Annotated in this window: 109 protein-coding genes, 6 tRNA genes, 1 other RNA gene and 1 pseudogene (2 of these 117 only partly in view); 57 read left to right on the plus strand and 60 right to left on the minus strand. The window is 65.4% G+C overall.

Features of this window, described 5'->3' with window-relative positions:
• On the plus strand, window positions 1–945 hold the 3' portion of the coding sequence (locus tag H9656_RS01305) for a PQQ-dependent sugar dehydrogenase (RefSeq protein WP_191742493.1). It extends 375 nt beyond the left edge of the window; only the last 945 of its 1,320 coding nucleotides appear in the window; its start codon lies beyond the left edge, outside the window; the stop codon is at window positions 943–945.
• A 77-nt stretch (window positions 946–1,022) separates the two neighbouring features.
• Here H9656_RS01305 and H9656_RS01310 read toward each other — a convergent pair whose 3' ends face one another.
• Window positions 1,023–3,077, minus strand: a complete 2,055-nt coding sequence (locus tag H9656_RS01310; protein WP_318240584.1) for an AsmA family protein — start codon at window positions 3,075–3,077, stop codon at window positions 1,023–1,025.
• Window positions 3,078–3,183: 106 nt separating this feature from the next.
• Entirely contained in the window at window positions 3,184–3,456 is a 273-nt protein-coding gene (locus H9656_RS01315) for a hypothetical protein (protein ID WP_191742494.1), read from the minus strand.
• 150 nt (window positions 3,457–3,606) lie between these two features.
• On the opposite strand from H9656_RS01315, the gene H9656_RS01320 reads away from it, so the two are divergent.
• Window positions 3,607–4,341, plus strand: coding sequence for a cytochrome c oxidase assembly protein (locus H9656_RS01320; RefSeq protein WP_191742495.1), 735 nt, complete (start codon window positions 3,607–3,609; stop codon window positions 4,339–4,341).
• Window positions 4,338–5,072 carry a cytochrome b gene (locus H9656_RS14025; protein WP_225212181.1) on the plus strand — a complete coding sequence of 245 codons (735 nt, stop codon included), beginning with the start codon at window positions 4,338–4,340 and terminating at the stop codon, window positions 5,070–5,072. The genes H9656_RS01320 and H9656_RS14025 overlap by 4 nt, the downstream gene beginning before the upstream one ends.
• Here H9656_RS14025 and H9656_RS14300 read toward each other — a convergent pair.
• Window positions 5,065–5,520: pseudogene (locus H9656_RS14300) on the minus strand (c-type cytochrome); the annotation flags it as partial. The gene H9656_RS14025 and the pseudogene H9656_RS14300 sit on opposite strands and share 8 nt — an antisense overlap.
• Window positions 5,521–5,734: 214 nt before the next feature.
• On the opposite strand from H9656_RS14300, the gene H9656_RS01330 reads away from it, so the two are divergent.
• The 5 genes from H9656_RS01330 to H9656_RS01350 are packed head-to-tail and all read left to right on the plus strand — an operon-like array spanning window position 5,735 to window position 10,705.
• A complete protein-coding gene (locus H9656_RS01330; RefSeq protein WP_191742497.1) occupies window positions 5,735–6,112 on the plus strand; it encodes a c-type cytochrome in 378 nt (125 codons plus the stop codon).
• Complete coding sequence (gene coxB, locus H9656_RS01335) at window positions 6,102–7,052, plus strand: cytochrome c oxidase subunit II (protein WP_191742498.1); 951 nt, start codon at window positions 6,102–6,104, stop codon at window positions 7,050–7,052. Before H9656_RS01330 ends, coxB begins: the two co-directional genes overlap by 11 nt.
• On the plus strand, window positions 7,049–9,595 hold the full coding sequence (locus H9656_RS01340) for a cbb3-type cytochrome c oxidase subunit I (protein ID WP_191742499.1): 2,547 nt from the start codon (window positions 7,049–7,051) through the stop codon (window positions 9,593–9,595). The genes coxB and H9656_RS01340 overlap by 4 nt, the downstream gene beginning before the upstream one ends.
• On the plus strand, window positions 9,592–9,888 hold the full coding sequence (locus H9656_RS01345; RefSeq protein WP_191742500.1) for a hypothetical protein: 297 nt from the start codon (window positions 9,592–9,594) through the stop codon (window positions 9,886–9,888). The genes H9656_RS01340 and H9656_RS01345 overlap by 4 nt, the downstream gene beginning before the upstream one ends.
• A 55-nt stretch (window positions 9,889–9,943) precedes the next feature.
• Window positions 9,944–10,705: an IclR family transcriptional regulator gene (locus H9656_RS01350; protein WP_191742501.1), complete on the plus strand. Its 762-nt coding sequence runs from the start codon at window positions 9,944–9,946 to the stop codon at window positions 10,703–10,705.
• Window positions 10,706–10,709: 4 nt separating this feature from the next.
• On the opposite strand, the gene H9656_RS01355 is transcribed toward H9656_RS01350, so the two are convergent.
• The gene (locus H9656_RS01355) at window positions 10,710–11,897 is read right to left on the minus strand and encodes an NAD(P)/FAD-dependent oxidoreductase (protein ID WP_191742502.1); all 1,188 of its coding nucleotides are present in this window, start codon (window positions 11,895–11,897) and stop codon (window positions 10,710–10,712) included.
• Window positions 11,898–12,020: 123 nt separating this feature from the next.
• Between H9656_RS01355 and H9656_RS01360 the strand changes: the two genes are divergently transcribed.
• The 8 genes from H9656_RS01360 to H9656_RS01395 all read left to right on the plus strand — a co-directional run bounded on the left by H9656_RS01360 (window position 12,021) and on the right by H9656_RS01395 (window position 19,371).
• Window positions 12,021–13,271, plus strand: coding sequence for an aromatic ring-hydroxylating dioxygenase subunit alpha (locus H9656_RS01360; protein ID WP_318240585.1), 1,251 nt, complete (start codon window positions 12,021–12,023; stop codon window positions 13,269–13,271).
• A 2-nt stretch (window positions 13,272–13,273) separates the two neighbouring features.
• Window positions 13,274–13,747 (plus strand): aromatic-ring-hydroxylating dioxygenase subunit beta, encoded by a 474-nt coding sequence (locus H9656_RS01365; protein ID WP_191742504.1) that lies wholly within the window; start codon window positions 13,274–13,276, stop codon window positions 13,745–13,747.
• Window positions 13,744–14,073, plus strand: a complete 330-nt coding sequence (locus H9656_RS01370) for a non-heme iron oxygenase ferredoxin subunit (RefSeq protein WP_191742505.1) — start codon at window positions 13,744–13,746, stop codon at window positions 14,071–14,073. Before H9656_RS01365 ends, H9656_RS01370 begins: the two co-directional genes overlap by 4 nt.
• Window positions 14,074–14,077: 4 nt before the next feature.
• A complete protein-coding gene (gene gtdA / locus H9656_RS01375) occupies window positions 14,078–15,130 on the plus strand; it encodes a gentisate 1,2-dioxygenase (protein ID WP_191742506.1) in 1,053 nt (350 codons plus the stop codon).
• On the plus strand, window positions 15,127–15,825 hold the full coding sequence (locus H9656_RS01380) for a fumarylacetoacetate hydrolase family protein (protein WP_191742507.1): 699 nt from the start codon (window positions 15,127–15,129) through the stop codon (window positions 15,823–15,825). The genes gtdA and H9656_RS01380 overlap by 4 nt, the downstream gene beginning before the upstream one ends.
• A gap of 70 nt (window positions 15,826–15,895) precedes the next feature.
• On the plus strand, window positions 15,896–17,230 hold the full coding sequence (locus H9656_RS01385) for an MFS transporter (RefSeq protein ID WP_191742508.1): 1,335 nt from the start codon (window positions 15,896–15,898) through the stop codon (window positions 17,228–17,230).
• 4 nt (window positions 17,231–17,234) lie between these two features.
• Window positions 17,235–17,864 carry a maleylacetoacetate isomerase gene (gene maiA / locus H9656_RS01390; RefSeq protein ID WP_191742509.1) on the plus strand — a complete coding sequence of 210 codons (630 nt, stop codon included), beginning with the start codon at window positions 17,235–17,237 and terminating at the stop codon, window positions 17,862–17,864.
• Between the two features lie 58 nt (window positions 17,865–17,922).
• Window positions 17,923–19,371: an alginate export family protein gene (locus H9656_RS01395; protein ID WP_191742510.1), complete on the plus strand. Its 1,449-nt coding sequence runs from the start codon at window positions 17,923–17,925 to the stop codon at window positions 19,369–19,371.
• Between the two features lie 127 nt (window positions 19,372–19,498).
• Here H9656_RS01395 and H9656_RS01400 read toward each other — a convergent pair whose 3' ends face one another.
• Window positions 19,499–20,122 (minus strand): TetR/AcrR family transcriptional regulator, encoded by a 624-nt coding sequence (locus H9656_RS01400; protein WP_191742511.1) that lies wholly within the window; start codon window positions 20,120–20,122, stop codon window positions 19,499–19,501.
• 484 nt (window positions 20,123–20,606) lie between these two features.
• Here H9656_RS01400 and H9656_RS01405 point away from each other — a divergent pair, with 484 nt between their 5' ends.
• Window positions 20,607–23,573 (plus strand): TonB-dependent receptor, encoded by a 2,967-nt coding sequence (locus tag H9656_RS01405; RefSeq protein ID WP_191742512.1) that lies wholly within the window; start codon window positions 20,607–20,609, stop codon window positions 23,571–23,573.
• Between the two features lie 47 nt (window positions 23,574–23,620).
• The gene (locus tag H9656_RS01410) at window positions 23,621–24,202 is read left to right on the plus strand and encodes a TolC family protein (protein ID WP_191742513.1); all 582 of its coding nucleotides are present in this window, start codon (window positions 23,621–23,623) and stop codon (window positions 24,200–24,202) included.
• 7 nt (window positions 24,203–24,209) lie between these two features.
• On the opposite strand, the gene H9656_RS14180 is transcribed toward H9656_RS01410, so the two are convergent.
• Window positions 24,210–24,344: a hypothetical protein gene (locus H9656_RS14180; RefSeq protein WP_263598605.1), complete on the minus strand. Its 135-nt coding sequence runs from the start codon at window positions 24,342–24,344 to the stop codon at window positions 24,210–24,212.
• Between H9656_RS14180 and H9656_RS14305 the strand changes: the two genes are divergently transcribed.
• From H9656_RS14305 to H9656_RS01445, 7 genes are all read left to right on the plus strand, one after another.
• Entirely contained in the window at window positions 24,322–25,551 is a 1,230-nt protein-coding gene (locus H9656_RS14305; RefSeq protein WP_225212304.1) for an HlyD family secretion protein, read from the plus strand. The two genes, H9656_RS14180 and H9656_RS14305, sit on opposite strands and share 23 nt — an antisense overlap.
• Window positions 25,552–25,677: 126 nt before the next feature.
• The gene (locus H9656_RS01420; protein WP_191742515.1) at window positions 25,678–26,379 is read left to right on the plus strand and encodes a Coq4 family protein; all 702 of its coding nucleotides are present in this window, start codon (window positions 25,678–25,680) and stop codon (window positions 26,377–26,379) included.
• A 139-nt stretch (window positions 26,380–26,518) separates the two neighbouring features.
• Complete coding sequence (locus H9656_RS01425; protein WP_191742516.1) at window positions 26,519–29,011, plus strand: acyl-CoA dehydrogenase; 2,493 nt, start codon at window positions 26,519–26,521, stop codon at window positions 29,009–29,011.
• Complete coding sequence (locus tag H9656_RS01430) at window positions 29,011–30,339, plus strand: 3-oxoacyl-ACP reductase (RefSeq protein ID WP_191742517.1); 1,329 nt, start codon at window positions 29,011–29,013, stop codon at window positions 30,337–30,339. Before H9656_RS01425 ends, H9656_RS01430 begins: the two co-directional genes overlap by 1 nt.
• Complete coding sequence (locus tag H9656_RS01435) at window positions 30,336–31,223, plus strand: MaoC family dehydratase (RefSeq protein ID WP_191742518.1); 888 nt, start codon at window positions 30,336–30,338, stop codon at window positions 31,221–31,223. The genes H9656_RS01430 and H9656_RS01435 overlap by 4 nt, the downstream gene beginning before the upstream one ends.
• Window positions 31,217–32,503, plus strand: a complete 1,287-nt coding sequence (locus H9656_RS01440) for an acetyl-CoA C-acetyltransferase (RefSeq protein WP_191742519.1) — start codon at window positions 31,217–31,219, stop codon at window positions 32,501–32,503. Before H9656_RS01435 ends, H9656_RS01440 begins: the two co-directional genes overlap by 7 nt.
• Window positions 32,500–34,227: an AMP-binding protein gene (locus H9656_RS01445; protein WP_191742520.1), complete on the plus strand. Its 1,728-nt coding sequence runs from the start codon at window positions 32,500–32,502 to the stop codon at window positions 34,225–34,227. Before H9656_RS01440 ends, H9656_RS01445 begins: the two co-directional genes overlap by 4 nt.
• Before the next feature lie 6 nt (window positions 34,228–34,233).
• Here H9656_RS01445 and H9656_RS01450 read toward each other — a convergent pair whose 3' ends face one another.
• Window positions 34,234–35,103, minus strand: a complete 870-nt coding sequence (locus H9656_RS01450; protein WP_191742521.1) for a bile acid:sodium symporter family protein — start codon at window positions 35,101–35,103, stop codon at window positions 34,234–34,236.
• Between the two features lie 21 nt (window positions 35,104–35,124).
• Window positions 35,125–36,801 (minus strand): FAD-binding dehydrogenase, encoded by a 1,677-nt coding sequence (locus tag H9656_RS01455; RefSeq protein ID WP_191742522.1) that lies wholly within the window; start codon window positions 36,799–36,801, stop codon window positions 35,125–35,127.
• Window positions 36,802–37,126: 325 nt separating this feature from the next.
• On the opposite strand from H9656_RS01455, the gene H9656_RS01460 reads away from it, so the two are divergent.
• The 5 genes from H9656_RS01460 (at window position 37,127) to H9656_RS01480 (ending at window position 43,011) form a co-directional block, all read left to right on the plus strand.
• Window positions 37,127–37,720, plus strand: coding sequence for a hypothetical protein (locus tag H9656_RS01460; RefSeq protein ID WP_191742523.1), 594 nt, complete (start codon window positions 37,127–37,129; stop codon window positions 37,718–37,720).
• Between the two features lie 69 nt (window positions 37,721–37,789).
• Window positions 37,790–38,527: a fimbrial biogenesis chaperone gene (locus H9656_RS01465; RefSeq protein ID WP_191742524.1), complete on the plus strand. Its 738-nt coding sequence runs from the start codon at window positions 37,790–37,792 to the stop codon at window positions 38,525–38,527.
• Window position 38,528: 1 nt separating this feature from the next.
• Window positions 38,529–41,141 (plus strand): fimbria/pilus outer membrane usher protein, encoded by a 2,613-nt coding sequence (locus H9656_RS01470; RefSeq protein ID WP_191742525.1) that lies wholly within the window; start codon window positions 38,529–38,531, stop codon window positions 41,139–41,141.
• 13 nt (window positions 41,142–41,154) lie between these two features.
• Complete coding sequence (locus tag H9656_RS01475) at window positions 41,155–42,039, plus strand: hypothetical protein (protein WP_191742526.1); 885 nt, start codon at window positions 41,155–41,157, stop codon at window positions 42,037–42,039.
• Window positions 42,040–42,582: 543 nt separating this feature from the next.
• Complete coding sequence (locus H9656_RS01480; protein WP_191742527.1) at window positions 42,583–43,011, plus strand: helix-turn-helix transcriptional regulator; 429 nt, start codon at window positions 42,583–42,585, stop codon at window positions 43,009–43,011.
• 6 nt (window positions 43,012–43,017) lie between these two features.
• On the opposite strand, the gene parE is transcribed toward H9656_RS01480, so the two are convergent.
• Together parE and H9656_RS01490 are read right to left on the minus strand one after the other, a co-directional pair.
• On the minus strand, window positions 43,018–45,120 hold the full coding sequence (parE, locus tag H9656_RS01485) for a DNA topoisomerase IV subunit B (RefSeq protein WP_225212182.1): 2,103 nt from the start codon (window positions 45,118–45,120) through the stop codon (window positions 43,018–43,020).
• A 73-nt stretch (window positions 45,121–45,193) separates the two neighbouring features.
• Window positions 45,194–47,530 carry an ATP-dependent helicase gene (locus H9656_RS01490; RefSeq protein ID WP_191742528.1) on the minus strand — a complete coding sequence of 779 codons (2,337 nt, stop codon included), beginning with the start codon at window positions 47,528–47,530 and terminating at the stop codon, window positions 45,194–45,196.
• Between the two features lie 173 nt (window positions 47,531–47,703).
• On the opposite strand from H9656_RS01490, the gene H9656_RS01495 reads away from it, so the two are divergent.
• Genes H9656_RS01495 through H9656_RS01505 form a run of 3 tightly spaced genes read left to right on the plus strand, consistent with a single transcriptional unit; the run spans window position 47,704 to window position 48,559 of the window.
• The gene (locus H9656_RS01495; RefSeq protein ID WP_191742529.1) at window positions 47,704–47,889 is read left to right on the plus strand and encodes a hypothetical protein; all 186 of its coding nucleotides are present in this window, start codon (window positions 47,704–47,706) and stop codon (window positions 47,887–47,889) included.
• A 9-nt stretch (window positions 47,890–47,898) separates the two neighbouring features.
• Window positions 47,899–48,207, plus strand: coding sequence for a hypothetical protein (locus H9656_RS01500; RefSeq protein WP_191743805.1), 309 nt, complete (start codon window positions 47,899–47,901; stop codon window positions 48,205–48,207).
• A gap of 4 nt (window positions 48,208–48,211) precedes the next feature.
• Window positions 48,212–48,559 carry a DUF488 domain-containing protein gene (locus tag H9656_RS01505; RefSeq protein WP_191742530.1) on the plus strand — a complete coding sequence of 116 codons (348 nt, stop codon included), beginning with the start codon at window positions 48,212–48,214 and terminating at the stop codon, window positions 48,557–48,559.
• 36 nt (window positions 48,560–48,595) lie between these two features.
• Here the strand turns inward: H9656_RS01505 and H9656_RS01510 are convergent, their stop codons facing one another.
• Genes H9656_RS01510 through H9656_RS01520 form a run of 3 tightly spaced genes read right to left on the minus strand, consistent with a single transcriptional unit; the run spans window position 48,596 to window position 49,995 of the window.
• The gene (locus H9656_RS01510; protein WP_191742531.1) at window positions 48,596–49,327 is read right to left on the minus strand and encodes an SIMPL domain-containing protein; all 732 of its coding nucleotides are present in this window, start codon (window positions 49,325–49,327) and stop codon (window positions 48,596–48,598) included.
• Window positions 49,324–49,563, minus strand: coding sequence for a ribbon-helix-helix domain-containing protein (locus H9656_RS01515; protein WP_191742532.1), 240 nt, complete (start codon window positions 49,561–49,563; stop codon window positions 49,324–49,326). Before H9656_RS01515 ends, H9656_RS01510 begins: the two co-directional genes overlap by 4 nt.
• A gap of 3 nt (window positions 49,564–49,566) precedes the next feature.
• A complete protein-coding gene (locus H9656_RS01520; RefSeq protein ID WP_225212183.1) occupies window positions 49,567–49,995 on the minus strand; it encodes a YbaY family lipoprotein in 429 nt (142 codons plus the stop codon).
• Window positions 49,996–50,113: 118 nt separating this feature from the next.
• Here H9656_RS01520 and H9656_RS14190 point away from each other — a divergent pair, with 118 nt between their 5' ends.
• Entirely contained in the window at window positions 50,114–51,058 is a 945-nt protein-coding gene (locus tag H9656_RS14190) for a DMT family transporter (RefSeq protein WP_318240586.1), read from the plus strand.
• Here H9656_RS14190 and H9656_RS01530 read toward each other — a convergent pair.
• Entirely contained in the window at window positions 51,055–51,294 is a 240-nt protein-coding gene (locus tag H9656_RS01530; RefSeq protein ID WP_404821529.1) for a DUF4169 family protein, read from the minus strand. The genes H9656_RS14190 and H9656_RS01530 overlap by 4 nt on opposite strands.
• 73 nt (window positions 51,295–51,367) lie before the next feature.
• Here H9656_RS01530 and H9656_RS01535 point away from each other — a divergent pair, with 73 nt between their 5' ends.
• Both H9656_RS01535 and H9656_RS01540 read left to right on the plus strand, forming a co-directional pair.
• Window positions 51,368–51,601 (plus strand): DUF2171 domain-containing protein, encoded by a 234-nt coding sequence (locus H9656_RS01535; protein WP_191742533.1) that lies wholly within the window; start codon window positions 51,368–51,370, stop codon window positions 51,599–51,601.
• A gap of 95 nt (window positions 51,602–51,696) precedes the next feature.
• Window positions 51,697–52,092 (plus strand): YccF domain-containing protein, encoded by a 396-nt coding sequence (locus H9656_RS01540; protein ID WP_191742534.1) that lies wholly within the window; start codon window positions 51,697–51,699, stop codon window positions 52,090–52,092.
• 63 nt (window positions 52,093–52,155) lie between these two features.
• Here the strand turns inward: H9656_RS01540 and fumC are convergent, their stop codons facing one another.
• Entirely contained in the window at window positions 52,156–53,547 is a 1,392-nt protein-coding gene (gene fumC, locus H9656_RS01545) for a class II fumarate hydratase (RefSeq protein WP_191742535.1), read from the minus strand.
• 105 nt (window positions 53,548–53,652) lie between these two features.
• Here fumC and H9656_RS01550 point away from each other — a divergent pair, with 105 nt between their 5' ends.
• A complete protein-coding gene (locus H9656_RS01550) occupies window positions 53,653–54,003 on the plus strand; it encodes a RusA family crossover junction endodeoxyribonuclease (RefSeq protein ID WP_119412261.1) in 351 nt (116 codons plus the stop codon).
• A gap of 120 nt (window positions 54,004–54,123) precedes the next feature.
• Here H9656_RS01550 and H9656_RS01555 read toward each other — a convergent pair whose 3' ends face one another.
• The 4 genes from H9656_RS01555 to miaA all read right to left on the minus strand — a co-directional run bounded on the left by H9656_RS01555 (window position 54,124) and on the right by miaA (window position 57,159).
• The gene (locus H9656_RS01555; protein WP_191742536.1) at window positions 54,124–54,753 is read right to left on the minus strand and encodes a hypothetical protein; all 630 of its coding nucleotides are present in this window, start codon (window positions 54,751–54,753) and stop codon (window positions 54,124–54,126) included.
• Window positions 54,754–54,975: 222 nt separating this feature from the next.
• Window positions 54,976–55,473, minus strand: coding sequence for an SspB family protein (locus H9656_RS01560; RefSeq protein ID WP_191742537.1), 498 nt, complete (start codon window positions 55,471–55,473; stop codon window positions 54,976–54,978).
• A gap of 102 nt (window positions 55,474–55,575) precedes the next feature.
• Window positions 55,576–55,944, minus strand: a transfer-messenger RNA (tmRNA) gene (gene ssrA / locus H9656_RS01565).
• 336 nt (window positions 55,945–56,280) lie between these two features.
• Entirely contained in the window at window positions 56,281–57,159 is an 879-nt protein-coding gene (gene miaA / locus H9656_RS01570; protein ID WP_191742538.1) for a tRNA (adenosine(37)-N6)-dimethylallyltransferase MiaA, read from the minus strand.
• An 87-nt stretch (window positions 57,160–57,246) separates the two neighbouring features.
• On the opposite strand from miaA, the gene H9656_RS01575 reads away from it, so the two are divergent.
• A complete protein-coding gene (locus H9656_RS01575) occupies window positions 57,247–58,314 on the plus strand; it encodes an Mrp/NBP35 family ATP-binding protein (protein WP_191742539.1) in 1,068 nt (355 codons plus the stop codon).
• Here the strand turns inward: H9656_RS01575 and H9656_RS01580 are convergent.
• The 10 genes from H9656_RS01580 to H9656_RS01620 form a co-directional block, all read right to left on the minus strand.
• Entirely contained in the window at window positions 58,311–58,631 is a 321-nt protein-coding gene (locus tag H9656_RS01580; protein WP_191742540.1) for a YbjQ family protein, read from the minus strand. The two genes, H9656_RS01575 and H9656_RS01580, sit on opposite strands and share 4 nt — an antisense overlap.
• A gap of 17 nt (window positions 58,632–58,648) precedes the next feature.
• Window positions 58,649–59,176 (minus strand): dihydrofolate reductase, encoded by a 528-nt coding sequence (locus tag H9656_RS01585; RefSeq protein WP_191742541.1) that lies wholly within the window; start codon window positions 59,174–59,176, stop codon window positions 58,649–58,651.
• Window positions 59,177–59,231: 55 nt separating this feature from the next.
• Window positions 59,232–59,903, minus strand: a complete 672-nt coding sequence (locus tag H9656_RS01590) for an aquaporin (protein ID WP_191742542.1) — start codon at window positions 59,901–59,903, stop codon at window positions 59,232–59,234.
• Between the two features lie 90 nt (window positions 59,904–59,993).
• A complete protein-coding gene (locus tag H9656_RS01595) occupies window positions 59,994–60,293 on the minus strand; it encodes a nucleoside triphosphate pyrophosphohydrolase family protein (RefSeq protein WP_191742543.1) in 300 nt (99 codons plus the stop codon).
• Window positions 60,294–60,300: 7 nt separating this feature from the next.
• Window positions 60,301–61,158, minus strand: a complete 858-nt coding sequence (locus tag H9656_RS01600) for a thymidylate synthase (RefSeq protein WP_191742544.1) — start codon at window positions 61,156–61,158, stop codon at window positions 60,301–60,303.
• A gap of 119 nt (window positions 61,159–61,277) precedes the next feature.
• Window positions 61,278–62,225, minus strand: a complete 948-nt coding sequence (locus H9656_RS01605) for an SH3 domain-containing protein (RefSeq protein ID WP_191742545.1) — start codon at window positions 62,223–62,225, stop codon at window positions 61,278–61,280.
• Window positions 62,226–62,322: 97 nt separating this feature from the next.
• Complete coding sequence (locus H9656_RS14050) at window positions 62,323–62,781, minus strand: hypothetical protein (RefSeq protein WP_225212184.1); 459 nt, start codon at window positions 62,779–62,781, stop codon at window positions 62,323–62,325.
• 21 nt (window positions 62,782–62,802) lie between these two features.
• The gene (locus H9656_RS14055; protein WP_225212185.1) at window positions 62,803–63,588 is read right to left on the minus strand and encodes a hypothetical protein; all 786 of its coding nucleotides are present in this window, start codon (window positions 63,586–63,588) and stop codon (window positions 62,803–62,805) included.
• 90 nt (window positions 63,589–63,678) lie between these two features.
• Entirely contained in the window at window positions 63,679–64,227 is a 549-nt protein-coding gene (locus H9656_RS01615) for a DUF924 family protein (protein WP_191742546.1), read from the minus strand.
• A 74-nt stretch (window positions 64,228–64,301) separates the two neighbouring features.
• Window positions 64,302–64,378: transfer RNA gene (locus H9656_RS01620), tRNA-Pro, on the minus strand.
• Between the two features lie 217 nt (window positions 64,379–64,595).
• Here H9656_RS01620 and H9656_RS01625 point away from each other — a divergent pair.
• Window positions 64,596–64,669, plus strand: a tRNA-Gln gene (locus H9656_RS01625).
• A gap of 169 nt (window positions 64,670–64,838) precedes the next feature.
• Here H9656_RS01625 and H9656_RS01630 read toward each other — a convergent pair.
• The 9 genes from H9656_RS01630 to H9656_RS01670 all read right to left on the minus strand — a co-directional run bounded on the left by H9656_RS01630 (window position 64,839) and on the right by H9656_RS01670 (window position 75,929).
• On the minus strand, window positions 64,839–65,252 hold the full coding sequence (locus tag H9656_RS01630; RefSeq protein ID WP_191742547.1) for a TIGR01244 family sulfur transferase: 414 nt from the start codon (window positions 65,250–65,252) through the stop codon (window positions 64,839–64,841).
• Window positions 65,253–65,284: 32 nt separating this feature from the next.
• A complete protein-coding gene (locus H9656_RS01635; protein WP_191742548.1) occupies window positions 65,285–66,436 on the minus strand; it encodes an amidohydrolase in 1,152 nt (383 codons plus the stop codon).
• Window positions 66,437–66,520: 84 nt separating this feature from the next.
• Window positions 66,521–69,187 (minus strand): methionine synthase, encoded by a 2,667-nt coding sequence (metH, locus tag H9656_RS01640; RefSeq protein ID WP_191743714.1) that lies wholly within the window; start codon window positions 69,185–69,187, stop codon window positions 66,521–66,523.
• A 184-nt stretch (window positions 69,188–69,371) separates the two neighbouring features.
• A complete protein-coding gene (locus H9656_RS01645) occupies window positions 69,372–70,448 on the minus strand; it encodes a homocysteine S-methyltransferase family protein (RefSeq protein ID WP_191742549.1) in 1,077 nt (358 codons plus the stop codon).
• A gap of 1 nt (window position 70,449) precedes the next feature.
• Window positions 70,450–71,403: a methylenetetrahydrofolate reductase [NAD(P)H] gene (gene metF, locus H9656_RS01650; RefSeq protein ID WP_191742550.1), complete on the minus strand. Its 954-nt coding sequence runs from the start codon at window positions 71,401–71,403 to the stop codon at window positions 70,450–70,452.
• Window positions 71,403–72,365 carry an ArsR/SmtB family transcription factor gene (locus H9656_RS01655; protein WP_191742551.1) on the minus strand — a complete coding sequence of 321 codons (963 nt, stop codon included), beginning with the start codon at window positions 72,363–72,365 and terminating at the stop codon, window positions 71,403–71,405. The genes metF and H9656_RS01655 overlap by 1 nt, the downstream gene beginning before the upstream one ends.
• A gap of 135 nt (window positions 72,366–72,500) precedes the next feature.
• Window positions 72,501–73,430, minus strand: a complete 930-nt coding sequence (locus H9656_RS01660) for a 2-hydroxyacid dehydrogenase (RefSeq protein WP_191742552.1) — start codon at window positions 73,428–73,430, stop codon at window positions 72,501–72,503.
• 94 nt (window positions 73,431–73,524) lie between these two features.
• Window positions 73,525–75,192, minus strand: coding sequence for an energy-dependent translational throttle protein EttA (gene ettA, locus H9656_RS01665; protein WP_191742553.1), 1,668 nt, complete (start codon window positions 75,190–75,192; stop codon window positions 73,525–73,527).
• A gap of 125 nt (window positions 75,193–75,317) precedes the next feature.
• The gene (locus H9656_RS01670) at window positions 75,318–75,929 is read right to left on the minus strand and encodes a TIGR02466 family protein (protein WP_191742554.1); all 612 of its coding nucleotides are present in this window, start codon (window positions 75,927–75,929) and stop codon (window positions 75,318–75,320) included.
• Window positions 75,930–76,204: 275 nt separating this feature from the next.
• Here H9656_RS01670 and rplM point away from each other — a divergent pair, with 275 nt between their 5' ends.
• From rplM to argC, 3 genes are all read left to right on the plus strand, one after another.
• On the plus strand, window positions 76,205–76,681 hold the full coding sequence (rplM, locus tag H9656_RS01675) for a 50S ribosomal protein L13 (protein WP_191742555.1): 477 nt from the start codon (window positions 76,205–76,207) through the stop codon (window positions 76,679–76,681).
• 2 nt (window positions 76,682–76,683) lie between these two features.
• Window positions 76,684–77,172 carry a 30S ribosomal protein S9 gene (gene rpsI, locus H9656_RS01680; protein WP_024354145.1) on the plus strand — a complete coding sequence of 163 codons (489 nt, stop codon included), beginning with the start codon at window positions 76,684–76,686 and terminating at the stop codon, window positions 77,170–77,172.
• A gap of 99 nt (window positions 77,173–77,271) precedes the next feature.
• A complete protein-coding gene (argC, locus tag H9656_RS01685) occupies window positions 77,272–78,207 on the plus strand; it encodes an N-acetyl-gamma-glutamyl-phosphate reductase (protein WP_191742556.1) in 936 nt (311 codons plus the stop codon).
• Between the two features lie 19 nt (window positions 78,208–78,226).
• Here the strand turns inward: argC and H9656_RS01690 are convergent, their stop codons facing one another.
• Window positions 78,227–78,604: a hypothetical protein gene (locus H9656_RS01690; RefSeq protein WP_191742557.1), complete on the minus strand. Its 378-nt coding sequence runs from the start codon at window positions 78,602–78,604 to the stop codon at window positions 78,227–78,229.
• Window positions 78,601–80,571 (minus strand): class I poly(R)-hydroxyalkanoic acid synthase, encoded by a 1,971-nt coding sequence (phaC, locus tag H9656_RS01695; protein ID WP_191742558.1) that lies wholly within the window; start codon window positions 80,569–80,571, stop codon window positions 78,601–78,603. Before phaC ends, H9656_RS01690 begins: the two co-directional genes overlap by 4 nt.
• An 86-nt stretch (window positions 80,572–80,657) precedes the next feature.
• Between phaC and H9656_RS01700 the strand changes: the two genes are divergently transcribed.
• From H9656_RS01700 to H9656_RS01730, 7 genes are all read left to right on the plus strand, one after another.
• The gene (locus H9656_RS01700; protein WP_225212186.1) at window positions 80,658–81,107 is read left to right on the plus strand and encodes a hypothetical protein; all 450 of its coding nucleotides are present in this window, start codon (window positions 80,658–80,660) and stop codon (window positions 81,105–81,107) included.
• Between the two features lie 182 nt (window positions 81,108–81,289).
• Window positions 81,290–83,092 (plus strand): single-stranded-DNA-specific exonuclease RecJ, encoded by a 1,803-nt coding sequence (gene recJ / locus H9656_RS01705; RefSeq protein WP_191742560.1) that lies wholly within the window; start codon window positions 81,290–81,292, stop codon window positions 83,090–83,092.
• Between the two features lie 115 nt (window positions 83,093–83,207).
• Window positions 83,208–83,282: transfer RNA gene (locus H9656_RS01710), tRNA-Glu, on the plus strand.
• 184 nt (window positions 83,283–83,466) lie between these two features.
• Window positions 83,467–83,541: transfer RNA gene (locus tag H9656_RS01715), tRNA-Glu, on the plus strand.
• A gap of 181 nt (window positions 83,542–83,722) precedes the next feature.
• A complete protein-coding gene (locus tag H9656_RS01720; RefSeq protein WP_191742561.1) occupies window positions 83,723–84,262 on the plus strand; it encodes a cold-shock protein in 540 nt (179 codons plus the stop codon).
• A 24-nt stretch (window positions 84,263–84,286) separates the two neighbouring features.
• Entirely contained in the window at window positions 84,287–84,763 is a 477-nt protein-coding gene (locus H9656_RS01725; RefSeq protein ID WP_318240587.1) for a DUF192 domain-containing protein, read from the plus strand.
• Window positions 84,764–84,831: 68 nt separating this feature from the next.
• Window positions 84,832–84,908, plus strand: a tRNA-Pro gene (locus H9656_RS01730).
• An 866-nt stretch (window positions 84,909–85,774) separates the two neighbouring features.
• Here the strand turns inward: H9656_RS01730 and H9656_RS01735 are convergent.
• Window positions 85,775–86,500 carry a polysaccharide biosynthesis/export family protein gene (locus tag H9656_RS01735; protein ID WP_191742563.1) on the minus strand — a complete coding sequence of 242 codons (726 nt, stop codon included), beginning with the start codon at window positions 86,498–86,500 and terminating at the stop codon, window positions 85,775–85,777.
• A 127-nt stretch (window positions 86,501–86,627) separates the two neighbouring features.
• Here H9656_RS01735 and H9656_RS01740 point away from each other — a divergent pair, with 127 nt between their 5' ends.
• Together H9656_RS01740 and H9656_RS01745 are read left to right on the plus strand one after the other, a co-directional pair.
• Window positions 86,628–88,073 carry a GumC family protein gene (locus tag H9656_RS01740; protein WP_191742564.1) on the plus strand — a complete coding sequence of 482 codons (1,446 nt, stop codon included), beginning with the start codon at window positions 86,628–86,630 and terminating at the stop codon, window positions 88,071–88,073.
• A gap of 85 nt (window positions 88,074–88,158) precedes the next feature.
• Entirely contained in the window at window positions 88,159–88,860 is a 702-nt protein-coding gene (locus tag H9656_RS01745) for a P-loop NTPase family protein (RefSeq protein WP_191742565.1), read from the plus strand.
• Here the strand turns inward: H9656_RS01745 and H9656_RS01750 are convergent.
• Genes H9656_RS01750 through H9656_RS01765 form a run of 4 tightly spaced genes read right to left on the minus strand, consistent with a single transcriptional unit; the run spans window position 88,853 to window position 93,736 of the window.
• Window positions 88,853–89,806, minus strand: a complete 954-nt coding sequence (locus H9656_RS01750) for a glycosyltransferase (RefSeq protein ID WP_191742566.1) — start codon at window positions 89,804–89,806, stop codon at window positions 88,853–88,855. The genes H9656_RS01745 and H9656_RS01750 overlap by 8 nt on opposite strands.
• The gene (locus tag H9656_RS01755; protein ID WP_191742567.1) at window positions 89,803–90,735 is read right to left on the minus strand and encodes a glycosyltransferase family 2 protein; all 933 of its coding nucleotides are present in this window, start codon (window positions 90,733–90,735) and stop codon (window positions 89,803–89,805) included. Before H9656_RS01755 ends, H9656_RS01750 begins: the two co-directional genes overlap by 4 nt.
• Complete coding sequence (locus tag H9656_RS01760) at window positions 90,732–92,183, minus strand: lipopolysaccharide biosynthesis protein (protein ID WP_191742568.1); 1,452 nt, start codon at window positions 92,181–92,183, stop codon at window positions 90,732–90,734. Before H9656_RS01760 ends, H9656_RS01755 begins: the two co-directional genes overlap by 4 nt.
• Entirely contained in the window at window positions 92,183–93,736 is a 1,554-nt protein-coding gene (locus H9656_RS01765) for an exopolysaccharide biosynthesis polyprenyl glycosylphosphotransferase (protein ID WP_225212187.1), read from the minus strand. The genes H9656_RS01760 and H9656_RS01765 overlap by 1 nt, the downstream gene beginning before the upstream one ends.
• A gap of 132 nt (window positions 93,737–93,868) precedes the next feature.
• On the opposite strand from H9656_RS01765, the gene H9656_RS01770 reads away from it, so the two are divergent.
• Both H9656_RS01770 and H9656_RS01775 read left to right on the plus strand, forming a co-directional pair.
• Window positions 93,869–93,960 (plus strand) — tRNA-Ser (locus tag H9656_RS01770).
• A gap of 479 nt (window positions 93,961–94,439) precedes the next feature.
• Window positions 94,440–95,015 carry an AbiV family abortive infection protein gene (locus tag H9656_RS01775; RefSeq protein WP_191742570.1) on the plus strand — a complete coding sequence of 192 codons (576 nt, stop codon included), beginning with the start codon at window positions 94,440–94,442 and terminating at the stop codon, window positions 95,013–95,015.
• A gap of 50 nt (window positions 95,016–95,065) precedes the next feature.
• Here H9656_RS01775 and H9656_RS01780 read toward each other — a convergent pair whose 3' ends face one another.
• From H9656_RS01780 to H9656_RS01790, 3 genes are all read right to left on the minus strand, one after another.
• Window positions 95,066–95,311, minus strand: a complete 246-nt coding sequence (locus H9656_RS01780) for a hypothetical protein (protein ID WP_191742571.1) — start codon at window positions 95,309–95,311, stop codon at window positions 95,066–95,068.
• Window positions 95,312–95,611: 300 nt separating this feature from the next.
• On the minus strand, window positions 95,612–96,172 hold the full coding sequence (locus H9656_RS01785) for a hypothetical protein (protein WP_191742572.1): 561 nt from the start codon (window positions 96,170–96,172) through the stop codon (window positions 95,612–95,614).
• 5 nt (window positions 96,173–96,177) lie between these two features.
• Entirely contained in the window at window positions 96,178–96,588 is a 411-nt protein-coding gene (locus tag H9656_RS01790) for a hypothetical protein (RefSeq protein ID WP_119412212.1), read from the minus strand.
• 701 nt (window positions 96,589–97,289) lie between these two features.
• On the opposite strand from H9656_RS01790, the gene H9656_RS01795 reads away from it, so the two are divergent.
• Together H9656_RS01795 and H9656_RS01800 are read left to right on the plus strand one after the other, a co-directional pair.
• Window positions 97,290–97,595 carry a hypothetical protein gene (locus H9656_RS01795; RefSeq protein WP_191742573.1) on the plus strand — a complete coding sequence of 102 codons (306 nt, stop codon included), beginning with the start codon at window positions 97,290–97,292 and terminating at the stop codon, window positions 97,593–97,595.
• 292 nt (window positions 97,596–97,887) lie between these two features.
• Window positions 97,888–98,454 (plus strand): recombinase family protein, encoded by a 567-nt coding sequence (locus tag H9656_RS01800; protein ID WP_191742574.1) that lies wholly within the window; start codon window positions 97,888–97,890, stop codon window positions 98,452–98,454.
• A 347-nt stretch (window positions 98,455–98,801) separates the two neighbouring features.
• On the opposite strand, the gene H9656_RS01805 is transcribed toward H9656_RS01800, so the two are convergent.
• From H9656_RS01805 to H9656_RS01850, 10 genes are all read right to left on the minus strand, one after another.
• Window positions 98,802–99,200 (minus strand): hypothetical protein, encoded by a 399-nt coding sequence (locus tag H9656_RS01805; protein ID WP_191742575.1) that lies wholly within the window; start codon window positions 99,198–99,200, stop codon window positions 98,802–98,804.
• A gap of 98 nt (window positions 99,201–99,298) precedes the next feature.
• Window positions 99,299–100,279, minus strand: a complete 981-nt coding sequence (locus H9656_RS01810; protein WP_191742576.1) for a hypothetical protein — start codon at window positions 100,277–100,279, stop codon at window positions 99,299–99,301.
• Window positions 100,279–100,857 carry a hypothetical protein gene (locus H9656_RS01815; RefSeq protein ID WP_191742577.1) on the minus strand — a complete coding sequence of 193 codons (579 nt, stop codon included), beginning with the start codon at window positions 100,855–100,857 and terminating at the stop codon, window positions 100,279–100,281. Before H9656_RS01815 ends, H9656_RS01810 begins: the two co-directional genes overlap by 1 nt.
• A gap of 8 nt (window positions 100,858–100,865) precedes the next feature.
• On the minus strand, window positions 100,866–101,387 hold the full coding sequence (locus H9656_RS01820) for a DnaT-like ssDNA-binding protein (protein WP_191742578.1): 522 nt from the start codon (window positions 101,385–101,387) through the stop codon (window positions 100,866–100,868).
• 165 nt (window positions 101,388–101,552) lie between these two features.
• Window positions 101,553–102,461: a major capsid protein gene (locus H9656_RS01825; RefSeq protein WP_119412205.1), complete on the minus strand. Its 909-nt coding sequence runs from the start codon at window positions 102,459–102,461 to the stop codon at window positions 101,553–101,555.
• Window positions 102,462–102,524: 63 nt separating this feature from the next.
• On the minus strand, window positions 102,525–102,887 hold the full coding sequence (locus tag H9656_RS01830; protein ID WP_191742579.1) for a hypothetical protein: 363 nt from the start codon (window positions 102,885–102,887) through the stop codon (window positions 102,525–102,527).
• Between the two features lie 9 nt (window positions 102,888–102,896).
• Window positions 102,897–104,195 carry a hypothetical protein gene (locus tag H9656_RS01835; protein ID WP_225212188.1) on the minus strand — a complete coding sequence of 433 codons (1,299 nt, stop codon included), beginning with the start codon at window positions 104,193–104,195 and terminating at the stop codon, window positions 102,897–102,899.
• A gap of 42 nt (window positions 104,196–104,237) precedes the next feature.
• Complete coding sequence (locus H9656_RS01840) at window positions 104,238–105,887, minus strand: terminase large subunit domain-containing protein (RefSeq protein WP_191742580.1); 1,650 nt, start codon at window positions 105,885–105,887, stop codon at window positions 104,238–104,240.
• A gap of 31 nt (window positions 105,888–105,918) precedes the next feature.
• The gene (locus H9656_RS01845; RefSeq protein ID WP_191742581.1) at window positions 105,919–107,673 is read right to left on the minus strand and encodes a site-specific integrase; all 1,755 of its coding nucleotides are present in this window, start codon (window positions 107,671–107,673) and stop codon (window positions 105,919–105,921) included.
• An 89-nt stretch (window positions 107,674–107,762) separates the two neighbouring features.
• Window positions 107,763–108,002 carry a hypothetical protein gene (locus tag H9656_RS01850; RefSeq protein WP_191743806.1) on the minus strand — a complete coding sequence of 80 codons (240 nt, stop codon included), beginning with the start codon at window positions 108,000–108,002 and terminating at the stop codon, window positions 107,763–107,765.
• Between the two features lie 198 nt (window positions 108,003–108,200).
• Here H9656_RS01850 and H9656_RS01855 point away from each other — a divergent pair, with 198 nt between their 5' ends.
• Window positions 108,201–108,506: an SCP2 sterol-binding domain-containing protein gene (locus tag H9656_RS01855; RefSeq protein WP_024354161.1), complete on the plus strand. Its 306-nt coding sequence runs from the start codon at window positions 108,201–108,203 to the stop codon at window positions 108,504–108,506.
• Between the two features lie 71 nt (window positions 108,507–108,577).
• Here H9656_RS01855 and H9656_RS01860 read toward each other — a convergent pair whose 3' ends face one another.
• Window positions 108,578–108,778, minus strand: a complete 201-nt coding sequence (locus tag H9656_RS01860) for a hypothetical protein (RefSeq protein WP_191742582.1) — start codon at window positions 108,776–108,778, stop codon at window positions 108,578–108,580.
• 240 nt (window positions 108,779–109,018) lie between these two features.
• On the opposite strand from H9656_RS01860, the gene egtB reads away from it, so the two are divergent.
• On the plus strand, window positions 109,019–111,184 hold the full coding sequence (gene egtB / locus H9656_RS01865) for an ergothioneine biosynthesis protein EgtB (protein WP_191742583.1): 2,166 nt from the start codon (window positions 109,019–109,021) through the stop codon (window positions 111,182–111,184).
• A gap of 79 nt (window positions 111,185–111,263) precedes the next feature.
• Here the strand turns inward: egtB and H9656_RS01870 are convergent, their stop codons facing one another.
• Window positions 111,264–111,490: the 3' portion of a con-10 family general stress protein gene (locus H9656_RS01870; protein WP_029673451.1), read on the minus strand. Its footprint extends 7 nt past the window's final position; the window shows 227 of its 234 coding nt (coding positions 8–234); its start codon lies off the right edge, out of view — the gene reads right to left on this strand; its stop codon occupies window positions 111,264–111,266.

Below are 111,490 nucleotides of genomic sequence, written 5' to 3' on the forward strand. Positions count from 1 at the left end.
CGCATCACCCTGCTGCGCGATGCGGATGGCGATGGCCGGGCCGAGGTTCGCACGATTTTCATCGACGGACTGAACGCGCCCTACGGCCTGGCCTATGTCGACGGCCGCATCTATGTGGCCGAGCAGGACGCCCTGGTCAGCTTCCCTTACGTCGAAGGGCAGACCCGGATCACGGCTACGCCGGAAGAGCTGACGCGCCTGCCGTCGGCGCTCAATCACCACTGGACCAAGGCCCTGGCGGCCAGCGCGGACGGGACGACCCTTTATGTGGGGATCGGCTCCAACAGCAACGCCGGCGAACGCGGCATGGCGGTGGAAGAAGAGCGGGCCGTCGTCTGGGCTATCGACCGCGTCACGGGCGCGCGCCGCACTATCGCCCGCGGCATTCGCAATCCCACGGCGTTGGCGATCGAACCGTCGAGCAATGCGCTGTGGGCGGTCGTGAACGAGAGGGATGAGATCGGGCCGCAGCTTGTTCCCGACTACCTCACCTCAGTGCGCGACGGCGCCTTCTATGGGTGGCCGTACAGCTATTGGGGCCAGAACCTGGACCCGCGCGTGCGGCCTCAGAAGCCTGAACTTGTGGCGACGGCGGTGAAGCCGGATTACGCCCTCGGGGCGCACGTCGCGGCCCTGGGGCTTTCGTTCGCCCGAGAAGGGGGCTTTGGCGGAGCATTCGTCGAAGGCGCCTTCATCGGCGAGCATGGCAGTTGGAACCGCCAGGATCTGTCGGGATACAAGGTCGCTTGGGTGCCCTTCTCGGGGGGACGCCCCGCTGGCGAGCCGGTCGACTTCCTGACCGGGTTTCTGACCGACAAGGGCGAAGCGCGCGGCCGCCCCGTGGGCGTCTGGTTCGATCCGCAGCGCCGGATCCTGCTGGTGGCCGACGATCTGTCCAATACGGTCTGGCGGGTCGCTCCTAGCGGGACAGCGCCAGCGCAATAACTCAGTATCGCTCCTGACGCGGGCGATGGGCCCGCTTGCCCGTCGGTCGCGTCAGTCGGCGGCCAGGTGGGCAGAGGTCAGCGCGCGTTCGCGATCAGGTTGCCGCAGTCGGCGTCGTCCGCCAGGCCAGGGTCGACGAACCCAAGCAGCGCCGCGATGGGGCTGACCAAGGCGGTGAGGGCGCCGACAACCCCGCCTTGGGTTGCGACGGCCGCGGCGTCAACGCCGAGGGCGGGCGAGGCGAGGGGGCCGGTGATCGTGATAGGGGCCCACACGCGCAGAAGACGCGGCTTCTTGGTTTCACCGTCGAGCTTCAGATTCAGGGTCTCAGCGCCCAGGTCGATCGTTCCCGAGCCCTGGGCCAGGACGACGTCGGTGTCGATCACCAGGGTGCGGGCGGTGGCGACCCCGTCGGCGACCTTGAAATCGGCGACAGCGCAGCGGATCGGCGACTCAGATTGATCGCCTGACAGCAGCTTGCGCAGGCCCGCGCCGACGTTGATCCCCAGCAGTTCGGCGAAGGCCGACCGCATACGACCCTGCGGAACGACCAGACTGATGCTGCCCTTGGAGCGAGCCGCCAGATCATGGATCGATGCGCCGGGCCCTTCGAGCTTTGCTCGGCCCAGGGCGCGGCCCGTCACCGTGGGCGCGCCGTTCCGGGCGGGGATGATAGATTCGAGCGGATAGCCGCTGAGGCGAAAATCGATCGCGCTGTAAGGCATGTCCTTGGTGGCGTCGATCCTCGCCGTCCCGTGCAGCTCGCCTCGGTTGAAAGCGAACGAGACGGGATCGAGCTTCAGAATGCCTTCCTTCAGGTCGGCGCCGAGACGGACCTGCCGAACGTCGAAGGCGTTGGCTTTCACCGAAGCGGCGCGATAGCTCACCGACCCGTCCATCGTGCGCAGACGCTCGGTCCTCAACGGGGCGTCGGGCAGCAGTTTGCCGGGGGCGCCGGAAGTCGCCACCGTACCTCCCGCCGTGACACGCGGACGCGCGCCCAGCACGGCCGCCAGGTCGTCGATATCCAGGGTGCGAGAGGCGAGCTCCGCATCGACCCGACGGCGTCCGCCGACCTTGTTAACCTCCACGGTCCCCGACAGGTCGGATGATCCGACCCGCCCGCTGAAGTCCGCAAATCTGAACCGCGCCCCATCACGCGTCAGGCCGCCGCTCAGTCGGTAGGGCGGGGTGTTGGGCGTCGTGATGCCGGTCAGAAGATAAAGGTCGGCGAGGTCGCGCCCCTGGAGGTCCAGCCTGGCGTTGAACCGTCCCAGGTCGAAGGGCCGGGTGATCGCTCCGGCCGCCCTCAGCCGGGACCCCGCGCCCGCTAGGTCGGCCGTGAAGGCATAGGGACGGTCACGGCGGATGTTGATGAAAGGACCGCCTGTGACGCGAAGGGTCAGGGGCTCGCCATTCATGGTTCCCTTGCCGTCAAGCACGAAACCGCTTTCGTCATCGTCCGGCGAGCGGGCTTCGCGGGCAGAGACGACCGCGTCGAGGGTCATGCCGCGTCGTTGCTCGTCCAGCGTCAATCGGCCCTCATGGATGACCAGGCGCTGGATGACCGGCAACCGGGCGCCCCGGCCGTCATCGGGACGGTTCGGCTTCAGATCCCAACTCCGACGCCCCTGTTCATCCACGATCAGATGCGCCTGAGGACGTGTCATGGTGAGGGACGAAACCTCGACCTGGCCAAGAAACAGGCGCCGTAACCGCACGGCTACGTCCAGCCGTTCGATGTCGGCGGTGTTGCGCTGGGACGCCCAGTCGGGGCCGCTGATGCTAAGGTTCCTGACCGTGGCCGAGGGCGTCCAACTAAACAGCCTGACATCCAGGTCTCCCTTCAACGCAACCTCGCGCCCGGTTGAGGCGGAGGCGGCGCGGCCGATGGGACCCCGCACCCAGTTCCAGTCGAACAGAGCAAGGAACAGAAGAAAGCCGCCGACGAGGACGACGGTGATCGCCGCCGCGATGATCTCTGGCCTGCCGGGGCGTCGGACGGCGAGCCATACGGGATCGCGAGCTGCGACGTAGGACCTGAAGGCCTCGATCCTGTCGCGTAGGCGTCGCAGAGCCGCCCCCGCTTGTCGGCGCCACCTAGCTGATTTCGCTTCAGGCTTGTCGATCACGCTTCCCTCCGGTGCAGGTTACTAACGCCGCAAAAGGGAAAGGGTCGCCAAGCCCGGCGTTTAAGTCGGATGTGCGCATGGAGTGGGTTCCGGCGAGCGTCGCGGATTAGTCCTCAGGGTACCGCCGCGGTTCGCCGCCGGTCTCGATGAATTCGCGGATGAGGTCTCGGGCCGCCGCCTCCACGCGACCAGGGTGGTAGTCGTTCCCCGTGATGTCATGAACCTCATCAAGGTCAACGAAAGCTTCGAACCCGGTGACGACGGCGCTGCTGTCGTCGAAAATTCTGATGACCCATCGCGTCGTGCTGGCGTCGTATTCAGTACGCGCCCAGTAGCGGTCCGCACCGCAAGAAAACTCTATATCCTTCATTTCTGCCATGCCTTCTCCTTTTGCTGCCAGCGTGGGTCGCGCCAGCTTCTAGATGTTCATCCCATGGAGCGTGGTGCAATAGTTGATTGGCGCAGAGGCATTCTCTGATCTGCGCGGCCCAGCCGATGAACTGTCTGCAAGCGGAGGCGTTGGCGTAGGATGGTCGACACCGTTTGGACGCCGTATTGCGGGCCCGCGCCCGCGCCCGCCGAGGCGCTTGGGCGCTGGAACGGGGACCCTGCTCTGTGGACTGTCCTGGCGGCGGCGGCCCTCGCAGGGCTGGTGCTGCTGCGCGGCCCGGCGAGGGGGCGGTATGCCGCGGCGATGGCGGTGCTGGCGGTGGGGTTCGTCTCGCCGCTGTGCGCGCTCAGTTCAGCCCTGTTCGCCGCCCGGACGCTGCATCACCTGCTGCTGGTGCTGGCGGCGGCGCCGCTGCTGGCGCTGTGCGTTGCGCGACTGCGGCGGCCGCGTCTCGCGGCGGCGACGGCGATGCAGGCGGTCGTATTCTGGGCCTGGCACGCGCCCGACCTCTACGCTCAGGCCCTGTCGCATGACGCCGTCTATTGGTTGATGCAGGTCAGTATCCTGGGCAGCGCGGTGTGGTTCTGGGCGGCGGTGCGCAGCGCGCGCGGCCACGCAGCCGTCGCGGCCCTCCTGGCCGCCATGCTGTTGATGGGCCTGCTGGGCGCGCTGATCGTCTTCGCGGGCCAGCCGCTTTACGCCCCGCATTTCGCCAGCACCATGGCCTGGGGCGTGACGCCGATGGACGACCAGCAGGCGGCGGGCTTGATCATGTGGGCGCCGGCGGCGGCGGCCTATCTGCTCGTCGCCTTGTGGCGTCTCAACGGGCTGCTGAAGCCGACGGACAGGCCGGCGGGCGGGGCCGCCGCATGATCGATCGGCTGATCGCTCAGGCGCTGGAATGGGCGGCCGGTCACCACGACGAAGGACGCTATTCGCCCGTCGCTATCTGGTTTCATTGGATCATGGCGGTTCTGGTCTTCTTTCAGCTCGGTTGGGGCTGGTGGATGGGGCGGCTGCCCGTCGGGGGCGAGAAGGTGGCGGCCTATGAGGTCCACTTCGCCATGGGGATGCTGATGCTTCTGCTGGTGATTGGCCGCCTGACATGGCGGCTGGTCGCGCCGGATCTCATCAACGACGCCGACAAGCCGGGCTGGGAGAGCGCGGCGGCTCGGGTCACCCATTTTGTCTTCTACATCTGCCTGTTCGGCCTGCCGCTGTCGGGCTGGGCGATGATCTCGGCGACGGCGAGGGACACCAAGCTGGCGGCGGCAGGCTTCATTCCCTGGCCGCTGCTGCCGATGCAGGATCTGTCCAACCGCCAGCTCTGGGCGGTGGAGGCGGCTGCGGAGTGGATGCACTGGGGTCTGGTGATGACCCTGTTGCTGATGATCCCTATCCACGCCGGGGCGGCGCTCAAGCACCATCTGATCGATCGGGACGACGTGTTTCACGCGATGCTGCCGGTCGCGCCGCAGCTGCAGCCGAAACGGTCGCGCTGGCAGAGGCGCTGGCGCGCACTCGAGAAGCGGGTCGCGTCGACAGCCAGGCGGCTATGGAGCGGGCTTCCTCTTTCGTCAGCCGCTGGACGGCGGCGGCCATGACCCCGCGCGGGTCGTTGCGGCGTTGGCCGGACTGCCAGCGGTCGAGCTGCTCCAGGGTGTAGGCGGTCGGCTGGCCGCTGACAGAGGGCTGTCCTTCGCCCGCGCCCTGTCCCTCGACGCCGTGACAGCTGGCGCAGGCGACGATGCCCCTTGCCGCGTCCCCTGTTAGCCAAAGCGGAGGTGGAGCGGACCTGGAGGCAGGGAGCGCCGGCGGCGGAAGGCCGGCGTACCATGCCGACACCTCCCGGCGGGCGTCCTGATCCAAAACCCTGGCCACGCGGGTCATCACGTCGTCGGGGCGGAGGCCGCTGGCGTAGTCCTCCAGCTGCTTTTGCAGATAGCCCTGATCCAGGCCGGCCAAGCGCGGCGACGAGACGCCGTCGCCTTCGCCGTTCAGCCCGTGACAGGTGAAGCAGGCGTTGCCCGCGCCGCCCGCGCCGCCGCCCATGGCGATGACCTGGCCGGAAGACTGGAACGCGCGGTCGGTCGCGCCCGGCGTGGTGTCGCAGGCGGCGAGGGCTAATCCGACAAGGGCGAAGGGCAGGGCGCGCACTCTGACCCAACACCGGCTTAACGGCGACGGTTCCGCGGAACTCCTGGCGATGCGGCGGATTGGTTCTGGCGAAGCTGGGAAAGGGGCCCGATGCGATCATGTCCGGACCATGCGTTTCATAGGGGCCGCCTTCACGGCCTTGGGCCTGCTGGGGCTGGGCGCCTGTGCGGACAAGGCCGACGCCCCGCGCGCCCTGGCGGGGACCGACCCGGCCGAGGGCTTGCGCCTGATCCAAAGCCGCGGCTGCGCCGCCTGCCACAAGATTCCGGGCGTCGCCTGGCCCGAGGGGCGGACAGGCGGCTCGCTGGCGGGTGTGGGGGCGCGGCCTATGATCGCCGGACGCCTGCCCAACCAGCCCGAGGTGATGGCGGCCTTTGTGCGCGACGCGCCTTCGCTGCTGGCCGACACGGGCATGCCGCTCATGCCGCTGACCGAAGCCGAAGCCCGCGACGTGGCGGCCTACCTCTATACGCTCGATGACGATTGAGACGCCCGACATGCTGAGCGGCTGGCCGCCGCCGGTGCTGGACCCGGCCGGGCCGTTCGCAGGGCCGGTGACGGTCGTCGCCTGGGTGCTGTTCGTCATGGGGGCGGTGGTGCTGGCCGTCGTCCTGGTCGCGCTGGGCGTGGCCCTGTTCGGGCCGCGGAAGTGGAAACGCCGCGTGGGCGGCGAGCGGCTGGTCTGGATGGGCGGCCTGGCCTTCCCAGTGGTCGTGCTGACCGCCCTGTTGATCTACGGCCTCAGCGTCACCGCGCGCGTGTCCGACGCGCCCCGCGACGGCGAGATGCGCGTGCGCGTGACGGGGGAGATGTGGTGGTGGCGTGTGGCTTATCTCGACGATCAAGGGCGCGAAACGGTGCAGGACGCCAATGAGGTGCATATCCCCGTCGGGCGCCCGGTGGTGATCGAACTGGAAAGCGCCGACGTCATCCATAGTCTGTGGGTGCCGCGCCTGGGCGGGAAGACGGACATGATCCCCGGGCGTCGCAACTTCATGCGCATTCAGGCGGACGCGCCCGGCGTTTACGCGGGCCAGTGCGCTGAGTACTGCGGCGGCCCTCACGCCCTGATGGGCTTCGTCGTCGTCGCCCATGCGGAGGCCGATTTCGCGGCCTGGCAGGCCAAGCAGGCTGCGCCCGCGGCGCCGTCCGCCCTGCCCGGCGCGGGGGTGTTCAGCGCCTCGGGCTGCGGCGCCTGCCATACGATCCGCGGGACGGAGGCCAACGGCCTGGCCGGTCCGGACCTGACCCACGTCGGTTCGCGCCAGACCCTGGGCGCGGGCATTCTGCCCAACAATCAGGGCACGATGGCGGGGTGGATCGCCGACAGTCAAGGAATCAAGCCGGGCAACCGGATGCCTTCCTATCCGGTGCTGACAGGGCGAGAGCTGCGCGACCTGGCCGGCTATCTGGACAGTCTGAAATGACGTCGGAAACCGGCTTCGACGTCCGCAAATACGATCGCTTTCCTACCCAGGAGCCGCGTCCGGACGGCGAACTGGAGCAGTTGGAAGCCGCCTGGTGCGGACCGCGCCGCCCCGGCGAGTGGATCACGGCGATCAACAACAACATCATCGGCGTCTATTACGTCGGCGCGGCCATGCTGTTCTTCGTGCTGGCGGGCGTGCTGGCGCTGCTGATGCGGACCCAGCTGGCGCTGCCGATGACCGGCTTCCTGCCGCAGGAAACCTACAACCAGATCTTCACCATGCACGGCACGGTGATGATGTTCCTGTTCGCCGTGCCGGCGGTCGAGGCGCTGGGCGTGCTGCTGCTGCCGCAGATGCTGGGGGCGCGCGACCTGCCGTTTCCGCGCCTGGGGGCCTATGCCTTCTGGGCGTACCTGATCGGCGGGCTAGCCTTCTTCTGCTCCCTGTTCTTCGGCCTGGCGCCGGATGGGGGGTGGTTCATGTATCCGCCGTTGACGGGCATGACCTATTCGCCCGGGATCAACGCGGACTTCTGGCTGCTGGGCATCGGCTTTATCGAGATATCGGCCATTGCGGGCGCGATCGAGATCATCGTCGGGGTGCTGAAGACGCGCGCGCCCGGCATGACGCTGGACAAGCTGCCGGTCTTCGCCTGGGCCATGCTGATCTTCGCCTGCATGATCATCATCGCCTTTCCCTCGGTGATCCTGGCGACCTTGCTGCTGGAGCTGGAGAGGGCGCTGGGCTGGCCCTTCTTCGATCCGTTGAAGGGCGGCGATCCCATGCTGTGGCAGCACCTGTTCTGGTTCTTCGGCCACCCGGAGGTCTACATCATCTTCCTGCCGGCGGCGGGGGCCATGTCGACCATCATCCCGGCCATGGCGCGGACCAAGCTGGTCGGCCACTCGTTGGTGGTCATGGCCATGCTGGCGACCGGTTTCATCAGCTTCGGCGTCTGGGCGCACCACATGTTCACGACGGGCATGCCTCAGATCAGCATCAACTATTTCAGCGCAGCCTCCATGGCGGTCAGCGTGCCGGCGGGGGTGCAGGTCTTCGCATGGATCGCCACCATAGCGGCCGGAAAGATGCGCTTCTCCACGCCCGGGCTGTTCGCCGTCGGCGGCCTGATCATCTTCGTCATGGGAGGGCTGACGGGGGTGATGGTCGCCATGGTGCCTTTCGACTGGCAGGCCCACGACAGCTACTTCATCGTCGCTCACCTGCACTATGTCCTGATCGGCGGGATGGTCTTCCCCCTGTTCGCGGCCATCTACTACTGGCTGCCCATGTCCAGCATGCGGCCCCTGAGCGAGCGCATGGGCAAATGGATCTTCTGGCTGATGTTCGCCGGGCACAACATCGCCTTCCTGCCCATGCACCTGACTGGTCTGATGGGCATGCCGCGTCGGGTCTACACCTATCTGCCGGGGCGGGGTTGGGATCTGCCGAACTTCATCTCGACCATAGGGGCCTTCCTGTTCGGCCTGGCGGTGCTGTTGTGGGTGGTCGACATGGTCCGCAACTTTCGCCCCTTTGGCCCGCGCGAGGCGGGAAACATCCACGACGGCCCCGGCCTGGAATGGCTGCCCAGCGGCTATTACTCCGTACGGTCCGTCCCCCTGGTGAAGAGCCTCTATCCCCTATGGGAGCAGAAGGGCCTCGCGAAGCAGGTCGAGGACGGGCGGTGGTTTCTACCGGGCGCGGCCGGCGGGGAGCGGCAGACCCTGGTCACCAGCCCCCTGAACGCCGAGCCCCAATATGTGTTGCGCCTCCCGCGCCCCTCGCCGTGGCACGTCTTCGGCGCCGTCTTCACCGCAGGCTTCTTCCTGATCCTGACCATTCAGGCCTATGCGGCGGCGGTTATCAGCGGCGTCCTGGCGGTCTACTGCATCATGCGCTGGTGCTGGTTCCTGGACACGCCGCACAGCCGCCAGACGACGGACATAGGCGCGGGCATCCGCGTGCCCAACTATGTCTCGGGCCCGTCCAGCCATGGATGGTGGGCCATGGTGATCGTGCTGATCGTAGGCGGGATGGTCTGCTTGCTGGCGGGCTTTTCCTACGTGTTCTTGTGGAGCCGACGGCCGGACCTGTGGCAGGCCCCGCCGGAGATGACGTCCATGCTGCTGCATCTCGGCGTTTTGGCTCTGGCCGGGCTGGCCGCTATGGCGGCCCCACGCATCTTGCGGCGGGCCGCCACCAGACCAGAGACGGTCGCTACGGGTCTCTTGGTCATCAGCGCTGCGGCAGTGGCGGCGGGGGTGGGGCTTGAGCTCAAGGCCTGGTGGTCCGTCGGGCTGAAGCCAGACGTCACAAGCCAGGGCGCCTCCGTTTTCGCGCTTCTGGGCTGGTCGGCCGCCTTTGCGGCGATCGGGGCCCTGATGGGACTCTATATTCTGTTGCGCCGGGCGTTCGGGCGTGTGTCGGCCGAACGTCCCTCCACAGTCGATCTGATTGGCCTTTTCCTGACCTATGCCGCGGGGCAAGCGGCGGCGGTCCTCCTGCTGGTCCGGGTGTTTCCGGGCGCCGGATCATGAAGCGCTGGCTGACCATGACGGGGGGGCTGCTGATCTGGGCCGCCCACTTCCTCGGGCTGTACCTGCTGGCCAGCGCCGCCGACGTCTGGTCCTCGCCAGAAGCTGCCTCGGGGCGCTGGATCGGGCTGGGTTTCAGTCTTCTGTGTCTGGCTCTCGTGGCGCTCTTGGCCAGCCGTATGCTGCGACGTCCAGGTTCGGATGAGACGGTGGGGTGGGAGCGGCGGGTGGCCGTGACCGGCGCCCTTGTGGCGGCGATCGGGATAATATGGCAGACCGCGCCGCTGGCCTTCTGACGGCTCTGTAGAATCTGTATCTTGGCGATGGCGAAGAATAGCTGCGGACGAAGCAATGAGTGAGACAGGTGAGCGGCGCCAAGGCATTCAGTCCGTAGGAATCGGCCTGCGCGTGCTGGAGGTGCTGGCCTCCCAGAACGGCGCGGCGGCGCTGGGCGCAATCGCTCAGGCCGCCGACCTGTCCGCCTCGCAGGCGCACCGCTATCTGGCCAGCCTGATTGCGGCCGGAATGGCGCGCCAGGATGCAGCCACCGGGCGGTATGAGCTGGGGTCCGGCGCGCTGCGACTGGGGCTGGCCGCCCTGTCGCGGATGGACAGTTTTCGAGAGGCCGCCATTGCGCTGAGCGACTATGTCGCGGAGACGGGGCGGACGGTCCAGATGGGCACCTTGGGGCCGACCGGGCCGATCGTGGTGCGCTGGATCATGGGTACCCCGGCCATCTCGACCTCGTTGATGGTCGGCTCGCCGCTGCCGCTGCTGAGCTCAGCCACGGGCCATGTGTTTCTGGCCTTCCGCCCGCCGGCGGAGACGCGAGAGATGGTCGAGCGCGAGACCCAGCCGCAGTTCAAGCCGGTCGACGTCGAAGCCCTGCGCGCCCGCGTGCGGCGAGACGGCTACTCCTCCATCCAGGGCGACCTGATCCCAGGCCTGCGAGCGACCGCCGTCCCGATATTCGACCTGCAAGGGGGGGCGATCTTCACCGCGACTGTGTTGGCGACCGACGTATTCAAGCCGGAATACGACGATCAGGCGCGCGAACGCCTGATCGAGGTATGCGACCAGATCACGGTGGCGACCGGCGGCGTCCGCCCATGACGCCCTAGGCGGCCGCCTTGCGCAGGTCGACGGACGGATCGCCTGCCGCCTCCACGTTCAGGACCTTGCCGATCAGGCGGCGCGCCCCGGCGAAGTCGCGCGGCTGGTCCAGACACACAGCGCCGACGAGGACGCCGTCGCGCAGGTGGAGGCGCACCGCCTCGCCACGCGAAATGACCGAGTCTCCGGCGGGCGGATCGCCGAGAATCTGCAGGTTATGGCCGCACTGGGCGGTCCAGAACCAGGGTGTCGGCTCGGGCTCCGAGGGGCGGCCGAGGATGGCGAGGGCGGCGGTGCGGGCCGATGTCTGAGCGTGGGCCCAGGTCTCCATGCGGGCAGCGGCGCCGTCGCGTGTCCGGGCCGCCAGATCGCCGACGGCGAAGATGCGGTCGTCCGCGGGCGAGCGGTAGTCGTCGCCGACCAGAACCCCGCCAGCGACCGGCAAGCCCGCCGCCTCGGCGAGTTCCGTTGCGGGGATGATGCCAATGCCAACGACGATCAGGTCGGCTTCGATGGTCGAGCCGTCGTCCAGGCGCGCCAGCACGGACCCGTCGACGGCGTCATCCAGCCCCTGTAGCGAACGGCCCAGCTTGATCTCGACTCCGATGCGCGCATGGGCGTCGGCCAGCCATCCGGCGGCTTCGGGTGTGACGTTGCGGCCCAACAGCCGCTCGCCCGTCTCGATCACAGTGGCGCTCATGCCTAAGCCGCGCAGGGTAGAAGCGGCCTCCAAACCGATCACGCCGCCTCCGATCACGAGCGCCCGAGCGCCAGATTTGGCCGCCGCAGCTATGGCGCGGGCGTCGTCAGCGGTCCGCAGATAACGAACCGCGGGATGGTCGGCCATGGGCAGGCGCCGCACGCGTCCGCCCATCGCCAACACCAGTTTGTCGAAAACTGCGGTCGACCCGTCCGCCAGGCGAATCTCCCCCCTGTCGCGATCGATGGCGATGGCTTCGACGCCCAGCTTGAGGGTCACGTCCAGTTCCGCCCACCGTTCGACAGGCGCCAGCCAGACGGGCTCAGCCTCAGCCCCCGACAGATAGTCCTTGGACAGGCTTGGACGTTCGTAGGGGGGGTGGGCCTCGTCACCGACAAGGGTGATGGGGCCGGAAAAACCTAAATCACGCAAGGCGATAGCCGTCGCGCCGCCCGCATGTCCGGCCCCCAGAATAACGATGCGCTCAGCCATTTGTGATCTCCGTCTTCGATTGCGCTAGGTGCAACGCGTTTGACATAGATCAAAAACCACGACACCAATGCGGTCAACGGCGACATGAGATCGCTGCTTCGAATTCCAGTTCGGGAGCTTTCAGTGAACATCCCCGTACGCCCGCCGCAGGGCGAGAACAGCCGCGCCTGGCCGGCCGACGTCGACGCCGCCGTGCCTTACTGGGTCTATACGGACCCCGCGATCTACGCCGAGGAACTGCAAAAGATATGGTACGGCCCTCACTGGCTGTACGTCGGCCTGGAGTGTGAAATTCCCGAAGTCGGCGACTGGAAGACCGCGACCCTGGGGGAAAAGCCCTGCGTCATGGTCCGCTCCGGCGAAGACGAGATTTCGGTCGTCGAGAACCGCTGCGCCCACAAGGGCGTCAAGTTCTGCCAATCGCGCTTTGGCCACTCTAAGGAGCTGATCTGCCCTTACCACCAATGGTCGTACGCCCTGAACGGCGACCTGCAGGGCGTGCCCTTCCGCCGGGGCGTGAAGCGCCAGGGCGGGATGCCCGCAGACTTCGACCTGAAGCAGAACGGCCTGACCAAGCTGCGGGTCGAGGTGGTCAACGGCGTGGTCTGGGCCACCTTCTCGGACGACACGCCGCCCTTCCGCGAGTATCTGGGCGAGAAGTTCTGGAAGCACTACACCCGCGTCTACGACGGCCGGAAGCTGCAGGTGCTGGGCTACAATCGCCAGCACATTCCCGCCAACTGGAAGCAGATGCAGGAGAACATCAAGGACCCGTATCACGCCGGGCTCCTGCACGTGTTCTTCGCCACTTTCGGCCTGTTCCGCGCCGACCAGAAGTCAGCCGTCGACATCGACGACGAGGGTCGCCACGGCATCCTGATCTCGCGCAAGGGAGAGCAGGAGAAGACCGAGGACATGGCGGACATCCGCAACTTCCAGGGCGACCTGGTGCTTGAGGACCCGCGCGTCATGGACGTGGTGCAGGAGTTCCCGGGCGAAGAGACCGTCGGGATGATCACCATCTTCCCCAGCGTCATCCTGCAGCAGCAGGTCAACAGCCTGACCACGCGCCAGATCGTGCCCAAGGGGCCGGGCGGGTTCGACTTCCACTGGACCCACTGGTGCTACGCCGACGACACCGACGAGATGAAGCTGCGGCGCACCCGCCAGGCCAATCTGTTCGGCCCGGCCGGCTTCGTCTCGGCCGACGACGGCGAGGTGCTGGAAATGACCCAGCAGGGGGCCGCCGGCTCGCCCGACGCCAACATGATCCTGCAGATGGGCGGCCGCGAGATCGCACCGACCGACCACCAGGTCACCGAGACAGCCGTGCGCGCCATGTGGCGCTACTGGCGCAAGGTGATGGGCCTGTAAGCATGAGCCAGAGCATTTCCCGCGACGAGGTTCGCGACCTTTACGACGCCTATTACGCCACGCTGGACGATGTCGATCTGCACGCCTGGCCCGAGCATTTCACCGAGGACTGCCTCTATCGCGTGATCCCGCGCGAGAACTATGAGGCGGGCTTCACCCTTTGCACCATGCAGGCCGAGAGCCGCGGCATGCTGAGGGACCGGGTGACGGGGCTGACGCGGACGCAGATGTACGCCCCGCGCTACTACCGTCGCTTTCCCACCGCGCCGCGCATCGTCAGTCAGGACGAGCAGGGCGTGCGCGTGCGCCACAACCTGCTGGTGGTGCAGACGTTGATCGACAAGCACTCGGACATCGTGCTGTCGGCCGTCTGCCACGACCGCATCGTCCGCGACGGCGATCAGGTGCGCTTTGCCGAGCGCATCGTCGTCTTCGATTCCGAAATGATCCCGAACAGTCTGGTGTATCCCGCATGACCGATGTTGCGACCCTGTCGTGGACGGCCGCCGTGCCGCCCTCGGCCCTGGAAGAACACGGCGTGGCCAAGGCCGTCGTCAACGGCCTGAGCGTCGCCCTTTATGTTGTCGACGGCGAGTACTTCGCCACCGCTGACCTGTGCACCCACGGCCAGGCCAGCCTTTCCGACGGCTATCTGGACGGCGAGCTGATCGAATGCCCGCTGCACCAGGGCACCTTCAATGTGAAGACCGGCGCGGCCGTGGACGCGCCCTGTTCGGTCGCCGTGCGCACCTTCCCGGTGAAGCTCGAAGACGGCGTTCTGCACGTCGGCATGGAGGCTTGACCCCATGACACAGCTGACCAACGACAACCGCGCCCAACTGGAGACCCTTTATCAGCAGATGGAGCCGGAAGGGCTCTATCCGCTGTGGGAGAAGCTGGCGGCCCTGGTGCTGCCCCAGCCGCAGTCGCCGGCCAAGGTGCACAAATGGGTCTATGACAACGCCCGCGACTATCTGATGCGAGCCGGCGACCTGATCAGCGCCAAGGACGCCGAGCGGCGCGTGCTGATCCTGGAGAATCCCGGGCTGCCGGGCCATTCGGGCATCACGCCCAGCCTCTACGCGGGCCTGCAGCTGATCCTGCCGGGCGAGGTCGCCCCGGCTCACCGCCACGCGCAATGCGCCCTGCGCTTCGTGCTGGAAGGCGAGGAAGCCTATACTTCGGTGGACGGCGAGAAGGCGGTGATGCGCCCCTTCGATCTGGTGCTGACGCCGGGCGGCCAGTGGCATGACCACGGCAATCCGACCGACAAGCCGATGATCTGGCTGGATGGCCTGGACATCCCGACCGTCCGTCACTTCGACGCCAGCTTCGCTGAGCACTATCACGAGGACCAGTTCCCGGAGCAGGCGCCGGCCGGCGACAGCCTGAACCGATACGGCCGCAACATGCGCCCGCTGAAGGGCCACACGGCGGACCGTCGCCCGGCGCATCAGCCGCTGTTCCACTATCCCTACGCCGAATGGCGCCCGGCTCTGGACGCCCTGGCGAACAGCGGCGCCGAAATCGATCCGCATCTGGGACATGCCCTCGAGTTCATGAACCCGATCGACGGCGGCCCGATCATGGCGACCATCTCGGCCCATGTCCGCCTGCTGCCGGCGGGCTTCGAGACCAAGCCGCGCCGCTCGACCGACGGCACCATCTTCGTGGTCGTCGAGGGGATGGGCGAGGCCGTGATCGAGGGCGAGACGATCGCTCTGAACCCCCGCGACATCGTGGTCGTCCCGTCCTGGAAACAGGTGGTGTTCAAGGCCGACAGCCAGCTTGTGCTGTTCGGCTACTCGGACAAGGCCTGTCAGGAAAAACTGAATCTTTACAAGGAAGAAAACGCGTGAGCCTGCTGTTCCAACCGCAAGCGCCGGTCCTGGCCAAGACTTCGACGGGCGACGACTTCCCGGTTCGCCGCATCTTCTGCGTCGGCCGCAACTACGCCGCCCACGCGCGCGAAATGGGCCGCGATCCGGACCGCGAGCCGCCCTTCTTCTTCACGGCCTGGGCCGAGACGGTCGTGCCGGACGGAACGACCATCGCCTATCCATCCAAGACCGAGAACTTCCACTATGAGGCGGAGCTGGTCGTCGCCGTCGGCAAGGGCGGTCGCGACATCGCCGTGGAGGACGCGCTGGACCACGTCTGGGGCTACGCCACCGGCCTGGATATGACCCGCCGCGACCTGCAGCTGGAAGCCCGTGCTCAGGGCCGTCCGTGGGACACCGGCAAGAACGTTGAACAGTCTTCGCCGCTGGGCCTGATCCTCAAGGCCGGCGAGGGCGACTTCGACCCGACCAAGGGCGCGATCAAGCTGGCGGTCAACGGCGAGGTGAAGCAGGACGCCGACCTGGCCGACCTGATCTGGCCGGTGGCGGACATCATCGCCTACCTGTCGACCCTGTGGGAGATCCAGCCGGGCGACCTGATCTACACGGGCACCCCGGCGGGCGTCGGCGCCGTGGTTGAGGGCGACGAGATGGTCGTGACCATCGACGGCCTCAGCCCCCTCACCATCAAGGTCGGCCCCAAGGCCGGCTGATCCAGCCAACCGCATCAGCAATCACGGAGAGGCGCGCGTCAGACACGCCCTCCGTCGGAGGACTACACATATGGCAGCCATGGGTGAGGGCGGCGGCAACGCCGTCATCGACCGGGCCAAGTTCGGCCCGCTACAGTTCGGCGTCACGGCGCTGTGTTTCATCATCGCCATGCTCGACGGCTTCGACACTCAGTCGATCGCCTTCGTCGCGCCCAAGATCGCCGAGGACTGGGGCCTGGCCCCCTCGGCGTTCGGCCCGATCTTCGCCATCGGTCTTCTGGGCCTGACGGTCGGCGCCTTCACCCTGAGCCCGGCGGCGGACAAGTTCGGCCGCAAGACGGTCATCCTGATCTCGACCTTCATCTTCGGCCTGTTCGCCCTGCTGACGGCCCTCGCCGGGTCGATGAATGAACTGCTGATCTACCGCTTCATCACCGGGGTCGGCCTGGGCGCGGCCATGCCCAACATCATCGCCCTGACCAGCGAGTACGGCCCAGCCCGCCTGCGCGCGACGCTGGTGACGGTCATGTTCTGCGGCTTCCCGCTGGGCTCGACCATCGGCGGCCTGATCTCGACCTGGCTGATCGCGACCTGGGACTGGCACTCGGTCTTCGTCGTCGGCGGCGTCCTGCCGTTGCTGCTGCTGCCGGTGCTCTGGTTCATGCTGCCGGAGTCGGTGCGCTTTCTGGTCGCCAAGGGCGCGCCGGAGCACAAGATCGCTCCCATCGTGAAGAAGATCGACGCCAACGCCTCGGTCAGCGAGTTCATCGCCGGCCTGAAGGACGAGCAATCGTCGGCGGCCAAGGGCTTCTCGGTCTTCCAGCTGTTCCGAGAGGGCCGCGCGCCGGTGACCCTGCTGCTGTGGGTCGCCTTCTTCATGAACCTGCTGGTCATGTACTTCCTGGTGAACTGGCTGCCGACCCTGCTGAAGGGCGCGGGCCTGCCGCTCAGCCTGGCCATTCTGTCCACCGCCACCCTGAACCTGGGCGGAGTCGTCGGCGCCATCGTTCTGGGCCGGATGATCGACAAACTCAGCCCCTATCTGGTGCTGGGCACGGCCTATGCCGCCTCGGCCGCCTTCATCGCCCTGCTGGCCTTCGGCGGCACCAATCTGACCGTCCTGCTGCTGGGCGCGGCGCTGTCCGGCTTCGGCGTCGTCGGCGCCCAGATCGGCTGCAACGCCCTGACGGCCGCCGTTTATCCGACCGCCATCCGCGCCACGGGCGTAGGCTGGGCGCTGGGCGTGGGCCGCATCGGCGCTATCGTCGGCCCCTTGGTCGGCGGCGTGCTGCTGGCCCAGAACTGGTCCCCGCAGTCGCTGATCCTGCTGGCCGTCATCCCCGCCGTGATCGCTTCGATCGCTGTCTTCACCCTTGGCGGCGTGCGTCGTCGCGCCGGAGTCTGACCCCATGATCCTGCACGGCTATTTCCGCTCCACGGCCTCCTGGCGCGTTCGTATCGCTCTTGGTCTCAAGGGGCTGGAGGCCGTGCAGGCCAGCCACCACCTGCGCAAGGGCGATCAGCGCGCGCCGGACTATCTGGCGCTCAACCCGCAGGGCCTGTTGCCCGCCTTCGTGACGGACGACGGTGCGGTCCTGACCCAGTCTCTGGCCATTATCGAATATCTGGACGAGGTGGCGCCCCAGCCGTCGCTGTTGCCCGCCGACGCCGTGCTGAAGGCCAAGGTTCGCGCCGTGGCCCAAGTTGTCGCTTGCGATATCCACCCGGTGCAGAACCTCAAGGTCCTGCAGCGCCTGCGCGACCTTGGCCTGGCCGAAGAGCAGGTCCAGGCCTGGGCCGCGACCACCATTGAGGAAGGGCTCGACGCCGTCGATAAACTGCTGGCCGACCAGCCGGGACCGTTCGCCTTTGGCGACGCTCCGACCCTGGCGGACATCTGCATCGTGCCGCAGCTGGGCAATGCCCGGCGGTTTGGCGTCGACATTCGCTGGCCGCGCCTGGCGGCCCTGGAGGCGGCCTGCCTCGAGCTTCCCGCCTTCCAGAACGCCGTGCCGGGCCAACAGCCCGACGCCGAATAATCCAACATCCAGTCGAACCGAGCGCGGAGCCAACCGCGCCCTTTCCCGGAGGAAATCCATGACCATCGTTGCTGCGGCCGCCGCCGCATTGTTGTCGCACGCCCCTACGCCCGCCGCCGCCGAGGCTCCGATCCCGACGGCGCCGGCAGCGGGGCCAGCCGTCACGCCGGCCGCGCCGGCCGCCCCTCCGCCGTTCAAGCTGATCAACCACGACGAAAGCTACGCCTATCTGGCGGACCCGGCCAGACGGACCTCGACCTGGTCGAAGTTCAAGTACGCCCCGGTCGGCGGCGAGGGCAGCCCGGTCTGGGCGAGTTTCGGCGGAGAACTGCGCTTCCGCGCCGAACACCGCGACAATGAGCGCTTCGGTCGCGGCCTTCAGGATACCGGCGGCAATTTCCAGACCCGCTCCCGGCTGTGGGGCGAACTGAATCTGGGGTCCTCCCTGCGCGCCTTCGTGGATGTTCAGGACGCGCGGACCTCGGGGCTCTCTAGCGGCGAGCCGGTGATTGAGGAGAACCGCACCGACCTGCACCAAGCCTTCGTCGAAGCGAAGACGGTTCTGGGCGAGGGCGCGCTGCGCGTCCGTGCGGGCCGACAGGAGTTCGGTCAAGGCGGTTTCCGCCTGTTCGACATGCGAGAGGGGGCCAACGCCCGCGTGGCTCTGGACATGGTGCGGGTGCTGTATGACAGCCCGACCGGCTGGAGCGGCGGCGCCTTCGCCGGCTATGCCCTGCGCGAAGGAAAGGCTTCGTGGGACGACGCCACCAACTTCGACTATCGCCTGTATGGCGCCACGGCGGCCAAGACGCTGGGGCAGGGGGCGACGGCGCCGAAGCTGGAGCTGCTCTATGCTAACACCGATCGCCTGGTGACGCCGTTCGATGGCCAGATCGCCGGCCGCGATGATCGCGACACCCTGTCGGTGCGCCTGTCGGGCAAGGTCGCGCCCTGGGACTATGAGGTCGAGGCGGTCAAGCAGTGGGGCTCGTTCCGCGACCTCGACATCGACGCGTGGTTCTTCTCCGCCGTCGGCGGCCGCACCTTCGCGGACGTGAAGTGGTCGCCGCGCGTGGCCGTGCGTCTGGACGTCGGGTCCGGCGACAAGGACCCGAACGACGGCAAGCTGAACAGCTTCAACCCCCTGTTCCCGCAACCGGCGGCCCTGCGCACCGATCTGGGCTTCGCCAACATGGTGCTGCTGCAACCCGAGGTGACGGTGCGGCCTTCGCCCAAGCTGACCCTCGGCGCCAACACGGCGGGCCTGTGGCGTCAGAGCAAGGACGACGGCCTCTACGCCCTGTCCGGGATGGTGCTTCGCAGCGCCGACGAGGGGCAGTCGTCCTATGTCGGCTGGCGCACGGGCGTCTTCGCCCGCTACGCCCTGACGCCCTTTGTTTCGGTGATGGGCGTGGCCAACTACACCAAGGCCGGGGATTTCCTGAAAGAGACGGGGACGGCGGAAGATCAGTCCTACCTGGGGACATTCTTGACCTTCCGCTTCTGACTTCGGGGGGCCGCAAGATGCGGCCCCTTCCTTCTTCCCAAAAGGCTGGGTCTGGCCGCGGCGTCAGGCGACGGGGTTCGTTCCTTGCTGACGCGCCGAGCCGGGAGCAAGGCGCGGCCGCCGGCCTCTAGTCGGCTCGGGGATGCATGGCGAGGAAAGCGGGCAGCAGGCTGGCCGTGACCCTGCGGCTGGCGTCCTCGGACTGGCCCAGCATTTCCCGCAGGGGCGCTCCGATCAGCGCATCCCCAAAGGCGCCCAGGGCGATGAAGAGGACCGCTGACCCGATCGTTTCATCGGGATTATCCACGTTCAGGCCCAGTTTCTCTTGGATGGCCACCACAAGGGCTTGAACGGCCTCGCGCACCGGTTCGAGGTGCGACAGGTCTCCGGACAAGGCGATCCAAGCCGCCAGGCGACCGGCCCCTCCGGCCGCGAAGGCGTCGAACACGGCGTTGATCAGCTCTAGAGGGGCGCCCTCATCGGTGCGAAGCCGGGCGACCGCAGCGTCCAGGGCATCGCTTAGATCTGCGACCATTGATCCCATCAAGGCCGACTGCAGGCCCGCGGCCGAGCCGAAATGGTGAATCAAATTCGCATGGGTGACGCCGATCTCTGCCGCCACGGCAGCAAGGGTCACGGCGTTCGGCCCCCCCGAAATCAGAAGCGTTCGCGCCGAAGCCAGCGCCTCGCGGCGGGCTTCCTCTGGCGAACGGCGACGGCGGCGCGGTTTCTCGGGCTTCGTGATCGACATTGGTTGGAGTGACATCCGTGTAGGTAGCAGTCTCTTACGGATCGCCGAGGACGGCGGCAAGCCCGCTGACGCGTCGCGCGTGTCGGATGAGTGTAAGGGTGTCGCGGTGTTTCGTGAAACCTTGCTTGCGCCGGCGGCCCCCGATCGGACAACCGGAGATGGGCCGGACAGGTCGGCGCGGACACATTCAGGCTGAAGCCAGAAGCATCCGGGGCTTCTCTTGAAAGCCCCCCGCCTCTCTCAAATAAATCAGCCAGATGCCTCGGGCAGGGCGCAGAGCGTCGGCGGGAATGCGTCGCGGCGGGGGCCCGAATCCTTCCCTTAGGTTATCCGACATCTATGTAAGTAAGTTGTTGACACGCGTATCAATAGATGGATCGTTAGGGGCAGCTGTCGGCGCATCCGCCTCGTCGCCAGCTCGACTAAAGGCGGGAGGAAGCATTCGGCCAGGCTGGGGAGCAGGGCCGTGCAGGGGAGGGTTTTCATGGCTTCTGCGGCCCGTAATTGTGCGCGTCTGACTGTCACCGCGTCGGCTGTCGCCCTTCTTGCAGCGGCCGGCCCCGCGCTGGCTCAGGAGGCCGCGCCGTCCCAGGACGCGACGACGGTCGGCGACATCATCGTTACGGCCCAGAAGCGGGAACAATCCATCCAGGACGTGCCGATCGCGGTCACGGCGCTTTCCGCCGAGAACCTGGACGCCCTTAAGATTGAAGGGGGGGCAGAGCTGATGCGGGCGGTCCCCAACGTCAGCTTCTCCAAGTCGAATTTCAGCATGTATAACTTCTCGATCCGGGGGATCGGCACGAAAGCAGTGTCCGCCGCGTCGGACCCGGCGGTGGCTGTCAGCTTCAACAACAGCCCTCTGATCCGTAACCGGCTGTTCGAGCAGGAATACCTGGACGTCAATCGCGTCGAGGTCCTGCGCGGGCCCCAGGGCACCTTGTATGGACGCAACGCCACTGGCGGCGTCGTCAACATGATCCCCAATCTGCCTGGGCCAGATTTTGAGGCGATGCTCAAGGCAGAAGCTGGCAACTACAGCTCGATGCGCGGCCAGATGATGGTCAACCTGCCAGTCGCCGATACCTTCTGGGTCAGGGCGGCGGCGTCGCTGACCAAGCGTGACGGCTTTGACTACAACAGCCACACGGATCGGCGCGTCAATGATCGCGACCTGTGGTCTACGCGCCTCTCCGCCGCGTGGGAGCCTTCGGACAACTTCCGCGCGAACCTTGCCTGGGAGCATTTTGAAGAGGATGACCGGCGGGCGCGCACAGGTAAGATGCTTTGTACGCGGGACCCCGGTCCGACCAAGGTCGGCAATACGGTTGTGACGTCCAAGGCCCTTCGCGATCGCCTAAGTCAGGGCTGTCTGCCGGGCTCTCTCTATAGCGACGCAGCTTACAGCGCGCCCAATGCCGCTTCGCTCGCCTATATGTTTGTCGCTGGAGGCATTAGCGGAGGCACCGATCCTGTTTCAGGAAGGTACGTGAATCCGATAGATTTCGGAGTGGATCCATATGAAGGCGTGGAAAATCCTCGCAATCTGCGCGAGTTTTCCATGTCGTACGATCCGGTGTTCAGAGCCAAGAATGACGTGGTGCAACTGAATGTCGAATTTGATCTTCCTAACAATCTGAAATTCGTTTCTCAGACAACATATTCTAAGGACGATTATTATTCGTCCCAGGATTACGCCAGATACCTTAGTAATCCAATCGTCAATGACATGGGTAGTCTCATTGATGTTTTTGGCGAGCCCTTTGAGCAGGACATGACATCTGGCGGGCTGTACTATGACCCGCAGCTCGGACGGTCGAACCGGATGATATCCGCTGACCTGAGCCAGTCGGATAACAAGCAGATATACCAGGAGTTCAGACTCGCGTCTGACTGGTCGAACGGCGTGAATTTCAGCGTAGGCGCGAACTACCTGAACTTTAAAACGCAAGACGATTACTACGTCTTCAATAACATATTCACGATGATCGCGGAGTATTGGTACAACTCCGATATCTCCAGATTTGGGCTTTTCAAAGCTGATTGCGACGACACGCAATGGAAGGAGTGCGTGTACGTAGATCCAACGTCGTTAAACGACCTGGATGGCGACGGGCACAACTATTTTCGCAGCCTGAACAAGGTCAAGGTCGAGTCCATGGCTGTGTTCGGAGAGTTCTACTGGGATGTCTCATCCGACGTCAGACTCACCGCCGGGCTCAGATACACGGATGATACGAAGGTCACGACGCCTTACCCAAGCGAACTGCTTCTGGGCGCCGACGACAAGGGGGAGGGCGCGGCGACTGGCGGTTATCGCCGGCGGGGCTTCTCCGCCCTGCCTGACGTCAAGCAGAACTGGCAGGCCGTGACAGGCCGCCTGGTTGCTGACTGGAAGCCGAAGCTCAGCTTCACGGACGATACCTTGATCTACGCCTCTTACGCGCGGGGTTACAAGGGCGGCGGAACCAATCCTCCGCGAATGAACATCAACCCTGTCGTCGTCCAGTATCAGCCGTTGGAATCCCAGTTTGACCCCGAGTATGTCAATGCATTCGAAATCGGTTCTAAAAATACTCTTATGGACGGCGGGCTGAGGCTCAACGCCACCGCCTTCTATTACGACTATAAGGATTATCAGGTTTCCCAGATTACAGACCGCATCTCTCTGAATGAGAATTTTGACGCGCGCTCGTGGGGCTTGGAGTTGGAGACCATCTTCCAACCCAATCGAAACTTCAGAGTGGACGCCAACCTTGGCTACCTGAACACGCGTCTGGGCGACGGCTCTCAATCGATTGACGTGATGAACCGCGCCCAGGGGAACGAGGATTGGGTCGTTGTTCGGCCGTGGTTGCAGGTGCCGTCCAACTGTATCGCGCCGCGAGAGCATGTTGAGGCGATCTTGAACTCGTGGCTGCCCGAGAATTTCGGGGTTCAGGCCTTGTCTGCTCTGTGCGGGGGGTCTGTACGCACAGGGACATTTGATCCGAACTTCTCACCCGAATACGGGCCGATACCTTTGTATATGCTGTATGGCTTTACGTATGACTATCGGACGGCCCCCAATGGAGGGCGCGGATTCTACGCCGACATTTCTGGTAACGAGCTGCCGAATTCGCCCAACTGGACCGCGAACATCGGCATGCAATACAGCTGGTTTCCAGCCTCGTTCGAGGTGACGTTAAGACTCGATCACTATTTCCAGTCTTCTAGTTACGCTAGAGTTTATAACACGGAGTATGATCGTCTTAAGGCATGGGACAATACCAATGTATCGCTGGGCATATACAGCGATGATGGGTTAGCGATCCAGGCCTATGTCAAAAACGTCTTTGACAAGTCGCCGCTGACAGATGCCTTCACGAACAGTGATGACACCGGGCTACCGGCCAATGTGTTCACGCTCGACCCCCGGCTCTATGCAATTTCCGTAAGCAAGAAGTTCTGAATTCTATTGCTGCGGCGGTCTGGGTCGAGGTGGATCTGGATAGCGCGATGGAGAAGGCCTTTTCGTCGCGTATCGATCTTCTCGCGCAGCGCAAGTCTCTCGAGCAGGTGCGTCAGGCGCTCATCGTGGCGCGTAATCAGCGCCTCTGGGACGTGTCTCTGGTGGCTTCGGCCACGCGCGATAGCGGCCCGCGGCTCCTGGATCGGTTCGATGAGACCGACACGACGGTGGGATTGCGGCTGAACATTCCGATCGGCGATCTGTCGAGGCGGCAAGGCTGGCTGGCTGCGGACACCAATGTGCAGACGGCCGAACTGGCCTTCGAAGAGATGAAACAGTCGGTGGAGAGTCAGGTTTTGGATGCGGTTCAATCGGTGGAGGCCAGTTGGCTTCAGGTTCAGGCCGCCAGGCGGGCCCGCGCCTTGACCGAGCAAGCGCTTGAGATAGGCCACGAGCGGCTGCGCTTTGGCCGGGCTTCGAACTTTGAGGTCCTGTCTCTCCAAGCCGATCTACGCGCGGCCGACGCCCAGCAGCTGTCAGCGGACATCGCCTACCTCAATGCGCTGACGGCCCTGGATCAGCAAATCGGGAGCACGCTCGAGACATGGCGCATATCCTTGAACGACTGAAGTCCCGTCAGGCGCAGGCGGCTCTGGCCGTGGCCGCTGTGCTGAGCGCAGGCGCCGCGTACAGCTTGGCGCGCGGAGGGGCGTCCGAGGCCAGGGCGGAGGAGCAGAGCGCGACGATGATGCGCGCGCTATTTGTCGTCACAGTCAATTTTTCAGGGCGTGTGACGCCTGGCGAGCGGATCGACCTGAGTGCGCCGTTCGACGCCCGCGTTACCCGCGTCCTGTTCGAGTATGGAGATCAGGTCGAAGCCGGCCAACGCCTGCTCGAGCTTGACGCCTCTGATGTCCTGCGAAGTCGCGCGGAAGCCGAATCCGCCTGGCTGAAAGCGGACGCCGAGGCCGCCCGGGTAGTTGGATGGGAAGTCGGGGTGGAGGTGCGGCGTGCGACACGGGCGATGGCCGCCGCTGAGGCCGATCTGGCAGATCTCGAGGCGAGAATTGTCGAAACCCGGGCCCTGCTGGAGCGCGGGCTCGTGCCGCGAAGCGAGTACGAAGGCTTCCTGCAACAGCGTCGCCAGCGCGAGGCAGCGCTCGTTGCCGCGCGAGAAGAGCTTGCTGAGACCCTCAAGCGGGCGGGCGCCGGAGAGAAGCGTCTTGCATCGCTGCAACGCGCTGTCGCCGCGGCGCAGTACGATGCGGTACGAAGCGGCGGCGACGGCGTCATCATCGCGCCGCAGGGCGGAGTGATCGTCAGGCCAGCGTCCCAAGGAGACGGCGTCGACAAGGCCGTGCGGACTGGCGGCCGCGTGGCTAAAGGCCAATCCCTGGCGGTGATAGCCAGCACGGCTGCGCTTGATGTGGTCTTCATGCTCGATGAACTGGATCTGGGCGCGGTTCATCCCGGACAGAGGGCGGTCGTTACCGGGCCGGGGTTCGGCGGGAAGACTTTGACGGGGATAGTGACCGGGGTCGCGGGCGAAGCGAGTGCCGAGGGGGGCGCGAACAAGGCCGTGTTTGAAGCGCGCGTGAGACTGGACCCCCTCTCGTCAGACGCTGCGCGGGTTGTGCGGATCGGCATGACCGCCAATCTGGCGATCGTCGCCTATGAAAATGAAAGCGCCCTGGTCGCCCCCCCCCCGACGCGGTCCAGGGCGCGGCGCCCCACGCCTTTATCATGGTTCGAGGGCGCGGCGCCGAGCCCGAGCGGCGCGAGATCGTGGTGGGACGCGTGGGCCCTATGGGCGTGGAGGTATTGTCAGGCCTCGAGCCCGGCGATGTCGTCGTCTGGACGCCGTCGTCTCCGTCAGCCCAACCTTAGCGCCGAGCATGGGGCATGCGCCAGCGTGGGTGCGCACGCCCCAAGAGCGCTCGTGTCGGTATTGACATTGTTGTCAGTGTTGGGCATGTAGCTGGCGTCATTTGGCCTTAGGGAGCGAAAGTCGGTGCCAACAGGTTCAGCCATCCTCGCGGGGGCTCGCGCCGCGGACCGGAGCGCTCGCCTGCCGAGTCATGCGACCACACGCCGGGTGCAGCCTGTGCGGGCAATCCGCGCCTTGCGTGACCTGGTGGCGGACAAGGATGACACGCGTCAGGTATTCGAGATCATGAACGCCCTGTCCGGTCGGTCTCCCGACTGGGGCTATCGCCGGATGCTGGACACCCCCGAGGGGGGGCGACAGGCCTATGAGCGCCTGGAGTTGTCGGATCGACTGCAGGACCGCGACTGGCTGGCGCAGTTTGGTCCGGGCACCGTCGGCGCGGCCTATCGCGCCTTCATCGAACCGCAGAACTTCACCGCCTATGGCCTGGCAGCGGATAGTCGCAAGGTGGCCGACACCGAGATCGAGGCGGCGCACCCGCGGGCGTGGTACGCGCGACGACTGCGTGACGTTCACGACATCTGGCATGTGCTGACCGGATACCACTCAGACGCTCTGGGAGAGGCGTGCGTCGTGGCCTTTTCCCTGCCTCAGACCCGCAGCGCCGGATTCGGCCTGATCGCCGGAGGCGTGGCGGTGCAGTTCATGCGCGCCCGGACCGGCTTTCCTTGTGGGCGGGCGGTATTTCAGGCCTGGCGCAACGGCTGCCGGGCGGCGTGGCTGCCAGGCGAGGATTACGAGCGGCTTCTCGCTGAACCGCTGGATGAAGCGCGGCGTCGTCTGAAGATCTCGCCCCCCACGATCTATGATCGGGTGCCAGCGTCAGCGCGCAACGCCTACCTGGGAGGGAAAGGGTAACGCGGGCTTGGGGCGCAGGCGACCGCTCTGCTCTCATGACCCGCCGACGGTCCCGGCCTGTAGCGTGCCGGGTGGGGGTTCGGCGAGAACTTGAACAAGCCGGAGGGCTGGCGGCGCCAGCGACGGCGGGGGATCGACCATGCTGATATGGATTGGCGCCGTGCTGGGCGCTGGCTTCATCCTGACCTTTCTTCAAGCCCGCATGACGTGGTGGGCCTTGTTGACCGGGCTCTGGATTCTGGCGGGATGGAAGCTGGGGAACGTCTCGCCGTCGACGGCTGGCGTCATGGCTGGGGCCGCAGTACCGATCCTGGCGCTGCTGATGTTCAGACCCTTGCGAAGGGCCTTGCTGTCCCGTCCGGCGATGGGCGCTTTTCGACAGATCATGCCGCGCATGAGCGCCACTGAACAAGCGGCGGTCGAGGCGGGCAATGTCTGGTGGGACGCTGAGCTTTTTGCGGGCAGGCCCGACTGGCGGCGGCTGTTGTCGACGCCTTCACCCAGCCTGACAGGCGAGGAGCAGCGGTTCCTGGACGTTGAAACCGAGCAACTGTGCAACCTCGCCAATGATTGGGAGACCACTTCGGTCTGGCAGGATCTATCGCCTGAAGCCTGGGCCTACGCCAAGGACAAGGGCTTTCTGGGCATGATCGTGCCCAAGGCGTACGGCGGGCTTGGCTTCTCGGCCTATGCCCACAGTCAGGTGATCCAGAAGCTGTCGACCCGCTGTTCAGCGGCGGCGGTGTCGGTGATGGTGCCAAACTCCCTGGGACCGGCCGAGCTGCTGCTGCATTACGGCACGGAAGAACAGAAAGACCATTATCTGCCGCGTCTGGCGCGGGGGGAGGAGATCCCCTGTTTCGCCCTGACCAACCCCTATGCGGGATCTGACGCCGCCGCGATCACGGACACGGGCGTGGTCTGCAAGCAGATGTGGAACGGCGAGGAGACGCTGGGTTTCCGCATCAGCTGGCGCAAGCGCTACATTACGCTGGCGCCGGTCGCGACCGTGCTAGGTCTGGCGTTCCGCGCGGTTGATCCCGACGGTCTGTTAGGCGCCGAGGCCGAGCCGGGCATCACCTGTGTTCTGATCCCGCGTGATCATCCCGGCGTGAACATCGGGCGGCGGCACTGGCCGCTTAACGCCGTCTTCCAGAACGGGCCGACGACAGGCGACGACGTGTTTGTGCCGATGGAGATGGTGATCGGCGGGCGCGCTCAGGTCGGGGCGGGCTGGCGCATGTTGATGGAATGTCTGGCGGCGGGCCGGGCTATCTCCCTGCCGTCGTCCAATGTCGGCATGTCCAAGCTTGCCGTAGGGATGGTCGGCGCCTATGTCGCCATCCGACGTCAGTTCAACCAGCCGATCGGCGCCTTTGAGGGCGTGCAGGAGGCTTTGGCTCGGATGGCGGGCCATCTGTATGCGACCGACGCCGTCCGGCGTCTGGCGGCGGCGGCGCTGGACCAGGGCGAGAAGCCATCGGTGGTCTCGGCCATCGCCAAATATCACGTCACCGAACGCGCGCGCATCGTCATCAACGACGCCATGGATGTGATTGGCGGCAAGGGGGTCTGCATGGGCCCCAGCAACTATCTGGCGCGCGCCTATCAGCAGGTGCCGATCGCTATCACGGTAGAGGGCGCCAACATCATGACCCGCACCCTGATCATCTACGGTCAGGGGGCGATCCGCTGCCACCCCTATGTCCTGACCTTGATGCGGACGGCGGAGGCGGGCGAGCTGAAGCCGTTCGACGCCGCCCTGTTCGGCTATGTCGGTTTTCTGTTCCGCAATGTGGCGCGAGCGCTGACCTTTGGCCTGACGGGCGGCGTCCTGATCGGAGCGCCTCGCGACGCGGCGCCGCAGTTGAAGCGCTATTATCGCGCGGCGACGCGGCTCTCGACTCTGCTGGCGCTGGCTTCGGACCTGTCGATGGCGACCGTGGGCGGCGCCTTGAAGAGAAAGGGCGCGCTGACGGGGCGTCTGGGCGACATCCTGTCTCAGCTCTTCATTCTCAGCAGCGTGCTGAAGCGGTTTGAGGATGAAGGCCGTCCAGCGGAGGACCTGCCTTTCGTTCATTGGGCGGCGCAGGACGCTCTGGCGCGAGCCGGCGCGGCCTGGCGCAGCCTGCTGGCCAATCACCCAAGCCGGGGCGCAGCCCTGTTCCTGAAGCTGATCGGGGCGCCGTTCGGGTTGAAGACGTCCGAACCGGACGACCGTTGCGCCGCCGCTGTCGCCGCCCTGATCCAGACCCACGGCCCGGCGCGCGACCGTCTGATCGCCGGGTCGTGGACGGCGCAGGTGGAGGTCGATCCCATCGCCGTGACTCTCGCCGCTTTTGATCTCTATCCGCAGGTCGAGGCCATTGAGCGGCGGCTGAAGGACGCCGTGCGCGGCGGCGTGATTGCAAGGGCGCCGCAGAACCTGACCCTGCTGGATGGCTGGGCCGCAGAGGCGCAAGGCAAGGGCCTGATCACCACGCAGGAGCGCGAGTTGATCGGTCGTTTCGCCGCCCATGCCGATCAGGCGATCCAGGTGGACGACTTCGCGCCGGACTTCGATATCGCGGCCGGTCTGGCGAGACGGCCGACGGACACGGCGCCCGCCAAGACGAAGAAGAAGGCGGCCTGATGAGCGATCGCTATCTGAATTTCGTCAACTCGGGCGTGGGCGGTTGGGTGGCGGGAGCCCTGGGCCTGCCGCGCCCGGCGCCGCTGCAACGTCGCGCAGAGGCGGGGGCGGGGATCGTCGGCCCGTGTCTGTTAGGGGGCAGCGGCGACGGCCCCATGGCGGCGGTTCTGGCGGGGCTGATGGAGGCGTCGGGGCATGGGCTTCATGCCGAATGGTCGCCGGATGCGCGCTATGGCGCATTGGTGTTCGACGCCTCGGACTGCGCGCGCGTCCAGGCGGCGAAGGGCCTGTATGGTTTCTTCCATCAGGCTGTTCGTTCGGTCGCCGAACATGGCCGCATCGTCGTGATCGGTACGCCGCCCGAGTTGATGGCTGATGCGGAAGGCGAGGCGGTGCAGCGCGGGCTTGAGGGCGTCGTCCGCTCACTGGCCAAGGAGGTTCGGCGCAACATCGGCGTCCATATGCTCTATGTGGCGCCGGGCGCGGAGGCGGCCGCCGAAAGCACGCTGGCGTTTCTGTTGTCGCCGCGCTCGGCCTATGTTTCGGGGCAGTCGATCCGGGTGGCCGCGCCGGTCGAGACAGGCGAACCCGGCGCCGGCCACACAGGACGAAAGGTGCTGGTCACCGGCGCCTCGCGCGGGATCGGGGAAGCCATCACTTGCCTGTTCGCGAGTGAGGGCGCCCAGGTTACGGCGCTGGATGTGGCCGCGACGGCGGACGGCCTGTGCGCCCTGTCGGAAGAACTGGGCGTCGACAGTCTGGCGCTGGACATCACGGCGTCTGACGCGGCCGCGACCCTGCTCGCCGATGCGCGTAAGCGGGGCGGCTACGACGTGGTGATCCATAATGCCGGGATCACCCGCGACCGCACCGTAGCCCGCATGGAACCCGCCGAGTGGGACAGCGTCATGGCGGTCAATCTATCGGCGCCGCTGGCGATCACCCAGACGCTGATCGAGGGCGGGGGAATGCGCCGTAATGGCCGCATCGTCGCCGTATCCTCATTAAGCGGCGTCGCCGGCAACATGGGGCAGACCAATTACGCCCTGTCCAAGGCGGCGTGGATCGGGGCCGTCCGTCGCCTCGCATCGCAGTCGGCTTCAAGCGGCCTGACCGTCAACGCCGTGGCGCCCGGCTTCATCGAGACCCGGATGACCGCGGCCATCCCCTTCGCCATTCGCGAAGCGGGGCGCCGAATGAACAGCATGGGGCAGGGGGGCAGCCCGGTCGATGTGGCCGAGACGATCGCCTGGCTGGCGCATCCTGCATCGGGCGGCGTCAACGGGCAGGTGGTGCGCGTCTGCGGCCAGAGCCTGCTGGGCGCATGATCGTGGACGGCGCGGTCCAGCGGTTCGACGCTCCTCTGTCAGGGCTGGCGGTGGTCGGCGGCGCCCTGCGCGGTCTGATACGCAAAGCGCCTTCTGACCCGGTGCTGCCGCGCCGCGTGCTGGAACGTGAAGCGGTGTTGGAGGCGACGGCGGTCGACGCCTATGCCGGCGTGTGCGGTTTTGCGCCCGAGCAGGGCGTGCCGATCACCTGGCCCCACATTCTGGCCTTTCCTCTGCAGATGCGGATTCTGTTGGCAGCGGACTTTCCCTATCCGGCCGTCGGTCTGGTGCATCTGCATAACCATATCCGCCAGCATGCGCGTTTGGGCCTTGGCGACCGGCTGACGTTGAGGACCCGGGCGGGACGGTTCGTAGCCCACGACAAGGGGCAGGCCTTCCCTCTGGAGACGATGGCGGTTCGCGACGGCGAGACCGTGTGGGAAGGCGCCAGCCTCTACATGCGCGTCGGTCGGCCCGGATCGGGCGAACCTGCGCCGGTTCTGGCGAGCGACGAAGCGGGAGAGCAGAGCGAGACATGGCGGCTGTCCGAGGAACTGGGCCGTCGCTACGCACGTGTTTCCGGCGACGCCAATCCAATACACACCTCGGCGTTGGGGGCGCGGCTGTTCGGTTTTCGCCGCGCGATCGTTCATGGGATGTGGACCAAGGCGCGAGCCATCGCCGCCCTGTCGCCGCCGCAACCCTTGACGGTCGCCGAGGTCGAGGTCGCGTTTCGCGCGCCTCTGTTCCTGCCCGGAAAGGCGGCGTTGTACGCCGCATCATGCGGCCATGGACGCCATTTTGAAGTGCGCGACGCTGTTGGATCGCGCATCCATACGCGAGGTCGTTTGACCCTTTCATCCAGGGATGAAGCCCCATGCTGACCGCACCTGCGCCACGCCGGGTCGCCATTATCGGCGGCGTCCGCATTCCCTTTGCACGGGCCAACACCGCCTATGCCGAGGCGTCCAACCAGGACATGCTGACCGCCGCCCTGCAGGGGCTGGCCGACCGTTTCGACCTGCACGGTCAGCGCCTGGGCGAGGTGGCGGCGGGTGCGGTGCTGAAGCTGTCGCGCGACATCGCCCTGACCCGCGAAAGCGTGCTGGGCACGACCATCGGCGCGGACACCCCGGCCTATGATGTGTCTCAGGCCTGCGGCACGGGACTGGAGGCCGCCATCCTGGTCGCCAACAAGATCGCGCTGGGGCAGATCGAGGTCGGGGTTGCGGGAGGGGTGGACACGACGTCCGACGCGCCCATCGCTCTGAACGAACGGTTCCGAAAGGCCCTGCTGGCGGCGAACCGGGAAAAGACGACCGGCGGTCGGATCGAGGCGCTGTTGGGCGCAGGCCTGGCCGCCCCGTTCAAGCCGGAGCCGCCGCGCAATGCAGAGCCGCGCACCGGCCTGTCGATGGGCGAGCATTGCGAACTGATGGCCAAGCGCTGGAACATCGCGCGTGAGGATCAGGACGCCCTGGCCGTCGCCAGCCACCGCAACGCCGCCGCCGCCTGGGAGGCTGGCCTGTTCGACGACATGGTCATTCCCTATCGGGGGCTGAGGCGGGACAACAATCTGAGGCCGGATATCGATCCGGCGAAGCTGGCGACGACGAAGCCGGTGTTCGACCGCGAGAACGGCACCCTGACCGCGGCCAATTCCACGCCCCTGACCGATGGCGCCTCGACCGTGCTGCTGGCGAGCGAGGACTGGGCCAAGGCGCGGGGGCTGCCGATTCAGGCCTATCTGCGGACCGGCGAGGCGGCGGCGGTTGATTTCGTCGGCGGGGACGAAGGGCTGTTGATGGCGCCTGCCTATGCGGTTCCGCGCATGTTGGATCGGCTGGGCCTGACGCTTCAGGATTTCGATTTCTATGAGATTCACGAGGCCTTCGCCGCTCAGGTGCTGTGCACGCTCAGCGCCTGGGAGGATGAGGACTACGCTCGCACAAGGCTGGGGCTGGATGCGGCGCCGGGTTCGATCGATCGGGCCAGGCTGAACGTCAACGGCGGCTCGCTGGCGGCGGGGCACCCGTTCGCGGCGACCGGCGGGCGCATCCTGGCCAATCTGGCCGCCATGATCGACCGCAATGGCGGCGGGCGCGGGCTGATTTCCATCTGCGCGGCGGGCGGGCAGGGCGTTGTCGCAGTGGTCGAGAAATGAGCGCTGTGACGGATCACGCTGCGGAGATGGACCAGCTGTGGGCCGAGCGTTTCTGGACCAAGTCCTATCGCAAGGGCGTGCCCGTCTGCATCGAGGATGAGTTGGCGCGCTGGGCCTCGGTCCCCCAGTTGTTCGAGGCGGATGCGCTGAAGTTCGCCGACCGTCCCGGCTTCGTCAGTCTGGGCTCGGCGGTGACCTATGGCGATATGCTGAAGGCGGCCAAGAGCTTCGGCGCCTGGCTGCAGTCGATCGGCGTGCAGCCGGGCGAGCGGGTGGCGCTGATGATGCCGAACTGCCTGCAGTATCCGGCGGCCCTGTTCGGCGTGCTGTTCGCGGGCGGGATCGTGGTCAACGTCAATCCGCTCTACACCCCGCGTGAATTGAACCATCAGCTGAAGGACAGCGGGGCGGTCGTCCTGGTGGTCATGGACATGTTCGCCGCCACGGTGGAGCAGGCGCGCGAAGGGACCGATCTTCGGCACGTCGTCGTCACCGCCATGGGCGACATGATGGGCGGACTGAAGGGCGTCGCCGTCAGCGCCCTGATGCGTCACGTGCAGAGGATGGTTCCGGCCTATCGTCTGCCGGGCTCGCATCGGTGGACGCGCGTGATGGGACAGGCCCGGCGACTGACTTTGCGGCCGGTGCACATCAGTCCCGAAGACATCGCCTTCCTGCAATATACGGGGGGCACGTCAGGCGTGGCGAAGGGGGCGATGCTGACCCATCGCAACATCCTGGCCAACACGATTCAGGGGCGGGTCTGGCTGCTGGATCAGATTGATCAGACACGGCCTCTGGGCAATGTCACCATGCTGCCGCTTTACCATATCTTCTCGCTGACCGCGAACCTGATGATGTTCACCGGGGCGGGCGGGCGCAACATCCTGATCGCCAATCCGCGCGACGCCAAGCGGGTGGAATGGATCCTGCGCAAGGAGCGTTTCGTCGGCATGACCGGGCTGAACACCCTGTTCGTCAGCCTGATGAAGAGCCGGGCGTTTCGGGAGCGCGATTTCTCGGATCTGAAGCTGACCATCGCCGGAGGCATGGCGACGCAGAAGGTCGTCGCGGGGGAGTGGCAGGCGGTGACGGGCGCGCCGCTGATCGACGGCTATGGCCTGACGGAGACGTCGCCGGTGGTCTGTATCGGGCGCGTCGATCTGGAGCATCCGGAAGGGATGGGCTTCGATGGAACGGTGGGCTTGCCGGTGCCCTCGACTGAGGTTCGCATGCGTCGCGAGGACGGGAGCTGGGCCGGGATCGGCGAAGAGGGCGAACTGCATGTGCGCGGCCCCCAGGTGATGCTGGGCTATTGGAAACGGCCTGACGAGACGGCCAGGGTGCTGTCGGACGACGGCTGGCTGGCGACCGGCGACGTCGGGGTGATGCAGGCGGATGGGCGGGTACGCCTGGTGGATCGGATCAAGGACATGATCCTGGTGTCCGGCTTCAACGTCTATCCGGGCGAGATCGAGGATGTGATCGCCAGCCATCCTCTGGTCGAGGAGGTCGCCGCCGTCGGCGTGCCGGATGCGGCGCAGGGCGAGCGGATCAAGATCGTCGTGGTGCCGCGATCGCCTGAGCTGACGACCGAGATGCTGATCGCTCACAGCCGCGCGCAACTGACCGGCTACAAGGTGCCGCGCATCGTCGAGTTCCGCAGCGAACCCCTGCCCAAGACGGCGGTGGGCAAGGTGCTGCGTCGCGAACTGCGCGGCTGATCTCGTTCAGCCTGCGACGGCCGCCGTGCGTTTGCGGGTGATCAGCAAGCCGAACGCCGCCGCCAGGGGGAACATCAGCACGCCATAGACGGCGCCGGGCAGGGTCATCTCCGGGCTGCGCAGCACCGATTGGGCGATGACGATGGCGAGGGTGGCGTTGTGCAGCCCGACCTCGAAGGCGCTGGCGATGGCCTGCGGGCGTTGGATCTTCAGCAGGCGCGGCACGGCGAAACCTATGCCCAGGCTGAACAGGCAGAACAGGATGACGATCCCCGCCAGGGCCTGGAAGTTGGCGAGCAGCACATCCAGGCTGGACGCCGCCGCGCCCAGGATCACCAGCGTCAGGATCAGGATGGAGGCGATCCGCACCGGCCTGTCCATCGCCTGGGCGAAGCCGGGTTTCAGGCCGCGCACCAGCATCCCCAGACCCACGGGAAACAGCACGATCATGAAGACCTCGAGGGTCTTGGTCAGTTGCAGGCCGACCTTCATGTCGCCGGGCTGGAAATAGGCCACGGCCAGGTTGACGATGACCGGCAGGGTCACGACGGCGATGACGGAGTTGATCGCCGTCAGGCTGATGTTCAGGGCCACATCGCCGCGGAACAGGTGGCTGTACAGATTGGCGGTCGTCCCGCCGGGCGAGGCCGCCAGCAGCATCATGCCGACCGCCAGGATCGGCGGCAGCCGGAACGCCAGCACCAGGGCGAAGCAGATCGCCGGCAGCAGAAGCAACTGACACGCCAGGGCCACCGCCGCCGCTTTCGGCTGTCGGCCCACCCGAACGAAATCGGATGGCGTCAGGCTCAGGCCAAGGCCGAACATGATGATGCCCAGCGCGATCGGCAGCCCGATCAGGGTCAACGGCGAGCCCATAGGTCATTCCCCCTGTTGTCGTCAGTTCCGCCCCGAGAGCGCCCGTCCCGCCGCTCGCCCGGAGAAGATGCATCCGCCCAGGAAGGTGCCTTCCAGAGCGTTGTAACCATGCAGGCCGCCGCCGCCGAAACCAGCGGCTTCGCCTGCGGCATAGAGACCTTCCAGCACAGCGCCGTCGGGCGTCAAGACGCGGCTGGACAGGTCCGTCTGCAGTCCGCCCAGCGACTTTCTCGTCAGCACGTGCAGCTTGACGCCGATCAGCGGCCCCGCCTGCGGATCCAGCACCTTGTGCGGCACCGAGGTGCGCGCCCAGCGGTCGCCTTTGTAGCGGCGGCTGTTGTGGATGCCCTGAACCTGAACATCCTTGGCGTAGGGATTGTCCATCTGGGCGTCGCGATCCTCGATCTGGCGACGGATCAGGGCCGGGTCGAGCAGCGGTTGCTCGGTGAGGCCGTTCATCTTCGCCACCAGCATCTCCAGATCATCAGCGACGGCGAAGTCGGCGCCCTTGTCGCGGAAGGCGGCCACCTCCTTCGGCGCGCCCTTGCCCAGGCGCGAACGCAGGACGCCGAGCAGATTGCGGTTGGTGATGTCGGCGTTCTGTTCCGATCCCGACAGAGCGAATTCCTTGGCCAGCATCGTCTCGGTGACGATGAACCAGGAATGGTCGTACGCCGCCAGATCGGGCGTAGTGCGCAGGTGTTTCAGCGTCGCCATGGTGTCATAGCCGGGCAGGGCGGGATGCGGCAGGCGCCGACCCAGGGCGTCGAACCACAGAGGCGAGGGTCCGGGCAGGATGCGGATGGCGTGCCGGGGCCAGATCGGCGCCCAGTTCCGCACCCCTTCGACATAGTGCCACATGCGGTCCCGGTTCACGAGGCGGGCCCCGGCCTCAGCGGCGATGTCCAGCATCCGGCCGTCGACATAGGCGGGGACGCCGGTGATCATTTCGCGCGGCGGCGCGCCCAGCCGTTCAGGCCAGTATCGCCGCACCAGTTCGTGATTGCCGCCTATGCCGCCGGTCGCCAGGATCACTGCGGGCGCCTTCAGGGTGAAGTCGCCGATGACGGTGCGGTTCGTCGGCGCTCCGCGCGGGGCATCGTCCGGGGCCAGGACCGCGCCGCTGACGCCCACGACGCGGCCGCCCTCGACCAGCAGCTGATCAACGCGATGTCGGTGATGAAACGTCAGTCGGTTTTGCTTCGCCGCATCCCTGGCCCTGTCGGCGAACGGCTCGGACACCCCGGTGCCGGTTCCCCAGGCGACATGAAAGCGGGGCACGGAATTGCCGTGGCCGAAGGCGGTCCCGCCGCCGCGCTCGGCCCACCCGACCATCGGAGTCAGCTTCACGCCGAGCTGCCGCAGCCAGCTGCGTTTCTCGCCGGCGGCGAACTCGACATAGGCCCGGCCCCAGCGCGCAGCCCATTCATCTTCGGCGCCCGGCCCGTCAAGTCGGTCCCATCCGGCGCTGCCTTGCCAGTCACGCCAGGCCAGATCGAGGCTGTCCCGTACGCCCAGCCGCCGCTGTTCTGGCGAGTCGACCAGGAACAATCCGCCGAACGACCAGAAGGCCTGACCTCCGAGATTTCCTGCGGCTTCCTGATCCACGACGATCACGCGCTGGCCTCCCGTCACCAGCTCATGGCAGGCGGCCAGACCGGCGAGGCCCGCGCCTACGACTATGACATCCGCATCCATGGAGCATCATTCCGCTGAGAGGTTGGTGTAAAATAATACTAACATGAAGGTTAGTATTTAGCGGAGTGGACGGCAAGCCAGCTTGGCTGTTTGGCGAGCCTGCCTGACTTATTATGCCTCAGCCCGGCTCAGGCGCTACGGGGAATCGCCGTCGCATTGATGACCAATTAGTTAAAATTGACTAGTCCAAGATGAGTAGCAACCTTGGGGATGTTGGCCTGCGGGGCTGGTAGTAAATGGCGAGATTGTGGCGATCAGCCGCAAGGCCAGGATGTTGAAGCAACAGTCTGGGCTCTCGTTAAACAACCAAATCCCGGAGGCGAAGATGCGTACTTTGATGATGACTGCGGCCGCCACCGCCGCAGCAGCCCTGCTGGCCCTGCCCGGCGTTTCCAGCGCTCAAACCAATGTGACGGTCAGCACCAGCGTGACCAACTTCTGCGGCATCGGCCTGGCCAACGTGGCTGGCGGCAATGTCGCGGTGGCCAACGGCCAGCGCCAGAAAGTCACCACCCTGCGGATGTCGTGTAATGCTCCGGGGGGCGCTGAGCTGACCTCCAAGGCTGCGAACGGCGACTTCAAGTCGGGCTCTGGCGTTCTGATCAACTACGACTGGGATCTGGTCGTGCAGCAAGTGCCGAGCCTGGGCTTCCCGGCTCAAGACACCTGGCCCGGCAGCCCGGCGATCGTCACCAACTCGGGCGGCTATAGCCAAGCCCTGGCTGACGGCATCTTCGCCGATCTGTTCCTGAACCTCTGCTACAACGTTCCGGGCGGCCCCGGCGTCGGCGGCACGCAAGGCGACGACACCAACCCCGGTTCGATCGGTTGCGCGGCTGCGCCATCCGGTCCGGGCGCGGCGTCGGCTCCGGCCGGCACCTATACGGAGACCTTCACCTTCACGCTGAACCCAGCTTGATGGAGCCTGAACGGGGAGCCCGCAAGGCTCCCCGTTTTTCTTTCGCATTACTGCAGGGGAGATGCAGTTATGAGATTTCAAGTCGTCGCAGCTTCGGTGCTCTGTCTGATGATGGCCATGACGGCGCCGTCAGATACGCGCGCCATGGACGTCTCGCCGATGGTGGCCAAGATCACGCCTTCAGGAAGCGGATCCAGCTACCGATTGACCGTGCGCAACACCGCCACGACGCCGGCTACGGTCGAGATCGAAGTCTATCGGATGCAGGTTGACGAAAACGGCACCCGTAGCCTGGTCCCTGAAGAAGACGACATCGGCGTCTTCCCAGTGCAGTCCGTCATTCCACCCAATCGCGAACAGGTGGTGCAGGTGCGCTATCTCGGCGACAGCGGGCCGGAAGGCAAGATGTATCTGGTACGTGCGGCGCAACTGCCGATCAATATGCAGGCGATGACCGGAGAGGACGAGGCCGGGGCAGACGTCAAACTGGCCTTCACGATCAATACCTATGTCTTTGTAGCGCCGGCCAGCGCCAGGGCGGCGGTCGAGGTGACCTCCCTTTCTCGCGCGCCGAACGGCGACATCCTTCTGACAGCGCGAAATACGGGCGACGGGTTCGCCCATCTGCGTGAGGCGCGCTATTCGCTCAAGACGGCCGACGGCAAGGCGCATGAGGTTCCGGCCGCGGGCGTCGATGTCGGAGAGGTCAGCGTGATTGCGGGCGGCGCCACGCGCAAGATGCGTATCCCGGCTGCGCTGGCGGCTGACGCCAGCGGCGACGTGACCGCCTCTATCGTGCTGCTGTGAGATGTCCGGCCGCAAACGGATCTGGCGGCGCCTGGGCGCCGCTGCCTGCCTGGGCGGCAGCGTCGCCTCGGCCAGCAACGCCGAAGCGCCGTTCGCGGGGGATGAAGTCATCCGCACGGCGCGCAACTATTCCGAAGTCACCTACGGCGCCGCCGCCGTAGTCCCGGTCGAGCGAGACGCCCCTGACGTCCTGCTCGCCGCCGGCGCCGCGTCGAGTGTTCCCCCCGCGCTCGATGCGGCGGCCGGCGGACCCCAGGATCAGGCGCCCTCGGCCCGGCCAACGCCGGTGCTGAGTCCGATCCAGGGGCCGCTCACCCTCGATGGCCGCTATCTGGGCGACCTGGCAGGGGAGGTGGATCTGCAAGGCCAGGGGGTGGTCGACGCCGAGGGGCTGATGGACCTTCTGGGTCCCAGTCTGTCGCCCGCCCAGCGCGACCGGCTGAAGACGATCATCGCGTCGCAGAAGCGCGTCAACATGGCGGACCTGAGAGGCGAGGGCTTTTCCTTGAGCTTCGATCCCCTGGCCCTGACCTTCGTAGCAGAACTGTCGGCCGGAGCGCGGGCGCGTCGGGACGTCAGCTTCAACCGTAACGAGTTGGTCGATCCGGCGGCCTTTGATCAGCCCGCCAATTTTTCGGCTGGGGCGAATATCACAATGGCCCAGCAGTATTCGCATTCGGAGAACAGCTTTGCGCCCCTGGCGGGCGGCGTGGATATGTTCGCCAACTTCGGCGGCTTCGACGGCGTGACGTTGACGGCAGGCGTCGACTACGATGGCGCGTCCGATGAGCGCTGGCGCCGCCGCGAAATCCGGCTGACCAAGGATCTGTTTCAGTCAGCGGTGCGCCTGACCGCCGGCGAGTTCGCCCCGCCCGTCGAGAGCTTCCAGGGCTCGCGAAGGTTTCTGGGCCTGTCAGCGGCGCGGGCCTATTCGACGATCCGGCCGTTCCAGAACGTGCGGCCATCTGGACGACGCCAGTTCGTGCTGGATCGCCCCGCCCTGGTGGTGGTCGAGGTCAATGGGGTGATCATCGAGCGGCTGCGCCTGGACGCCGGGCCCTATTCCCTGGGCGACTTTCCGTTCGGCCAGGGCGCCAACACCGTGCGCCTTCTGGTCGAGGACAATACAGGCCAGCGAGAGATCGCCGTGTTTGACCTGTTCGGCGGCGCAGGACTGCTGGACCCCGGCGTGCTGGATTTCGGCATCTCGGCAGGCGTGCTGGAGGAGGGCGGATCGCTGGAATACGGCTCCGCCCTGGGCGCGTCGGGATTTGTCCGCAAGGGGATCAGCGACGTGCTGACCCTGGGCGCCAACGCCCAGCTGGCCGAAGGGCGCGGCCAGGCCGGCGGGCTGGCCGTATGGGGTAGTCGTCTCGGCCTGATCCAGGCGAGCGCCGCTGTCAGTCATAACGGCGACACGGGACGGCAGGGCTATATCGGCTCGATCGACTATCTGCGCGAGACGACGTTCGGCCGGGAAGCAGACCTTCGCCTTGTAGCGTCAGTCCAGGCGACCAGCCGCTATTTCCAGAGCGCCTTCGAAAACACAGGCTTCAACCGTGAGCAATGGCGCGCCGCCGGCCAGGCGCTGTTGCGGTTCCGCGCCTATACGATGGGCTTTGGCGCGGCCTATGTGAAGGGGCGGGGCGAGCGGGATCGGACCGACCTCAATCTGAACTTCGGTCGCAGTTTCCGCCGCTTCGGCGTCAATATGACCGTGCAGCGCACGACCGCTCTGGACGGTCGCGACGACACGCGGTTCGGCATCAACCTGACCACCCGTTTCGGCGGTCGGTGGAGCGGCGTGGCGCGGTACGACAGCCAGAACGACCTGCGCGAGGTCGGCATTTCGCGTGCCTCGTCAGGCCGCCTGAACGATCTGAGCGGGGATCTGCGCTTCTCGGAAGACGGGACGCAGCAGACCATCGCCGGCGACCTGCGCTACATCAACAACCGCTTCGATGCGGAAATCATCTCAAACCGCCTGGTCTCGAACCTGGACGACGGCGTGGTGCGGCAGGAGTCGCTGTGGCGGCTCTCGACCATGATCGGTTATGCGGACGGCGCCTTCGGCATAGGCCGATCGGCGCGCGAAGGCTTCGTCATCGCCACCGGCCACCCGACATTGAAGGGCGCGCAGGTCAGCCTGACGGACTCCAGCGGCTATCCTGTCGCCCACAGCGGCTGGTTCGGCCCGGCGCTGGCGGGCATTGATCGAGGCTATGGCGTCCGGCGCTATGAGCTGGAGGTCGATCCCTTGCCGGAGGGCTATGACCTGGGCGCCGGCGTGATCTCGGCGTTTCCCGGTTTCGGCAATGGCTATCGTTTTGTCGTCGGCAGCGACGCCTCGCGTACGGCGCGGGGCTATCTGGTTTCGCCAGAGGGGCCTGTGGCCTTGATGGGCGGACTGATCGTAGCGGCGGGGGCCCAGGACGAGACGCAGGGCAAGCCCTTCTTCACCAATCGCAACGGGAGGTTCATCGCCGACGGCCTGGCCCCCGGACGTTATCGACTGGTGATCAAGGGGAAGACAGTCGGGGAATTCGTAATCCCAGACAACGCGGAAGGAGTCAGCGATGTGGGAGAAATCAGAACCCCCGGGCCTGTGTCGTAGGGCGCCGTTGAGGTTGATAATAGGGGCCGCGGGCCTGCTGGCGGCCACTGCTCTGGCGACCAGCGCAGCGGCTCAGGCGTGCGACCTGGCGGTGCTGGACGGGCCGCAGACAGTGCGGATCGAGTATAATCCGTTCGATATCGGGCCGTCCTCAGCCGGGCTGGACGTCAGCATGGAGAACCGGGGCGACGCCGCATGCGACCTGCGCATGTCGTTTACGGACGACGTCGGGATGGAGGTCACCAGCGTAGTCCTGGGCAATGTGGGCGTGCAGTTCCGGCCGCGAGAAGCATCGGGCGTGCAGATGGCTGACGTGCAGACGGCCGTGTTCCAATACCAGCTTCCTGCGGGCGCGAAGGGACAGGCTCAGTTCGACGCTGCAGTTGTTCAAGGCGCCGTCGCCGACGCTGGCGAGTACGGCGTTAATCTGCGTCTTGTGCTGAAGACGACAGACGGACAGCCGATAGGGGCGCCGATCCCGGTACGCTTGATCCTGCAAGCCACCCCGAGGGCGCAGCTAAACCTTGCGGGGGCGGCGGGCGCCTTTGGGACGGGCTCCAGTGTTGAGGTCGTCGATTTCGGTCAGGCGGCCGAAGGGCTGACGCGCCGGATATTTCTCCAGGTCCGGGCTAACACCATGGCGACGGTGTCGATCGTGTCCCAGCACGGCGGCGTCATGCAGCGTGTAGAGGAGGCACCGAACGCTACGGCCTTGCCCTACACGGTCGAGTTGGACGGCGATGACGTAGATCTGTCGGTCCTGTGGACAAAACAGATCGATCCCCCGCGAACCCTGGCCGGTATTTCCATCCCTATGACCTTCATTCTGGGTCCGGTCGCAGGCGCTATGGAGGGGCGTTATGCGGATGTTCTCACCATAGACATCTCGCCCAAGTAGACTGACCCATTTTGGGACTTTAAGTGAACGTGTTAAATCTCATGCCAGTCCGTGTCTATTCCTAGCATTTCGTCTGATGTCGCATCGCCTTTAGAGTCATCGAAATTCCCGACTTGAGCTGATCCGACGGTATTCGCGAGACCGAATCTTTAAGGCAAAGCTCGTTAAAATCTCGGTTTCTCATTTTGGCGCTTGAAACCCGCTGTTATGCGGCCAAGAATGAGATTGCTGAGGATGCGCTTTTCAGCTTCGCGGAGCTGATGGGGCGGTAGGCCGGGCGCGCGGGAGGTTAGGGCGATGATGGGAGAGCAGGCCACGAAGATGCTTGGATCGGACACGGCGAGCCCTGTGGACGGGGTGTTGATAAGCGGACCTGCGGCGGCTTTTGCCGCTATGCGGTCCTTCGATCCCTCCGTTGCGCCCCGTGATCCCCCCGAAGCGGACGCATGGTTTGAGGCCGACGATACGGCTCGGTTCATCCTCGATGCGGACGGTAGGGTTCTGCGCACCAACGCGAAGGCGCGAGCGTTGGCCGATTGCGGCATGGTCGGGTCGCGCGGGTTGTTCATCTGCGCGGCGCACCGTAGCCGGGCGGAGCTGGATGGGCTGTTACGGGATCTGGCCCACGGGAACCGGACGTGCGGCCGTATTCTGTTCCGGACCGGCGACGACGAGTGGTGCATCCTGGACCTGATGACGACGCCAAAGGCGCCCTGCCGGGTTTTCGCCACGGCTCAACCGGTCAAACCGCTGGACGTGGCCAAGATCACGGCTCTGGGGGCTGTGTTCGGCCTCACCCGCGCCGAGACGGCGGTGCTGTTGCAACTGACCGCCGGCGCCACGCCCAAGGACATCGGCCGTAAGCTGGACATGTCGATCCATACCGTGCGGGCGCATCTGCGCTCGATCTGCATGCGCATGGGCGTCAAGGGCATCAACGGCGCCCTGCGGCTCAGCTTTCAGATGAGTTGAGCCGGGTCAGACGTCCAGGTCGGCGACGGCGAAGCGGGCGTTTTCCTGGATGAACTGATAGCGGGCCTCGGCCTTGCGGCCCATCAGGCGCTCGACCAGATCCTCGATCTCTTCCTCGCTGTCGGGCAGGGAGACGCGGGCCAGGGTCCGCTTCTTCGGGTCCATGGTGGTCTCTTTCAGCTGAGAGGCCATCATCTCGCCCAGACCCTTGAACCGGCCGATCTCGGTCTTCTTACCTTTGAAGACGGTGGCCATCAGCTCGTCGCGGTGGTCGTCGTCGCGGGCGTATTCCGACAGCGCCCCAGCCGAAATCCGGTAGAGCGGCGGGAGGGCCATATAGAGCCGGCCCTGGCGGATCAGGTCGGGCATGGAGCGGTAGAAGAAGGTGATCAGCAGGGCCGCGATGTGGGCGCCGTCGACGTCGGCGTCGGTCATGATGACCACGCGCTCATAGCGCAGGTCGTCGACGCTGAAGCGGCTGCCCGCCTGCACGCCCAGCGCCAGCATCAGGTCGGTCAGTTCGACGTTGGCGCGCAGCTTGTCCGCCGTGGCCGAGGCGACGTTCAGGATCTTGCCGCGCAGGGGCAGGATGGCCTGGGTGGTGCGGTCGCGCGCCTGCTTGGCCGAGCCGCCGGCCGAGTCGCCCTCGACGATGAACAGTTCGGTGCCTTCGGCGGCTTGCCGTGAGCAGTCCGACAGCTTGCCGGGCAGGCGCAGCTTTCGCGTGGCGGCGGCGCGCTGGACTTCCTTGTCCTTGCGGCGGCGCAGGCGGTCTTCGGCGCGGTCGACGACGAAGCCGAGCAGGGCGTTGGCCTGTTTCGGGCTTTCGGTCAGCCAGTGGTCGAAGGGGTCGCGCAGCAGCTGTTCGGCCAGACGCGCGCCTTCGGGCGAGGACAGGCGGTCCTTGGTCTGGCCCTGGAACTCAGGGTTGCGGATGAAGATGGAGATCAGGGCGCCGGCGTTGGCGATGACGTCCTCGGCCGTGATCTGGGCGGCGCGCTTCTCGTTGATCAGCTCGCCATAGGCCTTGAGGCCCTTGACCAGTGCGGCGCGGAAACCGGCCTCATGCGTGCCGCCGTCGGGAGTCGAGACGGTGTTGCAGTAGGAGGCGACAAAGCTGTCGGCGTCGCCGAAGCCGATGGGGGACCAGGTGACGGCCCATTCCAGCGCGCCCGCCTCGCCCTTGCGCTCGACGCGCCCGGCGAAGACGGGGGTGACGGTTTCCAGTTCGCCCACGCGCTCGGCCAGGGCGTCAGCCAGGCCGCCGGGGAAGTGCAGGGTCGCCTGAGCAGGCGTCTGGTCGGTGATGCGCTCCGGGGCGCAGGTCCAGCGGATTTCGACGCCACGGAACAGATAGGCCTTGGCCCGCGTCATGCGGAACAGGCGGGCGGGCTTGAAGGTCGCGCCGACGCCGAAGATCTGCTCGTCCGGCTTGAACCGGATCAGGGTGCCCTTCTTCTTGGAGGGGCCGACCTGCTGGATCGGGCCTTGGGACAGGCCGCGGCTGAAGGACTGGCGCCATTCGAAGCCGTCGCGCCAGACGGTGACGTCCAGGCTTTCCGACAGGGCGTTGACCACCGAGACGCCGACGCCGTGCAGGCCGCCCGAGGTCTCATAGGCCTTGCCCGAGAATTTGCCGCCCGAGTGAAGCACCGTCATGACGACTTCCAGCGCCGACTTGCCCGGATGGCGCGGGTGCGGATCGACCGGAATGCCGCGCCCGTCGTCGCGCACCGACAGATAGCCCTCGGCGTCCAGGTCGACGGTGATCAGCTTGGCATGCTTGGCGACGGCTTCGTCCATCGCATTGTCCAGCACCTCGGCGAACAGGTGGTGCAGGGCGCGCTCGTCGGTGCCGCCGATATACATGCCGGGGCGCTTGCGGACGGGCTCCAGTCCTTCCAGCACCTCGATCGAGGAGGCGGAATAGCCGGTGGCGGCCGCCGTCGCCGTGCTGGCGTGGGACGTCAGCTCGACCTTCGCCTCATGCACGGGGGCGGGCGCAGGCACGGTCGGCGGAGGCGCGACCTGAGGCACAGGCACAGGAGCCTGAGCAGCGGCGGGCTTGGCCGGTTCGGCGTCGTCGAGGTTGGAAAACAGATCGTCCATCAGGGCATTTTGCGGCGATTCGGGGCAGGGTCTGGTAGGCTTCGACAGGGTCGAGAGCAAGCGGAAGCGGCGGTCACGCCTTTTCCACGAAGGTGTCGATGACTTTCTTCTCGCCGGCCTTGTCAAAGGTCACGACCAGTTTGTTGCCTTCGACGGCGCGGACGTGGCCGTAGCCGAACTTCTGGTGGAAGACGCGGTCGCCGCGCGACCAGCCGGACGCCGCCTTGGGATCGGCGGTGGCGATCAGGCGGCCTTCGCCCTCGATCACGGCGCGGCGGGCGTAGGCAGGCTTGGGCGTCTGGGCTGCGGTATAGGTCTGGGCGCGCTTCCAGCCGGGGCTGGAATAGCTGCCGCCGAAGGAGGGGGCGTCGTCCCAGCGGCTCTTGGCCTCCTTCATCCCGGTCGAGGCGCCGTAATAGCCGGTGTCCGACTGCGGCTCGACGTGGGCGATCGGCAGTTCATCGACAAAGCGGCTGGGCAGTTGCGAGGTCCAGCGGCCATAGACCATGCGGTTGGCGGCGAAGCTGATGCGCGCGTCCTGTTTGGCGCGGGTGACGCCGACGTAGGCCAGGCGGCGTTCTTCCTCCAGGCCCTTCACGCCCTTCTCGTCGATGCTGCGCTGACTGGGGAAGACGCCTTCCTCCCAGCCCGGCAGGAAGACCAGCGGGAACTCCAGCCCCTTGGCGCCGTGCAGGGTCATGATCTGCACCGAGCCTGACCCGTCGGCGTTCTCGTCGCGGCGTTCCAGGTCCATGACCAGCGAAACGTGCTCCAGATAGGCCTGCAGCGTCTCGAACTGCTGCATCGACTGGGTCAGTTCCTTCAGGTTGTCCAGCCGGGTCTGGCCGCTGGTGCGGTCGGCCTTCTGCATGGCGGTGTAGCCGCTCTCGTCCAGCAGGGTCTCCGTCACCTGCCAGTAGGGCGTGCCCATCGCCATCAGGTCGCGCCAGCGGTCCAGATCGCGCACGAAGTTGGCCAGCGGCGTGCGGGTGCGCGCCTGAAGCTCATCCGTCGTGATCAGGTGGCGCACCGCCCGCATGGCCGAGACGCCGTTCTCGCGCGCGATGTGCAGGATCTTCTGGACGCTGGTGTCGCCGATGCCGCGCTTGGGCGTGTTGACGATGCGCTCGAACGCCAGGTCATCGTCCTCGGACTGGATCAACCGCAGATAGGCGTGGGCGTCGCGGATTTCCGCCCGCTCGAAGAAGCGCGGGCCGCCGATGACGACATAGGGAATGGCCAGCATCAGGAAGCGTTCTTCAAACGCCCGCATCTGAAATGACGCGCGAACAAGGACAGCCATGTCCTTGTAATTCATGCCCTGCTTGCGCGCGGTCTCGATCTCGTCGGCGATCAGGCGGGCCTCGGCCTCGCCGTCCCAGACGCCGCGCACGCGCACCTTGTCTCCGCTGTCATCCTCGGTCCACAGGGTCTTGCCCAGCCGGTCCTGATTGGCCGCGATCAGGGCCGAGGCGGCGCCCAGAATATGCTTGGTCGAACGGTAGTTGCGTTCCAGCCGGATGACCTTGGCGCCGGGGAAATCGCGCTCGAAGCGCAGGATGTTGTCCACCTCGGCCCCGCGCCAGCCATAGATCGACTGATCATCGTCGCCGACGCAGCAGACGTTGCCGGTCGAGGAGGTCAGCAGCCGCAGCCACAGATACTGGGCGACGTTGGTGTCTTGATATTCGTCCACCAGAATGTAGCGGAATCGACGACGATATTCCTCTGCCAGATCAGCATGTTTCGACAGGATGGTGATGTTGTGCAGCAGCAGGTCGCCGAAGTCGCAGGCGTTCAGCGTCGCCAGCCGCGCCTGATAGGCGGCGTACAGCGCCGGGCCCTTGCCGTTGGCGAAGTCCTCGCCCGGCGGCAGCTTGTCGGGTGTCCAGCCGCGGTTCTTCCAGTGGTCGATCATATGGGCCAGCGACTTGGGCGTGAAGCGCTTGGTGTCGATGTTGGCCGCTTCCAGAAGCTGCTTCAGCAGCCGCTCCTGATCGTCGGTGTCCAGGATGGTGAAGCTGGACTTCAGCCCGACCAGTTCCGCATGGCGACGCAGAATCTGCGCCGCCACCGAGTGGAAGGTGCCCAGCCAACGCAGCCCCTCGGACGACGGGCCGATCAGATGGCCGATCCGCTCGCGCATCTCGCGCGCGGCCTTGTTGGTGAAGGTGACGACCAGCAGTTCCCACGGCTTGGCCCGCCCGGTCGCCAGGATGTGCGCCAACCGCGTGGTCAGGACGCGCGTCTTGCCCGTGCCGGCGCCGGCCAGCACCAGCACCGGCCCCTCGGTCGTCTCCACCGCCTCGCGCTGTTCGGGGTTGAGCCCGGCCAGATAGTCGGCCCCCGCGCCTTGCGGAGCCTGGGCGCGGGCGAGGTCGGAAATACGAGGAGCGGGCAGGTCGGTCACAGGGGCGGGTACTCGGGCAGCGTCTGGGGCGGTCGCCCCGGCGGAATCTGAAGAGGAGAACATAAGCAGCACAGCGGCCAAAGTCAGTCCCCTTCGGCCAGGGAATGAACGGAACCGTGAAGCCAGAGCGTCGTTGTCCCAAAAGACAGGGACTACATAGGAAGGGATGCCTGATGGCGGAAAACTCAAGCAGCGGCGGCAACGCCGGTCTCGCCTTTATCGTAGGCGGTTTGGTGGTGGTGGTGGCCATACTGGCCTGGTTCCTGCTGGGCCGAGGCGGCGCGCCGGAGACGAAGAACGTCGATGTCGATGTCAAACTGCCTGAAGTTTCAGCGCCGGCTGTGCCGGGCGGTAATTGAGGTCGCGTCATGACGGACCCTAACCTTCCGCCAGAGCGCGTCGTGCATCAGACGACCATCAACACAGCTCCAACGCCGCGCAAAGGCGGTGGGGCGGGCATGGCCTTTCTGGTGGGCGGGCTGCTGGTCGCCGTCGCGGTGATCGCCTGGTTCGTTTTCGCCGGGGGACGCGCGCCTGCGCCGGAGACGCCGAACCTCGATGTGGACATAAGCGTTCCCACGCCGCGCATGCCCGACGTTCCAGATCGCCCCGCGCCGCCGGAGCTGCCCAGACCGAGCGAGCCGCCTCAGGTGATGACGCCGGAACCCAAGGCCTGACGCCGTGACGGTCGGCCTGAAGCGCGTCTATGAGCCTCCGTCTCAGGCGGACGGGACGCGCATTCTGGTCGACCGGCTCTGGCCTCGGGGGCTGAGTAAGGACAAGGCTCAGATCGACCTCTGGCTGAAGGAGGTCTCGCCCACCACTGAGTTGCGCCGGTGGTTTAACCACGACCCCGAAAAATGGCCTGAGTTCCAGCGTCGGTACCGCGCCGAGCTGCTGGCGAACGGCGAGGCGGTCTCGGAACTGAAGACCGCGCTGGCGAGCGGTAGAGCGACTCTGGTCTATGGGGCGAAAGATGAAGAGCACAACGACGCGGTCGTGCTCGCGGCCTTTCTAGGCGGCGCCTGAGCCGGGCAGTTCGCGCAGCCCGACAGGCAGGCCAGACTATTTCAAGCGGTAGCTGATCGTCGTGACCACGCGTACCTTCTTGTTCGGAGAGCTGGCCTCGTCGCCCGTTCCGTCGCGCGAGAGGATCTCGAAGGACCCCTGGCCGGCGGTCTTGATGGGGCCGAGCGGCGCGCCTGAATCCTTGGCGAACTGTTCGGCGCCGCTGCGCGCGGCGGCGGTGGCTTCGGCGATCATGGCCGGGCGCACATCGTTGAGCTTGGTGAAGATGTAGGACGGGCCGTTGAAGTCCTGAAGCACCACGCCCTGGCGAACCAAATCGTTTAGATTGCGCGTCGTCGTCTGCACGCGATCCACGTCGGCGGTGCGCACGATCACGGTCTGGGTCAGGATGAAGCGCGGCCCGCCGGTCTGGCTCATGTATTCGCGCGAACGGGTGTCGGTGACGCCCAGCTGGCCCAGATCCACGGCGTCGTCGGGATAGCCCTGCGCCTTCAGGAACTGGCGCACGATAGCCAGGTCGCCGTCGATGCGGCTCTGGACTTCGGACAGGACGTCGCCCGAGGTGGTGAAGCGGATCGGCAGGACGGCCAGGTCGGCTTTTACGTCCTTTTCCGCCAGGCCGCGTACGGTGACGGAGCGGTCGCCGGCGCGAGCGTTGACCACGCCCTGTCCGATCAAGGCGCCGCCGCCGATCAGGCCGATAGCCACCAGGCCGCCGAAGACGGCCGCCGGGATCAGGCGAGCGGTGTTGATGCGATTGTCGCTCATGAGGTCTTCTCTTCTGCAAAGCTGCGGTCGCCGCCCGCCCATTGCAGGGCCAGGACGCGGCAGGACGAGGCCAGGGGGCGGCGGCCCCGCCAGGCGTCGACACGGATCATCAGGCCAGCGCGGCTCAGGGAAAGCTCCGCCCCGATGGCGTCTAGAATGGCCCAGAACTCTGGCTCCAGCGCCACCGATGTGGCGTGGCCTGACAGCAGGACGGATCGTTTAATGAGACCGCTCAAGGCTTACCGCACGCCCACCATGACGATGTCGACGCTATTCGACGCGCCGCGGGTCAGCACCGAATGGCGTGTATCGGTCGTGAAACGCAGAGCGCCGGAGGCGTCGCGAATTTCTGCACGGGCGGCGTATTCAAACCGGCTGTCGATCTTGTCGTTCGGAACGGAAAGGGTGACGGCGTAGGGCGGGGCGCGGCCATCCAAATGCTGCCGCGTCTCGACGAGCACGCGCGATGGCGCGTCCGCGCGACTGACGTCCTCGATCCTGACCGTGAGGGTATGGCCCGGCGGCAGCATGATGCGTTCGCGATAGGTCGCGGTGACCCGGACTTCGGTCGTGTCGCTCAGCGGCTCGGGCGAGGTGGTGCAGGCGGCCGCCATCAGGGCCGGGATCATGACGAGCGGGGCGAGAAAAGAGCGCATCAGCGTCTCCATTGCGTACGGTCAGCTTAGCAGAACGCATCAGCGCGACATATGGCTGCAACGCTTGAGAGACGGGACGCGCGAGCGGTGGTATCGCGATGTGTCGTTTGGTCCTGTCGAGTTCGCCTGAGTGCCCCAGTCTGAAGCTCCATCGCCGGAAGGCGGATCGTCTCTTCTCCGGTCGCCGGCCATGCTGGCCTTCGGCGGCGTGGGGGTTTGCGCCCTGATCTGGGGCACGACATGGTACGCCATCACCTTCCAGCTGGGCGCCGTGGACCCGGTGGTGTCGGTGGTGCTGCGGTTCGGGATCGCCTCGGCGCTGCTGGCCCTGATCGTCAAGGCGACGGGCGGGCGGTTGGCCCTGACGCGCAGTCAGCATCTGGCGGCGCTGGGGCAGGGGCTGTTCTCCTTCGCCATCAGCTACGCCTTCGTCTACGCCTCGGAAGAGAAGATCGCTTCGGCGGTGGTGGCGGTGATTTTCGCCGCCCTGGCTTTCCTGAACCTGATCCTGTTCCGCGTCGCCTCCGGCCAGAAGGCGGCGCCGGCGGCCTGGCTGGGAGCGGGGATGGGCGTGGCGGGCGTCGGCGTTCTGTCTGCGGGCGAGGTGATGGGCGCGGGGCTGGGCGCCCATGCGGTGGCGGGCGTCAGCTTCGCCCTGATCGGCGTGGTGGCTTCGGCCTTCGGCAACTGGTTCGCCTGGCGTGGCCAGCAGGCGGGCTCGCAGGTGCTGCCTTCGACCGCCTGGGCCATGGCCTACGGCACGGGGACGCTGGCGCTCTATGCCCTGGTCACGGGTGTGTCGTGGTCGGTCGCCTGGAGCCCGGCCTATATCGTTTCCTTGCTGTATCTGGCGGTGTTCGGCTCGGTCATCGCCTTCGGCCTGTACTTCACCATCGCCAGGGCGCGGGGGTACGCGCTGGCCAGCTACATCTCGGCCCTGACGCCGCCGATCGCCATGGTGGTGTCGGTGATGTTCGAGGGCGCCCGCTTCGGCGTCCTGGCCCTTGCTGGACTGGCCCTGGTGCTGGCGGGGCAGCTGTTCCTGATCCGAGCGCCGAAGCGATCGGCGGCCTAGGCGTCGTCAGGCTCTTCCAACTTGTGACCGTCCAGCTGAGCGGCGTTGCGCTCACGCTCGGTCTGGGTGGTCAGCCGTTCGGCCTTGGTGCGGCCGAAGGTCAGGCGGTTGGCCTCGGCCGTACGCTTGGCGTCGGCCTTGACGCGCGCCTTGCGCGCCCGGTTCAGGTTGACGATCTCGCCCATCAGGCGCGCTCGGCCGCAGAAGGGCTGATGATCGACATTGTGAACTCCCACAGCAGGCTTGGCGGTGAACCCATGGCGGGCGGGCTCGTTGTCTCAGCGTCCCTCACAGCCATTGGAGTCAATCATGATAAACGCCTCGATGATCAAGGAACATCAGGAAGTCGTCGGTTCCGACGGCGGCCACGTCGGCCGCGTGGACCATGTGACGGGCGATCAGATCGAGCTGGCCAAACTGGATCTGGGCTCGGGCCTGAAGCACCATATGATCCCTGTCAGCTGGGTGTCGCGCGTCGACGAGCACGTTCATCTCAACCTCAGCAAGGACGAGGCCAAGGCGCGCTGGACGGAGAAGCACTAGCTCCTCCCTATCGTGATTTCATAAAAGGCCCCGCTGCAATCAGCGGGGCCTTTCGCCATATGGAAGGAGGATGATGACGCGAAGGGGCCGATGACGTGATCCGATTGATCCTCAACCTGCTGTGGTTCTTCCTGGGCGGCTTTGCTTCAGGCTTCGCTTGGCTGTTCGGCGGAGTGCTGCTGGCGCTGACCGTCGTGGGCTTGCCGTGGGCGTTCTCTGCGTGGCGGATCGCCAGCTATTCCTTCTGGCCGTTCGGGCGCGAGATCGTCTGGCGCGATCCGAGCCCGGCGGATCTGGGCGCAGGTTGTCTGGGCGTCGGGCTGAACGTGATCTGGCTGGTGCTGGCGGGCTGGTACATCGCCCTAGCGCACATCCTGATCGCGGTACCGCAGTTCGTCAGCCTGATCGGCATCCCCTTCGCGCTGAAGAACGTCGAACTGGCCAAGCTGTCGCTGGCGCCCGTGGGGCGGACCATCCGCGACAAGGGCTGAGCATGAAAAACGCCGGCCGGGGCGAACCCCGACCGGCGTCTTCCTCTTTGACGAGAACGCGGCTTACTGCGGCGCGATCATCTTCTCGGGGCGGACGTATTCGTCGAACTCGGCGTCAGTCAGATAGCCGCCGCCGACAGCCTCCTGGCGCAGGGTGGTGCCGTTCTTGTGCGCCGTCTTGGCGATCTTGGCGCAGGTGTCATAGCCCAGCTTGGCGTTCAGGGCGGTGACCAGCATCAGGCTGTTTTCCAGGCCATCCTTGATGTTGTCCTCGCGCGGCTCGATGCCGACGACGCAGTTGTCGGTGAAGCTGATGGCCGCATCGGCGACCAGACGCACCGACTGCAGGAAGTTGTAGGCCATCACCGGGTTGTAGACGTTCAGCTCGAAATGACCTTGCGAGCCGGCGAACGAGATGGCGGCGTTGTTGCCGAACACTTGGGCGCAGACCTGGGTCAGGGCTTCGCTCTGGGTCGGGTTGACCTTGCCCGGCATGATGGACGAGCCGGGCTCGTTTTCGGGCAGCGACAGCTCGCCCAGACCCGCGCGCGGGCCCGAGCCCAGGAAGCGGATGTCGTTGGCGATCTTGAACAGCGACGCGGCGACCGTGTTGATGGCGCCGTGGGTGAAGACCATGGCGTCGTGGGCGGCCAGGGCCTCGAACTTGTTCGGCGCCGTGGTGAAGGGCAGGCCGGTGATCTTGCCGATGTTCTCGGCGACCTTCTCGGCAAAGCCGATCGGCGCGTTCAGGCCGGTGCCCACGGCGGTGCCGCCCTGGGCCAGCTCCATCAGGCGCGGCAGGGTCAGTTCGATGCGCTCGATGCCCATGGCGACCTGATGGGCGTAGCCGCCGAACTCCTGGCCCAGCGTCAGAGGCGTGGCGTCCTGGGTGTGGGTGCGGCCGATCTTGATGATGTGAGCCCAGGCCTTGGCCTTGGCGTCCAGCGCGGCGTGCAGGTGCTTCAGGGCCGGGATCAGGTCGTTGACCACCTGCTCGGCGCAGGCGACGTGCATGGCCGTCGGATAGGTGTCGTTCGACGACTGGCTCATGTTGACGTGGTCGTTGGGGTGGACCGGCTTCTTGGAGCCCATCTCGCCGCCCAGCATCTCGATGGCGCGGTTCGAGATCACCTCATTGGCGTTCATGTTCGACTGGGTGCCCGAACCGGTCTGCCAGACCACCAGCGGGAAGTGATCGTTCAGCTTGCCTTCGATCACTTCATTGGCGGCGGCGATGATGGCGTCGGCCAGCTTGGCGTCCAGCTTGCCCAGGTCGCGGTTGGTCTCGGCGGCGGCGCGCTTGACGACGCCGAGCGCGCGCACGATCGGCAGAGGCATCTTCTCCCAGCCGATCTTGAAGTTGCCGAGCGAGCGCTGGGCTTGTGCGCCCCAATAGCGATCAGCGGCGACCTCGATGGGGCCGAAGGTGTCGGTTTCGATACGAACGTTGCTCATGTGCGCGGGACTCGTCTCTCAGGCGTGGCGGGAAGATGCCGGGCGGTGTAGCACGCAGGCGCGGCGGAGCAAGGCGAGCCGCTGATCACGAAAGGCGGACGGCGCGTGGACGGCTGGATCGGAACGGGAAAGGTCAGGGCGCGCGAGCAGGGCGAGGCGGTCGAGATCACCATCGACGGCCTGACCACCCAGGCCAAATACTACAAGCCGCTGGTCTATGAGTTCATGCGCAAGGAGTGGGCGTCTCGTCCCTCGTGGGGCGACTACGTCGTCGAGATCGTGATGGAGCACGTCGGCGACCCGCCGTGGATGGACCTGGACAACCTGGCCAAGGCCCTGCTGGACGCCATCAAAGGCTATCTGTTCCACGACGACAGCCAGGTCGCCCGCCTGTTGGTCGAACGCCGCGAAGGCGAGCGCGAGCGGATCAGCATTAGGGTGTTTCCGAGGGGGTAAAGGCAGGGGCGCTCGGTCCGTCTGGACAAGGCCCGGCTTCGGGACAGATGCCTACGTCAAAAAGCGACCCTTAGCGGATGTCCGCGGTGGTGCGTCGCTCACGGCTAATGCAGCATCCGCCTAATGAGCAGCTGGGGGTGTTGACGACCAGCACTTAACCGCCGCCGTGTTTACGGCATCGTACCACTCCTCCAGCGGGCTAGAGGAACTGTATGACGCGGAGAGATACTTTGCGTCGCCGGGACCGGACCAAGCGGGGTTGCGCACCCAAAGGGTGTAAGAAACACCATCCTTCACGGAGGGGCCGATTGCGTCGCTCTCATAGTCCCCAAACAGCGGCACATCGATAGTCGGTGGCTCAACGCGCTCGAGGCGCTCCACCGCCTGCGCAAGCCCCGGGCATTCTGCTGACGACGCCCACTTCACGTCATTCTGGAGCATATCAAAGCGACGAATAGCGACCGCACGCATACCTCCGACCATCCGATAGGCATACAACGACATGACCTCTTTCGGTTCCTCCCAAGAGCCAAGGGCTGAAACTGTTGCAAATGGGAAGAGGGTGAAGGCGACTTCAGGTCGCGAACGGTCTAGCCCTGCGGCGCGCGCATCGCTAATCGCCTTGTTGAAAGCCTCCGCCGCACCCGGTGTACGCATGTAAATCTCACCCCGGGCCCAAGCTTCCGTCGCCGGGTACATGGGTTTGGGCGAGGCTTGAAGCGCGAGTAGCAGCACGAGCGCCGGGGACATCAGGACCCTCCCGTCGTTGGATGGCTAGCGTGCCGCCAACTGGCTTGATACTTCAAGTGTATCGATTGCCCCTCCGTGCCGATAGCAGCGCCGACCATGTCCGCTTCCCCCCCAAAGCCGACGTCTCCAGCGTCTGTATCCCGGCGCAGAGGTAGGGATCGCGGTCAGGCCGTAATGACGGCATCGGCGCTCGGGCGCTGAGGCCAAGGCGACGCTTGAAGCCTATTTCTTCCGGAATTGGTCCAGAGACACGACCTTGGGGCCGTCGTCGCCGGACGGCGGCGGGGCCACGGCGTCCGGGTCGCGCGCGGGCGGCGACAGGGGGGCGATCTCGGCCTCGACGATTTCCGGCTCGTCGAACTGCAGCAGGAACTGCACGCTGGGATCGTAGAAACGGACGACGGCGCTGTAGGGCACGGTCAGCACCTTGGGCGCGCCGCCGAACTTCAGCATCACCGAGAACAGGTCAGGCTCGACCGCCAGATCCCAGTACTGGTGCTGCAGCACCACCGTCATCTCGTCCGGATATTTGGCCAGGACGTCGGGCGGGACGCTGACGCCCGACGCGCGGGTCTTGAAGGTGATGTAGAAGTGATGGGCGCCGGGGATGCCCTCGGGCATGGCCGCGCGCTCGAGCGCCAGGCGGATCACGCCGCGCAGGGCGTCCTGGGCGAGCTGCTCATAGTGCATCTCGTCGACAGGGGGAGTTTGATCCGTCATCGGCGCCTCAAGACAAGGGGAACGCGAGACTGTTACCCGCCAAGCGCAGGCGACGGAAGACGCAGAGTCGCCGCCGGGCGAGGAATTTCGAGTTTTGCGAGAAGCGCCGGGATTCTGTTGCCAGGCTCCCGACAGGCCCCGCCTAAGGATCTGAACCCCCAGGACTTAAGTGTTCGAAATCAACCGAACCGCATTACGCGGCGAGGCGGACTTCTCCAGCGAAGTTATCGTTCGCAGTTAGATAAAGGCCCGATACGGTGGGCCAGGACGAGCGAAAGCAATCCTCTTTACACGTCCGTCGATGCTAGTCGGCCCCATGCTGCCTCCGCCGATAACGCGGGGAAGAAGTTGGTGGAGCCGCCGGGATTCGCACCCGGGTCCGGTCCGCTTATTACAGGCGCGTTTATCGCCATAGCCCGGGCGAACCCGAGCAGGATCAATATAGTAAGGCCCGCGTGGCCAGACAAGTGGAAGAGCCTAAATCCCGCGCCCAGACTCGATTTCACTCACCCCGCCGCGTCCTTCAACCTGCTGCATGGCGTCCCTGGACGCGTCGCGTTGGGCGTCGCGTTCTTTGGCCGTGACGCAGATGCGTTGAAACCGGTTGGAGCCTATCCGCCGTTCCCGTCGACAGATCTGGCGGTCTCGCTCGGGCGGCGGCGCTTCTGCCTGCGGAGTGGGAGAGGGCGCAGGCGAGGGCGTTGCCTGGGTGAAGAGGAGGCTGGATGCGAGCAGGGTGACAAACATGGTGGTGTCCCGTCAGCGCCAGAAATGAGATTGGCCGATCCTAGATTTTGTCGAACTGCGTTACAACTGCGTTGCCCGAGGCCAGTGCCCCTGCTGGTTGCGGAACCACGTCAGCTGGCGCTTGGCGTAGTTGCGGGTCGACTGCTTCACCGCGGCGACAGCGGTGTCCAGAGGGAGGTCGCCCGCCAGGTGGGCCGTCAATTCGCGCACGCCCACCGCCTTCATCGCCGGCAGGTCGGGATCGAGGCCGCGCGCCGTCAGGGCGCGGACTTCCTCCAGCGCGCCTTGGGCCATCATCACATCGACGCGTGCGTCGCAGGAGGCGTAGAGCCGGTCGCGCGGCGGCTCGACCACCAGGGCGTCATAGCTGCCCTGCGCCAGCAGGGGGCGGGTGTCGGCCTTCCAGTCGCTGAGCGCGCGGCCGCTGGCGCGATGCACGCTGAAGGCGCGGACCAGCCGCTGGCGGTCTGCGGGGAAGATGGCGGCCTCGGCGGTCGGATCGATCTGCGCCAGGCGGCGGCGGAAGGCGGCCTCTCCCTCGGCGTCGAATTCGGCTTGAACGGCATCGCGGATTTCGACCGGGACAGGTGGGATTTCGGCCAGCCCCTTGGTCAGGGCGTTGAAGTAGAGGCCTGTCCCTCCGACCAGCAGGGCCGGGCGGCCCTCGGCGGCCAGTTCGGCCAGCAGGTCCATCACCGCGCGGCTCCAGCGCCCGACCGACCAGGCGTCGGCGGCGTCGGCGACGCCGTAGAGGCGGTGCGGGATCGCGGCCTCGTCCTCGGCCGACGGCCGGGCGCTGAGCACGCGCAGGTCGGCGTACAGCTGCTGGCTGTCGGCGTTGATGATCACGGCGCCGGTGTCGCGCGCGCGCTGCATCGCCAGCCGCGACTTGCCCGAGGCGGTGGGGCCGGCGATCAGGGTGATAAGGGGTTGGGACAAAGGATCAACTCGCGAACGGACGCTTAGGGCGATAGAACGCCTGTCACCGGCCCGGCAAGTCCGTCGGGTCTTCAAGGAGTCTTCATCGTGACTGACCGCGCCGCCGTTCTCGCTGTCCTTGACGCCGTGACCGACCCCAGGTCGGGGCAGGGGCTGGCGACCGCCGGGCTGGTGCAGGGCCTGGTGGTGGCCGACGGGCGCGCGGGCTTCGTCATGGAGGTTCCCGCCAGGGAGACGGCGCTTTACGCCCCGGTGCGCGATGCGGCCGAGGCGGCGCTGAAGGCCATGCCGGGCATGGAGCGGGTGTCGGTCGTCCTGACCGCCGAGGCCGTGACCGCCGCGCCGCGCCGCACGGCCGGACTGTCGAAGGCGGCGACGGATCAGGGGCGCCCCAAGGCGCCGGTTCCGACCGAGCGCCCGGGCCATGTGAAGCGCGTTCTGGCCGTGGCGAGCGGCAAGGGCGGGGTCGGCAAGTCGACGGTCTCGGTCAATCTGGCGGCGGCGCTGGCGGCGCGCGGCCTGTCGGTCGGGGTGCTGGACGCCGATGTCTATGGGCCGTCTCTGCCGACCATGCTGGGAGTCTCGGGCCAGCCCGCCTATGAGGACGGGGCGATGGTTCCGCACGTGGCGCACGGACTGAAGGCCATGTCGGTGGGCCTGCTGACCAAGGCGGAGGACGCCATGATCTGGCGCGGGCCGATGGCGTCGCAGGCCATCAATCAGATGCTGACCCAGACGCGCTGGGGCACGGCCGAGGCGCCGCTGGATGTTCTGGTCATCGACCTGCCGCCCGGCACAGGCGACGTGCAACTGACCCTGATCCAGAAGACGCCGCTGGATGGGGCGGTCATCGTCTCGACGCCGCAGGAAGTGGCCCTGGCCGACGCGCGCCGGGCGCATACCCTGTTCGAGAAGGTCGGCGTGCCTACGCTGGGCTTGATCGAGAACATGAGCGGCGAGGTGTTCGGGACCGGCGGCGCCGAGGCCGAGGCGGCGCGTCTGGGCGCGCCCTATCTGGGCGACCTGCCGCTGGACGGGGCGCTGCGCCGGGCGGGCGACGCCGGCAAGCCCCTGGTCGCGGACGAGCCTGAGGGCGATGTGGCCCGTCGCTTCGACGCGATTGCGGCCAGGGTCGCGGCCGTCTTAGGCCTCTAGGCGGGCTCGACCACCACGGCGGTGCCGTAGGCGAGCACCTCAGTGACGCCCGGCATGATCTCATTGGCGTCGTAGCGCATGGCCAGGATAGCGTTGGCGCCCAGGTCCTGCGCATGGGCGATCAGGTCGTCATAGGCTTCCTGACGCGCCGCCTCGGCCAGTTTGACGTAGGCGCCGACCTTGCCGCCGATCATCGACTGGACCCCGCCGATGGCGTCGGAAACGAAGTTGCGCGAGCGCACGGTGATGCCGCGCACCACGCCCAGCTGGCGCACGATGCGATGACCGGCCAGGTCATTGGTGGTGGCGACGATCATGCGGAGCTCCTTGAGGTTCAGTGGCGGTCCAGAACGGTGAAGGCGAAGGCGTGGTCGTCCTTTTCGCCCGGCTCGTGCGGTTCGAACGCTGTGCGGACGAAGGCGGTTTCGTCAAACGACGGGAAGACGGCGTCGCCTTCCGGTTCGGCCTCGACCTCGGTGATGTACAGGCGTCTGGCGCGCGGCAGGGCGGCGGCGAATATGGCCGTGCCGCCGATGACGCAGACCTCGTCCATGCCGTCGTCGGCCGCTTGTTCGCGGGCGATGGAGAGGGCTTCGTCCAGCGTTGAACAGACGACGGCGCCCTTGGCCAGGCCCGCCTCGGCGTAGGATTCATCCTTGGTCAGGACGATGTTCAGCCGTCCGGGCAGGGGGCGTAACGGAAGGCTCTCCCAGGTCTTGCGGCCCATGATGCAGGGCTTGCCCATCGTCACCGCCTTGAAGCGCTGCAGGTCCGAGCGCAGTCGCCAGGGCAGGTCGCCGTCCCGGCCGATGACGCCATTGCGGGCGCGGGCGACGACAAGGGCGATGTGGGGCAGGGCCAAGGCGGTTCTCCGGAGCGAATCGGGAGCGACGCGACGCCGCTCCCGTTCGTAGGAGTTAGGCGTCCGGCTCGAGCAGTTTCAAGCGGAAGAACAGACCGCCGATCACTGCGCCGATGGCCGGAGCGACGAAGAAGACCCAGACTTGGCTCAGGGCCTGACCCCCAGCCAGCAGCGCCGGGCCGAAGCTGCGCGCCGGGTTGACCGAAACGCCTGTCACCTGAATGCCGACGATGTGGATGACCGCCAGGGTGATGCCGATGGCCACGCCCGCGAAGGCGCCGTGGCCCTTGGCGCCGGTCACGCCCAGAATGGCGATCAGGAAGATGGCGGTGGCGACGATCTCGAACGTCAGCGCCGCCTGCAGGCCGTATCCGCCAGGCGATCCGGCGTCGAAACCGTTCTGGCCCAGGCTGGCGAAGCCGGTCTTGGCGATCATGCCGATGATGGCCGCCCCGATGATCGCGCCGATGAACTGGGCGATCCAGTAGAGGACCATGTCCTTGGCCCCCATGCGCCCGGCGACGAAGGCGCCCAGGCTGACGGCGGGATTGACGTGGCACCCCGAGATCGGCCCGATGCCGTAAGCCATGGCGATGATGGCGAAGCCGAAGGCCAGGGCGATGCCCAACTGTCCGACGTGATCGAACCCGCCCAGCACGGCTGCGCCGCACCCGAACAGCACCAGAACCAGCGTGCCGACGAGTTCGGCCGCGAACTTCTTGATCATGGAACCCTCCCGTTTCCAGTCACCGCCTGAGAGCGGATCGGGGGAGGTTGCGCTTAAACCCGAAAGTTCGCCAGACGCCGTTACGCGAGTTTACGTTTCGGTCCTGAGCCAGCTCAGCCATTTGCGCTGCATAGCGGCGTTCAGGTCGACGCCGGCGCGGTCGCAGTAGATTAGCAGCATGCCCAATACGTCCGCCGCCTCATCGGCCAGGGCCTGAGCGTCGGCGGCGCCGCGCGCCCTTTGGGTCAGACGCAGATGCTCGGCGGTCAACTCGCCCAGCTCTTCCTGCAGCTTCAGCAGGGCCCAGTCGCGGTCGCGGTCGATGTCGTGCTCGCGCGCATAGATGTCGGAGATGCGCAGCACATCCGCCTGCAGGTCGGTCAGCTTCATGCGGGGATCAGACGGCGACGGCGGCCTTGATGTGCGGCCAGGATTGGTAGTCGTTCAGCACGAAGTCCGACATCTCGAACCCGAACAGGTCGGTCTTGTCCGCCACGCTCAGGGTCGGCAGCGGCAGGGGGGCGCGGCTGAGTTGCAGCTCGGCCTGCTCCAGGTGGTTCAGATACAGGTGGGCGTCGCCGAAGGTGTGGACGAAGTCGCCCGGCTCCAGCCCGACGACCCTGGCCAGCATATGCGTCAGCAGGGCGTAGGAGGCGACGTTGAAGGGCACGCCCAGGAAGACGTCGGCCGAGCGTTGATATAGCTGGCAGCTCAGCTTTCCGTCGGCGACGAAGAACTGGAACAGGCAGTGGCAGGGCGGCAGGGCCATGTCGTCCACGTCGGCCGGGTTCCAGGCGCTGACGATGTGGCGGCGGCTGTTGGGATTGGTCTTCAGCCCGTGAACCAGCTTGGCGATCTGGTCGATGCTCGAACCGTTGGGGGCGGCCCATGAGCGCCACTGCTTGCCATAGACGGGGCCCAGGTCGCCGTCGGTGTCGGCCCATTCGTCCCAGATGCTGACGCCGTTGTCCTTGAGCCAGGCGATGTTGGTCTCACCGCGCAGGAACCACAGCAGTTCGATGAAGATCGACCGCGTGTGCAGTTTCTTCGTCGTCAGCAGGGGGAACCCCTTGGACAGGTCGAAGCGCATCTGACGCCCGAAGACGCCCAGCGTGCCGGTGCCGGTGCGGTCATCGCGCCGCACGCCGTTGTCGAGGATGTCTCGCAGCAGGTTCAGATACTGCCATTCGGGATGGTCGGCGGGCGCGGCCGCCGTGCGGGCTTGCAGGTCTGCGATCTGGACGGCGGCGTTCATTCCCTAAGGATGCCGCTGATTCTCTCCGGAGGGCAGGGGCCTGATTCTCTTGCTCACAGAAAAGAGGAAGCGCCCGCCGATCACTCGGCGGGCGCTCTCAGTTTTTAGGCGTTCGGCTTTTACTTGCCGGGCGCGAGGCGTTCGTTCTGGACCCAGCCGACGTTGTCGTTGTCGTCCATGACTTCCCACCAGGCGCCGTCGCGGTTGCCGGTGGGGTAGAGGCGCAGGCCGACCGGCAGGGCGCGGACGACCGAGCCGCCGCTGGGCGCCGAGCGCAGGGTCGCGGCTTCCTGGACCGTATAGCTCTGGATCGGCGCGGCCTGGGCCGCCGAGCCGCCCTCCAGCCCGCCCATCTGGGTCACCATGTCGGTGTAGGCCTGGATGAAGGACTGGGCCACGATGCGGCCGATCTCGGTGTTTTCATAGCTGCCGCCGCCCAGGGCGCCCGCGCCGAAGCCTGCGGCGCCCGCGCCCCAGCTCATGTCGCGCTTGGAGGCGTAACCTTCGGTCACCAGCTCGGTTTCCGAGGTGCGGACGTTGGTCAGCGACAGGACCGTATTGGCTTCCATGTTGCGCGTGCGCATGCCGCCGACGATGGCGCCGGCGCGGCCGCCCAGGGCGGCGCCGGCCAGACCCGCCAGGGCGCTGCCGCCGGTGTTGTCATTCTGGCTGGCGATCTCGCCGACCAGCACGTAGTCGGCCGCGCGCACCTGGCCGCCGCCGACGTTGGAGCCGCGCTGCAGGTCGCCGCCCGAAGCCAGTTCGCGCTCGCGCTGGGCGACGCTCATGCCCGTGCCGCGGTCGACCAGGGTGAAGCAGCCTGAACGCTGGATCACGACGCGCAGCAGGCTTTGCGGCGGCGAAAGCTGCAGTTCGCGCCAGTAGCTGGACTGGCCGTCGGCGATGGTGATCGAGCCGAGGCTGGCGCGACAGCGCGGGATCTGCGCCATCTGGGCGTCTTGGGTGCGCTGCGCGCCGCTGCGGCGAGCCTGCGCCTCTGAAGCGGTCGGCAGGGCCGAGGCCGCTATCAGTGCGGCGAGGGCAGGGGCGATAATGCCGGTCTTCAAAACACGATCTCCTGGTTTCTGTCAGCTTCAGGCCCCGCGCCGACGCGCGGCGGGCTGAGAACGCCGTAGCAATACGGTCGAGCTAAGGGAACCTTGTTTATCGATCGGCGGTCAGGCGGTCTTGCTGCAGCCAGCCGATGTTGTCGTCTGCGTCCAACACTTCGATCCACTGGCCATCGGTCGTTCCGGTCGGAAACACCGTGGCGTCGGCCGCCAACGGCCGGATGGCGTCGCCATCGGGCGCCGTGCGCAGAACGGTCGGCAGGGCCAGTCGACGGCTGGACATGGTCGCACCGGCGTCGGCGCGGCGCCGGGCCTCTTCTTCCCGCCGGATTTCTTCGCGCAGACGGCGGCGTTCTTCTTCGCGCGCGCGATCAAGACGCTCCTGTTCGCGGCGCTCAGCCTGAGCCTTGCGGGCGGCTTCGGCTTCGCGCTCCGCGGCGGCGGCGCGAACCGCCTCGCGATTGGCCAGCGTGACTTCAGGCGTCTGGGAGCCCGTGCCGCCCAGGCTGGTTACCAGATCGGCGTATCCGCGAACCAGGGCCAGGGCGATCACCTTGCCCTCATCCTGGCTTTCCTACCCGGCGCCGACGCGGCCGTTGAAGTGATTGTCGCGGATGCGAAGGCCGCGCAGCTCGTCCTTGTTGGCCACGGCGCGCGCACTGCCGACGGTTTCGGCCAGAGGCACGCTCGCCAGCGAAAAGACGATCTGGGCGTCTTCCTTGCCGCGGCCGATGTCCTTTCTCAGGTCGCCAATCCGCTCAACCGTATTGGCGTTCAACGCCTGGGTCTGACCGCCCTGCTGGCCGCCAAGAGCGCTGCCGGCCATGTTCATGGCCGCGTTCATGGCCTGCATCTGCAGAGGGTTGAGGCCGCCCTCTGCGCCCAGTCCGCCCAAACCGCCGCCGAGATCGCCGCCCGTCGCCGCGGCCAGGCCGGCGGTGAGCAGCGCGCGGCCGCCGACCGCCGCCAACGATCCAAGCAGCCCGGAGCGACGATCGCTCTCTGTCGATTCAATGGGGTTCGCCAGTTCGGCGACCAGGACGAAGTCGGCTGTGCGGATGCGCGCGGCGCCGCCCAGGTTCCGCTCGCGCTCGACCAGGTCCATGCCCGGCCCGCGCTCGATCAAGGTGAAGCAGCCGGAATCGCGGATGACGGTGCGCAGCAGTTCCGTTGGCGCGCCCAGACCCATTTGATCGAACAGGACGCCCTGGGTCTCGGCGATCGCTACGGTGCCCAGGTTCTGGGTGCAGCGCGGGGATTGATTGATGACCTGGGCCGTTTCGGCGTTGTTCCGGCGGCCGAAAATCTGCGCCTCAGCCGGGGAGGCCGAAGTGGCGAACAGGGCCGAGATTGCAGTCAAGGCGAGCGCGGAGCGATACATTATGGAACAGGCCGACAGTGAGAAACCGGCCCGCCCTTAGCTTTGCCGTAACAGCAAAGCAATCAATGCCTAGCCCGAAAACCCGCCCGCGCTGAGGAAGGCCGCTTCCTCGGGGGAGGTCGCGCGGCCCAGGCAATCATTTCTGTGGGGGAAGCGCCCGAAGCGGGCGATGATGTCGCGGTGGATCACGGCGAATCTGTAGGTCTCCGCCTCGGTGGCTTCATCCAGCAGCGTCAGCAGCAGGTCCTGGTCCTCCAGCGACTCGGAGTGCATCAGCGGCATCAGCATGAAGGGGCGCAGTTCGGGCGCAACCTGGCGATCATAGCCGCGCTGGACCGCTTCCTTCGTGAGGGCGACGGCCAGGGGGTCGGTGGCGAACATATGGGCGGTGTCGCGAAAGGCGTTTCGCGGCAGCTGATCCAATAGGATGATCAGAGCCAGGGCGGCGTCAGGCGTCTCGAGCCATTGATCAAGCTTGCGCGCAGCGGCCGCGAAATGGCTGCCGCGGCACAGCTCGGTGAACGCGTGGTCGAAGGCGGCGTCCTTGGCGAACCATTTTTCAGGACCGGAGTCGGTCCAGAAGGCGATGACTTCGGCGGGGGTCAGAACTTGGGTCATGCCGCCAGCCTAGCAGCAGAGCGCCAGCAGGCGCGACCTTGCGCTGGCTCTGTCTTCGCAATGTAAGGAAGAAATGGTCGGAGTGGCAGGATTCGAACCTGCGACCCCCGCGTCCCGAACGCGGTGCTCTACCAGACTGAGCCACACTCCGACTTTCGCAATCAGGCGATCCGTGGGCCGCCGCTTGCGTCGAGGAGGGGGCTTATAGCCATGCCGACCGGCCCTCGCAAGCGGGTAAATGAGCCTCTTGGAAAATCTCTTGGGTCGATGAAAATTCTTCTGTTTTCAGGTGTTGCATCCCAGAAAGCCTTGGCGTATCTCACCGCTCCTCGCCGCGACGCACTGCGACGGCGGGAACACCGGACCGCTGGGGAATGGTGTAATGGTAACACTACGGTTTTTGGTACCGTCATTCTAGGTTCGAGTCCTAGTTCCCCAGCCATCGTCCGATAAGGGTTGAGCGCGCTACGCGCCCCCTTTGAGGTTCAGGCCTTTTTTCCATCCGCTTACGACAGGCACGGCGACGTCGCGCGCCTCGGTCGAGGCAGCCGAGGGCGCCCTGAGTTTCGGCAGGGCGCCGCTTCTTGGCGTCGATGCGGCTCGGCCGGCCCTCAGCCTTCGAGGCGGGGACCAAGCGGCGAGACGTCATACCCAGCGGCGCGGGCCGAGGCGATGATCTCCTCAGCCGGACGTTCGCCCGCCTGCGACAGGGCCCACATGAAGGTCGTGCGCGTTCCCGAGCGGCAGTAGCCGAGAATGGGCTGGGGCAGTTCGGCGAGCGCCGCCTTGAAGCGTGCGACGTCGTCGGGCGCCATGGCCATGCCGCGGATGGGGATATGGACGAAAGGCAAGCCCGCGGCCTCAGCGGCCGCGCGAATGTCTTCGGTCATCGGTTGACCAGGCTCCTCGCCGTCGGGGCGATTGGAGATGATGGCGCGATAGCCTTGGGCGGCCGCCGTCGGAACCTCTTCGGGGAGAATCTGCGGCGAGACGTGCAGGCGGTCTTCCAGGGGGCGGATGTCCATAAGTCGGGTCTCCGGTTCGAGGATGTGAGGTTCTAGCCCAGCCGATCTTCCACAATGCGGGCGAAGATCGAGGAGGCGACGGGCAGGACGGCGTCGTTGAAGTCGTAAACCGTCTGGTGGACCATCGGCCCGCCCTGGCCGAAGAACATATAGGCCCCCGGCGCGTGCTGGAGCATGTAGGCGAAGTCGTCGGTGAACGGGTACGGTTTCAGGTCGCGCAGCACCTTGTCCTCGCCCAGCACCGTAGCGCAGGCGTCGGCGGCGATGCCCGCCTGGGCCGGTGCGTTGATGCAGGGCGGTACGCCGGCGATCTCGGTCACGGTCAGGGTGCAGCCGGTCATCCGGCCGACGCCTTCGCAGATGGCGTGAAGCTGGTTCCACATGACTTCGATCACCTCAGGCGAGGTGGCGCGCAGGGTGCCCGCCAGGCTGGCTTCGTGCGGGATGACGTTGTGCGACGCGCCCGCCTGCAGCTTGCCGACGGTGAACAGGGCCGGCTCCATCGGATCGACGTAGCGGCCGATGATGGACGAAATTTCCGAAGCGACGCGCACCGCGGCCTGCAGCGGGTCCTTGGTCCTGTGCGGGGCGGCGCCGTGGCCGCCGACGCCCTGGATATCGATTTCCCAGATCTTGTAGCCGTTCAGGGTCGCGCCGGGGCGCACCGCCGCCTCGCCGAACGGCAGCAGGGGCATGTTGTGATAGGCGTAGATTTCGTCGCACGGATAGCGGTCGAACAGGCCGTCGTCGATCATGGCCTTGGCGCCCAGGCCGTTCTCCTCGGCAGGCTGGAAGATCAGAACCACGCGGCCGCGGGCAGGCGGGTTGGCCGCCAGGTAACGGGCGACGCCCAGCAGGGTGGCTGTGTGGCCGTCGTGACCACAGGCGTGCGAGACGCCGGGCTTGGTCGAGACGTGATCAGCGCCGCTGTCGTCGTTCATCGGCAAGGCGTCCATATCGGCGCGCAGGCCAATGGACGGGCCCGGCTCGCGTCCCTGAACCACCGCCACGACGCCCGTGCCGCCGATGCCGCCTTCGGGCGACAACCCCATTTCCGCCAGGGCGTCGAAGACGACCTTCGCTGTGCGGCTTTCCTCGCCGGACAGCTCGGGATGGGCGTGGATATCCCGGCGCCAGGCGGTCATGTCCGAGGCGAGGGCGGCGAGGGCGGGCAGGGGCTTCATAGGGCAGGCATCCGACGAACGAGACTACGTCGGCATCCTAGCACCCCTGAGCCGTTCGGGACATGGCGGCCCCCGGTCGCGGGGTCAGGCGGCGTCGTCTCGCGCGATAGGTGCCGGGTCGTAGTTCAGGATCGGCGCCAGCCAGCGCTCGGCCGTCGCCGGGTCCCAGCCCTTGCGCGCCGCGTAAGCCTCGATCTGGTCGCGGTCGATCTTGCCGACGCCGAAATAGTGGCTGCCGGGATGGCCGAAGTAGAGGCCGCTGACCGAGGCCGGGGGCGTCATGGCGAAGGATTCCGTCAGGGTCATCCCGGCGTTGTTCCCTGCGTCCAGCAGGCGGAACAGCGTCGCCTTTTCCGTGTGGTCGGGCTGGGCCGGATAGCCGGGGGCGGGGCGGATGCCCTGATACTTCTCCTCGATCAGGTCCTGCACTGACGTCTGCTCGTCGGCGGCGTAGCCCCAGAGTTGGGTGCGAACCTCCTTGTGCAGGCGTTCGGCGAAGGCCTCGGCCAGACGGTCGGCCAGGGCGGTGGCCATGATGGCGGAGTAGTCGTCGCCCGCCGCCTTGAACTCGGCGGCTTTTTCCAGCTCGCCATGCCCGGCGGTGACGGCGAAGGCGCCCAGGTAGTCGGCGCCGTCTTCGGCCACGAAGTCGGACAGGCACAGGTTCGGCTTGCCGTTGGACTTCTTGATCTGCTGGCGCAGGCCGTGGAAGCGGGCGGCTTCGGTCGTGCGGTTCTCGTCGGTCCAGACCACGACGTCGTCGTCGCGGGCATTGGCGGGCCAGAAGCCGACGACGCCCTTGGCGGTGAACCACTTCTCTTCGACGATGCGCTTCAGCATTCCTTGCGCGTCGCGGAACAGGTCCTGCGCCGCCTCGCCGACGATCTCGTCCTCAAGGATCAGCGGATAGCGGCCGATCAGCTCCCAACTGGCGAAGAAGGGCGTCCAGTCGATGTGGTCAGCCAGGTCCTGCAGATCCCAGGCGTCATAGGCGCGCACGCCGAGGAAGGACGGCGCCGGGGCGGGACGTTGCGCCTCCTCCGGCCGCCAGCGGTTGTCGCGGGCCTGGTCCAGGGTGGCGCGGGCCTTCACTTCCTGCCCACGGGCGTATTGCTCGCGGATGCGGATGTATTCGTTGCGGGTGGCCGCCTCGTTCTTCGCCTTGTCGGTGGGGGAGAGAAGGCCCGAGACGACGCCGACCGCCCGGCTGGCGTCGATGACATAGGTGGTCGAGCCCTTGCGATAGTTCGGCTCGATCTTCACCGCCGTATGGGTGCGGCTGGTGGTGGCGCCCCCGATCAGCAGGGGAATGTCGAAGCCGCGCCGCTCCATCTCGGCAGCCACGAAAGTCATTTCATCCAGCGACGGCGTGATCAGGCCCGACAGGCCGACGATGTCGACCTTGTGCTCGATGGCGGCGTCCAGGATGCGGTCGGCCGGGACCATGACGCCCAGGTCGACGACCTCGTAGTTATTACACTGAAGCACGACGCCGACGATGTTCTTGCCGATGTCGTGGACGTCGCCCTTGACCGTGGCCATCAGGATCTTGCCCGCGGCCTGCCGTTCCTGACCGGCCTTTTCGGCCTCCATGAAGGGTTCGAGGTGGGCCACGGCCTGCTTCATCACCCGCGCGGACTTCACCACCTGCGGCAGGAACATCCGGCCCGAGCCGAACAGGTCGCCGACCACGTTCATGCCGTCCATCAGCGGGCCTTCGATGACGTGCAGCGGGCGCTCGGACGCCTGACGGGCCTTTTCGGTGTCCGCGACGATGTAGTCGGTGATGCCGTGGACGAGGGCGTGTTCGATGCGTTTGGCGACGGGGGCGTCGCGCCATCTTAGATCGACTTCTTTGACCGCGCCCTTTTCGCCCTTGTAGCGGGGGGCCATGTCGACCAGCCGCTCGGTGTTGGACACGTTCGTCCGCTGGGGCCGGTTGAGGATCACGTCCTCGACGGCTTCGCGCAGTTCGGCGTCGATGTCGTCATAGACGGGCAGGTCGCCCGCATTGACGATGCCCATGTCCAGACCGGCGTTGATGGCGTGGTACAGGAAGACGCTGTGGATCGCCCGGCGCACCGGCTCATTGCCACGGAAGCTGAACGAGACGTTCGACACCCCGCCCGAGACGCGGGCGTGGGGCAGGGTGGCCTTGATGACCCGCGTCGCCTCGATGAAGTCGACGGCGTAGTTGTCGTGCTCCTCGATCCCCGTCGCGATGGCGAAGATGTTGGGGTCGAAGATGATGTCCTCGGGCGGGAAGCCGACCTCGTTCACCAGGATGTTGTAGGCGCGGGTGCAGATCTCGATCTTGCGCGCGGCGGTGTCGGCCTGGCCCACCTCGTCGAAGGCCATGACCACCACGGCGGCGCCGTAGCGTAGACACTGGATGGCGTGGTGGCGGAAGGCGTCCTCGCCCTCCTTCATCGAGATCGAGTTGACGATCGGCTTGCCCTGAACGCACTTCAGCCCCGCCTCGATCACCTCCCACTTGGAGCTGTCGATCATGATCGGCACGCGGGCGATGTCGGGCTCGGCCGCGATCAGGTTCAGGAAGGTGCGCATGGCGGCGGGACCGTCCAGCAGCCCTTCATCCATGTTGACGTCGATGACCTGGGCGCCGGCCTCGACCTGCTGGCGCGCGACCGACAGGGCGGCGGGATAGTCGCCCGCGATGATCAGTTTCTTGAACTTGGCCGAGCCGGTGACGTTGGTCCGCTCGCCGACGTTGATGAAGACAGGACGCATCAGCACGCACCAAAGGCAGTCCTTCTCCCCTTGGGGGAGAAGGTGTCATGCAGCGCATGACGGATGAGGGGTAGGGTTCCGCAGGCTGAACGGCTGAGGGTGAGCGCGTTGTGGGCGGTCCCCTCATCCGACCGCTTCGCGGCCACCTTCTCCCCCGAGGGGAGAAGGAAAGAGCAGCACGTGATCACGACGCCAACTCAAACGGTTCCAGGCCCGCCAGGCGCAGGGCGACGGGGCGCTCTGGCACAGCGCGAGGGGGCACGTCCGCGACCTCGTCGGCGACGTGGCGAATGTGGTCGGGGGTGGTGCCACAGCAGCCGCCGACGATGTTGACCAGGCCCGACTGCGCCCATTCCTCAAGGAAGTGGGCCGTCTCGTGCGGCTGTTCGTCATACTGGCCCATGGCGTTGGGCAGGCCCGCGTTGGGGTAGGCGCTGACCAGGGTGTCCGCGACACGGCTCAGCTCGGCGATGTGCGGCCGCATCAGCTCGGCGCCCAGGGCGCAGTTGAAGCCGACGGCGAAGGGCTTGGCGTGGCGGATCGAGTTCCAGAAGGCTTCGGCCGTCTGGCCGCTCAGCGTCCGGCCCGAACGGTCGGTGATGGTGCCCGAGATCCACAGGGGCAGGGGCTCCAGCCCCTCGTCCTCCAGATCCTTAATCGCCTTGATGGCGGCCTTGCAGTTCAGGGTGTCGAACACCGTCTCGATCAGGAAGATGTCGACGCCGCCGTGGTGCAGGGCGCGGGCCTGCTGCTTATAGGCCTCATAGACCTCGTCATAGGTGACGGCGCGATAGCCGGGGTCGTTGACGTCGGGGCTCAGCGACAGGGTGCGGTTGGTCGGACCGATGGCGCCGGCGACGAAGCGGGGCTTGTGCGGTTCCTTCGCGGTCCAGCGGTCGGCGACCTCGCGCGCGATGCGGGCGCCCTCAAAGTTCAGGTCATAGACCGCGTCCTCAAGCCCGTAGTCGGCCTGGGCGATGGTGGTCGAGGAGAAGGTGTTCGTCTCTGAAATATCCGCTCCGGCGGCATAATAGACGTCGTGCAGGTCGGCGATGATGTCCGGCCGCGTCAGGATCAACAGGTCGTTGTTGCCCTTCTGCGGGTGGTTGTGCTGACGGAAGCGCTCGCCGCGGAAGTCCTCTTCGGTCAGGTCGCGGCGCTGGATCATCACGCCCCAGCTGCCGTCCAGCACCAGGATTCGCTCTTTCGCCGCCGCGTGCAGGGCGGCGATGCGTTCGGCGCGGGTCAGGGGGGAACTCATTTTACGCAACAGCCTTGGTTTCACGCACGCCCAGGACCCGGCAGATCGCATAGACCAGCTCGGCCCGGTTCAGGGTGTAGAAGTGGAAGTCCGAAAAGCCCTCTTCCTGCAGGCGGGCGCAGGTCTCGGCGGCGATGGAGGCGGCCAGCAGCTTGCGCGTCTCCGGGTCGTCGTCCAGCCCGTCGAAGTGACCCGCCAGCCAGTCGGGCAGGGCCGCGCCGCACGCCGCCGTCATCCGCTTCAGACCCGCGAAGTTGGACACCGGCATGACGCCGGGGATCAGGGGAATGGTCACCCCCGCCGCCCGCACCCGATCGCGGAAACGCAGGAAGGCCTCGATGTCGAAGAAGAACTGCGTCACGGCGCGCGTGGCGCCTGCGTCCACCTTGGCTTTCAGCACCTCGATGTCGTGGTCGATCGACGGGCTTTCCGGGTGCTTTTCCGGATAGGCGCCGACTGTGACCTCGAACCCGCCGATGCGGCTGAGGGCGGCGGTCAGTTCGGTGGCGTTGGCGTAGCCGTCGGCGCGGGGCGTATAGGCGCCGCCGATCCCCGCCGCGCCCGGCGGATCGCCGCGCAGGGCGACGATGTGGTCGACGCCGATGGCCTTGTAGCCTTCGATAACCTCATCGACCTCGGCGCGGCTGGCCTCGACGCAGGTCAGGTGGGCGGCGGGGCGCAGGGTGGTTTCGCTGATGATGCGCTGGACCGTGCGGTGGGTCCGCTCGCGCGTCGAGCCGCCCGCGCCATAGGTGACGGAGACGAAGGCCGGGTTCAGCGGCTCCAGCCGCCGGATGGCCGACCACAGATTGGCCTCGGCCGCGTCGGTCTTGGGCGGAAAGAACTCGAAGGAGACGTTGACGGCGTTGCGGTTGGAACCGGCGCGGGCGACCGGGCCCAGCGGCGACAGCAGCAGAGCGCGGGCCTCGGCCAGATTCAGGACAGTGCGGGCCATCAGGCGGTCTTTCGCGCGGTCTGGACGACGCGTTCGCCGGTCCAGATGTGGACGGTCAGGCCCTCGGTGTCGGGGGGCAGGGCGATGGGGGCCGACGGCGTCAGGCCGGCTTCCTCAAGCCATTCGCGAATTTCCGCGTCGGCGAATCCCAGGCGACGGTGCTGATGCGCCTCGCGCAGGTGTTCGAAGGCGTGCGGGGCGAAATCGACGATCAGCAGCTTGCCGCCGTCTGACACCACCCGCGCGGCCTCGGCCACGGCGGCGGCTGGATCGGCCAGGTAGTGCAACACCTGGTGCACGATCACCAGGTCGGCGCTGGCGGGGGGCAGCCGGGTCGAGAAGATGTCGCCGTGGCGCAGCTCGACCTTATCCAGGCCGGCCTTGGAGACATTGGCGCGGGCGATGTTCAGCATGTTCTGGCTCAGATCGAGCCCGACCGACATCTTCGCCTTCTTGCCGAACAGGGTCAGCATCCGGCCCGAGCCGGTGCCCAGGTCGACGACTCGCTGGAACGGGCCGGGGCCGGCGGCGCGCTCGACCGCCGCCTCGACGGCGCTCTCGCAGACGTAGAGGCTGCGCATCTTGTCCCACTGCGGCGCGACCTGTTCGAAATAGCGCGCGGCGTCGATGGCGCGCTCCTTGCGCACTTCGTCCAGACGGCGGTGGTCGGCCTCGCCCTCGCCGTCGTCCAGCAGGTCCAGCACCGTGTCGATCAGCCGCCGCGCCTGGGCGTCATGCGACAGGCGGTAGAAGACGCGCGCGCCGTCGGGGAAACGCTCGATCAGACCGGCGTCGGCCATCAGCTTCAGATGGCGCGAGACGCGCGGCTGGCTCTGGTCCAGAACGCGCGACAGCTCCATCACCGACAGTTCCTCCGCAGCCAGCAGAGACAGGACGCGCAGGCGGGTCGGTTCGCCGGCGGCGCGTAGGGCTTCAACAGTCTGGTCAGCGGTCAAGGTCATAGGTCGTATAAAGATATCCTTATACGCTTATGCAAGCAAAATCTGGTCGCGCGCGTCCGCCAGCTGCCGAGCGCAGGCACGGATCGTTCTTCTTGCGTCTGAAATCAGGGTCGAGAGCGCCTCAAGGAGCAAATCTCAGTCTGCGACAGGCGTCTTAAGCGGCTCGTTCGCAAAGTGGGCGGACAGGTTCTGCAGGAGCAGCATCAACATGCCCTGCACCGCTTCGGTCGTGGCGCCGCCGGTATGAGGCGTCAGGACGGTATTGGGCACGCCCGCCCAACGCGCCGCGTCGGTCGGCTCCTCGGCGAAGACATCCAGGGCCGCGCCGCCCAGATGGCCGTCCTTCAGGGCGGCGATGACGGCGTCCTCGTCCACCAGTTGTCCGCGCGCGACGTTGACAAGCAGGCCCGATGGTCCGAGCGCCTCGATCACTTCGGCCGAGATCAGGCCCCGGTTGCTCTCGTCCGCCCGGCAGGCGACGACAAGAATGTCCGAATCGCGGGCCAGGGCGATCAGGCTGTCGGCACGCGGCCAAGCGGCATCCTTGGCGCGCGGGCCCCACCAGCGGACATCCATACGCATGACCGCGGCGCGCCGCGCCACCGCTTCGCCGATGTGGCCCAGGCCGACGACTCCCAGTCGCTGGCCGCCCAAGGAGGTGGTGATGCTGCGGCTCGACAGATCCCATTCGCCCGCGCGGACCGCGCGGTCGCCTTCGGCGATCTGGCGGCGTGAGGCGAGGATCAGGCCGATGGCATGGTCGGCCACGTCCTCATGGTTCACGCCGGGCGCGTGGGTGACGGGCAGGCCCCGCGCGTGGCACCACGCGACGTCGATCCCGTCGTAGCCGGCGGTGAAGCAGGCGATCAGGGACAGGTTGGGCAGGCGCTCGATCAGCGCCTTGTCGAGCTCGAACTCGCCGGCGACGATCAGGGCGCGAATGTCCCCGGCGGCCTCGATCGGCGGGCCTTCCCAGAAGCGATAGACGTCATAGGCGCCTTCCAGGAAAGCGCTCAGCGGGGCCAGATGCCGCTGCATGATCAGGACGGCGGGACGCTGGGTCATGAGCGCAGACTATCCCGCTTTCGCCAGAGCGCCAGCCCAAAGCAAAACGGCCCCCCGATTGCTCGGAGGGCCGCTTGTCAGTCTGTCCCCTAGATCAGCGGCCGAACTTCTGGTGCTGGATGCGCTTGGGAATGATGCTGTCCGCGCCCAGGCGACGCATCTTGTCCTGTTCGTAGGCTTCGAAGTTGCCCTCGAACCATTCCACATGGCCGTCGCCTTCGAAGGCCAGGATGTGGGTGGCCAGACGGTCCAGGAACCAGCGGTCGTGGCTGATGACCACGGCGCAGCCGGCGAACTCTTCCAGAGCCTCTTCGAGGTTCTGCAGGGTCTCGATGTCCAGGTCGTTGGTCGGTTCGTCGAGCAGGATCAGGTTGCCGCCGGTGGCCAGGGTCTTGGCCAGGTGGACGCGGTTGCGCTCACCGCCCGACAGTTGGCCGACCTTCTTCTGCTGGTCGCCGCCCTTGAAGTTGAACGAGCCGACATAGGCGCGGGTGTTGATCTCGCGCTTGCCGACCATCATCACGTCGGTGCCGCCCGAGATGGCCTGCCAGATGGTGTCGTCCGGCTTCAGGTCGTCGCGCGACTGGTCGACGTAGGCCAGCTTGACCGTCTCGCCGACCTTGATGGTGCCGCCGTCGGGCTGTTCCTGGCCGGTGATCAGCTTGAACATGGTCGACTTGCCGGCGCCGTTGGGGCCGATGACGCCGACGATGCCGTTGGGCGGCAGCTTGAAGTTCAAGTCGTCGAACAGGACCTTGTCGCCATAAGACTTCTTCAGGCCGGTCACTTCCAGAACGACATTGCCCAGACGCGGGCCGGGCGGGATCTGGATGGCGGCGAAGGACTGAGCCTTGGCGGAGTTCTCCTGCTCGGCGACCATCTTCTCATAGGCGGCCAGACGGGCCTTGGACTTGGCCTGACGGGCCTTGGCGCCCGAGCGGACCCATTCCAGTTCGCGGGTGAGGGCGCGCTGGCGGGCTTCGGATTCCGACTGCTCCTGCACGACGCGCTTGGTCTTGGCTTCCAGCCACGAGGAGTAGTTGCCCTCGTGCGGGTGGCCCTTGCCGCGGTCCAGCTCCAGCGTCCACTTGGTCACCAGGTCCAGGAAGTAGCGGTCGTGGGTCACCAGGATGACGCAGCCGGGGAAGTTCTCCAGGTGGTGCTGCAGCCAGGCCACCGACTCGGCGTCCAGGTGGTTGGTCGGTTCGTCGAGCAGCAGCATGTCCGGCTTGGACAGCAGCAGGCGGGCCAGCGCCACGCGGCGCTTTTCACCGCCCGACAGGTTGGTGACTTCCCAGTCGTCCGGCGGGCAGCGCAGGGCGCCCATCGCCTGATCGATGCGGCTGTCGATGTCCCAGACGTCGCCGGCGTCGATCTTCTCCTGGAGGGCGGTCATCTCCTCCATCAGCTCGTCGGTGTAGTTCTCGCCCAGCTCATTGGCGACTTCGTTGAAGCGGTTGACCCACTGCTTCTCTTCACACCAAGCCTCGACGTTCTGGCGAACGTTCAGGGCCGGATCCAGCTGCGGCTCCTGCTCCAGATAGCCGCGCTTGACGCCATCGGCGGCGCGGGCCTCGCCCTGGAACTCGTGGTCCAGGCCGGCCATGATCTTCAGCAGGGTCGACTTACCCGAGCCGTTGACGCCGACGACGCCGATCTTGGCGTCGTTGTAGAAGCTGAGCCAGATGTTCTCGAAGACCTTCTTGCCGCCGGGATAGGCCTTGGTCAGGCCCTGCATCTGGAAGATATATTGCTGCGCCATGCGTCGCGTCGCGCCTTTGATTCAGTGCGGATGGGAAGTTGCCGGGGGATGTAGCGACCCCGAAGGCTTTGGGCAAATCTTCGGACCTCGACGCGGCTTTTCAATGGCGGCGTCGGTGCCCCGCCTCAGGCGTAGTTGAAGCTGATGGATATCCGCTGTTCGTCGGCGCGGTTGGCGGGCACTTCGTGGCGCAGCCAGCTTTCCCACATCAGCACCGTGCCGGGTGCAGGCTTCAGATAGACGAAGGGCTGTTCCGCCTCGCTGGCCTCGGCGGTCAGGCCGGGGCGGGCCATCATCATCGCCAGGCGCGGGTCCTCGATCTTCAGCGACGAGGCGCCGTCGGGCACATGGATATAGAGGGTGCCGGACAGTACGGCGTGGGGGTGGATGTGGCCGGTATGGCCGCCGCCGGGCATCAGGACATTGACCCACAGATTGTCGAGCCGCAGCTTTTTCGCCAGGTCGAAATGCAGGCTCTGGGCGAACGCCGCAGCGTGCTTGTCCAGCAGCTTCTTCAGTTCGGCGAACTCGGGAAAGCGCTGAGGCAGGTCGTTGATCGAGCCGTAGGAGGTATAGCCCGGATAGTGGTTGGCCCGGCACCACTCGATCCCGGCCTCGTCCTCCTCCGCCATGACCAGGCACAGATCCAGCAGCTCCTCGTGCAGTTCGCTCCACCCGCGCGCCGAGGCGAGGGAGGCGTCGTACACCTGGGTCGGGAAAAGGGATCGAGAGGGCATGGCCCGCGATTACCGCGTCTGGATTCGTGCGAGAAGACGAAAACCGCTGCGAGGGGCGGGCAGGGCGGTGTTTTCCGGCCTCTCGGCAGCTTCTTTCCGGCAAAACCGGTCGGGTATTTTAATACCAACTATAAATAGATCAGGTTTTTCAATGAATTGACTCGTTTTGTGCGTTGAAGTTGGCGTTGACCTCTGCGTGCGGACCCTCTATCAGCACGGCCTCCGCTCAATCCGTCCGGATCGAGCCGCGTTTTTCGTCTTCCAGGACCCTCATCATGCTGAAGAGCACTACGGCTTCGCTGAAGCCGGCCGAGGTCGAGAAGAAGTGGATCCACATCGACGCCGAAGGCGTCGTGGTGGGCCGCCTCGCGACCTTCATCGCCAACCGCCTGCGCGGCAAGCACCTGCCGACCTACACCCCGCACGTTGACTGCGGCGACTACGTCGTCGTCACCAACGTCGACAAGGTGGTGTTCACCGGCAAGAAGAACACCGACAAGATCTACTATCGCCACACCGGCCACCCGGGCGGCATCAAGCAGACGACCCCGGAAAAGGTCCTGGGCGGCCGTTTCCCCGAGCGCGTGCTTGAGAAAGCCGTCGAGCGCATGCTGCCCAAGGAGTCGCCGCTGGCTCGCAAGCAGATGACCCACCTGCGCCTGTTCGCCGGCGCTGCGCACGACCACGAAGCCCAACAGCCGACGACCATCGACTTCAAGTCGATGTCGTCCAAGAACACCCGGAGCGCCTGAGCATGACCGACGTGACTCAAGACACCGCCGCCGGCTTTGACGCCCTGAAGGGCCTGGGCACCGCTGCTGCCGAGGAAATCGTCCGCGAGCCGAAGATCGACGCCCTGGGCCGTTCGTACTCGACCGGCAAGCGCAAGAACGCCATCGCCCGCGTGTGGGTGAAGCGCGGCACCGGCAAGATCACCGTCAACGGCAAGGACGTGGCTGCGTATTTCGCTCGCCCCGTGCTGCAGATGATGGTCGCTCAGCCGCTGAACGTTTCGGACCGCGCCACGCAGTACGACGTGATCTGCACCGTCGAAGGTTCGGGCCTGTCGGGCCAGGCCGGCGCCATCCGCCACGGCCTGTCGCACGCCCTGACCCACTACGAGCCGGAACTGCGCAAGGTTCTGAAGCCGCACGGCTTTCTGACCCGCGACAGCCGCGTCGTCGAGCGTAAGAAGTACGGCCGCGCCAAGGCGCGCAAGTCCTTCCAGTTCTCGAAGCGCTAACTCGCGACCGCGAGTGGGAATACAAAGGGCGCTTCGGGGAAACCCGAAGCGCCTTTTTCTTTGTCCGCCTTGTCGGATAAGGACGTCCAGGAGCACCAGATGACCCACACCATCTTCATCGACGGCGAGGCCGGAACCACGGGGCTGGAGATCCGCGAGCGTCTGGAGGCGCGCGGCGATCTGGAGTTGATGCTGCTGGGCGACCGTCGTCGCGATGTCGAGGCGCGGCGCGAGGCGCTGAACAGCGCTGATGCGGTTATCCTGTGCCTGCCTGACGATGCGGCCCGTGAGGCCGTGTCGATGATCGAGAATCCGGCGGTGCGGGTCATTGACGCCTCGACCGCCTATCGTGTGGCGGATGGCTGGACCTATGGTTTCGCCGAGATGGATGCGGACCAGCGCGCAGCCATCGCCGCCTCTACGCGGGTGTCCAACCCTGGCTGCTATCCGACCGGCTTCATCGGCCTGATGCGACCCTTGGTGAAAGCGGGACTGGTCCCGGCCGACTGGCCCGTCACGATCAATGCGGTGTCCGGCTATTCCGGCGGCGGCAAGGCCATGATCGCCGAGTTTGAAGCTGAGGGCGCATCCACCGCCTTCCGCGCCTATGGCCTGACACTGAAGCACAAGCATGTGCCGGAAATGACGAAGCACGCGGGCTTGTCACGTCCGGTGCTGTTTTCGCCCGCCGTGGGGAACTATCGCCAGGGGATGCTGGTCGAGGTGCCGCTGCACCTGTCGGCCCTGCCGGAAACGCATTCGGTCGAGCGGCTGCACGGCGCCCTGGTCGAGGCCTATGAGGGGCAGCGTTTCGTAGAGGTCGCCGAGGTCGACGAGACCGAAGCCATGACCGGCATCGAGCCCGAGGGCCTGAACGGCACCAACCGAATGCGCCTGCACGTGTTCGGCGATCGCGGCGGGGAGCAGGCGCGTCTGGTCGCCCTGCTGGACAATCTGGGCAAGGGCGCCTCGGGCGCGGCGGTTCAGAACCTCAACATCATGCTGGGTCTGGACGAGGCGACCGGCCTCAAGTGAGGCCGGCCCGGGCGGGCGATCAGCGCGCCCGCGCCGCCTTGACGGCCGACTCCACCGTCCCGCCGAAGAAGACGGCGGCGATGATGATCAGCAGGCCGTAGTCGTGTCCCGGAAAGACCAGCGGCACGCCTGCCGCCAGGATGATCAGCGCCGGAAACAGGCTGGCCCAGACGGCGGTCGAAGCGGCGTGAGGGTGGATCATCGGCGGGCGCTGCATGCCCATCCGCCTCGCCATCAGCCCGTTCAGCGGCACGAAGGCCGCCGGCACGATAATGGCGATCGCCAGATACTTCACCAGTTGGCCCGGCGCTCCGAACAGGGTCGCCGTTGCGATCAGCAAGATCAGCGGAATGGCCGTGCTGATCGCCAGCAGCAGGTTAGGCTCGATACGCTTCAAGACTTTACTTTCACATAGGCGCCGGGCGCCGGTTCAATAGGCTTCAGCGGCCCGGTTTTGGGATCGCGAGCGGCGATCTTTTCGCCGGACTTCGCGCCCAGCCAGTCGGCCCAGTGCGACCACCAGCTGCCGGGATGCTGTTCCGCCTCCGCTTGCCACTCCTCAAGCGTTTCGGGAAGGGCGGCGTTGATCCAGTGCTGATACTTGTTGGCGGACGGCGGGTTGATGACGCCCGCGATGTGGCCCGATCCGGCCAGCGTATAGGTCACCGGCCCGCCGAACAGCCGCGCCGAGCGATAGACCGAGTTCATCGGCGCGATGTGGTCCTCGCGGCTGGCCTGGAAGTAGAGGGGGATGCGGACCTTCGACAGGTCGATGGCCTCGCCGTCGATCTTCAGTTCGCCCTTCGCCAGGGCGTTCTGGCCGTACATCTGACGCAGATACTGCAGATGCAGCCGCTTGGGCATCCGCGTCTGGTCGGCGTTCCACGCCAGAAGGTCGAAGGCGGGCGGCGCCTTGCCCATCAGATAGTTGGACACGAAGAAGGACCAGATCAGGTCGTTGGCGCGAAGAGCGTTGAAGGTGTCGGCCATGGCCGTGCCGGGCAGGACGCCGCCGGCCTCGTCCATCATCCGCTCGATCTCGGCCAGCCAGTGCTCGTCGGTGAACAGCAGCAGGTCGCCCGCCTCGGCGAAGTCGTGCTGGGCGGCGAAGAAGGTGGCCGAGGCGACGCGGTCGTCGCCCTTGGCCGCCATGTGCGCCAGGGTGGCGCCCAGCATGGTGCCGCCGATGCAATAGCCGACGGCGTTCAGATGCTTCTGGCCGGTCTGCTCCAGCGTCTTCTCGACGGCGCGATAGACGCCCTTCTTCATATAGTCGTCTAGCCCGAACTCGGCCTTGTCGCGGTCCGGGTTGACCCACGAGCAGACGAAGACGGTGAAGCCCTGCGCGCTCAGCCAGCGGATCAGGGAGTTCGCCGGCTGCAGGTCCATGATGTAGAATTTGTTGATCCACGGCGGGAAGATCAGCAGCGGGATGGCGTGCTGCTGCTCCGTCGCGGCGTCGTATTGGATCAGTTCGAACAGTTCGTCGCGCCAGACGACCTGGCCCGGCGCTGTGGCGACGTTTTCGCCCAGGACGAAGCGGCCGTAGTCAGCCTGGCTGATCTTCAGGGACCCGGCGCCGCGCTCCAGATCGGCGGCGAAGTTCTGCATTCCCCGCACCAGGGATTCGCCGCTGGTCTCGGCCAGGGCCTTCAGCGCCACGGGGTTGGACGCCAGGAAGTTGGCCGGAGAGAAGGCGTCGGTCAGCAGGCGGGTGAAGAACTCAGCCCGGCGCTTCACGCGCGGGTCCACATCCTCGACGCTGGAGACCAGGCTGTTCATCCAGTCCGAGGTGGCCAGATAGGACTGGCGCATCATGTCGAACATGGGGTTTTCGGACCATGCCGGGTCGCGGAACCGCTTGTCGGAAGGGGCGGGGGTGTCGACTGCCTCGCCCATCGCCCGGCGGGTCGTGGTCGACCACAACTCCATATAGCGGCCGAACAGATCGGCCTGGGCCTGAAACAGCTTTTCGGGGCGGGCGGCCAGACTGGTCATGACCGAGGACATGGCCGGGGCCACATTGAACGGGTCGGGCGACAGGGCGGCGGGGCGGTCGGCTTGCGACAGGGCCGCCTCGGCTACCGCCGTCTGCGCCATCATCGCCGCCTTGGCGAGATTCAACGACAGGGTCTCCAACTGCTGACGCTGTTCGGCGCTGAAGGCCATGAAGTCGGGCGAGGAGGCGGGGGCTTCGTGCTGCGGCGTCGGTTCCGGGGCGGGCGCCGGTTGCGGCTGTTCATGCGGTGCAGCGGCCTTCTTGGCGCGCGGCTTGGCCGAGGTCGGGCGGCCGGCCTTGCGCGGCGCGGGCGCGTCGGCAGGCGCCGTCGGCTGGAGCGGGGCCTTGGTCGGGCGCTTGGCCATGGCGAACCTCCGTTGGGGACGAGCGAATGCGCGCCTTCCTCCCGACGCGATGATGGCATATGTCAGTGACGGAAATGAACGCGCTTATGCTGAAAAAGACGGTACGCACGGCGACTTGGGGGGCGACCCTCGGTTCGGCTCTGATTTTGGGCGGCTGTGTGGGCGCTTTCGAGCCGAAGACCGACCCGACCTCGCCGCTGGCGCCCCGCATCCAGCAACTGGTCGACGAGAATCGCCAGTATCCGCGCTGGGCCGATTTCCCGCGCAGCAGCAGCCCTTTGCCGGCCCCGACCGAGATCGCCGCCGACGTGGGACGGCTGCAAGGCCGCAGCGCCGCCCTGACGGCCGAGATGGCTCGTATCGACTGGACGCTGAACAGCGACCCGGCCGCCTTCCTTGCCGAGATCAACCGCCGTTTGGACGCCAGTCAGATGTCGCCGCAGACGCTGAAGACCGCTCAGGAGGTCGAGGCCTACGCCGAAGAGCTGCGCCGCCGCGCCACGCCGCCGCCGCCGATCGACCGCCCGCGTTTCTGAGGCGCACGACCGCCTTGGACGCAGCCTCAATATAAGGGGCAGGGGGCGCGCAGATCGCGTCCGGCCTCGAATCCCGCGATCCTGAACGCTTCGGCCGCAGGGCCGTCGCTCGAATCTGCTGCAAAGGTCCGCATGGCCCGTTCTGTCTTCTTCGCCGCTTCTTTCGTTGGACTGGCCGTCTGATGGCGGACGGTTACGGCGCGTCGGCGTTTCTGGGCGTCAGCCGCTCTCTGTCTGGACGAGCGTGGCGGCAGCGTCCGGCCGAGACGGCGACGACCCGCGCCCATATGCAGGCGCTGGGGCTGGACGAGATGATGGCCCGCGCCCTGTCGGCGCGTGGCGTAGCGGCGGATCAGGGGGCCGATTTCCTGAAACCGACGCTGAAGGCGCTGTTCCCCGATCCGTCCAGCTTCATGGACATGGACGCCGCCGCCGCCGCCATCGTCGACGCCTTGCAGAGCGGCGCCAGCATCCACGTCTTCGCCGACTACGATGTGGACGGGGCGTCCAGCGCGGCCTTGCTGGTCCGCTGGTTCCGGGCGCAGCGCGCGGATCTGCCCATCTATGTCCCTGACCGTCTGACCGAGGGTTACGGCCCCAGCGCGCGGGCCTTTGACACGCTGAAGGCGCGTGGCGCCGATCTGGTCATCACCGTCGACTGCGGGGCGGCGGCCAATGAGGCCGTGGCCCATGCGGCCGCCATCGGCCTGAAGGTCGTGGTCATCGACCACCACATGATGCGCGAAGAGCCGCCCGCCTGTCTCGCTGTGGTCAATCCGAACCGACCGGGCTGCGGCTCGGGGCAGGGCAATCTGGCGGCGGCGGGCGTGGTCTTCGTCCTGCTGGCCGCCCTGAACCGCGAGGCGCGCGGGCGCGGCCTGTTTGAGGGCAGGGCCGAGCCGGATATCCGCCAGTGGCTGGACCTGGCGGCGATGGGCGCCATCTGCGACGTGACGGGTCTGACGGGCTTCAACCGCGCCCTGACCAGTCTGGGGCTGGGAGTGATGTCGCACTGGCGCAACCCCGGTCTGCGCGCCCTGCTGGCGGCGGCGGGGGCCGAGCCGGGACCGGCCAAGACCAACCACGCGGGCTTCATTCTGGGGCCGCGCATCAATGCCGGCGGCCGCATCGGCAAGTCGGATCTGGGCGCGCGCCTGCTGTCCACCGACGATCCCGATGAAGCGCGGATGCTGGCCCAGGAACTGGACGCCCTGAACCTGGCCCGGCGCGAGGTCGAGGCCGAAGTCACGGAACAGGCCGTCCGTCGCGTCGAGGCGACCGGCGCACATGCCGACGACAGCGCCGCCGTCGTTGTCAGCGGCGAAGACTGGCACCCCGGCGTGGTCGGCATCGTCGCCGGGCGCCTGCGCGAACGCTGGAGAAAGCCGGTCATCGTCATCGGCGTCGACGCCATCAACGGCGTAGGCAAGGGCTCGGGTCGATCGCAGCCGGGAATGAACCTGGGCCGGGCCGTGCAGGCGGCGTGGAACGAAGGCCTGTTGATCGCGGGCGGCGGCCACGCGATGGCGGCGGGCCTGACGGTGGCGGCGGATCGCATCGACGAACTGCGCGCCTTCCTCAACGAACGTCTGTCGGACGAGCGGGTCGAGGCCGTGGCTCAGGACTGGGTGGAGGTCGACGCCCTGATCGACCCGCGCGCCGCCACCCGCGACCTGTTCGAGGCGTTCGAACAACTGGCCCCCTACGGTCCGGCCAATCCCGAGCCCCTGTTCGCGCTGGAAGGCGTTCAGGCGCGTGAGCCGGTCGCCATGAACGGCGGCCATGTGCGGTGCCGGCTGGTCGGCCCGGACGGCGCCTCGGTGCGGGCCATCGCCTGGCGCTGCGCCGATCTGCCGACGGGCAAGGCTCTGCTGGCGGGGCAGGGCGGATTGAACCTGGTCGGCCGCCTGAAAGCCGACGATTGGAACGGCCGTCGCGGCGTTCAGTTCGAGATCGAGGACGTCGCCGATCCGCGCATGGTCTGAAACCGTCAGCCTTGGCCGTGAAACGACGCAGGTCTTTGAAAAAGTCGCATAAATCCGCTTCACCGCGCTTGCCATAAACGGAATCGGCGGCTATCTACACGGTCCTCCGCGCAGCGGTCCCTTCGTCTATCGGTTAGGACGCCAGGTTTTCAACCTGGAAAGAGGGGTTCGATTCCCCTAGGGACTGCCACGCGGAGTTTAACTTCCCCTGACATTTAGATCTGTCGTCGCTCGCGATTTCGCACGGTTGCCGTGTCGATTTTGCGCGATCGATCCGGCGTCTGCGTGCGGCTTTGTCGTTTTTTTGAAAAAGCGCGAAGCAGCCTCTTGCGTCGCCGAAAAGGGACGGCTATCAGGCCGCTCCTCCGCGCAGTGGTCCCTTCGTCTATCGGTTAGGACGTCAGGTTTTCAACCTGAAAAGAGGGGTTCGACTCCCCTAGGGACTGCCACGCGGAGCGAAGACCTCCCCCAAATCTCCAAACTCCAAGGCGCCTGTCGCAACGCGCGGTTGCGCGCGTTCGTCTTGCGCCCGTGACGATAATGTGGCGTAAAAGGGGCAGCAAGATTGCCAATCTTGACGTACCCGTGTTATGGCGACTGTCCCGGAGTGCTGGGGCGGGGGAGTAGGTGATGAGTTTCGAAGAGAGCGATACGCTTGAGACCGTCAAGGTCGCCGGTAAGGTCAAGTGGTTCGACGCGGGCAAGGGTTACGGCTTCATCGTCCCCGATGATCCATCCCTGACTGAAGGTCGGGATGTCCTGCTTCACGTCACCAGCCTGCGCCAGGCCGGGCATGAGTTGGCGGGCGAGGGCGCGGCCATCGCCTGTGACTGCGCCAAGCGGGCGAAGGGCTGGCAGGTCGTGACTGTCATAGATCTGGACCAGTCGACAGTTGCGCCCGCGCCCCGTCGAGAAACCGTCCGCCCCTCTTCCATCAGTCCGGCTCTGGTCGCTGATGCGCCGCTGGAATCGGCCGTGGTCAAATGGTTCAATCGCACCAAAGGCTATGGTTTCGTGGTGCGCGACGGGCAGGACGGCGATATCTTCGTCCACGTGGAGACGCTGCGACGTTGCGGCCTGGACGACTTGCTGCCGGGAGAACCGGTCAGCGTGCGCTTCGCCGAAGGTCCCAAGGGCCTGGTGGTGGCTGATATCAGACCGGGCGGCTGAGTTCGTCCGTAGAGGACGATGATGATGAATCTCACGCGCCGTTTCGCCCTGGGGGCTGCGCTTTCGGCTGTCGTCCTGGCTTCGGCCTGCGCGCGCACCGGGCCGGTGGATGGCGCAGATCAGCCGCTTGAGGCCCTATCCATCATCACGTCCACGGGCGAGCACAAGTTCATGGTCGAAATCGCCGACGATGACGCAGAACGCGCGCGCGGCCTGATGTTCCGGCCGCCGCTGGAAGACGACCGCGGCATGCTGTTCCAGTTTCCGGCGGCGTCCGAACAGAGCTTCTGGATGAAGAACACGCCTAGTTCTTTGGATATCCTCTACATCGACCCTCGCGGCCGCATTGTCTCCATCGCCAGCCATACGACGCCCAACTCAGAGACGCCGATCCCCTCGAACGGCGCAGCCAACGGGGTGCTGGAACTGCGTGCAGGGCGCGCCGCCGAGATCGGCGCCAAGCCGGGCGACACGGTGAAACACTCATTCTTTCGTCCTTGACCGGCTAAGGCGCTGCTTAGGCCGTTGCGGCTCCGCCTCCGACGTGCCATGAGAGCGCTCCGTCGGTCCGGGGTGTGGCGCAGCCTGGTAGCGCATCTGGTTTGGGACCAGAGGGTCGGAGGTTCGAATCCTCTCGCCCCGACCACGGTTTAAGCCCGTTTGGGCTGGATGAGTTTTACACGCGTCCGCGCGCGGAAGCGCTGCCTCTCAATCGATTTTCTCGATCGGCGCTGGTTTCGTTTTCCCAGAACAGACGCGCTGAACTTCAGCTCTGGGCGGGCATTACCAAACCTAGCAAGCAGGACGGCATGTCGATGCTCTCGCTGCACCAGCGCCTTGTTTGGAAGCAAACTGCTGGATAAAGCGCGTCGGGGCTGGCGGCGAGGCGGGTAGAATGCTTTGGTTCGTTGATGGGCGCCAATCTTCTCGCAATGGTTTTCCTGGGCGCTACTCTCGGCGCTGGAGCGGCGTCATCCGAGGGGCTCAACGCCACTGTGGCCCTCGATGTGTCGGGTGACGACACGTATACGATCCCCCACGAAATATTCATCGCAACGACGCCGGGGATTGTTCGCTCTCGCGGCGAACTCGAGCGTCGTGAGTGGATCGCCCTACGCACGTCGGAGCGAGGTGAGGATCGCATCACCTCCTCCGATTGTCCGGCGTTGCGCGTGGCTGCACTGGCGTTTGGCGACCTCCCTCCGCTATCACCCTCCTCGGTGATGGCTTTCCTCATCGCCAGAGACGGGAGCCTCCCGATTCCGGGAATAATGCTGCATGGCTTCGCGGCGAAGATTCGTTGGACGGCGGTAGACGCCACTCGGGTGGAGACGGTGGGAGGTTATTGGCATCGCCGTTGGGCGCACGAGACGATCTCGGCATTGCTTAAGTGCTGGGGACCTCTAATCCCAGAGCCAGCTTGACGCCTACAAGGCCATAAACGCCGGAGATCTACCCCTCTGACGAGGTCCGATGGGGCGTGAGATGATCGCCGTATCGCCCTGACCCGCGTCAGGTTGAGGCGTAGCCGCCGTTGATGGCGTAGGAGAAGCCGATCGGCAGGGCTGCGCGGAACTGGGTGAAGAAAGCCGCCAGTTCGCCCAGTGTCGAGCGCGGAACGAAGATGATGTCGCCGCGACGTAAGGGCAGAATCTCGCCGCGCCGCGCGCGCAGGTCCAGCACCTTCAGCATACGCAGATCGCCCGGTCCGCGCCGGATCAGGGCGCAGTTGCGAGTGTTGGACGTCGGCAGGGCGCCGCCTGCCATGATCAGGGCCTGATAGGCGTCGATCGGGCCGGGCATGTCGAATACGCCGGGATTGCGCACCTCGCCGTCGACCCAGATCTTGAGCGGGCCGGCCTGGCGCAGCGTCACCTCGACCTCGGGGCGCAACAGGTGAGGGGCGTAGCCGGCCGAGATGTCGCCCTCGAGCTCGGACAGGCTGCGGTCGGCGGCCGTGACGTGGCCGACGAGAGGCAGGGAGACGCGTCCGTCGGGACCGATCTTCAATTGACGGGTCAGTTCGGTGGCGGTGGGTAAGGCGACTTCGATCTCGTCGCCGGGATACAGGCGGTATTCCGGCTCGATATCGGTCCACGGCGCGAAAGGCAGGTCGCGCGGCAGGTCCGCAACCGTCTGCGGGCGCGGCAGGGCGGCCGATCCGCTGCGTCCGCTAGACGCGCAGCCGGTCAGGCCGGCGCCCAGCGCCAGAAGAAGCAGGCGGCGATCAACGTCCATGAGCGGCCGGGTCCGATCGGTTGGGAAAATGAAGTTGCGATCAAGCTGACGCCTTATGGGTAACGGCCGGTTAACGCCAACGCTTCAAGGTGTCCCGGTCTGACACTGGTGGGATGATCCGGCCCGTATGCGTTCGCACGTCACAGCAACTCGTCCCCGGTACGGCGTATTGGACGTCGTGGCCCTGCTGTTCCGCGAACTGCTGTTGATGGTCATCATCTTCGCAGTGATCTTCGGCATCGGCGCCGCCGTCGTGATGACGATGAAGAAGAGCTACACCGCCGGCGCCAGCCTGTTCGTCGGCGTCGGTCAGGAATATGTCTATCAGCCGCGCGTCGGCATGGGCGAACGGGCGATGCCGCCCTCGGCCGCCGAAGTGGCCCAGTCCGAGGCCGCCATCCTGAACAGCCTTGAGGTCAAGCGCCGCGTGGTGCGCGCCCTGGGCGTCGAGAGCTTCCAGAGCCCCGATGCGCCTCCGCCCGCCGATCCGGCGCGCCGCGAGGCCTCGGCCGTACGGTCGGTCGCCGCCGGTCTGGGGGTCGAGGTGACGCCGCTGAGCCCCGTGATCGGTCTGAGCTACAAGAGCGATGATCCGGCCAAGTCGGCGCGGATCCTGAATACCGTCATCGACCAGTACCTGACCTATCGTCGGGAAGTCTTCCAGGATCGCGCGACGGCGGCGATCCGCACCCAGCGCCAGACGTTCGAGGACGAGCTGGGCGACGCCGACCGCGCCTATGAAGACTTCCTGCGCACCAACAACATCGGCGACTTCGCCACGGCCAAGGCGACGGTCGCCAACAGCTATCAGTCGATCTTCGCCGAACGGATGGGCGTTCAGGCCCAGCTGCAACAGGCGTCGCAGCGGCTGGCTACCCTGGTCAGCCAGCTGTCGCGCACCCCGTCCGAGGTGGCGCTGTATAAAGATCTGAACGTCTCGGCCCAGGACCTCATCCTGCAACTGCGCACTGAGCGCGAAAGCCTGCTGGCCCGCTATCAAGCCGACGCCCAGCCCGTGCGGGAGGTCGACGCCAAGATCGCTCAGCTGCAGGCCTATGTCGGCACCGGCACGGCGGTCGGCGCCAAAGAGGTCCGCACCGGACCGAATCCGATCTGGGTCGAGCTGGAGACCACCCGCATCAACGCCCAGGCGGAGCGTGATGCGCTTGGCGCGCGACTGGCTGCGTTGGATCGGCAGTTGTCGGACCTGAGCGCTCGTCAGGCGCGCCTGACCGAGCTGGAATCCCGCAACTCGACCCTGGCGGGCAACCGCGAGGTGCTAAGCGCATCGATCCGCGAGTTCCAACAGCGCGAGACCCAGAGCCGCGCGGACAACGAACTGGTCAAGGCCGGCGCCGACAACGTGACCGTGATCGAGCGCGCCCAGCCGCCTTCGAAAGGCAAGAGCCTGAAGGCGCCGCTGATGATCGCCGTCTTCCTGTTCGCCGGCTTCACCGCCCTGTGCGTCGGCCTGCTGCGGGTGCTGCTGCGCCCGGGCTTCGCCATGCCGGCGACGCTGAGCCGCACCCTCAATGCTCCGGTGCTGGCCGTGGCGCCCGCCAAGAGCGCCTGAGCGCGGCGTGCAGCCGATGCTCGGCAGGAGCGGACGGCAGGCCCGTGCTAGGCTGCAACAAATGGCGCGCGCGTAAACGATTCGCATGGTCGATCTGACGACAGAAATGGCTGGCCTGTGGGCCGCGCTGGGGCCAGCCCCGGCGCATCGCGGCCGCGTGATCCTGTTCGCCGCGGCGACCTCAGGCGAGGGCGTCTCGACAGTAGCGCGCGAGTTCGCGCGCATGGCGGCGGTCCGCGGACGCCGTCCGGTGTGGCTGATCGACGGCGATCTGTCGCAGCAGGGCCAGATGGAGCAGATCGCCGCCCAGCCGGATCGGTTCGGGCGGCTCGGGCCGTCCGTGCAGGCGTCGCCCGATGGCTCGGCCTTCTATGCCGTGACGCCGCCCTTGCGCGGCCGCGACGGCAGGCCGGCCGCGCCTGGGCGAATCTTGACAGCCAAGGCCTGTCTGGGTGGGCGGCTGTATGTCACCCGCTTCCATATGGAGCTGTTGCGCGCAGGCCAGCGGGTCGAAGCGATCGATGATCCGCGCTATTGGACCCGACTGCGGGCGCACGCCGACACTGTGGTGATCGACGCCCCGGCGGCGGACCGCAGCGACATGGCCCTGACGCTGGCTCCCCTGGCGGACTCCACGGTGATGGTGGTGGCGGCGGACAGCACTGGCGCGGCCGCTCCCGCCGCCTTGCGTGAAGAGATCGACGCCGCCGGCGGCCGTGTGGCGGGTCTGGTGATGAACCGCTCGACCTGGAGCCCGCCCAAGCTGCTGAAGCGGTTTTTCAGCTAGACGCGCGCTGGCGGTTCAGGCGGTCCAGTTCGCTCTGGCCGTAAAAGCGCGGCTCGAAGCCCTTCATCCACATGAGCTTGCCCAGACCGCGCGCGGCGCGGTCGGACATCTGCGCGCGGCTGGCGCGCCCCATAATGGTCATGACGAGGGTCGCTCCGCCCCAGACCAGAGTCTGGACGGCGCCGATGGCCATCCAGCGGCCGACGGCCAACCAGTCGCGCGCCTCGGCGGCCGTCTGGCTGGGGCCCTGGCCATAGGCGAAGGCGCGGGTCAGGGCGTAGCGCAGGGTGGCCCGATGCGGGGGAGCGAACTCGTCCACCCAGGCCTCGGCCGCCCAGCCGAACCGGCCGCCGCGCGCCTTCAAGGCGGCGAACAGGACATCGTCCTCGCCGCCGATCTGATCCGATCCGACGTGGAAGGGGGTCTGGCCGGGCAGGGCCGTGGCACGCACCAGAAGCGAATTGCCGCAGCCGTAGGGCTCGTCGATCAGTTGGTCGCCTTCAGGCCCTTCGCGGCCGAAGAAGCGTTCCAGATAGGCCGTCGCCCAGCCGGTATCGTCGGGCACACGACCCTGGATCGGGCCGAACACGGCGTCAGCGCCGGTCGCCTCGTGACCGCGCAGCAGGGCGGCGAGCCAGCCGGGGCTGGCGACCTCGTCATCGTCCAGAAAGGCGATCAGCGGCGCCTGGGTGGCGGAAAGGCCTGTGTTGCGCGCGGTGGCTACGCCAGGGCGCGGCGCATGGGTCCAGATCAAGGGGACCGGCGATTCAGCCTTCAACGCCTCGACTGTCGCGCGGGCGCTGGCCTCGGGGTCGTTGTCGGCGACGACGATTTCGCGCAGGCGGCTGTCGACGTGCTGCTGAGCGAAGATCGAGCGCAGGGCGCGGGTCAGTTCGTCCGGGCGACGCAGGGTCGGAATGACGACGGCGACGTCAGGGCTGCTCATATCGCCTCGGCATACAGGGCGGCGCGATACAGCCGCAGGCTGAGGCCGCGAACAGCGGGGGGCAGCAGGCCGATGCGGGCCGCGTGTTTGAACAGAGGCCGGATCAAGCGCAGGCCGGGCATGGCTTTCAGCTTTTTCGCCACGCGATAGCTTGGATAGGCTGCGACGAAGTCAGGATGCCGGGCGGCCACGCGGGCGAAGTTGGGCGCCGATTGTTCATATTTGGCGGCCAGAGCCTCGACCGTGTCCAGACCCATGTGGGTGGCCGGATTATCGATGTGCGTGACCGTGAACCGGCGCGAGACGCGCATGGCCCATTCGACATCCTCCCAGCCCCAGCCGCTGAAACCGGCGTCGAAGCTCTCGGTGTCGAAGACGTCCCGGCGCACCAGAAGGTTGGAGGTGAAGACGTATTTTTCAGGCTGCAGCGCCCTCTGACCGGCGGGGATGCAGTCGGAGCGAGCGGCCATCTGGCGGTGGACGGCGAAGCGCGCGTCGGTCGGCGCCTGAAGCAGGGAGAACCCGCCGAACGCCACGGCCGGGTCCTCCTTCATCGCCAGATCGACCCAGTCGCTGAGGAAGCGCGGATGGTCGGGGCGCATGTCGCTGTCCAGGAACAGCAGGAAGCGGCCGCGCGCGGCCTTGGCCAGGCGGTTGCGGCCTTTTGAGCGCCCCTCGTTGGCATCCAGGGTGATCAGCCGGGCAGGCAGGGACAGGGCATCGATCAGGGCGGTCAGGCGCGCGGTCAGGGTCGGGTCGGTCGTGCCATCGTCAAGAATGATCAACTCGGCGCGGCCATCGACGGTATGGGCCTCGCGGTCCAGCATCCGCAGCAGCTCCGACGGATCGTCGCGCAGGAAGGGCATCAGCACCGACAGGATGGGTGTCGCCGCCGCCCATGCCGTGTTGTCATGGACCGAGACGCTCATGCCGCCGCCCTTCGAGCCTGCAGGAAGCCGCGCAGGCGACGCAGCAGGTCGCGCACGCCCGCGGCGTTCAGGGCGTAGGCGACGACGCCGTACACGGCTACGCCTACGGCAGCGTCCATCATCAGCTCGGCGAAGCCTCCGACCGGCGGCAGCAACAGCACGGCTGCGGCCATGACGGCGGCAGCCAGACCGCAGCGCGCCAGCGCGTTCCACGGCACGGGCAGCGGCAGGATGCGGCGGCCGATGGTCATGGAGGCGCTCAGGCCCAGTGCAAAGCTGATCGCCGTCGCCCAGGCCGCGCCCATGACGCCGAAACGCGGGATCAGCAGGATGTTCAGGACGATGTTGCTGCCCGCGGGAATGCTCATGGCCAGCAACAGCCAGCCGGTGCGGCGGCCCAGGGTGAAGGCCTGTCCGAAATAATAGGTGGTCATGCCCGACAGGAAGGCGCCCAGCGCCACCCACGGCGTGACGGAGGCGGCGACCGTGCGCAGGTCTTCGCCGATCATGAACTCAGCCAGCGGCCGCGCGACCAGGGCCACGCCCACGGCGGCGGGCAGGCCGATCAACACCAGGGTCGAGGCCTGTTCGCGCGCGGCGGCCTGAAGATCTTCGCGCCCGCCGCGCTCCAGCGCCATGACGAGGGCGGGAGCGCCCGCGGCGCCCAGCCAGACGAACATGACGTCCAGCGTCCGATTGGCGATGCTGTAGGCGGCGTGATAGGCGCCGACCGCCGCCTCGTTCATGAACAGGGCCAGCAGGAAGCGGTCCGTCGAGGCCAGCACCACGGTCAGCCCCAGTCCGACGGCGATGGGATAGCCATAGACGGCGTAGGCTTTCAGCCTTTGGCGATCCAGCCGTCCGCGCCTCGCCTCGCGCAGCTCGGCGGGCAGGATGAAGGGCAGGGCCGCCAGCGGCGCCAGCAGCATACCCGCCAGCGGCGCCTCAGCCCCCAGACCCAGCAGGGCCAGGCCGACGCCGAAGACCAGTCCGGCGACTGCGCTCCAGATGTCGATGGCGGCGGCGGGGCCGACCTCGCCCGCCGCGCGGAAGCGCTCCTGCGCCAGCTTCAGGAAGCAGCGCACCGGCACGCCCGCCAGAGCCACCGCCAGCGGCAGGCGGAAGCTCTCGGGCATGGGCCACAGCCACACCATCAGGCCGACGACCGGCACGAAGACGGCGGTCATCAGGAAGGCGGCGCGATACAGGCTGGCGAAATGCCCGGCCATCTGCGCCTCGTCGGACTGGGCGGCCCAGAAGCGGGCCATCGAGGCTTCCAGCCAACTGAACGTCGCCACATGAGCCAGCGTCAGTACCGAATAGGCCAGGGCGTAGCGCCCGAAATCCTCGGGCGACAGCAGGCGCGTGAAGATGATGATGGTCAGAAACCCGACCACGCCCTGCACGATATTGGCCGGCAGGTAGCCGAAAACCCCCCGCCAGAACATCAGCGCACGGCCATCCGGTCGCCCAACAGCACAGGAACGGTCACGGCGATGATCCACAGATCCAGCCAGAAGGACTGGCGTTCAATGTATTCGATATCGAGCTGCACGCGGCGGCGCACCTCGTCGGCGGTATGCAGCGGCCCGCGCGAACCCTTGATGGCGGCCCAGCCCGTCATGCCCGGCTTGATGCGGTGACGGTGAGCGTATTCGGCGACCAGACGTGCCGACTCTGCGTCTCCGGTCTTCATGCCGATGGCGTGTGGGCGCGGTCCGACCAGAGACATCTCGCCCCGCAGCACGTTCACCAGTTGGGGCAGTTCATCCAGGCTGGTGGCGCGCAGGAATTTGCCCAGACGCGTGACGCGGTCGTCGTTGGCCGTGACCTGACGGCTGGCGGTGGCGTCGGACGATTCCTGGCGCATGGTGCGGAACTTCCAGACTACGATCTCTTCCTGATTGAAGCCGTGGCGGCGCTGGCGGAACAGGGCCGGACCCTGGCTGTCCAGCCGCACGGCCAGGCCGATCAGGAACAGAAGCGGGCTTAGCCCGATCAGCGCCAGCGCCGAGAGGATGATGTCGAGCATACGTTTGTTGAATGCTCGCCGCTCGCCGTCCACCGTTCCGCCGAGCAGGGGCAGGGAGGCCGAAGCCAGCTTCTCCAGCGCCTCGTTGCGATGGGCCGCTCCCTTGGGATCGACCAGCATGGTCAAGGGGATGGGCAGGGCTTCCAGTTTTTGCGTCAGGGCGCGGACTCGCGCTTCGGCCGTCGGGTCGATGGCCAGGATGACCCGGTCGATGTAGGGCGTCAGCCGATGTTCGAGGAGGGCGTCGGCGCCGCCCAGCACCGGCACGCCGGCCAAGGCGTCGGGCGTGCGGGCCAGACGGTCGTCGAACACGCCCAGGATGTTCAGGTCGCGGCGATCCAGCGCTTCTCGGATCAGGGATTCGGCATGGCGCGTGGCGCCGACCACGACGACGTTGGGGGTCAGATCGCCGCGGCTTCTCCATTGAGCCACCAGCATGCGCCAGATGGTGTGCAGGCCCGTCGCCGCCACCGTGGACGCAAGCGCCCACCAGCCGTACTCCGCTACGGCTGTCTCGCTCGGCAGGGTGAGGCCCAGCCCGCAGGCGATGGCCCCGCCCAGCGCGGCCACGGCGGCGACGCCGGCCAGATGGCGCGCCGGCGCCCTGCTGCTGTCAAAACGATACAAGCCCAGCGAGCGCATAAGGCCGAGGGTGACCAGCGCGCCAGTCAGGATGGGCAGGGCCTGGAACAGGGTGACCTGCGCCATACCGCCCGGGTTCAGCCGGTCGATGGCCACGCAGCACAGGATGATCGAGACGACGACGTCCACGCCTCGAAAATAGAAGACGCGCCGCCGCGCCGCCGCCCGTTGGCGCGTGTTCAGCCAGACTTCGGGACGCAGCGGCCCCCGCCGCGCCCTTCCGACCGACCCTGCCGGCGCCGCGGCGCGCGAATCGGCCGACGCCGCGCGCGATACGCGGGCGCCATCCGTCGCGGATGCCAGGGTTTCGGCAGGGGTGATGGCCAAATCTCTTTCCCGAAATCGAGCAAAATGGGGCGATACCCCCGTCTCACATGCCACTCTTATGCCGGGTTAACACAAAGCGCGTCAGTTCCGCATTGCGAAGCGTCGCGCGACTCGCTATCCACGCGGCCTGCTGGAGACGTGGCCGAGTGGCTGAAGGCAACGGTTTGCTAAATCGTCGTACCCTGTAAGGGGTACCGAGGGTTCGAATCCCTCCGTCTCCGCCATTGCCTTAAAGGTTCAACAAAATCAGCAGCTTAACTGCCCTTCGGCGCTAGTTGTGTGACAGATTGTGTGACAGCATTTCCTTACCCCTCAGGGGGATTGGTGAGCGGTTAGGGCGCGCAAACCGGGCCGCTTGATTCGTCACAACGATTTACGCCTGTCGGAAGGCCGGCACCTTTTTGGACCGAAGCGGCAACAACGAGCGGCCCCTGTCGGATGCCTTGGCTACCCTGGTCGTTGGAGGGGGGGTGAAAAATGGTTTGCTTGACTGTGGGTGCGCTCGGGGGCCTTTTTTTTGGGGGGCAGCGGCCCGTGATCTGAGATGAGGGCCGTTGAGGCGGCTTGGTGAGGCAGGGTACTCGCGGAAATGCATAAGCGCGCAGGTCAGACAGCTAACGACATGGCGGGTGCAGCACGATTGAGCGCTTCGGATACCATCTCCGTCGCTTGGCCTTTAGACTGCACGGAGGACCGGCGTATAATGCTGGGTCGGATCGTTCAGAACGCTCAACGTTTACTCGCTGACGCCGATCTCTTGATGTCTCATCGACGCGGCGGCTCGGCTATCGCTTTGAGCGTGCTTGCCCTCGAGGAAGTCGGCAAGGTTGTTTTGGAGTTATGGGGTAATCCGGAGGAACTCCGCAAAATCGACCGACGCTGGACTTATCATCGCAGGAAGCAAGCCGCGGCAACTATGTTGTTGCAAGCTGATCAAGCTATCTCTGAGACATTTGTCCTACTCAGATCAATCGACGGTTTGAGGGGTGTTACAAGAGAAGTTGCGAAGGGCTTCCGAGAGGATCTTGCTAATTCGATTGCTGCTAGCAAGGAGGCCAAGCTGTCACGATATGTGGCTCTCGGGGCAACGGAAAGGGTGAAGCACCTTGGACTATATTTTGATCAAGAGTCCTATGAGATGGGATTGGTCGAAGATGATCATAGTAGTTCCTACATAGATCAGGCCGTAGAAATATCTATTGAAGCCCGTAGGGCGATGTCTCTATTGTCTAATGGGGTTGTGCTGCGAGCCGCGCGTAGCTTGTACTTATTGCTATAATGAGGGCGTCGATATCCTTGGAGGTGGGCTGGTTCTGTTGACATCGATTGTTATGCCCACAACTGAACCACCTCCGCAGTCGCCGGAAGGCCTCTGTTATCGCGAACCTTGCCCGGAACGATAAGGGCGGTATTTCCTGACTGAAGGGCGGTCAGCCAGCCTCGGCGGCTATGACAGAAGACGATGATATCGCCGTCCTGATGATCCTCATGGGATTCCTCTTCGATCATGTACCAGAGGTAGTCGATGTCGATGATTTCGGCTTGGGTCTGATGTTGAAGGGTGATGGCGGTCATTGGTTTTCTCGATGATGCGTTTGATTGTTTTTGTTTAGGCATAGCTTCGCTATCCGGCTGACTGAGCGTCCTCAGAACAGCCGTGATGCGAGGATGGTTTTGTTCGAAGATCGAACCTTGCGCGCCGCTTTCAGGCTGACACCCACATCGGGCCGGGGCTGTGTGCGTCGCAAATCCGCACTTCTCCCGTATCGGTCCGGAAGGCCGTGGATGAACCACCTGCCTTCCTGCCTCGCGTCCCGAAGGATGACCGCGCGAGGGCTTGGCTTTTGTCTTTCGTTAGTTGGGTCTTTGGCTTGATTAGTGAAGGATTTCCGGAGTGGTCCAGACGCCGCGAAGATCGGCACCAGAGCGCTTGAGGGAGTAGTCAGCCCATCCGGCGCTGACGGTTTCCCGAAGCTCGAACGTGGGTCTGAAGCCCAGGCGGGGAGGGATTACGGCCCGAGGGGCAATCGCTTCCGAAGGGGCGTTGACGAGTTGCCATTCCTCTATGCGGTGGGCGGGCAGGGAAGGGCTGGCGTCCTGTCCCCATCGATTGCGTAGAACCCCCCTCAGAAGCGGCTCTAGGCGATCCGGGATGGCGATGTAGCCGTGGATGTGCGGATAGAGCGCGCCGCTGCGCGTGGCCTGTTCAACCACGCCCGCGAACCAAGGCATTTCTCTAATGTCCATATTCGGGAGGTGGCGCTTGGGAATGTCGAACACTTCGTGGGCGATGGCCCGGAAGAGCTTTTTCAGATGGGGACGGAAGCTCGCCTCGGGATCGAACGCCCGCGAAGGCCACAGGCCAAGAGTGAGCGTCAGAGCGTGACGCGCACCATTGGTTTCAGCCCAATCGTGTAGGTGGTTAGCGTAGGACACTGGCGTCAGTGAACCGTCGTGGAAAGAGGACCGGCGTGAACGCTTGCCGAGTCCAGGGCGGCAACAACGTCGATGGCGACGGGCCGCGTTACGGTTGCTGATTGATCATCCACGTGGATTTTGAAGTGACGACCGCCACGGCTCAAGCTGAGAGCCTTTGCGCTGTGCGTGGTGATCATCGCCAACGTCGGTTTTACGTCGCTGTCCACGGCTCGCTGAAGAGCGTCGGCAAGCTGGACGGCCTCAGCCTTGGTTAGGACGACGCCGCCAAACATCGGGTGCCAAAACAGCACCGCGCACTCATGCTCTAGATAAGTCGGCTTGATGCTGAACGGCGGCGGGACAAAAGCCCAGGTATCCCCACCCTCTTGCCGCTGTAGTTCGTCGCGGAGAACTAGGTAGAGCGTGTCGCTCATGCTCTCGCCCCGGATCGACGCCACCCGCTGGAGGAGGCGGTGGGTGGATGATTGTACACAAAGAAGCTTTCGCTTCTGGCCTGCGCTGTGAGTGCGCCTTTCTTCTGAAATGATGTTCATGATGACACTATTATATGTCACCGAGAATCAGGGGTAAACAGTAAAAGATGTAGGATGTCCAAGTATTTATCTAGCTTTATAGCAAGCTAGAAAACTAGATGAACGGCGTTTCGGGCAAAGGCTCTCATTGTCGCGGGGACTCGGCCCGGTTCACGCGCGTATGTGTTGTAGGGATGTGACTGTTTCCGCATCCCGGAGGGGGTGGGTGTCGAAATCATCTTGACACGCACCCCTCGTTCTTGTCACTTATGAATGAGCGGAGCGAATGAATAAGGGACAACGAAAGAAGTCTCTTATATATCTAATCTAGATTAGATAATTAAATAAGTTTCAGGACGGGGGTAGCGTGTCAAGAACCGCATCCGGATCCGCTCTGACAGATTTCGGCTCGCGCCCGGATACCCAAACCCAATCGTCCTTGATAAGGCTGCGCTTCCTTTAAATCGCCATTTGAGGAAGCGGATGGCCCTTGGAATTTCTGATGCGCGGCGTCGGCGTGAAGTTCGGCGCACGACGCTCGCAGCTACGGGTGATGGTGATCGGATGATTTTTACCTTGAACTCAGGCTGGATCAGGCAGGCATGAAGAAAGCTTGTTTGATTATCGCCGCGATTACCCTGTCTGGATGCGCAATGTCCGTGCCTGCGAAGCTGGAGCGCGGCGCTGTTCATATCGAACGCACCGGCAAGACACCCAAAGAATACGCCGACTGCATGGTTGCAATCGATCCGGCCTACAGTCGTGCGGAGCCTAAAGGTGAGGGTGGTTTCCGGATTTATAGGACCCTTCCTGGCACCTATGGTGACGTGATGGACGTTCTCCCTGAAGGGGAGGGGAGCCGAGTGGAGTATTACTCTCAAAACCCGTGGAAGCGGGCGTGCCTGTAGAAAACTATCGTGAGGCGTGCGGCTGTCGCTGATCGGAAGGGCGGCGTTTGTAATGACGAGCGGCCTCCCGAGCCGAAGTGGGGTGGTCCCGCCCTCTGCCCTCCGAAAAAAGGAGGTCGCTAGTTTTCTAGCAATCTATCCCGGCGCTGTTCGCCCTACGTGTTCCATTGAGGCTCGCCCTATCGGAACATCTGTCACCGTCTAGATTCATGTTCCACATACATTGTCTTTGACTTTTGGAACATGATGTTCCACATAGTCATGGAGATTGTGGAACTGAAAGGGTGTCGGAATGGCGAAGGCTCACGGTGCAGTCATTGGATATGCACGGACCTCGACCGCCGATCAGGTCGCGGGGCTGGACGCTCAGATTGCCGAACTGGAAAGCATCGGGTGTTCGCGCATCTTCAGCGAACAGGTGTCGAGCATCGATGCTGACCGGCCCCAGCTGAAAGCCGCCCTGGACTATCTCCGGGACGGGGACACGTTCATAGTGACGAGGCCGGATCGCTTGGCCCGAAATACCGGCGAGTTGCTGAATATCGTTGAGGGCTTGGACCAGCGCGGCGTGGTGGTTCGCATCCTCTCTATGGACATCAACACCTCTACGCCTACCGGGAAACTTCTCCTGACTTTCATGGCGGGCATCGCGACGTTTGAGCGTGAGCTAATGCTGGAACGCCAGCGGGCCGGGATCGCCGCTGCAAAAGCTGCGGGGAAGTACAAGGGGCGTCAGCCTACCGCCCGGAATAAGGCCGATCAGGTGTTGGCGTTGAAGGCTGAGGGCGTAGGCCCCAGCGAGATCGCCAAGCGGCTGGGGATCGGGCGCACGTCAGTTCATCGGATTCTGGCGGCATAACTTCCACCCCTTGTGGTGCGCGGTGACGCTTCCTATTTCGACATCATGGTCGAGGTTTCGGCCAACGGAATAGTCGGAGCGTGTAAGGGGTCACCAACCGGACTACAGGTAAAAAACCCCCGCAGCGTTGGCCTAACGCATCCCCCGACTACCCTAAGGGACCGGGACGCGAGGTAGAGGAGACAGAATCTTGATTCTGTTGTTCGCTATCGAAGCCAGCCAGCCGAACGGGGCGATGTTCCGCATGGCTTTGGGATGCAACCTGCATCCTCTGGCTTCGTGGATCGGCGCTCTCGCGCGGTTGTTCTGATAGGGAAGGCCGTCATGGAGACATGGCGGCCTTTCTCTTATCCGGTTCGGTACGTCGCATTGATCGCGTCGGCAAACGGGTCGCCGCCCTTCGATGCACCCTTGGTCACGTCTCGGCTCTTCGCCGCCATCCCGAGCTTGATCAGGACGCCGCCTAGCGCCTGTGCATTCCGCCGATAGTTCTCTTCATCGATTGCCTGACCGGCCATCAGGCGGGCCGTGTCGCGGTCGCATAGGAAGGCGAGGGTGGCGGCGTTCCGGAGAAGAATGCCTTCCGATGGCTTTGGCGTCCGCGCCAGCTGATCCATCAGGTCGCCAGCGGTGCGTTTGAATACCCTAGCGGCCTGACTGCGGCCATCGGCTTTCCCGCCGTCGATTTCCAAGGTGAAAAGGGCGGTGATGTCGCGGTGTTCATTGCTGCTTTCAAACGAGTTCATAATGTGCCCTCCTTTCAGGGCTTGGGTTTTGCTGGGCCGGCGATGAGGGTGGGGATGGAGCGCGCCCTGTTTGTGGAACTGATCCCTCCCGGATTGAATCACGCCCCTGCATTCGGCCTTCTGACATCGACCCTGCATCGGCAGTTTATCTCCAATGGCGGGTACAGAGCCGGGCCTAACGGCGTCTGGAAGGGTTCACCTACATCCACGCCATCGGCATTCATGGCTGGGACAAGGTGGTGGGTGTGACGTACCCGTTCATCCTCCCGAGTGCGCCAGAACCTCCGGGCATCGCGGGGAATTGAGCGGTTCGCCTTTCCCTGTCGGAAAGCCAGGTACTCTCCAAGGTGTACGGCGCGCGTGGCTTCCTGTCGGGCGATGACTGATTGCCGGTAGGAGGCCAAAGCTCTTGTGTGCCGAAGGAGCAATTTCTGGACGGTTGTTTCGTCCAGAGGTCCAGAGAACGCCTTTCTGAGCGCGGCGTGCTGGGCTGCGTTCAGATGGCTTTGTACGCGGTCGAGAATGGTTTTGGCGGCTTGTGGGGGGAGTTCGCCCTCGGGGAGGGCTGAGGCGGCCTGTAGGGCCTCCCTGACGGCCTTCCGCATATAAACGATGCTCTTCGCCTGATCCGGTGCGAGGGACAGTGCAGCTACCGCGCTCCGGGCGATTTCATGCGCGTTGAAGTTCAGGCGCTGCATCCTGCTAATGGTTTGGGTGGTGGCTTCATAGGCGCGGCGGGCGAGGGGTTCGACCACGTTGCGGCGAAGCTCGGCCATGAGTTGTTCGACTTCGCCATTAGGATTCACCCGCGAGCGATGACGTTGCGCGAAGCCTTTCATAGCGAACGCAATGCCGCCGATAAGAGCGTACAGAAGGCCGTTGTTAAGGTCGCTATCGATACCCTGATGAAGCCCTTCATCGAAGCTAAGGATAGCGGCGATCCTTACTTCGTCATGCGCTGCTATCGCATGTGCAAGCTGATCAATATCAATCTCTTCAGAGATTTTTTTAAAGATAAGGTGAAGGGTGTCTTCGAACTCAGCCGTCAGCCTTGCGATTAGGATGTCGAGATCGTCCATCATCGCCCCCCGAACCCAAATGGGCAGCGGCTAGGGCGCATTTTGGAATGGCTTGCTTCTTTGCCCGACAGCATGTCCGGACGAGCGAAGGAAGATATACCTGACCGGAGAGCAGTATGAAGAGGGGCACCGCTAAGCTCGATGCGCTGCGTCTCCATTTTGGAGGTGACTTCTGTTCGCGGAAACACCACGACAACGAGGCGGTGGACTGTTTGATGAGCCTTCTGGCGGGCGATGTTGATCGCATCATCCACTAAACTCATTTTAGGCGCGCAAATGATAATGGTGACTTCGCTGCCTATTTCCACGACATCGATTCTTACCCACCCTTCCCGAAGCAATAGGTTCGGGTAGGCCCAATAGAATTCTTTCTGTTCTCGATGACCAATGTATCGGGCGTCCCACCCGGCTTTAAAGTTGATATCGTCGTGCGTTAATCCGAGCAGCTCAGGATCGCTTTGGAACGCCTTGGAGTGGTGGACGCCCTCAGTGTTAACGAGAAGGCCGCGTTCAGCGTTGAACCACCACGGATTGCGAAGTTTACGTTGGTCGAGGCCAAGGCCGATAAGGGGTACCATGACGCCTCCTAAGCCTTCACCAGCGCCCACCCGGAACCTGCATTGAGGTAGGGCTGGATCAGCTGGCGGACGTGGCGGGGGAGGGAGTCGAGGCTGGGGGCGCGGAAAACGCCCTGGCTCTCGCCTACTGCGTAGCTGATCAGGAGTTCAGGTGAGATCGGCTGATCGGCCTGCTGAATCAGGTGGGCGGCGAGTAGCGCGGTAGCAGTTTGGATTGCGGCGGGGACGCCATGAACCGAAGCGCCCGTTTCCAGGCGGATGCCGACGCGGGGGAATGACTGAGGCTGTTCGCTGTCGGCGGGGCGGCCTTTCCACGGTTGTGCCGCGAGCATGGCGCTGGCATCGCGAAGGGCGGACTTGTCATCGCTTCGTTCCGGTTGACGCTCCGGATCATCGAAACAAGCCCGCCGATCGCTCTCTGCACGGGCCGTCCAAGCGCGACCGTGCAGGGTGTTGGCTAAGATGCTGTCGGCGGCCTCAAGGCTGACGAGGCTTTCAGCGGCGGTCAGATCGTCATTGTAATATTCCATGTTTGTACCCTTGGGGCGGGGACGGATCGCGCTGAGAAACCACGATCCGTCCCTGCTTGGCGTCGCGCGTTGGGAAGCGACGCCCTTGTGGGGGCGGCCCTCTGCCTTTGCTGAGTTAGAGGGCCGCCCGTCATCGCCGCCGTGACGGCGATGTCACTGGATCGGTCAGACGTTCGTCAGACCTTTGAGACGAGCGGCGCAGCGGCCAGACTTCAGGGCGATGCCCGAGTACCACTCGATGCGAGTCCGGAAGGCGGGCTTGGCGTCGATTTCGCCAAGGTCGCGCGCACCGATGGGCGCTGTCTGGATCCCGTGCAGGCCGTCGATGTCAAACCGAACGGCATAGGCCGAACAGGTGTTGTCGTTCGTGCCTTGGGTTTCATCGGCGGTCAGGATTTCCGTGCCGCGCGTATCCAGTTCGATAGGCAGGATCGGGACGCCGTTATGGGCGATGACCGGGCGACCGAAGTTGGGAACCATGATCGTTTCGGGCGTGGTGCCGCCCGATGCCCGCAACAGATTTCGATAGGCGCGGATAACGGACTTGCGGGCGAAAATCGCGGACGGCTGGCCCTGAACGGCGTCAACCAGTTCATCCAGCATTGCCATCGTGATCGCGCCGCCGTTCGCACCAGCCTCGATGATCTGGTCGCCGGTCAGGCGTTTTTTGATGCCGTCGAACTCTTTGGGGTTCGTGTCAGCGTCGCCTTCGAAGAAGGTGCGCAACCACTTCAGGGTCAGCGCCTTCGCCTTCAGGGCGTCATAGACGGCGCGGGTGTCGTTGCCGCCGACCTGTTGGGCGATCAGGGCGACATCGAAGTCAGAGTCGCCGCCGAGAATGGTCAGGCGCTCGGTCTGCGGATTAATGACGCCGGTGCTTTCCGAGTAGCCCTCATTATACGTTCGGAACTCGACGCCGGGCAGTTCTTCCTCGACGTTGTAGGTGTAGGCGTTACCGGCGATGCTCTGGAAGGGCATCAGGGCCAGGACCGGGTTTTCGCGGGCGAATACCTCGACAATGCCGGATTGCAGAGGGTTAGGGTTGAGCTTGCTCCATTCGGATTGAGTCAGCACGTTTGTTCACTTTGATCCTTTCTCCCGCCTTTGGCGGGGGTGGTTTGTTGAGACGCGGGACGGTCAGGCTTTGCCGTAACCGGCTGCGATGCGGGCGTGTGCCGGAAGGCCGGTGTAGTCGGTCGATGGCGTCGTCAGGGCGGGACGTTTGGTGTCAGTCTCCGGGACACGAGGCGCTTTTTGAGTCTTCAGGACAGCGTTGATCCGGGAGAAGATTTGATGCTCCCGCGATCCCGAGGTGGGGAGCTTCGCCCTTTCACCCTCCGGGATCATATCTTCGAGTTGGGTGATCAAATCGCCCAGGTCGTCGTCGGAGATTGCCGTTCTAGTAGCTTCGCGGAGGCTCTTCAGTTCGGCGTCCAAGCGGGCAATGTCGGCGGTCAGGTCGATCTGGTTGGCTGCGTTTTCCTTGATGTCGTCAGTCACAGTATTTCCTCAGAGGGCCAGAAGCAGTTCCTGGCTTTCTTGTTTGCAGGTGATGAGGGCGCGGTAGGCGTCCTCGCGGGTGGCGTAGCCGTCCGGGTTGAGCGCCATCAGAGCATCGACCGGGGAAGACACGCCAAGCTCGGCGCGCTCTTTCAGATTGGCGAGAACTTCGGCCTCGGTGAGATTGTCCTGAAGCTCGGCAAAGTCAGCCCGAACCGTCGCGCCCTCGGGAATCATTCCGGGGCGGTGGGTGTTGACGACGCGCTTGATCGTTTCAAAAAGACGGCGCTCAAAGCCTCGCCATAGGGCGATGTCATCAAGGCGGGCTTCCTTCAGGTCGATACGTTGAGCTTCGCGGGCTGAACCGGATTCAGCCGTTTTGGACAGGTCCAGAACATCGGCGGTGCAATCGTTAGTCGCCGCCGTCGAGCGCATCAGAAACTCTAGCGCTTCGAGGATATCGGGAATGGGCGTGTTGGGGGCCGCGTAGGAAAACTCGCCATCCTTCGGAAGCAGGATCACCTTGTCGGGGCCGGTGGCGATTGGGTCGCCGATAGGAAGTCCCTTCGCGACAGCTTGGCCGTGGCTTTGCAGTTCGACCGCTCGCCACAGGTTCGTCAGGCCGACGTTGAGGGCTTTCTGTGCGCCAATGAGATCGTCGCCGCCCGGAAGGAAGAAATCGGCGTCGGGCAGACGGTCGAACAACGGGACAAAGGGTAGGACACCGTAAGGGTTCTGGTCGCCCGCATTGCCGGGGTTTGGCAACTTGTGGCCGTTGGCGTTGCGACGAACGAAGCCGTTCGCGGTCCAGTCTGAATAGGTCGTGTGCGCTGGGTTGTGGGCCGCGTGGGTCACGACAATCCGGGTGGGGTGCTCCGGGTCGTCCCATTCCGCATCGAGGATGTTCGGGGTCAGAACGCGGACCTGGAGGCCATGCGGTTCGGTCCAAACAACCTGTAGTGCGGTCGTTTTGTGCAACTTGGTCAGCTTGGACGCTCGCTTCATAACGGCGTCGATGTTGGCGTCCTGATAGAGGGTAGAGGCCGCCCTCTGATCCCAGCCTTCAAACGTGCGGACAGGCGGTGTCTGATAGGCCGTAGCGCGACGGCTTACGATCTTTTTGACGATGTTCACGTTAAAGACCCGGAATGACTCCGGGTTGGCGAAACGCTGCCTAATCAGGGCTAGGGTGGTTTCGTCCTGTTTGTCGTCAAAGAATGCTAAAGCTTCGGCGGCGCGAAGTTTTCGCGGCTCCGAGTTTCTAACCAAATCTAAGAACGACTTCCTTTCGTCGCTAAATCCCAGCATGAGATAAGTATATCACTATATGTTGCTATTGCGCAACACGATTTAGCGAGCAATCGTATGACTTCCTGTATTTAGCTTCTCGCTTATGAAGACTTCTACAGAGAGGTTATTGCGAGGGCTGCGCTCGGCGTATTGGTCGAACAGGTCGAACGCTTTTCTCATCGAGCGGCAGGAACCGGCGCATAGCGGGATCAACGCACCGCCGTTGAGCGCGCACATGGTCCGCGCTGCGGTGGTGTCGGTGCATCGGACACCGGGTAGCTCATAAGGGTTGAGAGTTATTTCCCGCGTCGCGAACATCGCCCAGGCGAGGGAGTAAACATGGTCATCATGCTTCCCGCGAGGATGGCCGAACTTCGGGATGGCTTCGTTTCCGACTGTCTCTTTGCCATCGTCGGTGATTTCGAAGCACTTCAGCTCTTCGATGAGGCGGGTGAAGCGTGGATCGATGTGAAGACGTCCTTCGGCGGCGGCGGTCGCTAACAGTGTGAACGCTTGGTACTGCACCTTTCGGCTGGGCGTGATCAGTTCCGTCCCATCCGCGAAAGCCTCTGCCTGCGCCCAATCATAAACGTCCTGCGCGCCGTAGGTTTCGAGGCCGCAGCGAGTCATCCCCCAATCGCGGTGATAGCGCTTCAGGTTGGCTTTGATGCCCGCCAAGCGCGAGAACATCACCACATCCGAGTCCAGCACGAAATAATGCTCTTCGTCGTCCACTACGGTCATTATGACAGCCGTCGTTACGGTTGCGTCGCCATGTTTCGATCCGCCGAAAGCTCGGTCTAACCCGCCGCTCACGACATAGCTCGCGCCCCCCGCCAAAGCCTTGGGGTCGGGAAGGTAGCTGTTCGCTGTACAGAGGGCGAGCGCGTCGCTGGCGATCAGGAGGCTGGACGCATCGCCCCAGCGGTTGAAGTGGAACAATGCGAAGCGCTGGGGAAGCATCCGACGCGACGCGGCCCGCAGCCTTGCGCGATCAATCCACGGTGGGCTGTTGGCGCAAGCGTCGTCCAGGTCGCTATATTGAATGTGCGAGAAGAACAGGCTGGGGTCATCCCCGGCGAGGTGGGATTGGTAGAGCGCATAGAGCGGCGACGACATCGGTCCCACGGTCGAGTCGATCAGCAACATCGAGCCCTCGGTGTCGATCAGAGAGCCAGTCAGGGCTTCAAGTACGCCATCGCTCTTTGCAGCATGAAGCTCGCTGATTTGCGCCGCCGTCAGCTTTTTCCCCCACAAAGCGGAGGGGTTAGCGCTGAAGGCTTGGATCACAGATGATGTGGCCGGAAAACGGATGGCGTCCATGCCCACGTCGATGCTTCCCGCGTCCGTCAGCCGTTTTAGAAAGGGTGTGTTTTCGAAGGCGTCCCGCAACATCCGAAAGGCGGTATCGACCACCTGCTTTTCGGAGTTCGCGACGATGGCTACGTTTTCGGTGCGGCGCGTGAGAAAACGCCACAGGATGATCATGATGCTTGTGGCGGTTTTTCCGTGGCGTCGCGGCCATGAGAAGACGACGGTCGAGAAGTCGCCGTCTAGTGCCTGAACGATCTCGGATCGCTCCCGAGGGCCGGGGACGAAGGGGGTGAAGCCACCCTTGGAGCATCGAACTACAGGCTTTACGTCTTCGAGGAAGTTGAAGAAGCCGTCAGAGCCGCCTTTCCATCGCTCAACCATATCAGAGAAAGTCATGTGATAATAATATCACATAACGTCTATCTAATCAGCTAGATTTTAGGTGGTCGAGATCAAGTTTATCGAAACTAACTCGGCTAATCGCCTTGTAAGTATGTTCGATGTCCATTCGACCAAGGTAATGCTCATCCATCCCTGACTGAGCATGGCCGAGAATTTGGTTTTGATACTGCGTGGGTACTCCGCAGATAGCCATCTGCGTCTTCCATGTATGCCGGAAGCTGTAGAGTGTAGGCTTCGGGCGGCGCATGGTGATCGCAGGAATCTGCTTCTCATTCAGACTCCTGATCCACGAGGCTGATGAGTAGAGCTTGCGTCCGTCCCCTGAGAGTTTCCATCCTGGGAACAAGCGCTCATCGCCAGCATCTTTGCGGCGCTGCACGTAGCTCAGGAAACCCAGGTCGATAAGTTGGGGATGGATTGGAATGTTTCGACGGGCGTTTTCGGTTTTGTGAGATACCACGAAGTCGCGTTCGTCCTCGGGGTCTTCAGGATCGTATTCGGTCAGGATTGAAATGTAGGGATGCGGCCCGTCGCTTTTGATATCTGCGACGGCCAGCTGGGCTACTTCGCTTGGACGAGCCCCGGAGAAAAGCAAAACTAGCGGAGCCCACTTCCTGTGATCGTCAAACGTGTATTTGCCGGGGGTGTTAGGGCGCTGCTCCGATAGGCATCCGGTGAAGAGTGGTAGGCGGAAGAAGGCATTTAGCTCCGCGACGGTGAATGGGTTCCGCGTTCGCTTCCCTTTCGCCTTGGTCGCCCCGCTGATCCGAATGCCGGTGCACGGGTTCGTCGCGATCGCCTCTAGCTCTAGCGCATGGTTAAAGACCCACCGGATGATTGAGAAATAGCCGTCTCGCGCCGTGTTCGGAGATATGGAGCGGTAAGGCGTCTCACGCGCGTCATTCGCTTTGATTGCGTCTTTCAACGAAAGGTCCGGGAAGCGCATAGCCATCCGGTCCGGCATAAACTGAATATCGTTCATGAAGTCCCGGACCTTACGGCGATCGATTTTGTAGATCGGCACTGCACCTACGTAGTCATCGAATAGCTTGGCGACAGTCGTGACCTTGTGTTCCCAGCTGTCTCCCTTGGGGTGCTGGCGCATGGCTGCCTGAGCCAGTTTTTTGAACGTCCAGTGCGCTTCTTTGCGTAGGGGGATTGCGGAGCCCGATGGGCTGGCATGGGCGAAGGCGGGCATAGTCGGTACTGCTTTGCCGCTGGCGAAATCAACGCGCGCGCCTATCGCTCCAACCTCGGCGTCGAACAGTGCGCCCGCAATCCTGTTGAGGTTCGTTTCGTCGGCGCTGAGGCCGAACTCTCTAGCTTTAGCCTCAGCTTCGATTTGAAGCACAGGGGCAAGCTCACGTCTTAGGTGTTCGCGCGTGTTTAGCCCGCCGATTGGATCATTGAGCGCGCTTACCTGCTGAGCGGCCCACTCGTCCTTTTCTTGTCGCACATCGTCCGGGTCAGACAGGCGGTCTCTCTGAGTGGCTGTCATGCTGCGTTCAAAGGCGGATTTCGCTATGTGAGCGAGAAGCGCCGGGGTCAGGGCTGTGCGCTCCGCAGCTTCGTCGGTAGCGGGATGCTCGACGTGAAAAAGCTCGTCTAGCTTCCGCAATGCCACCTGTTGTCGGGCCTCAACCAATGTCCTGACGCCCAGCGACACTTGAAACGTATCGCGCCCTCTAAAAACCGGGTTTGAACGAAGGTCAGCGGGGACGCGACGCCGGTAGTTATAGACGCCGTTACGAAGGATCAGATGGGAGGGTACGCGAGCCATTTCGCGAAGAATTGTGTGACAAATTGTGTGACAGCGCAATCGCAAAAGCCACGGTAAACAAAAAGCTTTTTACAACAGGCCTAAAGATGTCACACAGCGGAGTATCCCTCCGTCTCCGCCAGACCTTCCCCCTCAAGAATGACGAAATCAGCTGCGGCCGTCTTTGGGGCGGCGGTCTTGGAGTCGGCGGGGCGGCGCACAGGTACGCCGTGCTGGCGCAGGATGCGCCGGGCGACTTCGGGCGCGCCGACCATGGGCAGCGGTTGCCCAAAATGCTCGCGCCATAGTTTGTCGAGGCGAACTTCTTCGGAAGTAAGCAGGCGACCCATCGGCGTATCCTCATCAAGCATAGCCGCACTTGTAAGCGGTTCGAGCCGGGGCGAACGCAAACTCATGTAACGCCGGGGCATGAGGCGAGCAGGGGCGGGACCGAATAAATCGAGGCTCTGCTTCCCTAAGGTGATCTTGGCGCCGCGCGGCGCGCGGGTTAGGCGTGAGCCTCAACCTTCTCAACGGGAGAGACGCACATGGCCGATCTGGCCCTCGCCACCGACAAGATCCGCGCCGCCGTCGGCGAAAACTCGGGTCTGGGCAAGACCGTGAAGCTGGACTTCGGCGATGACGGCAAGATCTTCATCGACGGCGCTTCGGCTCCGAACACCGTCAGCAACGACGACAAGCCGGCTGACGCCACCGTCTCGATCAAGTGGGATGACTTTGTCGCCTTGGCGGAAGGTCGCCTCGACCCGATGATGGCCTTCATGCAGGGCAAGCTGAAGATCGCCGGCGACATGATGATCGCCCAGAAGCTGGCGCCGCTGCTCAAGGGCTGATGGCGGGCTCAGGCCTGATGTGCAACGGCGCGGCTCCGAGGGGGCCGCGCCGTTTTCATTTGGCTTGGTTTTTATGCCTGCTTGTCAGGCGGGGGCTTGTGGTGGTGGTGCACCGACGGTGAGCTGAAGTCGCCATCGACGATGTCGCCCAGATAGAGGTTCGAGCTGGATTTCCTGGGCGGGGCGGGCGGGCGTCCAAACAGCCAGTCCATGATCCCGCGCTTGCCCGCGCGGGGATGTTCGGGGGACGGGGGGTGTTGCGGAGTCATCATGACGGACTCTCCTGTGGCCATAAATTAAAACCCTTCTGGAGAGGCGCTGTTCCTCCGGCGCCGCTGTCCTGCTGGGCATTATTTTGTAGGCCAAGGCCGCCTTCCTACTGAGGCCGGCCGCAACGTTCAGAGGCGGAATAAGACGGGGCCGGCCATCCGGCAGGGGGAACCGCCCGTGCATCGCCCGCATTTCAACCAGGTGGCGAGCAGCGACATCAAAGATGGGGGCGAGGCGGCTTCATGGGCAGCATGCAGCAGACGACGGCCGCCGCTGTCGGCGATCTGGAACGTTATCAGCAGACGCGCAGCGTATTGCCGGCACTCGCTGCATCTCTGACGGATGAGGACCTTCAGGCTCAGTCGATGGCTGAGGCCAGTCCTGGCAAATGGCATCTCGGCCATGTGAGCTGGTTCTTCGAGACAATGCTGCTGCACGGGCCCGGCTATCAGCCGATCAATCCGCAGCTGGGGCGGGTATTCAACTCCTATTACGAAGCTTTGGGCGAGCGGATCGCTCGTTCTGACCGCGGGCTGATCACACGTCCCTCCCGGGCCGAAGTGATGGCTTACCGGGAAGAGGTCGATCGGCGAATGGGGGCGCGACTCGCCGACGCCTCGGCGCCGTTTGGTGAGCTGGAGCGATATCTCTTTGAGCTGGGCCTGAACCACGAGCAACAGCATCAGGAGCTCTTCCTGATGGATATCCTGCACCTGATGTCGCACTCGCCGCTGGACCCGGCCGCCTATGAACAGGAGCCACGCTTCGCGACCTTGCAGGCTCCACGTGGCGGATGGCAGGCCTTTGAGGGCGGGCTGGTCGAGATCGGCGACGCCGCCGAGAGTTTCGCTTTCGACAATGAGCGGCCCGCTCACCGTGTATGGCTGGAACCATTCGATCTGGCCGCCGACCTGACCACCAATGGCGAATGGCTGGCCTTCATGGACGATGGCGGCTACGCGCGGCCCGATCTCTGGCTGAGCGACGGCTGGGCGACGGTTCAGGACCGAGGCTGGACCGCGCCTCTTTACTGGAGGCGCGAGCAAGACGGCGGATGGACGGTGATGACGCTGGCGGGCCGCCGGCCGGTCGATCCGTCGGCGCCGGTGCGTCACGTTAGCTTCTATGAGGCGGACGCTTTCGCGCGGTGGTCCGGGCGACGGCTGCCGACCGAGGCGGAGTGGGAGCATGCGGCCTGCAGCCGTCCCGAGGCCTTTTCCAACCTGGAGACAGAGGTGTGGCAATGGACCGCCACCGCCTATGGGCCTTACCCCGGTTTTCGGCCGACCGAGGGGACCGCGGCTGAGTACAACGGCAAGTTCATGGCCAATCAGATGGTGCTGCGTGGCGGCGCCTTCGCCACGGCGCCGGGCCACGCGCGGCCGACCTATCGCAACTTCTTTTACCCAGACCAGCGGTGGGCCTTCACCGGCGTGCGGCTGGCATCTGATTCTCGCGTGGCGACGCGGCGCGGCGAGGGGGACGACGAGCATGAAGCGTTTCGTCGCGATCTGGTCGCAGGCCTGGCGGCGCGTCCCAAGAGTCTGCCGCCCAAATGGTTCTATGATGCGCGAGGGTCGGACCTTTTCGAGGCGATCACGCGCCTGCCCGAATACTATCCAACCCGCCAGGAGGCGGCGCTGCTGCGGCGCGTCGCTCCGCAGTGGGCGGGGCGGTTCGGCGCCGGCGCCGTCCTGGTCGAACTCGGCTCGGGCGCCAGCGAGAAGACCCGGATCGTGCTGGACGCCGCCCCAGATCTAGCGGCCTACATCCCGATCGACATCAGCCCCACGGCGCTGGAGGATGCGGCCGCGCGATTGAGGCAGGCCTATCCCGCGCTGAAGGTTCTGCCGCTTGTCGGCGATTTCGAGCATCTCGGCGTCCTGCCGCCCGAAGCCGGCCTGGGGCGGCGCGTCGGCTTTTTCCCAGGCTCGACCATAGGCAATCTGACGCCTGAAACCGCCGAGCGCCTGCTGCGCGGCGCGCGCGACATGCTGGGGCCGGACGCCCAGTTCATCCTGGGCGTAGATCTGATCAAGGAGCCGTCTATCCTCGTCCCCGCCTATGATGATGCGCAAGGCGTGACCGCCCGCTTCAACCTAAACGTACTGGCGCGGGCCAACCGCGATCTAGGAACAGACTTTGACCTGGACGGCTTCGCCCATCGGGCGGTGTGGAACGAGGCCGAGGCGCGCATGGAGATGCATCTGGAGGCGCTGCGTCCCATGACGGTGCGACTGGACAAGCTGGTCTTCCGCTTTGCTCAGGGCGAAACGATTCACACCGAAAGCTCGCGCAAGTTCGATGAAGCTCGAGTGCGGGCCCTAGCTGAGGCGGCGGGCTGGCGCGTCGAAGCGTTTGAGGTCAGCGATGCGCCTCGCGTGGCTCTGGCGCTGCTGGCCAGCTAGTCACGGGGCGCGACGAGCACAAAGAAAAACGGCGAGGTTTCCCGCGCCGTCGTTTGAGTTCTGAACCTTTATCGTTGAATCAGCGCTTCGGCGTCGCCGGATCCTGAGCGGCTTTGTTGCGGGCCCCATGAGAGGCTTCGCCGCCCTTCCGCCCAGCTTGGGCTGCTAGGGAGCGATCCTGAGAGAAGCTGCGCTTCTCGCTGGGGACGCTGGCGCCGCCCTTGCGGGCGATTTCGCGCTGACGTTCCGGGTCCATGGAGGCGAAGCCTCGCTTGGAAACACCGGAGCCGCGAGTGGGCTGACCTT

Origin of the sequence: Brevundimonas guildfordensis (genome assembly GCF_014836405.1) — a bacterium.
Taxonomy (GTDB): domain Bacteria; phylum Pseudomonadota; class Alphaproteobacteria; order Caulobacterales; family Caulobacteraceae; genus Brevundimonas; species Brevundimonas guildfordensis.

Coding starts and splice junctions, on each gene's coding strand:
- H9656_RS01315 (WP_191742494.1), bottom strand. CDS start 3,456: ATGGCAGAAATGAAGGATATAGAGTTTTCTTGCGGTGCGGACCGCTAC.
- H9656_RS01320 (WP_191742495.1), top strand. CDS start 3,607: ATGGTCGACACCGTTTGGACGCCGTATTGCGGGCCCGCGCCCGCGCCC.
- H9656_RS14025 (WP_225212181.1), top strand. CDS start 4,338: ATGATCGATCGGCTGATCGCTCAGGCGCTGGAATGGGCGGCCGGTCAC.
- H9656_RS01330 (WP_191742497.1), top strand. CDS start 5,735: ATGCGTTTCATAGGGGCCGCCTTCACGGCCTTGGGCCTGCTGGGGCTG.
- coxB (WP_191742498.1), top strand. CDS start 6,102: ATGACGATTGAGACGCCCGACATGCTGAGCGGCTGGCCGCCGCCGGTG.
- H9656_RS01340 (WP_191742499.1), top strand. CDS start 7,049: ATGACGTCGGAAACCGGCTTCGACGTCCGCAAATACGATCGCTTTCCT.
- H9656_RS01345 (WP_191742500.1), top strand. CDS start 9,592: ATGAAGCGCTGGCTGACCATGACGGGGGGGCTGCTGATCTGGGCCGCC.
- H9656_RS01350 (WP_191742501.1), top strand. CDS start 9,944: ATGAGTGAGACAGGTGAGCGGCGCCAAGGCATTCAGTCCGTAGGAATC.
- H9656_RS01355 (WP_191742502.1), bottom strand. CDS start 11,897: ATGGCTGAGCGCATCGTTATTCTGGGGGCCGGACATGCGGGCGGCGCG.
- H9656_RS01365 (WP_191742504.1), top strand. CDS start 13,274: ATGAGCCAGAGCATTTCCCGCGACGAGGTTCGCGACCTTTACGACGCC.
- H9656_RS01370 (WP_191742505.1), top strand. CDS start 13,744: ATGACCGATGTTGCGACCCTGTCGTGGACGGCCGCCGTGCCGCCCTCG.
- gtdA (WP_191742506.1), top strand. CDS start 14,078: ATGACACAGCTGACCAACGACAACCGCGCCCAACTGGAGACCCTTTAT.
- H9656_RS01385 (WP_191742508.1), top strand. CDS start 15,896: ATGGCAGCCATGGGTGAGGGCGGCGGCAACGCCGTCATCGACCGGGCC.
- maiA (WP_191742509.1), top strand. CDS start 17,235: ATGATCCTGCACGGCTATTTCCGCTCCACGGCCTCCTGGCGCGTTCGT.
- H9656_RS01395 (WP_191742510.1), top strand. CDS start 17,923: ATGACCATCGTTGCTGCGGCCGCCGCCGCATTGTTGTCGCACGCCCCT.
- H9656_RS01400 (WP_191742511.1), bottom strand. CDS start 20,122: ATGTCGATCACGAAGCCCGAGAAACCGCGCCGCCGTCGCCGTTCGCCA.
- H9656_RS01405 (WP_191742512.1), top strand. CDS start 20,607: ATGGCTTCTGCGGCCCGTAATTGTGCGCGTCTGACTGTCACCGCGTCG.
- H9656_RS01410 (WP_191742513.1), top strand. CDS start 23,621: ATGGAGAAGGCCTTTTCGTCGCGTATCGATCTTCTCGCGCAGCGCAAG.
- H9656_RS14305 (WP_225212304.1), top strand. CDS start 24,322: ATGCGCGCGCTATTTGTCGTCACAGTCAATTTTTCAGGGCGTGTGACG.
- H9656_RS01425 (WP_191742516.1), top strand. CDS start 26,519: ATGCTGATATGGATTGGCGCCGTGCTGGGCGCTGGCTTCATCCTGACC.
- H9656_RS01430 (WP_191742517.1), top strand. CDS start 29,011: ATGAGCGATCGCTATCTGAATTTCGTCAACTCGGGCGTGGGCGGTTGG.
- H9656_RS01435 (WP_191742518.1), top strand. CDS start 30,336: ATGATCGTGGACGGCGCGGTCCAGCGGTTCGACGCTCCTCTGTCAGGG.
- H9656_RS01440 (WP_191742519.1), top strand. CDS start 31,217: ATGCTGACCGCACCTGCGCCACGCCGGGTCGCCATTATCGGCGGCGTC.
- H9656_RS01445 (WP_191742520.1), top strand. CDS start 32,500: ATGAGCGCTGTGACGGATCACGCTGCGGAGATGGACCAGCTGTGGGCC.
- H9656_RS01450 (WP_191742521.1), bottom strand. CDS start 35,103: ATGGGCTCGCCGTTGACCCTGATCGGGCTGCCGATCGCGCTGGGCATC.
- H9656_RS01455 (WP_191742522.1), bottom strand. CDS start 36,801: ATGGATGCGGATGTCATAGTCGTAGGCGCGGGCCTCGCCGGTCTGGCC.
- H9656_RS01460 (WP_191742523.1), top strand. CDS start 37,127: ATGCGTACTTTGATGATGACTGCGGCCGCCACCGCCGCAGCAGCCCTG.
- H9656_RS01465 (WP_191742524.1), top strand. CDS start 37,790: ATGAGATTTCAAGTCGTCGCAGCTTCGGTGCTCTGTCTGATGATGGCC.
- H9656_RS01470 (WP_191742525.1), top strand. CDS start 38,529: ATGTCCGGCCGCAAACGGATCTGGCGGCGCCTGGGCGCCGCTGCCTGC.
- H9656_RS01480 (WP_191742527.1), top strand. CDS start 42,583: ATGGTCGGGTCGCGCGGGTTGTTCATCTGCGCGGCGCACCGTAGCCGG.
- parE (WP_225212182.1), bottom strand. CDS start 45,120: ATGGACGATCTGTTTTCCAACCTCGACGACGCCGAACCGGCCAAGCCC.
- H9656_RS01495 (WP_191742529.1), top strand. CDS start 47,704: ATGGCGGAAAACTCAAGCAGCGGCGGCAACGCCGGTCTCGCCTTTATC.
- H9656_RS01500 (WP_191743805.1), top strand. CDS start 47,899: ATGACGGACCCTAACCTTCCGCCAGAGCGCGTCGTGCATCAGACGACC.
- H9656_RS01510 (WP_191742531.1), bottom strand. CDS start 49,327: ATGAGCGACAATCGCATCAACACCGCTCGCCTGATCCCGGCGGCCGTC.
- H9656_RS01520 (WP_225212183.1), bottom strand. CDS start 49,995: ATGGAGACGCTGATGCGCTCTTTTCTCGCCCCGCTCGTCATGATCCCG.
- H9656_RS01535 (WP_191742533.1), top strand. CDS start 51,368: ATGATAAACGCCTCGATGATCAAGGAACATCAGGAAGTCGTCGGTTCC.
- fumC (WP_191742535.1), bottom strand. CDS start 53,547: ATGAGCAACGTTCGTATCGAAACCGACACCTTCGGCCCCATCGAGGTC.
- H9656_RS01555 (WP_191742536.1), bottom strand. CDS start 54,753: ATGTCCCCGGCGCTCGTGCTGCTACTCGCGCTTCAAGCCTCGCCCAAA.
- H9656_RS01560 (WP_191742537.1), bottom strand. CDS start 55,473: ATGACGGATCAAACTCCCCCTGTCGACGAGATGCACTATGAGCAGCTC.
- H9656_RS01580 (WP_191742540.1), bottom strand. CDS start 58,631: ATGATCGTCGCCACCACCAATGACCTGGCCGGTCATCGCATCGTGCGC.
- H9656_RS01590 (WP_191742542.1), bottom strand. CDS start 59,903: ATGATCAAGAAGTTCGCGGCCGAACTCGTCGGCACGCTGGTTCTGGTG.
- H9656_RS01595 (WP_191742543.1), bottom strand. CDS start 60,293: ATGAAGCTGACCGACCTGCAGGCGGATGTGCTGCGCATCTCCGACATC.
- H9656_RS01600 (WP_191742544.1), bottom strand. CDS start 61,158: ATGAACGCCGCCGTCCAGATCGCAGACCTGCAAGCCCGCACGGCGGCC.
- H9656_RS01615 (WP_191742546.1), bottom strand. CDS start 64,227: ATGACCCAAGTTCTGACCCCCGCCGAAGTCATCGCCTTCTGGACCGAC.
- H9656_RS01630 (WP_191742547.1), bottom strand. CDS start 65,252: ATGGACATCCGCCCCCTGGAAGACCGCCTGCACGTCTCGCCGCAGATT.
- H9656_RS01635 (WP_191742548.1), bottom strand. CDS start 66,436: ATGAAGCCCCTGCCCGCCCTCGCCGCCCTCGCCTCGGACATGACCGCC.
- metH (WP_191743714.1), bottom strand. CDS start 69,187: ATGCGTCCTGTCTTCATCAACGTCGGCGAGCGGACCAACGTCACCGGC.
- H9656_RS01645 (WP_191742549.1), bottom strand. CDS start 70,448: ATGAGTTCCCCCCTGACCCGCGCCGAACGCATCGCCGCCCTGCACGCG.
- metF (WP_191742550.1), bottom strand. CDS start 71,403: ATGGCCCGCACTGTCCTGAATCTGGCCGAGGCCCGCGCTCTGCTGCTG.
- H9656_RS01655 (WP_191742551.1), bottom strand. CDS start 72,365: ATGACCTTGACCGCTGACCAGACTGTTGAAGCCCTACGCGCCGCCGGC.
- H9656_RS01660 (WP_191742552.1), bottom strand. CDS start 73,430: ATGACCCAGCGTCCCGCCGTCCTGATCATGCAGCGGCATCTGGCCCCG.
- ettA (WP_191742553.1), bottom strand. CDS start 75,192: ATGGCGCAGCAATATATCTTCCAGATGCAGGGCCTGACCAAGGCCTAT.
- H9656_RS01670 (WP_191742554.1), bottom strand. CDS start 75,929: ATGCCCTCTCGATCCCTTTTCCCGACCCAGGTGTACGACGCCTCCCTC.
- rplM (WP_191742555.1), top strand. CDS start 76,205: ATGCTGAAGAGCACTACGGCTTCGCTGAAGCCGGCCGAGGTCGAGAAG.
- rpsI (WP_024354145.1), top strand. CDS start 76,684: ATGACCGACGTGACTCAAGACACCGCCGCCGGCTTTGACGCCCTGAAG.
- argC (WP_191742556.1), top strand. CDS start 77,272: ATGACCCACACCATCTTCATCGACGGCGAGGCCGGAACCACGGGGCTG.
- phaC (WP_191742558.1), bottom strand. CDS start 80,571: ATGGCCAAGCGCCCGACCAAGGCCCCGCTCCAGCCGACGGCGCCTGCC.
- H9656_RS01700 (WP_225212186.1), top strand. CDS start 80,658: ATGCTGAAAAAGACGGTACGCACGGCGACTTGGGGGGCGACCCTCGGT.
- recJ (WP_191742560.1), top strand. CDS start 81,290: ATGGCGGACGGTTACGGCGCGTCGGCGTTTCTGGGCGTCAGCCGCTCT.
- H9656_RS01720 (WP_191742561.1), top strand. CDS start 83,723: ATGAGTTTCGAAGAGAGCGATACGCTTGAGACCGTCAAGGTCGCCGGT.
- H9656_RS01725 (WP_318240587.1), top strand. CDS start 84,287: ATGAATCTCACGCGCCGTTTCGCCCTGGGGGCTGCGCTTTCGGCTGTC.
- H9656_RS01735 (WP_191742563.1), bottom strand. CDS start 86,500: ATGGACGTTGATCGCCGCCTGCTTCTTCTGGCGCTGGGCGCCGGCCTG.
- H9656_RS01740 (WP_191742564.1), top strand. CDS start 86,628: ATGCGTTCGCACGTCACAGCAACTCGTCCCCGGTACGGCGTATTGGAC.
- H9656_RS01745 (WP_191742565.1), top strand. CDS start 88,159: ATGGTCGATCTGACGACAGAAATGGCTGGCCTGTGGGCCGCGCTGGGG.
- H9656_RS01750 (WP_191742566.1), bottom strand. CDS start 89,806: ATGAGCAGCCCTGACGTCGCCGTCGTCATTCCGACCCTGCGTCGCCCG.
- H9656_RS01755 (WP_191742567.1), bottom strand. CDS start 90,735: ATGAGCGTCTCGGTCCATGACAACACGGCATGGGCGGCGGCGACACCC.
- H9656_RS01760 (WP_191742568.1), bottom strand. CDS start 92,183: ATGTTCTGGCGGGGGGTTTTCGGCTACCTGCCGGCCAATATCGTGCAG.
- H9656_RS01775 (WP_191742570.1), top strand. CDS start 94,440: ATGCTGGGTCGGATCGTTCAGAACGCTCAACGTTTACTCGCTGACGCC.
- H9656_RS01780 (WP_191742571.1), bottom strand. CDS start 95,311: ATGACCGCCATCACCCTTCAACATCAGACCCAAGCCGAAATCATCGAC.
- H9656_RS01790 (WP_119412212.1), bottom strand. CDS start 96,588: ATGAGCGACACGCTCTACCTAGTTCTCCGCGACGAACTACAGCGGCAA.
- H9656_RS01795 (WP_191742573.1), top strand. CDS start 97,290: ATGAAGAAAGCTTGTTTGATTATCGCCGCGATTACCCTGTCTGGATGC.
- H9656_RS01800 (WP_191742574.1), top strand. CDS start 97,888: ATGGCGAAGGCTCACGGTGCAGTCATTGGATATGCACGGACCTCGACC.
- H9656_RS01805 (WP_191742575.1), bottom strand. CDS start 99,200: ATGAACTCGTTTGAAAGCAGCAATGAACACCGCGACATCACCGCCCTT.
- H9656_RS01810 (WP_191742576.1), bottom strand. CDS start 100,279: ATGGACGATCTCGACATCCTAATCGCAAGGCTGACGGCTGAGTTCGAA.
- H9656_RS01815 (WP_191742577.1), bottom strand. CDS start 100,857: ATGGTACCCCTTATCGGCCTTGGCCTCGACCAACGTAAACTTCGCAAT.
- H9656_RS01820 (WP_191742578.1), bottom strand. CDS start 101,387: ATGGAATATTACAATGACGATCTGACCGCCGCTGAAAGCCTCGTCAGC.
- H9656_RS01835 (WP_225212188.1), bottom strand. CDS start 104,195: ATGCTGGGATTTAGCGACGAAAGGAAGTCGTTCTTAGATTTGGTTAGA.
- H9656_RS01840 (WP_191742580.1), bottom strand. CDS start 105,887: ATGACTTTCTCTGATATGGTTGAGCGATGGAAAGGCGGCTCTGACGGC.
- H9656_RS01845 (WP_191742581.1), bottom strand. CDS start 107,673: ATGGCTCGCGTACCCTCCCATCTGATCCTTCGTAACGGCGTCTATAAC.
- H9656_RS01850 (WP_191743806.1), bottom strand. CDS start 108,002: ATGGGTCGCCTGCTTACTTCCGAAGAAGTTCGCCTCGACAAACTATGG.
- H9656_RS01855 (WP_024354161.1), top strand. CDS start 108,201: ATGGCCGATCTGGCCCTCGCCACCGACAAGATCCGCGCCGCCGTCGGC.
- H9656_RS01860 (WP_191742582.1), bottom strand. CDS start 108,778: ATGATGACTCCGCAACACCCCCCGTCCCCCGAACATCCCCGCGCGGGC.
- egtB (WP_191742583.1), top strand. CDS start 109,019: ATGGGCAGCATGCAGCAGACGACGGCCGCCGCTGTCGGCGATCTGGAA.